The organism is Streptomyces sp. NPDC107522, assembly GCF_055657525.1.
This window is the reverse complement of record NZ_JBVKAU010000003.1, coordinates 672,459-784,616: the sequence shown is the minus strand read 5'-3', so window position 1 is coordinate 784,616 and position 112,158 is coordinate 672,459. Positions and strand designations below refer to the sequence as shown.

Annotated in this window: 107 protein-coding genes, 2 pseudogenes and 1 riboswitch (2 of these 110 running past the window's edge); of the genes and pseudogenes, 70 read left to right on the top strand and 39 right to left on the bottom strand. The window is 70.4% G+C overall.

All coding sequences use genetic code 11. The features are described from left to right. The 24 genes from ACZ7L6_RS13775 to ACZ7L6_RS13660 all read left to right on the top strand — a co-directional run. Positions 1 to 408, top strand: the 3' portion of a protein-coding gene (locus tag ACZ7L6_RS13775; RefSeq protein ID WP_471923295.1) for a cupin domain-containing protein. The gene continues 24 nt to the left of window position 1, outside the view; only the last 408 of its 432 coding nucleotides appear in the window; its start codon lies off the left edge, out of view; the stop codon is at positions 406 to 408. After that, complete coding sequence (locus tag ACZ7L6_RS13770) at positions 405 to 1,688, top strand: beta-ketoacyl-[acyl-carrier-protein] synthase family protein (RefSeq protein WP_471923293.1); 1,284 nt, start codon at positions 405 to 407, stop codon at positions 1,686 to 1,688. The genes ACZ7L6_RS13775 and ACZ7L6_RS13770 overlap by 4 nt, the downstream gene beginning before the upstream one ends. After that, positions 1,685 to 2,947 (top strand): ketosynthase chain-length factor, encoded by a 1,263-nt coding sequence (locus ACZ7L6_RS13765; RefSeq protein WP_471923291.1) that lies wholly within the window; start codon positions 1,685 to 1,687, stop codon positions 2,945 to 2,947. Before ACZ7L6_RS13770 ends, ACZ7L6_RS13765 begins: the two co-directional genes overlap by 4 nt. A gap of 69 nt (positions 2,948 to 3,016) precedes the next feature. Next, positions 3,017 to 3,481 (top strand): SRPBCC family protein, encoded by a 465-nt coding sequence (locus ACZ7L6_RS13760; RefSeq protein ID WP_471923289.1) that lies wholly within the window; start codon positions 3,017 to 3,019, stop codon positions 3,479 to 3,481. 31 nt (positions 3,482 to 3,512) lie between these two features. Further along, entirely contained in the window at positions 3,513 to 4,262 is a 750-nt protein-coding gene (locus tag ACZ7L6_RS13755; RefSeq protein ID WP_471923287.1) for an SDR family NAD(P)-dependent oxidoreductase, read from the top strand. A 1-nt stretch (position 4,263) separates the two neighbouring features. Beyond that, positions 4,264 to 4,587 carry an antibiotic biosynthesis monooxygenase family protein gene (locus ACZ7L6_RS13750; protein WP_471923285.1) on the top strand — a complete coding sequence of 108 codons (324 nt, stop codon included), beginning with the start codon at positions 4,264 to 4,266 and terminating at the stop codon, positions 4,585 to 4,587. Further along, the gene (locus ACZ7L6_RS13745; RefSeq protein WP_433046256.1) at positions 4,584 to 4,892 is read left to right on the top strand and encodes an antibiotic biosynthesis monooxygenase family protein; all 309 of its coding nucleotides are present in this window, start codon (positions 4,584 to 4,586) and stop codon (positions 4,890 to 4,892) included. Before ACZ7L6_RS13750 ends, ACZ7L6_RS13745 begins: the two co-directional genes overlap by 4 nt. 252 nt (positions 4,893 to 5,144) lie before the next feature. Then, positions 5,145 to 6,398, top strand: coding sequence for a cytochrome P450 family protein (locus ACZ7L6_RS13740; RefSeq protein WP_471923283.1), 1,254 nt, complete (start codon positions 5,145 to 5,147; stop codon positions 6,396 to 6,398). A gap of 57 nt (positions 6,399 to 6,455) precedes the next feature. Then, a complete protein-coding gene (locus tag ACZ7L6_RS13735; protein ID WP_471923281.1) occupies positions 6,456 to 7,268 on the top strand; it encodes an SAM-dependent methyltransferase in 813 nt (270 codons plus the stop codon). A gap of 55 nt (positions 7,269 to 7,323) precedes the next feature. Then, complete coding sequence (locus ACZ7L6_RS13730; RefSeq protein WP_471923279.1) at positions 7,324 to 8,100, top strand: SDR family NAD(P)-dependent oxidoreductase; 777 nt, start codon at positions 7,324 to 7,326, stop codon at positions 8,098 to 8,100. 84 nt (positions 8,101 to 8,184) lie between these two features. Beyond that, entirely contained in the window at positions 8,185 to 9,372 is a 1,188-nt protein-coding gene (locus ACZ7L6_RS13725) for a cytochrome P450 (protein WP_471923277.1), read from the top strand. 29 nt (positions 9,373 to 9,401) lie between these two features. Further along, the gene (locus tag ACZ7L6_RS13720) at positions 9,402 to 10,382 is read left to right on the top strand and encodes a quinone oxidoreductase family protein (RefSeq protein WP_471923275.1); all 981 of its coding nucleotides are present in this window, start codon (positions 9,402 to 9,404) and stop codon (positions 10,380 to 10,382) included. A gap of 316 nt (positions 10,383 to 10,698) precedes the next feature. Beyond that, positions 10,699 to 12,255, top strand: a complete 1,557-nt coding sequence (locus ACZ7L6_RS13715; RefSeq protein WP_471923273.1) for an MDR family MFS transporter — start codon at positions 10,699 to 10,701, stop codon at positions 12,253 to 12,255. A gap of 120 nt (positions 12,256 to 12,375) precedes the next feature. Beyond that, positions 12,376 to 13,224, top strand: a complete 849-nt coding sequence (locus ACZ7L6_RS13710) for an SDR family oxidoreductase (protein WP_471923271.1) — start codon at positions 12,376 to 12,378, stop codon at positions 13,222 to 13,224. 173 nt (positions 13,225 to 13,397) lie between these two features. Continuing rightward, positions 13,398 to 14,396: an aldo/keto reductase gene (locus ACZ7L6_RS13705; protein WP_471923269.1), complete on the top strand. Its 999-nt coding sequence runs from the start codon at positions 13,398 to 13,400 to the stop codon at positions 14,394 to 14,396. Between the two features lie 25 nt (positions 14,397 to 14,421). Further along, positions 14,422 to 15,198: a class I SAM-dependent methyltransferase gene (locus ACZ7L6_RS13700; RefSeq protein WP_471923267.1), complete on the top strand. Its 777-nt coding sequence runs from the start codon at positions 14,422 to 14,424 to the stop codon at positions 15,196 to 15,198. A 25-nt stretch (positions 15,199 to 15,223) separates the two neighbouring features. Further along, on the top strand, positions 15,224 to 16,606 hold the full coding sequence (locus tag ACZ7L6_RS13695; protein WP_471923265.1) for an NDP-hexose 2,3-dehydratase family protein: 1,383 nt from the start codon (positions 15,224 to 15,226) through the stop codon (positions 16,604 to 16,606). Positions 16,607 to 16,625: 19 nt separating this feature from the next. Continuing rightward, complete coding sequence (locus tag ACZ7L6_RS13690; RefSeq protein ID WP_471923263.1) at positions 16,626 to 17,261, top strand: dTDP-4-dehydrorhamnose 3,5-epimerase family protein; 636 nt, start codon at positions 16,626 to 16,628, stop codon at positions 17,259 to 17,261. After that, entirely contained in the window at positions 17,258 to 18,265 is a 1,008-nt protein-coding gene (locus tag ACZ7L6_RS13685) for an NAD-dependent epimerase/dehydratase family protein (RefSeq protein ID WP_471923261.1), read from the top strand. The genes ACZ7L6_RS13690 and ACZ7L6_RS13685 overlap by 4 nt, the downstream gene beginning before the upstream one ends. A gap of 9 nt (positions 18,266 to 18,274) precedes the next feature. After that, positions 18,275 to 18,817 carry an NUDIX hydrolase gene (locus ACZ7L6_RS13680; RefSeq protein WP_471923259.1) on the top strand — a complete coding sequence of 181 codons (543 nt, stop codon included), beginning with the start codon at positions 18,275 to 18,277 and terminating at the stop codon, positions 18,815 to 18,817. Positions 18,818 to 18,819: 2 nt separating this feature from the next. Beyond that, the gene (locus ACZ7L6_RS13675) at positions 18,820 to 20,070 is read left to right on the top strand and encodes an activator-dependent family glycosyltransferase (RefSeq protein ID WP_471923257.1); all 1,251 of its coding nucleotides are present in this window, start codon (positions 18,820 to 18,822) and stop codon (positions 20,068 to 20,070) included. A gap of 62 nt (positions 20,071 to 20,132) precedes the next feature. Next, positions 20,133 to 21,200, top strand: coding sequence for a glucose-1-phosphate thymidylyltransferase (locus tag ACZ7L6_RS13670; protein WP_471923255.1), 1,068 nt, complete (start codon positions 20,133 to 20,135; stop codon positions 21,198 to 21,200). Next, positions 21,197 to 22,183 carry a dTDP-glucose 4,6-dehydratase gene (gene rfbB, locus ACZ7L6_RS13665; protein ID WP_471923253.1) on the top strand — a complete coding sequence of 329 codons (987 nt, stop codon included), beginning with the start codon at positions 21,197 to 21,199 and terminating at the stop codon, positions 22,181 to 22,183. The genes ACZ7L6_RS13670 and rfbB overlap by 4 nt, the downstream gene beginning before the upstream one ends. A gap of 24 nt (positions 22,184 to 22,207) precedes the next feature. After that, the gene (locus ACZ7L6_RS13660; protein WP_471923251.1) at positions 22,208 to 23,722 is read left to right on the top strand and encodes a peptide MFS transporter; all 1,515 of its coding nucleotides are present in this window, start codon (positions 22,208 to 22,210) and stop codon (positions 23,720 to 23,722) included. 154 nt (positions 23,723 to 23,876) lie between these two features. Here the strand turns inward: ACZ7L6_RS13660 and ACZ7L6_RS13655 are convergent, their stop codons facing one another. Next, a complete protein-coding gene (locus ACZ7L6_RS13655; protein WP_471923249.1) occupies positions 23,877 to 24,626 on the bottom strand; it encodes a class I SAM-dependent methyltransferase in 750 nt (249 codons plus the stop codon). A 308-nt stretch (positions 24,627 to 24,934) separates the two neighbouring features. Here ACZ7L6_RS13655 and ACZ7L6_RS13650 point away from each other — a divergent pair, with 308 nt between their 5' ends. Then, on the top strand, positions 24,935 to 25,288 hold the full coding sequence (locus ACZ7L6_RS13650; protein ID WP_471923247.1) for a hypothetical protein: 354 nt from the start codon (positions 24,935 to 24,937) through the stop codon (positions 25,286 to 25,288). Between the two features lie 18 nt (positions 25,289 to 25,306). Beyond that, the gene (locus ACZ7L6_RS13645) at positions 25,307 to 26,491 is read left to right on the top strand and encodes a glutathionylspermidine synthase family protein (RefSeq protein ID WP_471923245.1); all 1,185 of its coding nucleotides are present in this window, start codon (positions 25,307 to 25,309) and stop codon (positions 26,489 to 26,491) included. A 254-nt stretch (positions 26,492 to 26,745) separates the two neighbouring features. On the opposite strand, the gene rocD is transcribed toward ACZ7L6_RS13645, so the two are convergent. Next, entirely contained in the window at positions 26,746 to 27,993 is a 1,248-nt protein-coding gene (rocD, locus tag ACZ7L6_RS13640; protein WP_471923243.1) for an ornithine--oxo-acid transaminase, read from the bottom strand. Positions 27,994 to 28,155: 162 nt separating this feature from the next. Next, positions 28,156 to 28,258, top strand: a riboswitch (ZMP/ZTP riboswitch). Positions 28,259 to 28,289: 31 nt separating this feature from the next. Between rocD and ACZ7L6_RS13635 the strand changes: the two genes are divergently transcribed. After that, positions 28,290 to 29,738: a glycine hydroxymethyltransferase gene (locus tag ACZ7L6_RS13635; protein ID WP_471923241.1), complete on the top strand. Its 1,449-nt coding sequence runs from the start codon at positions 28,290 to 28,292 to the stop codon at positions 29,736 to 29,738. A 111-nt stretch (positions 29,739 to 29,849) separates the two neighbouring features. Here ACZ7L6_RS13635 and ACZ7L6_RS13630 read toward each other — a convergent pair whose 3' ends face one another. The 3 genes from ACZ7L6_RS13630 to ACZ7L6_RS13620 all read right to left on the bottom strand — a co-directional run bounded on the left by ACZ7L6_RS13630 (position 29,850) and on the right by ACZ7L6_RS13620 (position 32,659). Beyond that, positions 29,850 to 30,542: a hypothetical protein gene (locus tag ACZ7L6_RS13630; RefSeq protein ID WP_471923239.1), complete on the bottom strand. Its 693-nt coding sequence runs from the start codon at positions 30,540 to 30,542 to the stop codon at positions 29,850 to 29,852. A 256-nt stretch (positions 30,543 to 30,798) separates the two neighbouring features. Further along, the gene (locus tag ACZ7L6_RS13625) at positions 30,799 to 31,734 is read right to left on the bottom strand and encodes a hypothetical protein (protein WP_471923415.1); all 936 of its coding nucleotides are present in this window, start codon (positions 31,732 to 31,734) and stop codon (positions 30,799 to 30,801) included. Positions 31,735 to 32,056: 322 nt separating this feature from the next. Beyond that, positions 32,057 to 32,659 (bottom strand): RNA polymerase sigma factor, encoded by a 603-nt coding sequence (locus ACZ7L6_RS13620; protein WP_471923237.1) that lies wholly within the window; start codon positions 32,657 to 32,659, stop codon positions 32,057 to 32,059. An 89-nt stretch (positions 32,660 to 32,748) separates the two neighbouring features. Here ACZ7L6_RS13620 and trpS point away from each other — a divergent pair, with 89 nt between their 5' ends. Both trpS and ACZ7L6_RS13610 read left to right on the top strand, forming a co-directional pair. Beyond that, on the top strand, positions 32,749 to 33,762 hold the full coding sequence (trpS, locus tag ACZ7L6_RS13615) for a tryptophan--tRNA ligase (RefSeq protein WP_471923235.1): 1,014 nt from the start codon (positions 32,749 to 32,751) through the stop codon (positions 33,760 to 33,762). 125 nt (positions 33,763 to 33,887) lie between these two features. Then, on the top strand, positions 33,888 to 34,460 hold the full coding sequence (locus ACZ7L6_RS13610) for a 2'-5' RNA ligase family protein (RefSeq protein ID WP_433046334.1): 573 nt from the start codon (positions 33,888 to 33,890) through the stop codon (positions 34,458 to 34,460). Positions 34,461 to 34,569: 109 nt separating this feature from the next. On the opposite strand, the gene ACZ7L6_RS13605 is transcribed toward ACZ7L6_RS13610, so the two are convergent. Both ACZ7L6_RS13605 and ACZ7L6_RS13600 read right to left on the bottom strand, forming a co-directional pair. After that, positions 34,570 to 35,325 carry a decaprenylphospho-beta-D-erythro-pentofuranosid-2-ulose 2-reductase gene (locus ACZ7L6_RS13605; protein ID WP_471923233.1) on the bottom strand — a complete coding sequence of 252 codons (756 nt, stop codon included), beginning with the start codon at positions 35,323 to 35,325 and terminating at the stop codon, positions 34,570 to 34,572. A 75-nt stretch (positions 35,326 to 35,400) separates the two neighbouring features. Further along, positions 35,401 to 36,756: an FAD-binding oxidoreductase gene (locus ACZ7L6_RS13600; protein ID WP_471923230.1), complete on the bottom strand. Its 1,356-nt coding sequence runs from the start codon at positions 36,754 to 36,756 to the stop codon at positions 35,401 to 35,403. 133 nt (positions 36,757 to 36,889) lie between these two features. Between ACZ7L6_RS13600 and ACZ7L6_RS13595 the strand changes: the two genes are divergently transcribed. Genes ACZ7L6_RS13595 through ACZ7L6_RS13580 form a run of 4 tightly spaced genes read left to right on the top strand, consistent with a single transcriptional unit; the run spans position 36,890 to position 40,032 of the window. Further along, complete coding sequence (locus ACZ7L6_RS13595; protein WP_471923228.1) at positions 36,890 to 37,444, top strand: phosphatase PAP2 family protein; 555 nt, start codon at positions 36,890 to 36,892, stop codon at positions 37,442 to 37,444. Then, positions 37,437 to 38,429: a decaprenyl-phosphate phosphoribosyltransferase gene (locus ACZ7L6_RS13590; RefSeq protein WP_471923226.1), complete on the top strand. Its 993-nt coding sequence runs from the start codon at positions 37,437 to 37,439 to the stop codon at positions 38,427 to 38,429. Before ACZ7L6_RS13595 ends, ACZ7L6_RS13590 begins: the two co-directional genes overlap by 8 nt. Positions 38,430 to 38,473: 44 nt before the next feature. Beyond that, the gene (locus ACZ7L6_RS13585) at positions 38,474 to 39,004 is read left to right on the top strand and encodes a GtrA family protein (RefSeq protein ID WP_471923224.1); all 531 of its coding nucleotides are present in this window, start codon (positions 38,474 to 38,476) and stop codon (positions 39,002 to 39,004) included. A gap of 2 nt (positions 39,005 to 39,006) precedes the next feature. Beyond that, entirely contained in the window at positions 39,007 to 40,032 is a 1,026-nt protein-coding gene (locus tag ACZ7L6_RS13580) for a YihY/virulence factor BrkB family protein (protein ID WP_471923222.1), read from the top strand. On the opposite strand, the gene ACZ7L6_RS13575 is transcribed toward ACZ7L6_RS13580, so the two are convergent. Beyond that, positions 39,980 to 41,266 carry a D-alanyl-D-alanine carboxypeptidase family protein gene (locus ACZ7L6_RS13575; RefSeq protein ID WP_471923220.1) on the bottom strand — a complete coding sequence of 429 codons (1,287 nt, stop codon included), beginning with the start codon at positions 41,264 to 41,266 and terminating at the stop codon, positions 39,980 to 39,982. The two genes, ACZ7L6_RS13580 and ACZ7L6_RS13575, sit on opposite strands and share 53 nt — an antisense overlap. Positions 41,267 to 41,357: 91 nt before the next feature. Here ACZ7L6_RS13575 and ACZ7L6_RS13570 point away from each other — a divergent pair, with 91 nt between their 5' ends. The 4 genes from ACZ7L6_RS13570 (at position 41,358) to ACZ7L6_RS13555 (ending at position 45,251) form a co-directional block, all read left to right on the top strand. Continuing rightward, the gene (locus ACZ7L6_RS13570; RefSeq protein ID WP_398820666.1) at positions 41,358 to 41,597 is read left to right on the top strand and encodes an SCO4848 family membrane protein; all 240 of its coding nucleotides are present in this window, start codon (positions 41,358 to 41,360) and stop codon (positions 41,595 to 41,597) included. A gap of 57 nt (positions 41,598 to 41,654) precedes the next feature. Next, on the top strand, positions 41,655 to 42,986 hold the full coding sequence (locus tag ACZ7L6_RS13565) for a metallophosphoesterase (protein ID WP_471923218.1): 1,332 nt from the start codon (positions 41,655 to 41,657) through the stop codon (positions 42,984 to 42,986). A 204-nt stretch (positions 42,987 to 43,190) separates the two neighbouring features. Beyond that, positions 43,191 to 44,747, top strand: coding sequence for an ABC transporter substrate-binding protein (locus tag ACZ7L6_RS13560; protein ID WP_471923216.1), 1,557 nt, complete (start codon positions 43,191 to 43,193; stop codon positions 44,745 to 44,747). Between the two features lie 96 nt (positions 44,748 to 44,843). Further along, a complete protein-coding gene (locus ACZ7L6_RS13555; RefSeq protein ID WP_471923214.1) occupies positions 44,844 to 45,251 on the top strand; it encodes an ATP-binding protein in 408 nt (135 codons plus the stop codon). A 38-nt stretch (positions 45,252 to 45,289) separates the two neighbouring features. On the opposite strand, the gene ACZ7L6_RS13550 is transcribed toward ACZ7L6_RS13555, so the two are convergent. Both ACZ7L6_RS13550 and ACZ7L6_RS13545 read right to left on the bottom strand, forming a co-directional pair. Next, the gene (locus ACZ7L6_RS13550; protein ID WP_471923212.1) at positions 45,290 to 46,753 is read right to left on the bottom strand and encodes a sensor histidine kinase; all 1,464 of its coding nucleotides are present in this window, start codon (positions 46,751 to 46,753) and stop codon (positions 45,290 to 45,292) included. Next, positions 46,750 to 47,439, bottom strand: coding sequence for a response regulator transcription factor (locus ACZ7L6_RS13545; RefSeq protein ID WP_471923210.1), 690 nt, complete (start codon positions 47,437 to 47,439; stop codon positions 46,750 to 46,752). Before ACZ7L6_RS13545 ends, ACZ7L6_RS13550 begins: the two co-directional genes overlap by 4 nt. Before the next feature lie 164 nt (positions 47,440 to 47,603). Here ACZ7L6_RS13545 and ACZ7L6_RS13540 point away from each other — a divergent pair, with 164 nt between their 5' ends. Continuing rightward, the gene (locus tag ACZ7L6_RS13540; protein WP_471923413.1) at positions 47,604 to 50,015 is read left to right on the top strand and encodes an MMPL family transporter; all 2,412 of its coding nucleotides are present in this window, start codon (positions 47,604 to 47,606) and stop codon (positions 50,013 to 50,015) included. Between the two features lie 46 nt (positions 50,016 to 50,061). Here ACZ7L6_RS13540 and ACZ7L6_RS13535 read toward each other — a convergent pair whose 3' ends face one another. The 5 genes from ACZ7L6_RS13535 to ACZ7L6_RS13515 form a co-directional block, all read right to left on the bottom strand. Then, positions 50,062 to 50,862, bottom strand: coding sequence for a TetR family transcriptional regulator (locus tag ACZ7L6_RS13535; RefSeq protein ID WP_471923208.1), 801 nt, complete (start codon positions 50,860 to 50,862; stop codon positions 50,062 to 50,064). A 53-nt stretch (positions 50,863 to 50,915) separates the two neighbouring features. Continuing rightward, positions 50,916 to 51,941, bottom strand: coding sequence for a trypsin-like serine peptidase (locus ACZ7L6_RS13530; RefSeq protein ID WP_471923206.1), 1,026 nt, complete (start codon positions 51,939 to 51,941; stop codon positions 50,916 to 50,918). 202 nt (positions 51,942 to 52,143) lie between these two features. Further along, complete coding sequence (locus ACZ7L6_RS13525) at positions 52,144 to 52,680, bottom strand: thiol-disulfide oxidoreductase DCC family protein (RefSeq protein ID WP_471923204.1); 537 nt, start codon at positions 52,678 to 52,680, stop codon at positions 52,144 to 52,146. Positions 52,681 to 52,693: 13 nt separating this feature from the next. Continuing rightward, entirely contained in the window at positions 52,694 to 53,101 is a 408-nt protein-coding gene (locus ACZ7L6_RS13520; RefSeq protein WP_471923411.1) for a hypothetical protein, read from the bottom strand. 98 nt (positions 53,102 to 53,199) lie between these two features. Further along, the gene (locus ACZ7L6_RS13515) at positions 53,200 to 53,610 is read right to left on the bottom strand and encodes a VOC family protein (protein WP_471923202.1); all 411 of its coding nucleotides are present in this window, start codon (positions 53,608 to 53,610) and stop codon (positions 53,200 to 53,202) included. A 68-nt stretch (positions 53,611 to 53,678) separates the two neighbouring features. Between ACZ7L6_RS13515 and ACZ7L6_RS13510 the strand changes: the two genes are divergently transcribed. Next, a complete protein-coding gene (locus tag ACZ7L6_RS13510; protein ID WP_471923200.1) occupies positions 53,679 to 54,071 on the top strand; it encodes a hypothetical protein in 393 nt (130 codons plus the stop codon). Next, positions 54,071 to 56,560 carry a DUF4132 domain-containing protein gene (locus ACZ7L6_RS13505; protein WP_471923198.1) on the top strand — a complete coding sequence of 830 codons (2,490 nt, stop codon included), beginning with the start codon at positions 54,071 to 54,073 and terminating at the stop codon, positions 56,558 to 56,560. The genes ACZ7L6_RS13510 and ACZ7L6_RS13505 overlap by 1 nt, the downstream gene beginning before the upstream one ends. Before the next feature lie 176 nt (positions 56,561 to 56,736). Here ACZ7L6_RS13505 and ACZ7L6_RS13500 read toward each other — a convergent pair whose 3' ends face one another. The 5 genes from ACZ7L6_RS13500 to ACZ7L6_RS13480 form a co-directional block, all read right to left on the bottom strand. Then, positions 56,737 to 57,498 (bottom strand): succinate dehydrogenase iron-sulfur subunit, encoded by a 762-nt coding sequence (locus ACZ7L6_RS13500; RefSeq protein ID WP_398820700.1) that lies wholly within the window; start codon positions 57,496 to 57,498, stop codon positions 56,737 to 56,739. After that, positions 57,498 to 59,252: a succinate dehydrogenase flavoprotein subunit gene (sdhA, locus tag ACZ7L6_RS13495; protein WP_471923195.1), complete on the bottom strand. Its 1,755-nt coding sequence runs from the start codon at positions 59,250 to 59,252 to the stop codon at positions 57,498 to 57,500. The genes ACZ7L6_RS13500 and sdhA overlap by 1 nt, the downstream gene beginning before the upstream one ends. A gap of 22 nt (positions 59,253 to 59,274) precedes the next feature. After that, positions 59,275 to 59,769, bottom strand: coding sequence for a succinate dehydrogenase hydrophobic membrane anchor subunit (locus ACZ7L6_RS13490; protein WP_471923193.1), 495 nt, complete (start codon positions 59,767 to 59,769; stop codon positions 59,275 to 59,277). A gap of 8 nt (positions 59,770 to 59,777) precedes the next feature. After that, entirely contained in the window at positions 59,778 to 60,158 is a 381-nt protein-coding gene (sdhC, locus tag ACZ7L6_RS13485; protein ID WP_078504082.1) for a succinate dehydrogenase, cytochrome b556 subunit, read from the bottom strand. 250 nt (positions 60,159 to 60,408) lie between these two features. After that, entirely contained in the window at positions 60,409 to 60,948 is a 540-nt protein-coding gene (locus ACZ7L6_RS13480) for a 2-oxo-4-hydroxy-4-carboxy-5-ureidoimidazoline decarboxylase (RefSeq protein ID WP_471923190.1), read from the bottom strand. A 214-nt stretch (positions 60,949 to 61,162) separates the two neighbouring features. Here ACZ7L6_RS13480 and ACZ7L6_RS13475 point away from each other — a divergent pair, with 214 nt between their 5' ends. From ACZ7L6_RS13475 to ACZ7L6_RS13465, 3 genes are all read left to right on the top strand, one after another. Next, positions 61,163 to 62,776, top strand: a complete 1,614-nt coding sequence (locus ACZ7L6_RS13475) for a beta-N-acetylhexosaminidase (protein WP_471923409.1) — start codon at positions 61,163 to 61,165, stop codon at positions 62,774 to 62,776. A gap of 88 nt (positions 62,777 to 62,864) precedes the next feature. Further along, positions 62,865 to 63,362 carry a hypothetical protein gene (locus ACZ7L6_RS13470; protein ID WP_471923188.1) on the top strand — a complete coding sequence of 166 codons (498 nt, stop codon included), beginning with the start codon at positions 62,865 to 62,867 and terminating at the stop codon, positions 63,360 to 63,362. 116 nt (positions 63,363 to 63,478) lie between these two features. Continuing rightward, entirely contained in the window at positions 63,479 to 64,051 is a 573-nt protein-coding gene (locus tag ACZ7L6_RS13465; RefSeq protein WP_471923186.1) for a hypothetical protein, read from the top strand. A 30-nt stretch (positions 64,052 to 64,081) separates the two neighbouring features. Here the strand turns inward: ACZ7L6_RS13465 and ACZ7L6_RS13460 are convergent, their stop codons facing one another. Next, a complete protein-coding gene (locus tag ACZ7L6_RS13460; protein ID WP_471923184.1) occupies positions 64,082 to 64,576 on the bottom strand; it encodes a DUF1877 family protein in 495 nt (164 codons plus the stop codon). Positions 64,577 to 64,775: 199 nt separating this feature from the next. On the opposite strand from ACZ7L6_RS13460, the gene ACZ7L6_RS13455 reads away from it, so the two are divergent. After that, complete coding sequence (locus ACZ7L6_RS13455) at positions 64,776 to 65,183, top strand: hypothetical protein (RefSeq protein WP_471923182.1); 408 nt, start codon at positions 64,776 to 64,778, stop codon at positions 65,181 to 65,183. Positions 65,184 to 65,272: 89 nt separating this feature from the next. Here the strand turns inward: ACZ7L6_RS13455 and ACZ7L6_RS13450 are convergent, their stop codons facing one another. Then, a complete protein-coding gene (locus tag ACZ7L6_RS13450) occupies positions 65,273 to 67,993 on the bottom strand; it encodes an FG-GAP-like repeat-containing protein (RefSeq protein ID WP_471923180.1) in 2,721 nt (906 codons plus the stop codon). 153 nt (positions 67,994 to 68,146) lie between these two features. Further along, complete coding sequence (locus tag ACZ7L6_RS13445) at positions 68,147 to 69,034, bottom strand: septum formation family protein (RefSeq protein WP_471923178.1); 888 nt, start codon at positions 69,032 to 69,034, stop codon at positions 68,147 to 68,149. 335 nt (positions 69,035 to 69,369) lie between these two features. Here ACZ7L6_RS13445 and ACZ7L6_RS13440 point away from each other — a divergent pair, with 335 nt between their 5' ends. The 4 genes from ACZ7L6_RS13440 (at position 69,370) to ACZ7L6_RS13425 (ending at position 72,415) form a co-directional block, all read left to right on the top strand. Next, positions 69,370 to 69,801, top strand: coding sequence for a hypothetical protein (locus ACZ7L6_RS13440; protein WP_471923176.1), 432 nt, complete (start codon positions 69,370 to 69,372; stop codon positions 69,799 to 69,801). Further along, positions 69,798 to 70,664 carry a hypothetical protein gene (locus ACZ7L6_RS13435; protein ID WP_471923174.1) on the top strand — a complete coding sequence of 289 codons (867 nt, stop codon included), beginning with the start codon at positions 69,798 to 69,800 and terminating at the stop codon, positions 70,662 to 70,664. Before ACZ7L6_RS13440 ends, ACZ7L6_RS13435 begins: the two co-directional genes overlap by 4 nt. Before the next feature lie 104 nt (positions 70,665 to 70,768). Then, positions 70,769 to 71,386, top strand: a complete 618-nt coding sequence (locus ACZ7L6_RS13430; protein ID WP_471923172.1) for an RNA polymerase sigma factor — start codon at positions 70,769 to 70,771, stop codon at positions 71,384 to 71,386. A gap of 153 nt (positions 71,387 to 71,539) precedes the next feature. Further along, on the top strand, positions 71,540 to 72,415 hold the full coding sequence (locus ACZ7L6_RS13425) for a hypothetical protein (RefSeq protein ID WP_471923170.1): 876 nt from the start codon (positions 71,540 to 71,542) through the stop codon (positions 72,413 to 72,415). Between the two features lie 76 nt (positions 72,416 to 72,491). On the opposite strand, the gene ACZ7L6_RS13420 is transcribed toward ACZ7L6_RS13425, so the two are convergent. Together ACZ7L6_RS13420 and ACZ7L6_RS13415 are read right to left on the bottom strand one after the other, a co-directional pair. Then, entirely contained in the window at positions 72,492 to 72,842 is a 351-nt protein-coding gene (locus tag ACZ7L6_RS13420; protein ID WP_471923168.1) for a hypothetical protein, read from the bottom strand. A gap of 38 nt (positions 72,843 to 72,880) precedes the next feature. Further along, the gene (locus ACZ7L6_RS13415) at positions 72,881 to 73,381 is read right to left on the bottom strand and encodes a hypothetical protein (RefSeq protein ID WP_471923165.1); all 501 of its coding nucleotides are present in this window, start codon (positions 73,379 to 73,381) and stop codon (positions 72,881 to 72,883) included. Between the two features lie 514 nt (positions 73,382 to 73,895). Here ACZ7L6_RS13415 and ACZ7L6_RS13410 point away from each other — a divergent pair. Both ACZ7L6_RS13410 and ACZ7L6_RS13405 read left to right on the top strand, forming a co-directional pair. After that, a complete protein-coding gene (locus ACZ7L6_RS13410; RefSeq protein ID WP_471923163.1) occupies positions 73,896 to 74,558 on the top strand; it encodes an RNA polymerase sigma factor in 663 nt (220 codons plus the stop codon). Beyond that, positions 74,558 to 75,556 (top strand): hypothetical protein, encoded by a 999-nt coding sequence (locus tag ACZ7L6_RS13405; protein WP_471923161.1) that lies wholly within the window; start codon positions 74,558 to 74,560, stop codon positions 75,554 to 75,556. The genes ACZ7L6_RS13410 and ACZ7L6_RS13405 overlap by 1 nt, the downstream gene beginning before the upstream one ends. Positions 75,557 to 75,855: 299 nt before the next feature. Here the strand turns inward: ACZ7L6_RS13405 and ACZ7L6_RS13400 are convergent, their stop codons facing one another. Next, complete coding sequence (locus tag ACZ7L6_RS13400) at positions 75,856 to 76,689, bottom strand: L,D-transpeptidase family protein (RefSeq protein WP_471923159.1); 834 nt, start codon at positions 76,687 to 76,689, stop codon at positions 75,856 to 75,858. A 150-nt stretch (positions 76,690 to 76,839) separates the two neighbouring features. Between ACZ7L6_RS13400 and ACZ7L6_RS13395 the strand changes: the two genes are divergently transcribed. The 6 genes and pseudogenes from ACZ7L6_RS13395 (at position 76,840) to ACZ7L6_RS13370 (ending at position 82,450) form a co-directional block, all read left to right on the top strand. Continuing rightward, complete coding sequence (locus ACZ7L6_RS13395) at positions 76,840 to 78,420, top strand: acyl-CoA mutase large subunit family protein (protein ID WP_471923157.1); 1,581 nt, start codon at positions 76,840 to 76,842, stop codon at positions 78,418 to 78,420. Positions 78,421 to 78,519: 99 nt separating this feature from the next. Next, positions 78,520 to 79,092: a Uma2 family endonuclease gene (locus ACZ7L6_RS13390; RefSeq protein WP_471923407.1), complete on the top strand. Its 573-nt coding sequence runs from the start codon at positions 78,520 to 78,522 to the stop codon at positions 79,090 to 79,092. A 194-nt stretch (positions 79,093 to 79,286) separates the two neighbouring features. Beyond that, a pseudogene (locus ACZ7L6_RS13385) lies at positions 79,287 to 80,129 on the top strand (helix-turn-helix domain-containing protein); the annotation flags it as partial. Positions 80,130 to 80,268: 139 nt separating this feature from the next. Then, complete coding sequence (locus ACZ7L6_RS13380; RefSeq protein WP_471923155.1) at positions 80,269 to 80,757, top strand: RICIN domain-containing protein; 489 nt, start codon at positions 80,269 to 80,271, stop codon at positions 80,755 to 80,757. A gap of 38 nt (positions 80,758 to 80,795) precedes the next feature. Beyond that, complete coding sequence (locus ACZ7L6_RS13375; protein ID WP_471923152.1) at positions 80,796 to 81,323, top strand: RICIN domain-containing protein; 528 nt, start codon at positions 80,796 to 80,798, stop codon at positions 81,321 to 81,323. Further along, entirely contained in the window at positions 81,320 to 82,450 is a 1,131-nt protein-coding gene (locus ACZ7L6_RS13370; protein WP_471923150.1) for a sialidase family protein, read from the top strand. The genes ACZ7L6_RS13375 and ACZ7L6_RS13370 overlap by 4 nt, the downstream gene beginning before the upstream one ends. A gap of 34 nt (positions 82,451 to 82,484) precedes the next feature. Here ACZ7L6_RS13370 and ACZ7L6_RS13365 read toward each other — a convergent pair whose 3' ends face one another. Both ACZ7L6_RS13365 and ACZ7L6_RS13360 read right to left on the bottom strand, forming a co-directional pair. Then, on the bottom strand, positions 82,485 to 83,300 hold the full coding sequence (locus ACZ7L6_RS13365; RefSeq protein ID WP_471923148.1) for a sulfotransferase family protein: 816 nt from the start codon (positions 83,298 to 83,300) through the stop codon (positions 82,485 to 82,487). 236 nt (positions 83,301 to 83,536) lie between these two features. Then, positions 83,537 to 84,940, bottom strand: a complete 1,404-nt coding sequence (locus ACZ7L6_RS13360; RefSeq protein ID WP_471923146.1) for an FAD-dependent oxidoreductase — start codon at positions 84,938 to 84,940, stop codon at positions 83,537 to 83,539. Between the two features lie 71 nt (positions 84,941 to 85,011). On the opposite strand from ACZ7L6_RS13360, the gene ACZ7L6_RS13355 reads away from it, so the two are divergent. After that, the gene (locus ACZ7L6_RS13355; protein ID WP_471923144.1) at positions 85,012 to 85,662 is read left to right on the top strand and encodes a TetR/AcrR family transcriptional regulator C-terminal domain-containing protein; all 651 of its coding nucleotides are present in this window, start codon (positions 85,012 to 85,014) and stop codon (positions 85,660 to 85,662) included. A 42-nt stretch (positions 85,663 to 85,704) separates the two neighbouring features. Here the strand turns inward: ACZ7L6_RS13355 and ACZ7L6_RS13350 are convergent, their stop codons facing one another. Both ACZ7L6_RS13350 and ACZ7L6_RS13345 read right to left on the bottom strand, forming a co-directional pair. Continuing rightward, positions 85,705 to 86,676, bottom strand: coding sequence for a class I SAM-dependent methyltransferase (locus ACZ7L6_RS13350; RefSeq protein WP_471923141.1), 972 nt, complete (start codon positions 86,674 to 86,676; stop codon positions 85,705 to 85,707). Positions 86,677 to 86,764: 88 nt separating this feature from the next. Beyond that, on the bottom strand, positions 86,765 to 87,910 hold the full coding sequence (locus ACZ7L6_RS13345) for an acyltransferase family protein (protein ID WP_471923405.1): 1,146 nt from the start codon (positions 87,908 to 87,910) through the stop codon (positions 86,765 to 86,767). 235 nt (positions 87,911 to 88,145) lie between these two features. Here ACZ7L6_RS13345 and ACZ7L6_RS13340 point away from each other — a divergent pair, with 235 nt between their 5' ends. The 3 genes from ACZ7L6_RS13340 (at position 88,146) to ACZ7L6_RS13330 (ending at position 93,257) form a co-directional block, all read left to right on the top strand. Then, positions 88,146 to 89,600 carry a glycosyltransferase family 29 protein gene (locus tag ACZ7L6_RS13340; RefSeq protein ID WP_471923139.1) on the top strand — a complete coding sequence of 485 codons (1,455 nt, stop codon included), beginning with the start codon at positions 88,146 to 88,148 and terminating at the stop codon, positions 89,598 to 89,600. Next, positions 89,597 to 91,933 carry a glycosyltransferase gene (locus tag ACZ7L6_RS13335; RefSeq protein WP_471923137.1) on the top strand — a complete coding sequence of 779 codons (2,337 nt, stop codon included), beginning with the start codon at positions 89,597 to 89,599 and terminating at the stop codon, positions 91,931 to 91,933. Before ACZ7L6_RS13340 ends, ACZ7L6_RS13335 begins: the two co-directional genes overlap by 4 nt. A gap of 211 nt (positions 91,934 to 92,144) precedes the next feature. Next, on the top strand, positions 92,145 to 93,257 hold the full coding sequence (locus ACZ7L6_RS13330; RefSeq protein WP_471923135.1) for an alpha-lytic protease prodomain-containing protein: 1,113 nt from the start codon (positions 92,145 to 92,147) through the stop codon (positions 93,255 to 93,257). Positions 93,258 to 93,317: 60 nt separating this feature from the next. Here ACZ7L6_RS13330 and ACZ7L6_RS13325 read toward each other — a convergent pair whose 3' ends face one another. The 3 genes from ACZ7L6_RS13325 to ACZ7L6_RS13315 all read right to left on the bottom strand — a co-directional run bounded on the left by ACZ7L6_RS13325 (position 93,318) and on the right by ACZ7L6_RS13315 (position 96,757). Then, the gene (locus ACZ7L6_RS13325; protein WP_471923133.1) at positions 93,318 to 94,301 is read right to left on the bottom strand and encodes an O-methyltransferase; all 984 of its coding nucleotides are present in this window, start codon (positions 94,299 to 94,301) and stop codon (positions 93,318 to 93,320) included. 138 nt (positions 94,302 to 94,439) lie between these two features. Beyond that, a complete protein-coding gene (locus ACZ7L6_RS13320) occupies positions 94,440 to 95,771 on the bottom strand; it encodes an alpha-2,8-polysialyltransferase family protein (protein WP_471923131.1) in 1,332 nt (443 codons plus the stop codon). Continuing rightward, positions 95,771 to 96,757 carry a glycosyltransferase family 2 protein gene (locus ACZ7L6_RS13315; RefSeq protein WP_471923127.1) on the bottom strand — a complete coding sequence of 329 codons (987 nt, stop codon included), beginning with the start codon at positions 96,755 to 96,757 and terminating at the stop codon, positions 95,771 to 95,773. Before ACZ7L6_RS13315 ends, ACZ7L6_RS13320 begins: the two co-directional genes overlap by 1 nt. A gap of 198 nt (positions 96,758 to 96,955) precedes the next feature. Here ACZ7L6_RS13315 and ACZ7L6_RS13310 point away from each other — a divergent pair, with 198 nt between their 5' ends. From ACZ7L6_RS13310 to ACZ7L6_RS13290, 5 genes are all read left to right on the top strand, one after another. Then, on the top strand, positions 96,956 to 98,302 hold the full coding sequence (locus ACZ7L6_RS13310) for a DUF6716 putative glycosyltransferase (RefSeq protein WP_471923125.1): 1,347 nt from the start codon (positions 96,956 to 96,958) through the stop codon (positions 98,300 to 98,302). Positions 98,303 to 98,367: 65 nt separating this feature from the next. Then, positions 98,368 to 99,627 carry a cytidylyltransferase domain-containing protein gene (locus tag ACZ7L6_RS13305; RefSeq protein WP_471923122.1) on the top strand — a complete coding sequence of 420 codons (1,260 nt, stop codon included), beginning with the start codon at positions 98,368 to 98,370 and terminating at the stop codon, positions 99,625 to 99,627. A gap of 13 nt (positions 99,628 to 99,640) precedes the next feature. Further along, on the top strand, positions 99,641 to 100,579 hold the full coding sequence (locus ACZ7L6_RS13300; protein WP_471923120.1) for an N-acetylneuraminate synthase family protein: 939 nt from the start codon (positions 99,641 to 99,643) through the stop codon (positions 100,577 to 100,579). Between the two features lie 150 nt (positions 100,580 to 100,729). Further along, positions 100,730 to 101,800: a hypothetical protein gene (locus tag ACZ7L6_RS13295; RefSeq protein ID WP_471923403.1), complete on the top strand. Its 1,071-nt coding sequence runs from the start codon at positions 100,730 to 100,732 to the stop codon at positions 101,798 to 101,800. A 118-nt stretch (positions 101,801 to 101,918) separates the two neighbouring features. Continuing rightward, complete coding sequence (locus ACZ7L6_RS13290; protein WP_471923118.1) at positions 101,919 to 103,613, top strand: LuxR C-terminal-related transcriptional regulator; 1,695 nt, start codon at positions 101,919 to 101,921, stop codon at positions 103,611 to 103,613. On the opposite strand, the gene ACZ7L6_RS13285 is transcribed toward ACZ7L6_RS13290, so the two are convergent. From ACZ7L6_RS13285 to ACZ7L6_RS13270, 4 genes are all read right to left on the bottom strand, one after another. Continuing rightward, positions 103,538 to 104,551: an EamA family transporter gene (locus ACZ7L6_RS13285; protein ID WP_471923116.1), complete on the bottom strand. Its 1,014-nt coding sequence runs from the start codon at positions 104,549 to 104,551 to the stop codon at positions 103,538 to 103,540. The two genes, ACZ7L6_RS13290 and ACZ7L6_RS13285, sit on opposite strands and share 76 nt — an antisense overlap. Continuing rightward, on the bottom strand, positions 104,548 to 105,315 hold the full coding sequence (locus tag ACZ7L6_RS13280; RefSeq protein ID WP_471923113.1) for a methyltransferase domain-containing protein: 768 nt from the start codon (positions 105,313 to 105,315) through the stop codon (positions 104,548 to 104,550). The genes ACZ7L6_RS13285 and ACZ7L6_RS13280 overlap by 4 nt, the downstream gene beginning before the upstream one ends. Before the next feature lie 84 nt (positions 105,316 to 105,399). Further along, positions 105,400 to 105,606: a DUF397 domain-containing protein gene (locus ACZ7L6_RS13275; protein ID WP_471923401.1), complete on the bottom strand. Its 207-nt coding sequence runs from the start codon at positions 105,604 to 105,606 to the stop codon at positions 105,400 to 105,402. An 8-nt stretch (positions 105,607 to 105,614) separates the two neighbouring features. Beyond that, positions 105,615 to 106,466: a helix-turn-helix domain-containing protein gene (locus ACZ7L6_RS13270; RefSeq protein ID WP_471923110.1), complete on the bottom strand. Its 852-nt coding sequence runs from the start codon at positions 106,464 to 106,466 to the stop codon at positions 105,615 to 105,617. Between the two features lie 224 nt (positions 106,467 to 106,690). On the opposite strand from ACZ7L6_RS13270, the pseudogene ACZ7L6_RS13265 reads away from it, so the two are divergent. After that, positions 106,691 to 107,103, top strand: a pseudogene (locus ACZ7L6_RS13265) (ATP-binding protein). A 1-nt stretch (position 107,104) separates the two neighbouring features. Here ACZ7L6_RS13265 and ACZ7L6_RS13260 read toward each other — a convergent pair. Beyond that, positions 107,105 to 107,776, bottom strand: coding sequence for a class I SAM-dependent methyltransferase (locus ACZ7L6_RS13260; RefSeq protein WP_471923107.1), 672 nt, complete (start codon positions 107,774 to 107,776; stop codon positions 107,105 to 107,107). 199 nt (positions 107,777 to 107,975) lie between these two features. Here ACZ7L6_RS13260 and ACZ7L6_RS13255 point away from each other — a divergent pair, with 199 nt between their 5' ends. Beyond that, a complete protein-coding gene (locus ACZ7L6_RS13255) occupies positions 107,976 to 108,665 on the top strand; it encodes a hypothetical protein (RefSeq protein ID WP_471923105.1) in 690 nt (229 codons plus the stop codon). Positions 108,666 to 108,765: 100 nt separating this feature from the next. On the opposite strand, the gene ACZ7L6_RS13250 is transcribed toward ACZ7L6_RS13255, so the two are convergent. After that, positions 108,766 to 108,996, bottom strand: coding sequence for a hypothetical protein (locus tag ACZ7L6_RS13250; RefSeq protein WP_471923102.1), 231 nt, complete (start codon positions 108,994 to 108,996; stop codon positions 108,766 to 108,768). A 358-nt stretch (positions 108,997 to 109,354) separates the two neighbouring features. On the opposite strand from ACZ7L6_RS13250, the gene ACZ7L6_RS13245 reads away from it, so the two are divergent. The 3 genes from ACZ7L6_RS13245 to ACZ7L6_RS13235 all read left to right on the top strand — a co-directional run. Next, entirely contained in the window at positions 109,355 to 110,575 is a 1,221-nt protein-coding gene (locus tag ACZ7L6_RS13245; RefSeq protein ID WP_471923399.1) for a M20 family metallopeptidase, read from the top strand. Between the two features lie 162 nt (positions 110,576 to 110,737). Then, positions 110,738 to 111,895 (top strand): RNA-guided endonuclease InsQ/TnpB family protein, encoded by a 1,158-nt coding sequence (locus ACZ7L6_RS13240; RefSeq protein ID WP_471923099.1) that lies wholly within the window; start codon positions 110,738 to 110,740, stop codon positions 111,893 to 111,895. Positions 111,896 to 112,135: 240 nt separating this feature from the next. Continuing rightward, positions 112,136 to 112,158, top strand: the start of a protein-coding gene (locus tag ACZ7L6_RS13235) for a BMP family lipoprotein (RefSeq protein ID WP_471923096.1). It continues 1,024 nt past the right edge of the window; only the first 23 of its 1,047 coding nucleotides appear in the window; the start codon lies at positions 112,136 to 112,138; its stop codon lies beyond the right edge, outside the window.

The following is a 112,158-nucleotide window of genomic DNA, read 5'->3' as shown; positions in this document are numbered from 1 at the left end:
AAGGTCAACCTCGACGACGTCGCCTCCAACCGCAAACGCGGCGGCGACATCCGGATCACCCTCAGCCCCCGCACCGTCGGCTGCACCTCCGGCTTCGGCGGGACGCTGAGGCTGTCCCCGGGGGAGTACGTCACCGAGCACCTGCACCCGTACTCCGAGGAGTTCCTGCACGTGATCTCCGGTGATCTGGAGATCAGCCTCGACGGGGAGCCCGTACGCATCGGCCCGGGCGATTCCCTGCTCGTCCCGATCGGCGTCCGTCACCGCCTGGTCAACGCCGGCCAGGAACCGGCACAGGTGGTGTTCCACCTGTCCCCCCTGGCGCCGCGTCCGGAGCTCGGCCACGTCGACACCGAGACGCCGCTCGTGGAGGGCGGCGCCAACCCGGACGTCGGAGGGGCCCGATGAGCCGTCGTGCCGTCATCACCGGGGTCGGCGCCGTCGCCCCCGGCGGCATCGGCCGGGACGCCTACTGGGACCTGCTGTCCAACGGCCGCACGGCCACCCGGGAGATCACCCTGTTCGACGCGTCGGACTTCCGCTCCCGGGTCGCCGCCGAGTGCGACTTCGACCCGGTGGCCGCGGGCCTGAGCAACCAGGAAGTCCGCCGGATGGACCGGGCCGCCCAGTTCGCGGTCGTCGCCGCCCGTGAGGCCATCGAGGACAGCGGGATCGACCTCGGAGCCGCAGACGCGGGCCGGATCGGCGTCAGCATCGGCAGCGCCGTCGGCTGCACCACCGGTCTGGAGGACGAGTACGCGGTCCTGTCGGACGGCGGCAAGAACTGGCTCGTCGACCACACCTACGGTGTGCCGCACCTGTACGGCTACATGGTCCCCAGCACGCTGGCGGCCGAAGTCGCCTGGCAGGCAGGGGCGGAGGGACCCGTCGCACTGATCTCCACCGGCTGCACGTCCGGCCTGGACGCGGTCGCCCACGGCGTCCAGCTCATCGAGGAAGGCACCGCCGACATAGTCATCGCGGGCGCGACCGACGCCCCGCTGTCACCGATCACCTCCGCCTGCTTCGACGCCATCAAGGCGACGACGCCCAACACCGGAGGCGACCCCGCCGCGGCTTCCCGGCCCTTCGACGGCCGCCGCGACGGGTTCGTCCTCGGCGAGGGCGCCGCGGTCATGGTGATCGAGGACGCCGAGTCGGCGCGTCGCCGGGGTGCCACCGGCTACGCCGAGGTGGTGGGCTTCGCCGGCCGCTCCAACGCGTTCCACATGACCGGGCTCAAGCCAGAGGGCCGTGAGATGGCCGAGGCCATCCGCGTCGCCCTGGACCGCGCGCACCTCGACCCGGAGGACATCGACTACATCAACGCGCACGGCTCGGGCACCAAGCAGAACGACCGGCACGAGACGGCCGCGTTCAAGCGGAGCCTGGGGCATCGCGCGTACGAGATTCCGGTCAGCTCCATCAAGTCGATGATCGGGCACTCGCTGGGTGCGATCGGCTCGCTGGAGGTCGCCGCGTGCGCCTTGGCGCTGCGTCATCAGGTGGTGCCCCCGACGGCCAACCTGTCGGTCCCGGACCCCAAGTGCGACCTCGACTACGTGCCGGTGACCGCTCGGGAGCACCGGATGGACCACGTGCTCAGCGTCGGCAGCGGATTCGGCGGCTTCCAGAGCGCCATGATTCTCGGCCGTCCCGGCGCCGGGGCCGGAAGGGCGGCGGCATGAGCGCGCTCGGCATACCCGAAGGGCCACGGCGTCCCGCGGTCGTCACCGGCCTCGGCGTGGTCGCCCCCACCGGCATCGGGGTCCGCCGGCACTGGGAGTCGGTGCTGGCCGGCAAGAGCGGCCTGGGCCGCATCACGCGCTTCGACCCGTCCTCGTACCCGGTGAAGGTGGCGGGGGAGGTGCCGGGCTTCGACGCCCGCGACCACGTTCCCAGCCGCCTCATCATGCAGACCGACCGCTACACGCATGTCGCTCTCGCGGCCGCGGAGGCCGCGCTCGCCGACGCCGGCGCCGATCCGGCGCAGCTGCCCGAGTACGAGATGGCCGTGGTCACGGCGAGCTCATCGGGCGGCACCGAGTTCGGCCAGCACGAGATGGAGAACCTGTATCAGCAGGGTCCGGCCTGGGTCGGCGCCTACCAGTCGATCGCCTGGTTCTACGCGGCCACCACCGGCCAGGTCTCCATCCGCCACGGCATGCGTGGCCCCTGCGGTGTCATCTGCGCCGAGCAGGCCGGTGGCCTGGACGCGCTGGGCCAGTCCCGGCGGCTGCTGGACACCGGCTCCCGGCTGGTTCTGTCCGGTGGTACGGACGCCTCGCTGTGCCCGTACGGCCTGAGCGCCCAGCTGTCCACCGGCGCGCTGTCCACCGAGGACGACCCGGCCCGCGCCTACCTGCCCTTCGACGACGCCGCCCGCGGCTACGTACCCGGCGAAGGCGGCGCCATCCTGGTCGTGGAGACGGAGGAGGGTGCCCGCGAGCGAGGCGCCTCGCACTACGGCCGGATCCTCGGCTACGCCGCCGGGTTCGACCCGCCCGCCGGCTCCGGGCGCCCGCCCGTGCTCGCCGCGGTGATCCGGCGTGCCCTCGCGGACGCCGGTATCACTGCTGACGCCGTGGACGTCGTCTTCGCCGACGCTGTCGGCGTCGCAGAGCTCGACCGCGCCGAAGCCGCCGCGATCAACGAGGTGTTCGGTGCCGGCCGGGTGCCGGTGACCGCACCCAAGACGCTCACCGGCCGCCTCTACGCGGGCGGTGCGGCGCTGGACGTGGCGACCGCCCTGCTCAGCCTGAGCGCAGGCGTCATCCCGCACACCGCCGGCCCGGGCCGCCCCGCCGCGGAACTGGGCATCGACCTGGTCGTCGACCGCCCCCGGCACACCACACCCCGGACCGCTCTGGTCCTGGCCCGCGGGCACGGCGGCTTCACCTCCGCGCTGGTCGTGGGGGCCGGGAACCGCACCGAGCACGCCAAGTGACCCCCGCACAAGCGAAAGGCAGCAAGCCATGAGCGCATTCAACCGTCGCACGAGCGGAGTCCGCCTCTGATGGCCGGCCACACGCAGAACTCCGTCGTCATCGACGCCCCCATGGACCTGGTCTGGGAGCGCACCAACGACGTGGCGTCCTGGACCGAGTTGTTCAGCGAGTACGCCGTCGCCGAGATCCTGGAGCAGGACGGCCCCACCGTCACCTTCCGGCTCGCCCTGCACCCCGACGAGAACGGCAAGGTGTGGAGCTGGGTCTCCCGGCGCACCACCGACGAGGCGACCCGCACCGTCCGCGCCCACCGCGTGGAGACCGGCCCGTTCGAGTACATGAACATCCACTGGGAGTACACCCAGACGGACGCCGGGGTCCGGATGCAGTGGACCCAGGACTTCCACATGAAGGACGGCGCCCCGCTCGACGACGCGGGCATGACGGACCGGATCAACCGCAACACCGTGGTCCAGATGAACCTGATCAAGGAAAAGCTCGAGGCCGCCGCACGCGCCGCCCATGCGAGCTGAATCCGCTGACGCACCACAGGAGGGGAACACCGTGGAACTCGGATTGCGCGGCAAGAAGCTGCTCGTCACCGGAGGCACCCGCGGCATCGGGCGTGGCATCGTCCTGGCCGCCGCCCGCTCGGGCGCCGATGTGCTCACCTGCTACCGCCAGGAGAGCGAATACGTCGAGAGCCTGCGCCGAGAGCTCAAGGAGACGGGCGGCGACCACCACCTCGTCCGTGCCGACGTCGGCGAGATCGCCGAGGTGGACGGGCTCGTCGAGGAGGCCCAGAACCGCTACGGGCGGCTCGACGGCATCGTCAACAACGCCGGCACGATCACCCACATCCCGTTCGCCGAGCTGCCGGCCGAAGAATGGTCGCGCGTCCTCGACACCAACCTGACCGCTTCGTACCGGGTCATCCAGCAGGCCCTGCCGCTGCTCGGCGCCGGGGGCTCGATCGTCAACATCGGCTCCCGGGGCGCCGCTGCCGGTATCCCGCTGCGCGCCCACTACACGGCCGCGAAGGCCGCGATGATCGGCCTGACCCGCTCGCTGGCCAAGGAACTCGGCGGCAAGGGCATCCGCGTCAACGTCGTCGCGCCCGGCGTCATCGAGACGGAGGCCTTCGGATCCATGCCGGCGGAGCGCGCCGAGGGGCTGCGCGCCACCTACTCCCAGAAGACGGCACTCGCCCGCCTGGGCACCGTCGAGGAACTGGCCGCACCGGTCCTCTTCCTGCTCAGCGATCTTTCCGCGTACGTCACTGGCGAGACCATCAACGTCGACGGAGGCATCTGACGTGTCCGACGCGACGTTCCGGGTCATGCTCCGCATGCAGATCAAGCCCGGTATGGAAGCCGAGTTCGAGCGCGTGTGGAAGCAGGTGGGCAGTTCCGTGACCGGCCACCCCGCCAACCGTGGCCAGTGGCTGTCCAAGAGCACGACGGACAACGAGGACGGCATCTACTACATCGTCAGCGACTGGGTGGACGAGCCGCGTTTCCGCGAGTTCGAGTCCAGCGACACCCACCTTCAGCACCGCACCAAGCTGCACCCGTACCGCAGCGGCGGTTCCATGACGACGATGAACATCGTCGCGAACCTCTCCGGGGCGGCCGCATGACGGCCACCCCAGCCGTGGAGGTCGTGCTCTACCACCTCTCCGACCGGGGCGAGGACGTCCTGGCGGCCTATCACGAGGCCAGCCGTCGCATGGCCGGCACCCCGGGCCTGCTGGGCAACCAGCTCATGAACGAGCTGGGCCGCCCCGACAGCTATGTCGTGGTGAGCCACTGGGACAGCTGGAAGTCCTTCGAGACGTGGGAGCGCGGCGCGGAACACAAGGACCAGACGGCTCCCTTGCGTGAATTCCGCGACACCGAACGGGACCGCCCGTTCGAGATCTACCAGGTGCTCGCAAGTTATTGAATCTCGCCACAAGTAGCCCCCTGCCGGACCGTCGGCGGTCCGGCAGGGGGGCTCCCACCGTTGCCCCAAGGGATCCGGAAAGTGGAATTCCCATGCGGGGAAGCCGGAATTGGGAATCCGCTTGAAACGGGCTCGAAGAAGCCTGGACCGGGGTGGGAATTCCCTTTTTCTTGTGGCTGAATAACCCGCGAGGAATAAGTCAGAGCTCGCCAACCGAACGAATGAATCTGCCGCCATACGAGGGAGCCCCACGTGGCCAGCGCAGCGACGACGAGCAATGTGCTCGAGCTGTTCGACTCCGATTTCATACGCGATCCGCACCCCACGCTCGCCCCGTTGCGAGAGCAGTCGCCCGCGCACCTCGTGGCCACTCCCAACGGCCTCAAGACGTGGCTGGTGACCCGCTACGAGGACGCCAAGGCGCTGCTGACCGACCCGCGGGTGAGCAAGGACATGCGGGTCGGCTACGGCCTGGTCCCGCAGAACTTCGTGGACCCCGAGAAGCAGGCGCACTTCCAGGCACAGCGGGGAACGCGCAAGCAGTTCGCGACCGAGCTGAGCACCACCATGCTGGACAGCGACCCGCCGGACCACACGCGTCTGCGCAAGCTCGTCGCGAAGGCGTTCACCATGCGTCAGGTCGAGGCGCTGCGCCCCCGGATCACCGAACTGGTCACCGAACTCCTGGACGCCATCGAGGGCCAGGACGAGGTGGACCTGATGAACGCCCTCAGTTTCCCGGTCCCGTTCACCGTGATCTGCTGGCTGCTCGGCGTGCCGCCGGAGGACCGCGACCGGTTCCGCCGCTGGTCCAACCTGCTCACCTCCGGTCAGGGCACCGAGGAGGCCCTCGACGCCAGCCAGGACATGGTCGCCTACCTGCGCGCCCTCATCGCCGACAAGCGCGCGAACCCGGCCGACGACATGCTGACCGCGCTGATCGAGGCCACCGACGAGGGTGAGAAGCTCGACGAGGTCGAACTGATCTCGATGGCCTTCCTCCTCCTCGTCGCCGGCCACGAGACCACGGTCAACCTGCTCAACACCGGCACCCTCGCTCTGCTCACCAATCCCGACCAGCGTGCCCTGCTGGAGGCCGATCCCGGCCTCTGGGACAGCGCGATCGACGAGTTCCTGCGCATCGACGCGCCGCTGGCCAACGCCACGTGGCGTTTCACGCTGGAGCCCATCCAGCTGGGCGACGTACTGATCCCCAAGGGTGAGTTCATCACGATCTCGCTGAGCGCCGCCGGCCGCGACCCGAAGCGCTACGCCGACCCCGACCGCGTCGACATCACGCGCAAGAACTCCGGGCACCTGGCGTTCGGTCACGGCATCCACCACTGCATCGGCGCGCCCCTGGCCCGGCTCGAAGGCCGCATCGTGCTCGGCGAGTTGTTCCGCCGCTTCCCCGGGCTGAGTCTTGCGCAGCCCGAGGGCGACCTGTCCTGGCGGCCCAGCTTCAACCTGCGCGGGCTCGCCTCCCTGCCGGTCCGCCTGCGCTGACCGCGCAGCTCCCAGCCGGTCCCATCCCGTAAGCCAGCCGCAACCGAGGAGACTTCCGTGAACCGTCCGTCCTGGGCACCGCCCGAGGTCGACATCGACAAGCCGAGCATCGCCCGCGTCTACGACTACTGGGTCGGCGGCACGCACAACTTCCCGGCCGACGTCGCCGTCGCCAAGTCCATCGCGGACAAGAACCCCCTGCTGCCACGCACCCTGCGCTCCAACCGGGCCTTCCTGCGCCGCGCCGTCAAGGAGCTGACCGCGTTGGGCATCGACCAGTTCCTCGACATCGGCTCCGGCATCCCGACCGAGGGCAACGTGCACGAGGTCGCCGTCGAGAACAACCCCGACAGCCGTGTGCTGTACGTGGACATCGACCCGGTCGCCGTGGCACACGGCAAGGCCATCCTCGCGGGCAACCCGCAGGCCGCGTCCCTCTTGGGCGACCTGCGCAAGCCCGGCGACATCTTCGCGTCGAAGGAGATCGAGCTGATCGACTTCTCGCGCCCCGTCGCCCTGATCTTCGCCGCCGTCCTCCACTTCGTCAGCGACGCCGACGACCCGAAGGCCATGCTGCGCGAGTTCACCGCGAAGCTCGCCCCCGGCAGCTACGTCGTCATCTCGCACGCCGGCATGGACAAGAAGCCGGCACCGGAGGAGGTTCCCGCCTCCGCCCAGGAGACCTACGTGCGGAACGTCAGCGAGGTCTACTGGCGCGACACCGCCGAGGTCACGGACCTGTTCGAGGGCCTCGAGCTGCTCGAGCCCGGCGTGGTCCCGGTTCCGCTGTGGCGCATCGGCCCGGAGGGCGACCCGGAGGGCTTCGGCGCCGAGGCCCACGCCCTGGCCGGCGTGGCGAAGAAGGTCTGAGCCGCCGGGCCTGCGCAGCGAACCAACCCACGATCAGGCTGAATTGGAGTGAGTGATGGAGACCGATCTCCGTAACAAGGTCGTGCTGGTGACCGGGGCCTCCTCGGGCATCGGCCGGGCGACCGCCATCGCCTACGGCAAGGACGGCGCGCGCGTCGCGATCACGTACAACAGCAACAAGGAAGGCGCCGAGGAGACTGCCCGGCTCGCCCGCGAGGCCGGCGCCGCCGACACCCTGACGGTGCGCTACGACCTCACCGACGAGGCCGTCGTCCGGGACGCGGTCAAGACCGTCGGGGACACCTGGGGCGGCATCGACGTCCTGGTCAGCAACGCCGTCGTGTGGTCCGAGGGCATCCCTCGCCCCGGCCGGGTGATGCCCGCCTTCGAGGACGCCGACCCGAAGCTCTGGCAGGAGGTCCTGCGCACCAGCGTCGACGCGACCTTCCACACGATCGCCGCGGCGCTGCCGTTCATGCGCGGCCGCGAGTGGGGCCGCATCGTCATGGTCTCCTCGGGCCTCGCCGACTACGGCATGGTCGGAGGCGCCGCCTACGGCGCGGCCAAGGCCGGCCTGCTGGGCATCGCCCGGAGCCTGACCTGGGAGCTGGCCCCGGAGAACATCCTGGTCAACGTGGTCGCCCCTGGCCAGACCCTGACCGAGAACGTGCGCCGGATCGCCCCGGCCGCCGCGCTGGAGGCCAAGGCGAAGACCCTCCCGTCGGGGCACCTGTCGGTGCCCGAGGACGTCGCGAACACGATCGTGTTCCTCGGTTCGCGCGCCAACGGCAACGTCAACGGCCAGACCGTCCGGGTCACCGGCGGAGCCTGACACCCGCCAGGCCCGCCGGCGGCCGTCGTGCGCGCTCGACTCTCCCGGCCGGCGACCTCGACCATGAGAAATGAAGAGACCCCGATGACCGAAGAAGCACCGAAGTTCACCTTTCCCTTCAGTCGGGACTACCCGACCCGCTGCCCGGTCGACTTCGCCGCGCTGCGCGAGCAGCGGGTGGCCCAGCTGACGATGCCCAGCGGTTCGCCCGGCTACATGGTGGGCCGCTACGAAGACGTCCGCCGGGTCCTGCTCGATCCCCGGTGCAGCGCGGACCTGCACCGGCCCGATGTGCCGCTGATGACCAACTGGCCGCCGCTCGAGAGCCTCAACTTCACCGACCCGCCGCAGCACACCCGGCTGCGGCGGCTCGTCGCGAAGGCGTTCACGCCCGAACTGGTGGAGAGCTTCCGTCCGCGCATCCACCGGCTCACCAACGAGCTCCTCGACGAGATGGAGCGAGGCGGCAACTCCGCCGACATCGTCGAGGCGTACGCGCATCCGCTGCCGATCAACATGATCTGCGACCTGCTGGGCGTGCCGCGCGGTGACCGCTCGCAGTTCCGCAAGTGGTCGGAGGCCTTCCTCGTCCTCGAGAACAACCCGGTCGAGGAGATCCAGGCCGCGGCCAGGGAACTGCGCGAGTACCTCGGCTCGCTGGTCGCCGACAAGCGGCGCGCCCCGGGGGACGACGTGCTCAGCGCGCTCGTCGCGGCACGCGACGACGAGGACCAGCTCACCGAGGGCGAGCTGGTCTCCACGGCCACCCAGCTGCTGATGGCCGGCCACGAGACGACGTTCCTGCAGATCGGGCTGTGCGTCGCGACGCTGCTGCTGCACCCGGAGCAGCTGGCCGACCTGCGGGAGCACCCGGAGCTCATGCCCAACGCGGTCGAGGAGCTCATGCGCTACCAGGGTCCCGGCGACGGCGCCGCCTACCGGATCCTGCTGGAGGACATGACCTTCGGGGACGTCACCATCCCCGCGGGCAGCGGAGTTCTCGCCGCGATCTCCGCCGCCAACCGGGACGAGGAGCGCTTCCCGCAGGCGGACCGGCTCGACATCCGCCGCGAGGACCCGCGCCACCTCACTCTCGGCCACGGCATCCACCACTGCCTGGGCGCCCCGCTGGTGCGCATGGAGATGCAGATCGCCCTGACCAACCTGTTCGACCGGTTCCCGACGCTGACGCTCGCGTGCACCGAGGACGAACTCGAATGGATGCCCGGGCGGCTGCTCAGCGGCTTCCGCACTGTCCCGGTCACCTGGTGACCGCCCGCCCAGACTCCCCTGGAGGAACCATGCGCGTCGTCCGTTACTACGAGCACGGCGACCCGAGCGTCCTGCGCGTCGAGGACGCCCCCGAACCGGAGGCCAAACCCGGTGAGGTACTGATCCGCGCCGAGGCGATAGGCGTCAACTACGCCGACGTCCAAAAGCGCCAGGGCCTGCCCATCGGCGGTCCTGCCACCCTGCCCGCCGCGCCCGCCGGCGATGTCGCCGGTGTCGTCGAGGCGGTCGGCGCGGGCGTGAGCAACGTGGCGGTGGGGGACCGCGTCGTCGCTCCGGTCCGCTACGGCGCCTACGCCGAGTACGCGACGGCGTACGCGGCCACGGTCTTCCGGATCCCGGCGACCATCGACGCCGCTCAGGCCACCGCGCTGCCCAGCCCCGGTGAGACCGCGTACCACGTGCTCACCACGGTCGGTCGGTTGAAGCCCGGCGAGACCGTCCTGATCAACGCGGCTTCCGGCGGTATCGGCCACCTCCTCGTCCAGCTCGCCCGTGCCAAGGGCGCCGGCCGCATCATCGGCACCGTCGGATCCCCGGCCAAGCTCGACTTCATCCGCTCCGTCGGCGCGGACGTCGCGATCTGCTACGGGCACGAGGACTGGGTGGACGAGGTCCGCGCGGCCACCGGCGACAAGGGCGCCGACCTGGTACTCGAGACGGTCGGCAACGAGGTCCTTGCGCACAGCATCCAGCTGGCCGCCCGCTTCGGCCGCATCGTCTGCTACGGCGGCGCTTCGGGCGAGCGCCCGCCGGCCATCTCGCCCTGGGACTTCATCGACATGAAGTCGCTGCACGGTTTCAACCTGTACGCCCTGTTCCAGGACCGGCCCGAGGTCATCGCCGCGGGCCGCAAGGAGCTCCTGGAGTACGTGGAGTCCGGCCAGGTCAAGCCCGCTGTGTACAGCCGGATCCCGCTGGAGGACGCGGCCAAGGCACACGAGCTGATGGAGGCCCGGCAGCACACCGGAAAGGTCGTGCTGGTTCCCTGACCGCCCGGCGGTCGGCCGGCCGGCCGACCGCACAGCGGTTGCACCGCTCTCTGATCATCGGCTAAGGTACCGGGCATCTGTAATCGACACAGAGGATGTGGCCAACCAGCAACGAACAGCGAAGAACCAGGATCAGCAGTCAACTGACGACTGATCAGTGGTTGAGAGGGCCGAAGAGGCCGGAGTCGGACTGGATCCGACCACCCCATCTCCGCTGCGACAACAGCAGCGTTCTTCATCGAGTTCGTTCTGCGTACTCCCACTCCGAGTGGCGCCCGCGTATCACGGCACCGCTCCTCGATTACAAGGATTCCTCATGGCTTCCCCTGCAGCCGAGTCGGCTGTCAACGCCTCCGCCGCGTCGGCCTCGCCGGCCCGCACCAACACGGTCGTGTTCACCCTCATGGTGGCGGTCTTCCTGTCCCTGCTGGACACGCAGATCGTCGCCACCGCCCTGCCGCACGTGGTGAGCGACCTGGGCGGACTGGACCAGTTCGCCTGGGTCACCACCGGCTATCTCATCGGCGGCAGCGCCGCCGTACCCGTCTACGGCAAACTCGGTGACCTCTTCGGGCGCAAGCGCGTCTTCATGACCTCCATCGTCGTCTTCCTCGTCGGATCCGCCCTGTGCGGCCTCGCCCAGACGATGGGTCAGCTCATCACCTTCCGCGTCATCCAGGGCATCGGCAGCGGTGGCCTGTTCATCTGCGTCCTCGCCCTCATCGGCGAGATGTTCTCGCCGCGTGAAGGCGCCCGCTACTACGGCTGGTTCGCCATCACCTTCGGCGCCGCCTCGCTCGTCGGCCCCACCCTCGGCGGCATCCTGACCGACCTCGCCAACTGGCGCTGGGTGTTCTTCGTGAACCTGCCCGTCGGCCTCGTCGTCCTCGTCATCGTCTCCGCACTGCTGCGCCTGCCCGCTCAGACCCGCCAGAAGGCGCACATCGACTACGCCGGCGTCGTCCTGCTCGTCGCCGCGATCGTCGCCCTCAACCTCCTCACCGGCTGGGCCGGCGTCAAGTACTCCTGGTCCTCGCCCGTCATCCTCGGCCTGGCCGTCGGATCCGTCCTCGCCGTGGCGCTCTTCATCGTGGCCCAGCGTCGCGCCGTCGACCCGGTCATCCCGCTCCGGCTCTTCGCCAACCGGACCTTCACGATCGTCGTCATCCTCAGCTTCATCGCCGGCTTCATCGGCCTGGGCGTGCTCAACTACCTGGTCCTGTGGCTGCAGACCGTCCTCGGCCTCGACGTACAGCAGGCCGGCTATGCCCTCACCGCCCTGATGCTCGGTGTCGTCGTGACCTCCTGGCTCAGCACCAAGGTCATCGGGCACAGCGGGTCCTACCGCTGGTTCCCGGTGCTCAGCATGGCGGTGTTCGCTCTCGCGGGCGTGCTGTTCTCCACCGCCGGCCCCGACACCGGTGTCCCGCTCACGGTCGTGTACGTCCTGCTCTTCGGCATCGGCGCCGGCCTCAACTCGCAGGCCCTGAGCCTCGCCGCCCGCAACACCGCGAGCATGCGGGACATCGGTGCCGTACAGGGCACCGCCAACCTCATGCGGCAGCTCGGCACCGGCCTCGGCGTCTCGCTCTTCGCGGCCCTGATGACCTCCCGGCTCGGCACCGGCCTCCACGAGCGGCTCAGCGGCGAGGCCGGCGCCCACCTCAACAAGGACGGCTCGCTCTCGCCCGAGGTGCTCGGCCGCCTCTCCAGCACCGTCCGTGCCGAAGTCGTCGACATCTACGCGGACTCGCTCCGTGCCACGTTCTACGCGGTGATCCCGATCGCGCTGATCGGCCTGGTGGTCGCGCTCTTCCTCAAGGACGTCAAGCTCGCCGGCGGTCACGGCCACGGCGGCGCCGAGTCCGAGTAGTCCGGCGACGACACCCCGGCCTGCCCCGCCGATCCCGCGGCGAACCCGACTCTCCCACTCCATGAGTGGCCCCTTCGCACGGACTTCCGCCGTGCAGCACATCCCAAGGAGACACACGCAATGATTCTCGTAACCGGTGCCACCGGCAACGTCGGCTCCGAACTCGTCGCCCAGCTCGCCGCCGACGGCGTGCCCGTGCGGGCGATGACCCGCAACCCCGGCAAGGCGAACTTCCCCGCCGGCGTCGAGGTCGTCGCCGGCGACTTCGACAAGCCCGAGACGCTGCCCGCCGCCCTGGCCGGCGTCGACCGCGTCTTCGTCTGCCCGCCCGGCTACGGGCCCGAGGGCCCGGTCCAGGAGCGCACCCTCGTCGCCGCCGCCCGCGAAGCCGGTGTCGAGCACCTGGTCAAGCTCTCCACGAGCGGCGTCGGCTACGGCGCCACCGACCCGCTGACCTCCGGCCACCGCGCCGGCGAACAGGTCATCCAGGAGTCCGGCCTGGCGTGGACCATCCTGCGCCCCGGCACCTTCATGGTCTACCTCTACGGCTACGCCGACACCATCGGCAAGGAGCGGACCATGTACGTCACCGAGGGCGACCCGGTCTCCGCGATGATCCACCCGCGGGACATCGCCTCCGTTGCCGCCAAGGTCCTCACCACCTCCGGCCACGAGGGCCAGGCCTACACCCTCACCGGCGGCGAGGCCCTCAGCCCGCAGCGCCAGGGCGAGATCATCGGCGAAGCCCTCGGCAAGGAAGTCAAGGTCGTCGAGCGCACCCAGGCCGAGACCCAGGCCGAGTTCGACCGTCTGGGCTGGGGCGGTCCCCGACTCGAAGCCCTCCTCGAGCTCAAGCGCCAGTCGGCCGCATGGGACTGGAAGATCTCCGACTCCGTCGAGAAGATCACCGGCAAGGCTCCGCTGACCCTGCGCGACTGGGTCGACGAGAACATCCACATCTTCGGCTGAGCCGGACAGCACACCGTGTGGGGCCGGCGGGCCGGGAGATTCCCGGCCCGCCGGCCCCACGCCGTTTCCACGCTCCGGCGGCGGACCAGCCGGACACCAGGGCCGTTCGAGACGACCTCTCCATGCTGGGACCCGAAGCGCAAGAGCCGCCGACGCAGTGGGGAGTACGACAGATGACGCGCAGCCCGCTCCACACCCGGCTCGGCCGGACAGGGCTGGAGATCAGCAAACTCGCCTTCGGCACCGTGAACTTCGGCGGCCGGCTCGACGAGTCCGGTGCCCACCGCCTGCTCGACCACGCCGTCGCACAGGGAGTCACCTTCCTCGACACCGCGAACACCTACGGCTGGCGCGTCCACAAGGGCCACGCCGAGGAGGTCATCGGCAGCTGGCTGGCGGCCCGCCCGTCCCGGCGCGAGGAGATCGTGCTCGCGACCAAGGTCGGCGACCCCATGGGGGACGGCCCCTACCAGCAGGGCCTGTCGGTGCGGAACGTCATCGCCGCCTGCGAGGCGTCGCTGCGCAGGCTGGGCACCGACTGGATCGACCTCTACCAGATCCACCACGTGGACCGTGCCGTCGGCTGGGACGAGATCTGGCAGGCCATGGAGATCCTCGTGGCCCAGGGCAAGGTCCGCTACGTCGGCTCCTCCAACTTCGCCGGCTGGGACATCGCTTCCGCACAGGAGGCCGCTCGGCAACGGCACTTCCTCGGTCTCGCCTCCGAGCAGTGCGTGTACAACCTCGTGACCCGGCACGCGGAGCTCGAAGTGATCCCGGCCGCACAGGCGTACGGCCTGGGCGTCCTGGTCTGGTCGCCCCTGCACGGCGGCCTGCTCAGCGGCGTCCTGCGCAAGCTGCGGGAGAACACCGCCGTGAAATCCGGTCAGGGCCGTGCGCTGGAGGCCCTGGAACACCACCGGGACACCATCGAGGCGTACGAGAAGCTCTGCGCCGACCTCGGGCGGGACCCCGCCGAGGTCGGCATGGCCTGGGCCCTGTCCCGCCCCGGGGTGACCGGGCTCGTCATCGGCCCCCGCACCGCCGCCCACGTCGACGGCGCCCTCGCTGCCCTGCACGAGCCGCTGCCCCAGGACGTACTGGACCGGCTCGACAGGCTCTTCCCACCGGTCGGCCGTGGCGGACCGGCACCCGACGCCTGGCTCTCTTGACTCACCGACGAAAGGACCGGCCCTCATGGCCAAGGACGGATTCACCGACCCGCGGATCGTTCCCCACGAGTCGGACCAGGAGCGCGAAGCGCGTGAGCGGCTCACCAAGCTCTTCGAGGAGAGCCCGATCCCGCCCAAGTACCTGATCGACAACCTGCCGGTGTACCTGCGCCGTCACCAGCTGGCGGACCTGCTGTCCATGGACGCGCTGTACCGCATGCTGCCCGAGGTCCCGGGCGTCGTCATGGAGTTCGGTGTCCTCCACGGCCGCCACCTGGCGACCCTGACGGCCCTGCGCAGCATCTACGAGCCGTACAACTCGCTGCGCCGCATCATCGGCTTCGACACCTTCACGGGCTTCCCCGAGGACATCGAGGAGGTCGACAAGGTCAGCACCAGCGCGGTCCCCGGCCGGTTCGCGGTGCCGGACGGCGAGGTCGAGCACCTGCGCGAGGTCCTCGCGGCCCACGAGCTGTCCGAGCCGTTCGGGCACACCCAACGTTCCTTCGTCATCCAGGGCGACGTCCGCGAGACCGTCCCGCAGTACCTGGAGGAGAACCCGGAGACGGTCATCGCGATGGCCTACTTCGACCTCGACCTGTACCAGCCCACCAAGGAGCTGCTCGAGGCGATCCGCCCGCACCTGACCAAGGGCAGCATCCTCGCCTTCGACGAGCTCGCCCACCCCAAGTGGCCGGGCGAGACCACGGCCCTGCGCGAGGTCTTCGGCCTCGACCACGCCCCGCTGCGCCAGCTGCCGGGCCGCGAGCCGCCGGTGATCTACATGAAGTGGGGCGAGTGACCGGACGACGGACGAGGACGAGCCGATGTCGACCACAGCAACGCTCAGCGCACGTGAAGATGTCGGGCTGCCGGCGCGGCTGGCCCGGTCCGCCGCCGCCGGCGCCGGATCGGGCATCTCCGTCGACGACTTCACGGACTGGTTCGCCTACCGGGCGCTGGTGAACCGGTTCCGGGTGGAACGGATTCCGTTCGCCGACCTGGAGTCCTGGTCGTTCCACCCGGCGACCGGGAACCTGGTCCACGACACGGGCCGGTTCTTCAGCGTGGAGGGCCTGCACGTCACGGTGGGGGAGGGGCCCTTCCCCGAGTGGCAGCAGCCCATCATCAACCAGCCCGAGGTCGGCATTCTCGGCATCCTTGCCAAGGAGTTCGACGGTGTCCTGCACTTCCTGATGCAGGCCAAGATGGAGCCGGGCAACGCCAACCTGGTCCAGCTGTCACCGACCGTCCAGGCGACGCGCAGCAACTACACCAAGGTCCACAAGGGCGCCGACGTGAAGTACCTCGAGTACTTCACCGGGGCGGCCGGAGCGACCGTACTCGCCGATGTCCTGCAGTCCGAGCACGGCGCCTGGTTCTACCGCAAGTTCAACCGCAACGTGATCGTCGAGACCACGCAGGACGTCGTCCTGCACGACGACTTCTGCTGGCTGACGCTCGGTCAGATCGGTGAGCTGCTGCGCCGCGACGACGTGGTCAACATGGACTCGCGCACGGTGCTCGCCTGTCTCCCGGTGCCTTTTGAGGAGACCGGCGCCCTGCACACCGACGCAGAGCTGCTGTCCTGGTACGCGGCGGAGCGCTCCCGCCACTCCGTGGACGTCCGCCGGATCCCCCTGCACGGCGTCTCGGGCTGGCGGCGCGGCCCCGAATCCATCGACCACGAGCGCGACTGGTACTTCCGTGTGGTGGCCGTGCGGGCCCAGGCGTCCAACCGCGAGGTCGGCGCCTGGACGCAGCCCCTGTTCGAACCCCGCGGCCAGGGCGTCATCGCCTTCGTCACCCGGAAGATCGGCGGCGTCCCCCACCTGCTCGCGCATGCCCGGGTGGAGGCCGGCTTCATCGACTCCATCGAGCTCTCGCCCACCGTCCAGTACACGCCCCGGCACTACGCGCACCTCACCGGCGAGGCCCGGCCACCCTTCCTCGACCTGGTGCTCGGCGCCGGTCCCGACCGGATCCGCTACGAGGCCGTCCACTCGGAGGAAGGCGGCCGGTTCCTCAACGCACAGGCGCGCTACCTGATCGTCGAGGCCGACGAGACCGAGGCTCCCGACGAGCCGCCGCCCGGCTACCGCTGGCTCACCGCGGGGCAGCTGAACACGCTGCTGCGGTACGGCCGCTACGTGAACGTGCAGGCCCGCACGCTCATGGCCTTGCTCACCTCACACGCCGTCGAGCTGTGACGACCCAGGGAACACAGAGATGACGACCGAACACGCCGGCACTACGGCGACCGCGACCGCGGGCGTCCGCGAACTCGCCGTCAAGGGCGCCTTCGAGTTCACGCCCAAGGTCTTCCCCGACGACCGCGGCCTGTTCGTGGCCACGTACCAGCGACCGCTCTTCACCGACGCGACCGGGCATGCCTTCCCTGTCCACCAGGCCAGTCAGAGCCACTCCCGGCGAGGCGTGGTGCGCGGTGTGCACTTCACCTCGACCCCGCCGGGCACGGCCAAGCACGTCTACTGCGCGCGAGGCCGGGCACTCGACCTGGTGGTCGACCTACGGGTGGGGTCGCCGACGTTCGGCACATGGGACTCGGTCCTGCTCGACCAGGAGCACTTCCGTTCGACATACCTGCCCGTCGGGGTCGGCCACGCGTTCGTCGCCCTCGAGGACGACACCGCGATGGTGTACCTGATGTCCGGGCCGTTCGTCACGGAGAACGAGCACGCCATCTCCCCGCTCGACCCCGCACTCGGACTGCCCGTCACCATCGAGGGCGTCGAGCCGATCCTGTCGGAGCGCGACATCGTGGCCCCCACGCTGGAGCAGGCCCGCGAACTGGGGCTCCTGCCGGACTACCGGACCAGCTGCGCGCTCGAGGCGGCGTTGTGACGGCCGCCGCGCCCCGGCCGCTCGTCGTCGTCCTCGGCGCCTCCGGCTATCTGGGCACCGCCCTCACCCGCGAGCTCGCCGTACGGGACATCCGGCTGCGGCTGGTCTCGCGCCGCCCGGCCGCCGTACCGGAAGGGGCCCGCGCCGCAGTCGAGACCGTGGCCGCGGACCTCACCGTCCCCGGGCAGCTCGCCACCGCCGTCGAGGGTGCGGACGCCATCGTGCACCTGGCCGCCCGCATCTCCGGCGCGACCTCGTGGCGCGGCGCGGGCACCGACCCGGCCGTCGAGCGGGTCAACGTCGGGCTGGTGCAGGACCTCGTACGCGTCCTGCGGGACAACGCCGTATCCGGCCGCCGCCCGGCCGTGCTGTTCGCCGGGACCGTGGCCTCGGTCGGCGTCCCGGGCAAGGTCCGCATCGACGGTTCCGAGCCGGACGACCCCCAAAGCGCCTACCCGCGGCAGAAACTGCAGGCCGAGCTGGCGCTGAAGGCGGCCGGCGACGAGGGCCTGATCCGGGCCGTCTCGCTGCGGATGCCGACCATCTTCGGACCCGGCCCCGAGGAGACGGCCGCCGACCGCGGCGTGGTCGTCACCATGATCCGGCGTGCCCTCGAGGGCAGGCGTCTGGAGCTGTGGGACAAGACCGTCCGCCGGGAGATGATCCATGTGACGGACGTCGCCCGTGCCTTCGCCGCCGCCCTCGACCACGCCGACGCCCTCGCGGGCCGGCACTGGCTCATCGGGACCGGCCGCAGCGAACCGCTCGGCGACATGTTCACGGCGATCGCGGCGGCCGTGGCGGACCACACCGGAGCGGACCCCGTTCCGGTCGTCGAGGTCCCGCCGCCGAGCGAGGCCGAAGCCACCGACCTCCAGGGCATGGAGGTCGACGCGTCGGCCTTCACCCGGATCACCGGCTGGCAGCCCGTCGCGGACCGGTCCGCCGCGCTGGCCGCGCTGGTCGCCGAGGTCGCCGTCCGCACCGCTCCGAGCCGGGTGTAGGGGGCTGCGATGCGGTGGATCGTGCACGGCGAGCGCCCGCTCTACGAAAGCGAGTGGGTGGACCTGCTGCTGTCCGACATCGAGTTCCCGGACGGCTCGCGCCGGGACCATCACCTCGTCAGGATCCCGCCGTCCGTGGCCGTGGCCGTCACGGACGATCAGGACCGGGTGCTGATGCTCTGGCGACACCGCTTCACCACGGACACCTGGAGCTGGGAACTTCCCGGTGGCGCGGTGGAGGAGGGCGAGACGCCGGCCCAGGCGGCCGTCCGTGAGGCGGTCGAGGAGACCGGCTGGCTCCCGTCCGACGTGATCCCGCTCGGCTACGTCCAGCCGATCACCGGGATCACCAACGCCGAGCAGCATGTGTTCATGGCTGCCTCGGCCACTCGGGTGGGCGCGCCCACCGACCCCCACGAATCCGACGCGATGGCGTGGATTCCGCTGCGGGACATGCCGGCGCTCATCGCGAACCGGCAGCTCGTGGCGGCCGCCACCCTCGTCGGCGTACTGCAGATGCTGGCCGACCGGGCCGTTGAATCGAGAGGTTGATCATGCGAGTACTCCTGGCCTGTGCCGGTATCAAGACGCACTTCTACAAGATCGTCAACACGGCGTGGGCGTTGCAGAACGCCGGGCACGAGGTGCTGGTCGCCAGCCACCCGGTCCTGGTCGACGACATAGTCCAGGCCGGCCTGTCCGCGGTCGCGGTGGGTACCGACCACGCCATGTTCGCCCCCGCCCCCTCGGGCACGACCTCCTACAGCCGCGAGTGGGACTTCACGTTCTCCACCCCGGAGACCCTGACCTGGGACTATCTGCACGAACTGCACGAGGCCCTGGTCGGCCGGTTCCACACCACCCTCAACAACGACACCTTCGTGGACGGGATGGTGGACTTCGCCCGCGCCTGGCAGCCCGACCTGGTGCTCTGGGAGCTCGGCACGTACGCCGGCGCCGTCGCCGCGCGTGCCGTCGGCGCGGCCCACGCCCGGATCGTCTGGGGCCAGGACGTCACCATGCGCGCCCGGGAGGAGTTCCTCGAGCTCAACCGCGCCCGTCCGGCGGAGCAGCAGAGCGACCCGCTCGCCGACTGGCTGGGCGGTGTCGCCGAGCGCTTCGGCGACACCTTCGACGAGGAGCTCGTCACCGGCCAGTGGACGGTCGACCTGCTGCCCGAGAGCGCCCGGCTCAAGTCCGGCCTGAAGATCGTCCCCAGCCGGTACGTTCCGTACAACGGCCCCTCCGTCGTGCCCCAGTGGGTGTACGAGCCCCCGCAGCGCCCCCGTGTCTGCCTCACCCTCGGTGTCGCCGGACGCGAGCGGGGCCTGGACTACATCTCCCAGGCCGATCTGCTCGACGCCGTGGCAGACCTCGACATCGAGATCATCGCCACGATGGACAGCCTCCAGCGAGAGAACCTGCGCCAGGTGCCGGACAACACCCGGCTGGTCGACTTCATCCCGCTGCAGGCCCTCCTGCCGAGCTGCTCGGCGATCGTCCACCACGGTGGCTCGGGCACCTGGGGCACGGCCATGCTGTACGGCGTCCCCCAGATCGTGATCGCCGCCACCTGGGACACCCCGGTCAAGGGCCGGCACCTGCAGCGCGTCGGTGCCGGGCTCTACATCCCGGCCGGTGAGCTCAAGCCGGACCTCCTGCGCGAGAACCTCGTCCGGATCCTCGACGAGCCGTCCTTCCGGGAAGCCGCCGAACGCCTCCGCCAGGAGGCCCTCGTAGAGCCGACCCCGAACGACACCGTCCCGATCCTCGAACGCCTCACCGCCCAGCACCGCGCCCGGTGACATACCCCGGGCTCACCCACCCACCTTGCCGGCGAAGCGCCGCAGACCCACGGAGCGAACACGTGAAGGCACTCGTCCTGTCCGGAGGGGCGGGGACTCGGCTGCGTCCGATCACCCACACCTCGGCGAAACAGATGGTCCCCGTCGCGAACAAACCCGTCCTCTTCTACGGCCTGGAGGCCATCGCCGACGCCGGGATCGAAGAGGTCGGCATCATCGTGGGCGACACCGCCCAGGAGATCATGGACGCGGTGGGGGACGGCTCGAAGATGGGGCTGCGCGTCACCTACATCCCGCAGGAAGAACCGCTGGGCCTGGCCCACGCGGTGCTGATCGCACGGGACTTCCTCGGCGACGACGACTTCGTGATGTACCTCGGGGACAACTTCATCCTCGGCGGTATCACCGGACTCGTCGAGGAGTTCCGCCGGGAGCGCCCGGATGCCCAGATCCTCCTCACCCGGGTCCCCGACCCGCGGGCCTTCGGCGTCGCCGAACTCGACGCGTCCGGCCGAGTGATCGGCCTGGAGGAGAAGCCGATCCAGCCCAAGAGCGACCTCGCCCTGGTCGGCGTCTACCTCTTCACACCGGCCGTCCACGAGGCGGTACGCGCGATCAAGCCGTCCTGGCGTGACGAACTCGAGATCACCCACGCCATCGAATGGCTGATCAAGCAGGGCAACAGCGTCCGCTCCAGCACGATCACCGGCTACTGGAAGGACACCGGCGGCGTCGAGGACATGCTCGAGGCCAACCGGACCGTCCTGGAAGCCCTGATCACGAAGATCGAGGGTGACGTGGACGACGCCAGCGAGATCATCGGACGGGTGGCGATCTCCGAAGGTGCCGTCGTGCGGAGATCGCGCATCGTCGGACCTGCCGTCGTCGGAGCGGGCACCTCGATCACCGACTCGTACGTCGGCCCCTTCACCTCGATATCCGACAACTGCCGCGTGGAGGACAGCGAGATCGAGTTCTCGATCGTCCTCGGCGATTCCTCCATCACCGGCGTCCGCCGCCTTGAGTCCTCCCTCGTGGGACGCAACGTCCAGGTCACCCCGGCGCCCCGGACCCGGGCTGCGCACCGTCTGATCCTCGGAGACAACAGCAAGGTGCAGATCTCCTCATGACGAACAGGATCCTGGTAACCGGAGGAGCCGGCTTCATAGGCTCGCACTACGTCCGCACGCTCCTCGGCGCCCACGGCCCCGGCGACGTCGGCGTCACCGTCCTCGACAAGCTCACCTACGCGGGGAACCCGGCCAACCTCGACGCCGTGCGCGACAGCGCCGGCTTCGCGTTCGAGCAGGGCGACATCTGCGATGCCGCGCTCGTGGACCGCTTGGTGGCGCAGCACGACCAGATCGTCCACTTCGCGGCCGAGACCCACGTGGACCGCTCGATCAACGGCGCTGACCCCTTCGTACAGACGAATGTCGTGGGCACGCAGATCCTGCTCGACGCGGCCCTGCGGCACGGCATCGGCACCTTCGTCCACATCTCCACGGACGAGGTGTACGGCTCCGTCGACCACGCCTGCCCCGAGACGGACCCGCTGCAGCCCAGCTCCCCGTACTCGGCGTCGAAGGCCGCAAGCGACCTGCTCGTCCTCTCCTACCACCGGACCCACGGTCTGGACACGCGCGTCCTGCGCTGTACGAACAACTTCGGGCACCACCAGTTCCCGGAGAAGGTCATCCCGCTGTTCATCACCAACCTGCTCCAAGGGCGGAAGGTGCCGCTGTACGGCGACGGCCTCAACGTCCGTGAGTGGCTGCACATCGACGACCACGTACGCGGCATCGAACTGGTCCGCACCCAGGGACGGGCCGGTGAGATCTACAACATCGGCGGCGGCACGGAGCTGACGAACCGTGAGCTGACGCAGCGTCTCCTCGACGCCTGCGGCGTCGGCTGGGAGATGGTCGACTTCGTTCCCGACCGCAAGGGCCATGACCGGCGCTACTCCGTCGACTTCACGAAGATATGCACCGAGCTCGCATACCGGCCGTCGAAGGACTTCGACACGGCTCTGGCCGAGACGGTCGCCTGGTATCACGACAACCGCGCCTGGTGGGAGCCGCTGCGCGCGCACGACCTGGCCGTCGCCTGATCCGAACCCCACGAAGGAGAAACCGTGGACAGCCCGAGCCGGACACGCGAACACAGCGGTGCCGGGGTACGTCGTGGGGACACCGTAGGCGGGCAGAGCCGGCCCGCCACAGGAACGGACACGCCCGCCGTAGGGGAGGGCGGCGTCGCCGGCCCCGCAACCCGCCGGGGCTTTCTCACCCTGCTCGGCGTCGACCTGTGGGAGCGCTTCAGCTTCTTCGGCATGGCGGCGATCCTCGTCCTCTATCTCACCGCCGCCCCCGCCGACGGCGGCCTGGGCATGTCCCAGCAGACGGCCACCGCGCTCTTCGCGACCTACATGTCCCTGAACTTCATGGCCGGCCTGCCCGGGGGCTGGCTCGCGGACCGGGTCCTCGGCGCCCGCCGGGCCGTACTGGCGGGCGGCGCGCTCATCGCCTGCGGCCACGCCGTCCTCGCGATCACGGCCGTCCCCGCCCTGTACACCGGTCTCGCACTCGTCGTCGTCGGCACCGGCCTGGTCAAGCCGTCCCTGGCCGCCATGGTGTCCGCGGTCAGCGGCACGGCCAAGCGGGAGGAGGCCTTCTCCCGCTTCTACATGTGCATCCAGGTCTCCGCACTGCTCGCCCCGGTCGTCACCGGATTCCTCGCCGAAAAGGTCACCTGGCACCTGGGCTTCGCGGCGGCCGCCTTCGGCATGGTGGCGGGCCTCGCCCAGTTCCGTATCGGCCTGCGCGTCCTCGACGGCGTCGGCAGCGCACCCACCCGGCCCCTGACCCGCGCGGAGGCCAGGACCGCCGCCCGGCGTGCCGCTGCGGTCGTCGCGGTCGGTGCCGCCGCCGCGACCACCGTCGTCCTGGGCTTTCTGCCGCTGCTCGCGGTCCTGGCCCTCCTGGGTCTGGCCACCGTGTGCCTGCCGTTTCTCTATCTGCGTGCCCTGGGCCGCCGCAGCGCCGTCGAACGCCGGCGGCTGACCGCCTTCACCGCGGTCATGGCAGCCTCGGCGGCCTTCTGGATGATCTTCGCGCAGAGCGGTTCCGCCCTGTCGCTCTTCGCTGCGCACCACACCGACCGCGATGTTCTCGGCTTCACGGTCCCGGCGAGCTGGCTGCAGTCCGTGCACCCGCTGTTCATCCTGCTCCTGGCGCCCTTCGCCGGCCGGGTGCGTGCGACGACGACCACCAAGTTCGCCGGAGCCCTGGCCGCGGCGGGGGTGAGCTTCATCGTCATGACGGTGGCCGCCCTCCTGGCCCGCACCGGCGACGTCTCGGTGGCCTGGCTGATCGCCGTCTACCTGCTGTACTCCCTGGGTGAGGTCGTGCTCGCCCCGGCCGGCCTGGCGCTGGCCGCTGCGGCCGCCCCGCCCGGCTACCTCAACCGGTTCCTGGCGCTGAACGGCATGTTCGCCGCCGTCGGGGTCGTCCTCGGCGGGCAGCTCTTCCGCCTGACCGCCGTCCTGCCCCTGCCCGCCTACTTCCTGACGCTGGCCGGGATCGCCCTGGCAGCCGGCGCGTCCGTGGCCGCTGCCGCCCGCCGTCTGCGCCTCCACCTGCCTGCGTGACCGCGACGCCCTGACCGTGACGCCCTGACCGTGACGCCCTGACCGTGATGTCCGACCGTCTCACGCCTTTCGCCTGACCGCCTGACCCGGCCCGCGTCCCTGCCGTGGGCCGGGTCAGGCGGTCAGCAGCACCGGCGGTGGCGCGCCCGGGCCTTCACGGCTGGTCCCGACGAAACAGCGCCGTCCACAAGAACGGCTCACCGAACCAGGGCGACTGTGGCGGCTCCTTGCTCATGCGGCGCACCTCGACCTCGGTCAGGTCGCAGAAGACCCACCGCAGCGACTCGGGTGTGTAGGCCAGACCGGCATGGAACACACCGCCCTGCAGACCGGATTGGCGATAGAAGTCCGTGTCACTGAGTTCGGACCCCATCCCGCCGCCCGCGAAGCAGGTGAGCGCGAGATGCCCCCCGGGGGCCAGGACCCGCTCGAGGAAGGCCAGATAACTGATACGGCGATGCGGCGGCAGATGGTGGAAGCAACTCGAGTCATAGATCAGGTCGTAGGGGCCGTCGAGTTCACCGTCCGCCGGCGCCAGCGCGTCGCCGCACACGAAGCGGATCTTCGCCCCCGCATCCTGGGCACGCTCCTCGGCCCAGGCCACGGCCGCCGACGAGAGATCGACCGCGTCCACGTCGAAGCCCAGCGAGGCCAGATACAGCGCGTTACGGCCCGCACCGCACCCCAGGTCCAGGGCACGCCCCGTCCCGAGCAGCCCGCGCTCGGCGTAGGAGACGAGGTTCTCGTCCGGCTTCGTCACGAAGAACGGCACCGCGCTGGAACGGTCCGCGTACACGCTGTCCCACCAGGCTGCGGCATCGTTCGTCAGGTTGTCGGACTCCGGCGCGAACAGGCCGTCCAGCAGCCTGAGCACGTCGTCCACCTTGCGTATGTCCCGGTCCATTCGAGCCCTCCCCGTCCGAACGACTGTCCGTTTCATTCACCCACAGCAGGGCGGCAGTTCCCACCCGCGTCCAGCGGACTTAGACACCGCCTCGAGCGACTTCCTGCGGAGTTCCGGTGACGCTCTCCCACACCGGGCCACACACCATCCCGAACGGTACAAAGCGACTGCAGGCGAGCAGCCGAAAGGCGACCCTCCGACAGCCGTACGCGAAACGATCTCTAGGCTGTTCGCCGTACGACAACCAGAACATCGGCAACCAGGACATCGGCCGCACGGCCTCACGGGCATCATCGGGGGAGACACACATGGCGGAAACGCGACGTCGGCTGCGCTCCAGCACCGTCGTACTCGGCGGCATGGGAGTCATAGCCGCGGCCCTGACCTCCTGCGGCTCGGAGCCGGACCGCCGCTGCGTCGACCGCGACAGCTACACCTACGAGGGCTACAAGGTCATCGCGGACAAGAACTGCAAGTCCGGCTCCGGTTCGAGCTCGTCGTACGCCCGGGGCGGAAAGAAGCGGTCCGGCAGCTCCGACGCCGCCTGGTACTACGACGCCGAGGTCGACGACGGCCGTGCCGACTACGGCACCTTCAGCCGCAGCGAGGCCGTCGACCGGGGCGGCTTCGGCTGCTCGGGCTCGGGCAGCAGCGGCGGCTGAGCGGCCCTGCGTAATCAGATGGAGCGCCGCACGATCGAGCCCCGCCCCGGCTGGCAGCAGACCGTCGAGGAACAGGGGCTCATCTACCCCCTCACCCGTCACCCCGACAACTCCCTGCGCCCGTACTGGGACGAGAGCGCCTACTACGTCTTCTCCCTGGAGGAGATCGAGGCGCTGGAGGAGGTCGTCGAGGACCTGCACCGCATGTGCCTCGCGGCAGCCGAGCACATCGTCGCCGGGAACCGCTTCGCCGACCTCGGCATCACCGACCCGCGCGTGGCGGACGCGGTCGCCGAGGCATGGCGTCGCCGCGCCGAACTCCCCTCCCTCTACGGCCGCTTCGACCTCCGCTACGACGGCACCGGCCCGGCGAAGCTCCTGGAGTACAACGCCGACACCCCGACCTCACTGGTCGAGGCCGCCTCGCCCCAGTGGTTCTGGATGGAGGAGCGCTTCCCCGGCGCCGACCAGTGGAACTCCCTCCACGAACGCCTCGTCGCCGCCTGGAAGAAACAGTCCGCCCTTCTCCCGCCCGGCAGCCCGCTCTACTTCGCGTACTCCTCGGCCGACGAACTCGGCGAGGACCTGATGACGGTCGCTTATCTGAAGGAGACCGCGGAGCAGGCGGGCCTGGACACCGGCTGGATCTCCATGGAGGAGATCGGCTGGGACCGCCTCTCGGGCCGCTTCGTCGACACCCGGCTCCGCTTCATCCGCAGCTGCTTCAAGCTCTACCCCTGGGAGTGGCTCACCACCGACCGCTTCGCCGGCCACGTCCTCGACACCCTCGACAACGGCGGCGGCACGGGCACGACGCTCTGGATCGAGCCCGCCTGGAAGATGCTCCTCAGCAACAAGGCCCTCCTCGCCATCCTCTGGGAGCTCTACCCGGACCACCCGAACCTCCTCCCCGCCCACCTCGACGGACCACGGGAGCTGGCGGAGACGACGGGCTACGTCGCCAAGCCCCTGCTCGGCCGCGAGGGCGCGGGCGTGACCCTGCACGAGAAGGGCGCGGACCCCGTCGTACGCGACGAGCCCTGCTGCTACCAGCAGTTGGCCCCGCTCCCCGCCTTCGACGGCAACCACGTCGTCCTCGGCGCGTGGGTCGTCGAGGACGAGTCGGCGGGCCTCGGCATCCGCGAGTCGTCGGGCCTGATCACGGACGAGTACGCACGCTTCCTGCCGCACGTGATCCTTTAGAGAGGCCGGATGGACCGGTAGAGAGGCCGGATGGACCGGTAGAGAGGCCGGATGGACCGGTAGAGAGGCCGGGCGGACCGGTTCCGGCCGCTGCTGCCGCCCGGGCTCAGTCCACCCGAACCACCGTCCACGCCAGGCCCAGCAGTAGCGCAGCGGGGTGGTCAGGACCGTGGCGAGCGGGGGTATGGCCCGTCCGGCGGGGGTGCGGGCGCGTCCGGCTGGGGTGCCCGCGGCAGCAGGCCGCCGCAGCCGGCTCACAGCCCGAGTACGCCCCGCAGCTGGGCGAGCCCCCAGTCCAGATCCTCCTTCCCGATCACCAGCGGCGGCGCGATCCGGATCGTCGCCGCGGGGGCACCGCCCGCGCCCCTGAGGCTGTGGGGGAGGGTGTCCTTCACCAGCACACCCCGGTCCATCAGCTTCTCGGACACCTCCCGTCCGGTGCCGTACGCCCGGGCGATGTCGACCCCCGCCCACAGCCCGCGCCCGCGCACCGCCGTCACCCGCCCGGTCCCGGCCAACGCGCGCAGCTCCCGGTGCAGATGCTCGCCCAGCTCCGCAGCCCGCGCCTGGAACTCGCCCGTCCGCAGCATCGCGATCACCTCCAGCGCCACCGCACAGGCCAGCGGATTCCCGCCGAAGGTCGACCCGTGCTCCCCGGGCCGGAACACCCTGAGCACGTCGGCGCCGGCCACCACCGCCGACACCGGCACGATCCCGCCCCCGAGCGCCTTCCCGAGCACATACACATCCGGCACCACCCCCTCGTGCTCGCACGCGAACGTACGACCCGTGCGGCCCAGCCCCGACTGGATCTCGTCCGCCACGAACAGCACGTTCCGCTCCCGCGTCAGCTCCCGCACCGCCGGCAGATAGCCGGCCGGAGGGACGAGCACCCCCGCCTCGCCCTGGATCGGCTCCAGCAACACGGCGACCGTGTTCTCCGTCATCGCCTCCCGCATCGCCGTCAGGTCCCCGTACGGCACGATCTCGAAGCCCGGCGTGTACGGCCCGAAGTCCGCCCGCGCGTCCGGGTCGGTGGAGAAGCTGATGATCGTCGTCGTGCGCCCGTGGAAGTTGTTCCCGGCGACCACGATCTTCGCCATCTCCGCCGGCACCCCCTTGACCCGGTACCCCCACTTCCGGGCGGTCTTCACCGCCGTCTCCACCGCCTCCGCCCCCGTGTTCATCGGCAGCACCATCTCCATGCCGCACAACTCGGCCAGCTGCTCGCAGAACGCCGCGAACCGGTCGTGATGAAACGCCCGCGACGTCAGCGTCACCCGCTCCAACTGCGCCTTCGCGGCCTCCACGATCCGCCGGTTGCCATGCCCGAAGTTCAGCGCCGAATACCCGGCCAGCAGATCCAGATACCGCCGCCCCTCCACATCCGTCATCCAGGCCCCGTCCGCCGTCGCCACCACGACCGGCAACGGGTGATAGGTGGGGGCGCTGTGCGCGTCGGCCGCGGCGATCAGGGCTTCGGTGGTGCTCGACGTGCTCACGAGGCTCTCCGTTTCCGCCACCACGAGGGCTCGCGCTCCGCCCGTCACGAGGCTCGTGGCCACTGTCCATTTCTGGCCGTTCGAGTGCTTTGCGGCCCCTTCTTATCGTTGCTCGGATGGTGGACGCGGGACCATGCTTCGTCGGCGCGCCCGGTAGGCTGATCGACGGGCCGTGACTGGCGCGCTGGGATGGGACCGACCATCGGGGAGCGGCCCACTGGACCGTGTCGTCCAGCACCGAGTGCCGTGCGCCTGGGCCATACCGTGAACGCTGCACACGACGTCCGGAGGTCCCCATGTCAGCCGAGCCCCTCTCCACCGAGTCCACCGCCTTCCGTTCCGCCCTCGACGTGATCCGCGCCGTCGAGCCGCGCGTGGCCGACGCCATCGGCCAGGAGGTCCACGACCAGCGCGAGATGCTCAAGCTGATCGCCTCCGAGAACTACGCCTCCCCGGCCACCCTCCTGGCGATGGGCAACTGGTTCAGCGACAAGTACGCCGAGGGCACCGTCGGCCGCCGCTTCTACGCCGGCTGCCGCAACGTCGACACCGTCGAGTCCCTCGCCGCCGAGCACGCCCGCGAGCTCTTCGGCGCCCGCCACGCCTACGTCCAGCCGCACTCCGGCATCGACGCCAACCTCGTCGCCTTCTGGGCCGTCCTCGCCGACCGTGTCGAGGCCCCCTTCCTGGAGAAGACCGGCGTCCGCCAGGTCAACGACCTCACCGAGGCCGACTGGGCCGAGCTCCGCCAAGCCTTCGGAAACCAGCGCATGCTCGGCATGTCCCTGGACGCCGGCGGCCACCTCACCCACGGTTTCCGCCCGAACATCTCCGGCAAGATGTTCGACCAGCGCTCCTACGGCACCGACCCGGCCACCGGCCTCATCGACTACGACGCCCTGCGCGCCCAGGCCCGCGACTTCAAGCCGCTCATCATCGTCGCCGGCTACTCCGCCTACCCCCGTCTCGTGAACTTCCGGATCATGCGTGAGATTGCCGACGAGGTCGGCGCCACGCTCATGGTCGACATGGCCCACTTCGCGGGTCTCGTCGCCGGCAAGGTCCTCACCGGTGACTTCGACCCGGTCCCGCACGCCCAGATCGTCACCACCACCACCCACAAGTCGCTGCGCGGCCCGCGCGGCGGCATGGTCCTGTGCGACGACTCCCTCAAGGACCAGGTCGACCGCGGCTGCCCGATGGTCCTCGGCGGCCCGCTCCCGCACGTCATGGCCGCCAAGGCCGTCGCCCTCGCCGAGGCCCGCCAGGAATCCTTCCGTGACTACGCCCAGCGCATCGTCGACAACTCCCGGGCGCTGGCCGAGGGCCTGATGCGCCGGGGCGCGACCCTCGTGACCGGCGGCACCGACAACCACCTGAACCTGATCGACGTCGCCTCCTCCTACGGCCTCACCGGCCGCCAGGCCGAGGCGGCCCTCCTCGAGTCCGGCATCGTCACCAACCGCAACGCCATCCCCGCCGACCCGAACGGCGCCTGGTACACCTCCGGCATCCGCATCGGCACCCCCGCCCTGACCACCCGTGGCCTGGGCACCGCCGAGATGGACGAGGTCGCCGCCCTCATCGACCGCGTCCTCACCACCACCGAGCCCGGTACGACCAAGTCGGGCGCCCCGTCCAAGGCGGCTCACGTCCTCGACCCGAAGATCGCCGACGAGATCTCCCACCGCGCCACCGACCTCGTGGCCGGCTTCCCGCTGTACCCGGAGGTCGACCTGGGCTGAGGCCGGGTTCTGAGGCCCGGAGCTGCGCCCCGGTTCTGAGGCCGTGGGCTTATGCCGAGGACTCAGCCGACGGGCGCGGCTCTCGGCCAGGGGCCGAGGCCGTGCCCGCCCTCATATGTCGCGCAGCTCCTGCCTCGGCCCCGGCTCGCCCCGCAGGCGGTCCAGTGACAGGCGGGCGACGAAGGGGCGCAGGACCAGCGCAAGCACCGCCCCGGCCGCCGCGCCCGGCACTGCCCACCACCAGTCGGTGCCGTCAGCCGGCCCCGACGACCGGGCCCGGGACGCCTCGGTCGTCGCAGGCGTCTTGGTCGCCGTTTCGGCGGAGTCCTTCGCCCCGTCGTCCGTCCCGTACACCTCCCACGCCGGCGGGAAGATCGCTGCGCTTCCCCCGCCCGTGGCCTTGCCCATCAGGCCCAGCTTCTTGAGCAGGGCACGTAGCGGGGTCGGATGCTCGGCGCGGTGCCAGGTGCCGTTCGTCGTCCTGTCCAGGTTGGCCGCCGTGTGTATCCAGACGTCCTGCCCGTCGTCGGCCGGGAAGACCCGGTCGAGGCGCCAGGGTGTCACGTCGTGGAGCATCCAGGTGACGTTGATCTGGCGGGCTGCCGTCAGGCCGGCCTCGGGCGGCTTGTCACGCGTGCCTGTGCCTGGGGCGCCGAGCAGTTGCTCCAGCTCGCCGTACTCCTTGTCGGAGTAGTACAGCGAGGCAGTCTCCCCGCTCTCCGGTGAGGCCAGGAGCACACTCGTCGGTCCTCCGGCCGACGCGGGTGCCGCGCTCCACATCATGAGGGCGAGCGCCGCAGCCAACGCCCCTGCCGTGGTGGTCAGTTCACGACACCACCTGCGCCTCCAACCGGCCCTGTTCCCGCGCGATGCTCCGGGCGACCGATCTTCCGACCATCCGGACCCCTGTCCCCGCCGACGCAACCGGTCTCCCCCGCGGTCGACCCCATGTCCGCCCATCCGAACCCCCATGTCGAGCGATCCCCGTGCGGCCCGTCCCCGAGCCGCGTGTCACTTCTGGTACACCGCCCGACCCGCTTGGGTTCCCACCCTCGGGCGACTATTTGGAGGACCTGTCGGAGGGCTCGCCGGAGAAGCCGTCGGCGGCTTGACCGGAAGCGGCGCCGGACGCCTTCTCGAGCGACTTCGCGATCTCCACCGCCCGCCCCTTCGACGCCACCCCCTCCAGCCGGACCGCCACGTCGGCACCGTTGCCGCCGTCGGCCTCGGGCGTCCGATGCGTCCACAGCAGCGTCGGCCCGGCCGTGCGTTCCTTGCGGGTGTAGTGGTCCCCGTCCGGGTCGAGCAGCGAGAAACTCAGCAGGTGCGGTCGTGGAAACCACAGGGCGGGGTCCGAGCTGTCGCCGTCGGAGTTGTCGTCCTCCAGCGAGATCCACTCCGGCTGCTCACGCACCGTCTTCGTGAAGGCGATGTCCAGGCTCGCCCGCCGCTCGTCGAGCCGTATCGTGCGCCCGTCCTCGCGCCAGCACAGGCTCACCACGAACCGTCCCCGTGGCTCGCCCGTCACCGCAACCGCGTCCGGCATGCCGAGCTCAGTCGGCACCAGCGGCTCGAACCCGGCCCGGCGCTCGGCCTGCGCCAGGGACACCGAGTGGCCGCAGCCGGGGACCTCGGCGCCGGGCGAGGGCACCGCCGACGGGTCGTACCGCACCTCGCCTCCGGCGAAGCCGAACCAGTCGAAGACCGCTGCCCGTACCGGGGGCGTGAGCACAAGAACCGTCAGCAGGCCGCACAGGGCCGCGGTCAGCGACCGCCACCGCGTCCGCGTCCAGCGCCGCACCGCCCGCAGCCGCTCAGCGGCACCCGGCGGCTCGGCCACCGGTACAGGCGAGTGCTCGGCGAGTATCTGTCCCAGCACCCGCTCGACCATCGTCTCCGCGCCGTCCGCCGCCCCCGGCGCGTCCAGCGAGCGCCCGAGCGCCCGCAGCTCCTCGGGCAGCCGCGCGGCGTCCGAACGCCGACCGCGATCACCGATGCCGCCTCCACCGCGGCCTCCGCTGCCGGGCCGACCACGGTTACCGGTGCCGCCGCCACGGCCGCGCTGACCGGGGTCATCGGTGCCGCCGCCACGGCCGCGCCGACCGGGGCCACCGGTGCCGCCGCCGTCGCCGCGCCCACCATCCCGATCAGCGCCTCCGTGGCCCCCGCTGCCGCCACGGTCGTACACACGCCGTCCGTCCCTGTCGTACGCCCCCGGCTCGTGATCGTCATACGCCCTCGGCCCGTGATCGTCATACGTCCCCGGCCCCTGACCGTCGTCCGGCCTCCGTCCGTCGCCGTCACGAGGCGTCCCTCCGTCACTCACGCTCATCACCCCCTTCCCGAGGCTGAAAGTCCGGCAGCAACCGCCCCAGCTTCCGCAGTGCGCGGTTCAGCCGGGATTTCACCGTGCCCCTGGGCCAGCCCAGGGCCTGGGCCGTCTCGGATTCGTCCATCTCCAGGAGATAGCGGTAGGTGACGACCAGGCGGTGCTCCTCGCTCAGCTTCTCCAGGGCGGCCTGCAGGGCGGCGCGGCGCTCTATCTCCAGTGCGGCCACCGCGGGGTCCGCCGATTCCGGTATCAGGGGCTCCGCCTCCACGAACGCCGCCTCGCGCCCGGCGAGGGTGCGCTGGCGGGCCGCCGTGCGCACTGTGTTCCTCGTCTCATTGGCCACGATGGACAGCAGCCATGGCTTGAACGCCGCGCCGTCCTTGAACCGGCCCAGCGAGCAGTACGCCTTCACAAAGGCCTGCTGCACCACGTCCTCCGCGTCCGCACCCGCCCCGAGCGCGGCGGCCGCCCTGAGCGCGATGCCCGTATGGGCCCGCACCAGCTGCGCGTACGCCTCCGGCTCCCCGGCGCGTACGCGTGCGATCACCGCGGCCTCATCGACGATGCGGCCCCCCTCCCGCGTCCTCACACTCTTGTTACACCGCGGAAGACGGATCGGTTCCCATCTGTTTCCGACCAGTTCCGGTCCGGCCCCGGAGACCTGAGAGAATGGTGAGCATGGCCTCTGATCGACCCCGCGTGCTTTCCGGCATCCAGCCCACCGCCGGCTCGTTCCACCTCGGCAACTACCTCGGCGCCGTCCGCCAGTGGGTGGCTCTGCAGGAGACCCACGACGCGTTCTACATGGTCGTCGACCTGCACGCGATCACGGTCCCGCAGGACCCGAAGGAGCTGCGCGCCAACACCCGCCTGGCCGCCGCCCAGCTGCTGGCCGCCGGGCTGGACCCCGAGCGCTGCACGCTGTTCGTCCAGAGCCACGTCCCCGAGCACGCCCAGCTCGCCTGGGTCATGAACTGCCTCACCGGCTTCGGCGAGGCCTCCCGCATGACCCAGTTCAAGGACAAGTCCGCCAAGCAGGGCGCGGACCGCGCCTCGGTCGGCCTGTTCACGTACCCGATCCTGCAGGTCGCGGACATCCTGCTGTACCAGGCCAACGAGGTCCCGGTCGGCGAGGACCAGCGCCAGCACATCGAGCTCACCCGCGACCTCGCCGAGCGCTTCAACGGCCGCTTCGGCCAGACCTTCACCGTCCCGAAGCCGTACATCCTCAAGGAGACGGCGAAGATCTACGACCTTCAGGACCCGTCGATCAAGATGAGCAAGTCGGCGTCCACGCCGAAGGGCCTCATCAACCTGCTCGACGAGCCCAAGACCACCGCCAAGAAGGTCAAGAGCGCGGTCACCGACACCGAGACGGTCATCCGCTACGACGTCGAGAACAAGCCCGGCATCAGCAACCTGCTCACCATCTACTCGACCCTCACGGGGACGGGAATCGCGGAACTGGAGCAGAAGTACGACGGCAAGGGCTACGGTGCGCTCAAGACGGACCTCGCCGAGGTCATGGTCGAGTTCGTGACGCCCTTCCGGGAGCGCACCCAGCAGTATCTGGACGACCCGGAGACGCTGGACTCGATCCTGGCCAAGGGCGCGGAGAAGGCGCGCGCCGTCGCCGCGGAGACGCTCTCCCAGGCGTACGACAGGGTGGGTTTCCTGCCTGCCAAGCACTGAGCCCGTACAGCGCTGCATATCACTACGGTTGCGCCTGCCCGCAGCCCGGCCGTAGCCGTACAGTCGATAGCCGAGTGGCTGCCACGGCGGCCACTCACGCTCACCAACAGACGACAGGAGACGACGTGGGGACCGTAACGATCGGCGTGTCGATCGCGGTCCCGGAGCCTCACGGCAGCCTGCTCCAGGAGCGGCGCGCGGGCTTCGGCGACGCCGCGGCTCACGGCATCCCCACGCACGTCACGCTGCTGCCGCCGACAGAGGTCGACGCCTCGCTGCTGCCCGCGATCGAGGCGCATCTCGTCGAGGTCGCGGCCGCCGGCCGCCCCTTCCCGATGCGGCTGTCCGGCACCGGCACCTTCCGGCCCCTCTCGCCGGTCGTCTTCGTCCAGGTCGTCGAGGGCGCCGAGGCCTGCACCTGGCTGCAGAAGCAGGTCCGTGACGCCTCCGGGCCCGTCGCTCGCGAACTGCAGTTCCCGTACCACCCGCACGTCACGGTCGCGCACGGCATCGACGACGAGTCGATGGACCGAGCCTTCGAGGAACTCGCCGACTACGAGGCCGGCTGGGCCTGCACCGGCTTCGCCCTGTACGAACAGGGCGCAGACGGCGTGTGGCGCAAGCTGAGGGACTTCGCCTTCGGGGGTGCGGTGGTGCCGCCGCAGGCGGGACGAGTGGAGCGGGAGACGCTCCGCTAGGGGGGCCGCGAGCGGTGGGTGCCGCGACGGGTTGTTGGTCGTGTGCGGGTGCGTCGTGGCTGGTCGCGCAGTTCCCCGCGCCCCTTCAGGGACGCTGTCGAACCGAGACCTACACAGGCAACCGTCGGAACAGCCCTCGCGGGGCGTGTCGTAGTGCGGACATCACCAGGCGCAGTGCGCCCGGTACCCACACCGTCTCCGAGCGGCGGCGCAGGCCTGTCTCGATCGCTGTCGCGACCGCTTCCGGGGTCGTCGCGAGAGGGGATTCCTCCAGGCCCGCGGTCATCTTCGTGCGTACGAATCCGGGGCGTACGACCATGACGTGGACGCCGGTGCCGTGCAGTGCGTCGCCCAGGCCCTGGCAGAAGGTGTCGAGGCCGGCCTTGCTGGAGCCGTAGATGAAGTTGGCGCGGCGGGCCCGCTCGCCGGCGACGGAGGAGAGCACGACGAGCGAGCCGTGGCCCTGGGACTGGAGTGCGCCCGCGCTGACCAGGCCGGCGGACACGGCGCCCGTGTAGTTGGTCTGGGCGACCCGCACGGCGTTCAGCGGCTCGCGCTCGTCGCGCGCCTGGTCGCCGAGGAGTCCGAAGGCGAGGAGCACCATGTCGACGTCGCCCTCCGCGAAGACCTTGCCGAGCACCGTCTCGTGGGACTCGGGGTCGAGCGCGTCGAAGTCCACGGTGCGCACGTCGGCTCCCAGGGCGCGCAGGTCGGCCGCGGACTGCTCCAGGGCGGGCGACGGGCGGCCCGCCAGCCAGACGGTGCGGGTGCGGCGCGCGATCAGGCGGCGTGCGGTGGCCAGCGCGATCTCGGACGTACCGCCGAGGACGAGCAGGGACTGGGGGAGGCCGAAGGCATCCTTCACGACAGCTCCTAGGGGTCTGGGGGTCCGGGGCCGGGGTCCGGGGCCGCGGGGTCCGGGAGATCTGAGGGGCGGGTGCTACAGGGCGAGGCGGCGGGCCAGGTCCGACATGAACACCCCGCGCGGGTCCAACTCGGCGCGCAGCGCGCGGAAGTCGTCCAGGCGCGGGTACATCGCGGCGAGCAGCTCGGGCCGCAGCCGGGAGTCCTTGGCGAGGTAGACGCGCCCGCCGGCCGTGGCCACCTCCTCGTCCAACTCGTCGAGGAGGGCGGGCAGGCCGGGCAGCCCGGCCGGGATGTCCAGGGCCAGCGTCCAGCCGGGCACGGGGAAGGACAGCCAGCCGGGGTCGGCGTCCCCGAAGCGCTTGAGCACGGCCAGGAAGGACGGGCAGCGGTGCTCGGAGATGCGCCGCACGATCCGGCGCAGTGTGTCCTCCTGGCCGCGTCCGACCACGAACTGGTACTGCACGAAGCCGCCCCGGCCGTAGATCCGGTTCCAGTGGGGCACGCCGTCCAGCGGGTGGAAGAAGGTGGCGAGCTTCTGCAGTTCGCCGGTACGCGCGCGTGGCGCCCTGCGGTACCAGAGCTCGTTGAACCAGCCCACCGTACGGCGGCTCAGCAGCCCTTCCGGAAGGAGGGCGGGCGCGGCAGGCAGGCGGGAGGGGCGGAAGGCGAGCGGGTCCCTACGCGCGCGCGTGCCTTCGTGCAGCGCCTCCAGGGGTGCGTGGTCGCCGCGCGTGAGCACCGCGCGCCCTGTCGCCGCGCCGCGCGCCAGCAGGTCGATCCACGCGACCGAGTAGCGGTAGTGGTCGTCGGTGGCGACCAGGCGGGCCATCAGGTCGTCGAGGTCCCGCGCGCGCTCGGTGTCGACCGACATCAACGAGGTCTCCACCGGCTGGAGTTGGACCGTCGCGGTCAGGATCACGCCGGTCAGGCCCATGCCGCCGGTGGTCGCGTCGAACAGGGGCGTGCCGCGGCGGACCGTGCGGATCCCGCCGTCGGCGGTCAGCAGTTCCAGGGACAGGACATGGCGGGAGAAGGCGCCCGAGACATGGTGGTTCTTGCCGTGGATGTCGGCGCCGATCGCGCCGCCGACGGTGACATGGCGGGTGCCCGGGGTCACCGGCACGAACCAGCCGAGCGGCAGCAGGACCTCCATCAGCCGGTGCAGGGAGACACCCGCGTCGCACAGCACGGTGCCGCCGTCGGCGTCGATCGCGTGGATGCGGTTCAGGCCCGTCATGTCGAGCACCGCGCCCCCGGCGTTCTGCGCCGCGTCCCCGTACGCCCGCCCGAGGCCCCTCGGGATGCCCCCGCGGGTCCCGCAGTCCCGGACGGCGGCCACGGCCTCCTCGTACGTCCGGGGGCGGATCAGACGGGCGGCGGTGGGGGCGGTGCGGCCCCATCCCGTGACGGAGACGGTGTCGGCAGGCATGTCGGCGACCGTAGCGCCCCTGTGTGGGCGATCAGTTCTGAAACATCCCTTCTCTCCCCAAAATGGGTGATTAATGGGATGTCGTTCAATATTGCCGTAGTTCTCGCGTGGCCGACGTGAACAGTGAGTCCACATGGACCACCTCGACCACCTCGACCACCTCGACGACATGGACCACCGAAGCCTTGGAGGAGCGGACCGCCGGATCCTTTCGGCGTTCCATGCCCGCGGCCGTGACCCACGCGTCGCCGCCGCCGCGCGTGCCCTCTCCTGGGCGGGCGAGCACGGCGCGCTGTGGGTGGCGGCCGGCCTGGCGGGGGCCACCGTGGACGGTGGGCGACGCGGCGCCTGGTTGCGGGGCACGGCGCTCACCGCGGGCGCGCACCTCGTCAGCATGGGGGTGAAAAGGGTGGTGCGCCGCCCCCGTCCGGCGCACGTCGTGCCCCTCGTGCGCACCGCCGGTCGGCACTCCTTCCCCAGCTCCCACGCGACCTCCGCCGCGGCGGCCGCCGTCGCCTACGGCGCGCTCGGCGCGTACGCGATCCCGCCGCTCGCCGCCGCGATGTGCCTCTCGCGCCTGGTCGTCGGCGTGCACTACCCCTCGGACGTGGCGGCGGGCGCGGCCCTGGGTGTACTCGCGGCGTGCCTCGGGGCGGGCTGGATGAGGAGAGGGGGCGCGCATGACTGAGACCGCGCCCTTCACGAGCGCCGCAGGCACCAGGCAAGCGGCGCTGCACGAGCAGCGCACACCCCCGCGTCGGTCCGCCCCACGGCCCCCCAAAGGCGGTCTCCGCGCGCTGCTGAAAGGCCTCCTCAGGACCGCGCGCCCCAAGCAGTGGGTCAAGAACGTCCTGGTCGTCGCCGCCCCGGCCGCCGCCGGCCGGCTCTTCTCGACCCACGCTCTGACTCAACTCGCGGTCGTATTCGTGCTGTTCACGGCCTGCGCCGCCGCCGTCTATCTGATCAACGACGCCCGGGACGCCGAGGCGGACCGAGCCCACCCCACCAAGCGCCGCCGCCCGGTCGCCGCCGGACAGGTCCCCGTGCCCGTCGCGTACGCCGTCGGAGGCGCCCTCGCGGTCCTGGCACCGGCCGCCGCGGCCTGGTTGACCTCGCCTGCCGTCGCCGCCCTGCTCACGGCGTACATCGGCATGCAACTGGCGTACTGCGTCAGCCTCAAGCACGTCCTGGTCGTCGATCTCGCCGTCGTCACGACCGGGTTCCTGATGCGGGCGATGGTCGGCGGGCTCGCGCTCGGCATCCCCCTGTCGCGCTGGTTCCTGATCACGACCGGGTTCGGGGCGCTGTTCATGGTGTCGGCCAAGCGCTACTCCGAAGCCGTGCAGATGGCCGGGAAAGCGGGTGCCACGCGCGCGTTGCTCACCGAGTACACCACCGGCTACCTGCGCTTCGTCTGGCAGCTGGCGGCCGGCGTCGCCGTCCTCGGGTACTGCCTGTGGGCCATGGAGGAGGGCGGCGTCCCGCAAACCGGCGTGCTGCCCTGGCGGCAACTGTCCATGGTCGCCTTCATCCTCGCGATCCTGCGCTATGCCGTCTTCGCCGACCGCGGCACGGCCGGCGAACCCGAGGACGTCGTCCTGCGTGACCGGGCACTCGCCCTCATCGGGGTGGTGTGGCTGGCGATGTACGGGTTGGCGGTCGCCAATTGGTAGGCCCGCGCGCGCGGGACGACCGAAATGAACCGCCACGTACGCGCGTGTGGGCTGACCCAGCCGAACCGTCACGCACGCGCGCGTGGGCCGACCGAGCCGAACCGTCACGCACGCGCGCGTGGGCCGACCGAGCCCAATCCCCGCCCCGTCGGCCCCTCACCGCCCGGAAAGTCACCCGCCGCGAGCTCGTCGGCTTCGCCACCGTCGGTCTTCTCGCCTACGCCGTCGACCTCGCCGTCTTCACCTGCCTGCGCGGGCCGGCCGCCCTCGACCCCCTCACCGCCAAGGCGCTCGCCTTCGTCGCCGGCTGCACCGTCGCCTACGCCGGGAACGCCCTCGGCACCTACCGCCACACGCACCCGAGGGGCGTGCGCCCGTACGCCGTCTTCTTCGCGGTGAACACCGCAGGAGCGGCCGTACAGCTGCTGTGTCTCGGCGTGAGCCACTACGGCCTCGGCTTCACCTCCCAGCGCGCGGACACCGTGTCCGGCGCCGGAATCGGTATGGCGCTGGCTACTGTCCTGAGGTTTTGGGGCACTCGGACATTGGTCTTCCGAACCGAGGGCAGAGTCTGATCATGGACTGGCTGAAAAAACTCCCCGGCGCCGGGCCCATGGTGACCCGGCTGATGACCACGCACGCGTGGCGGTCGTACGAGCGCATGGACCGGGTGAAGTGGACACGGCTGGCCGCCGCGATGACGTTCACCAGCTTCGTCGCGCTGTTCCCGCTGCTCACCGTGGCCGCGGCGATCGCCGCCGCGACGCTCAGCCAGGAGCAGCAGGACAAACTGGAGGACAAGCTCGCCGAGCAGGTCCCCGGCATCTCCGACCAGCTCGACATCGACGCCCTGGTCCAGAACGCCGGCACGGTCAGCCTCATCGCCGGCGCCGTCCTGCTGTTCACCGGCATCAGCTGGGTGGGCTCCATGCGCGAGTGCCTGCGCGCCGTGTGGGAGCTGCCCGACGACGAGGAGAACCCCGTCCTGCGCAAGGCCAAGGACGCGGGCGTCCTGGTCGGCCTCGGCGGCGCGGTGCTGGTGACGATCGTGGCCTCCACGGTGGCCTCCGCGATGGTCGGCTGGATCACCCGGCAGATCGGCATCGACGAGGGCGGCTGGGGCGGCGTCCTGCTGCACATCGCCGCGTTCCTCGTCGCCGTACTCGCCGACTTCCTGCTCCTGCTGTACGTCCTGACCCTGCTGCCCGGCGTCGAACCGGCGCGCCGTCGGCTGATGGTGGCGGCGCTGATCGGCGCGATCGGGTTCGAACTGCTGAAGCTGCTGCTGAGCGGCTATATGCAGGGCGTGGCCACGAAGAGCATGTACGGCGCGTTCGGCGTGCCGGTCGCCCTGCTGCTGTGGATCAACTTCACCGCCAAGCTGGTGGTGTTCTGCGCCGCCTGGACGGCGACCCAGAGCAAGGAGACCGAACTCGCCGAGGAGTCGGGGGACTCGGGTGAGCCGGAGGACTCGGGCGAGCTCGAACACGCGGGCGGACCCGAAGGCTCAGGTCCGCCCGAGGGCTCAAGTGCGCCCGCGAAGCCCGGCGTCAGGGGCGGCTCCGACGGCGCACCAGGTCGGGCAGCGGCCACCGGCGGTTGATCAGGAACACGCCCGCCGCGAGCAGCACCAGCACCCCGCCGGTGATCCCGAGCGCGACCCCGATACCGCTCGAGCCGCCGGCCGCCGAGGCACCCACCGCCGACTTCGAGGACTCCTGGCCGTCCCCGGTGCCACCGGCCTCCCCGGCGTCGTTCGCACCCGGCTGCGCGCTGGCCTGCACCGCGCCCTTCGGCGGCACCAGCTCACCCACCGGCTGCACCTTGCCGGCCGCCTTGAAGCCCCAGTCGAACAGCCGCGCGGTCTCCTTGTAGACCTCGTTGTGCTCGCTCTTCTCCGGGTTCATGACCGTGACGAGCAGCACCTTGCCGTCGCGCTCGGCCACACCGGTGAAGGTGGCGCCGGCGTTCGTGGTGTTGCCGTTCTTGACGCCCGCGATGCCCTGGTAGACGGGGATGTCGCTGTCGCCCGCCAGCAGCCGGTTGGTGTTCTGGATCTCGAAGGACTCGCGGACCGACTTGCCCTTCTTGCTCTTCTTCGTCTCGCCCGGGAACTTGGCGGTGACGGTCGAGCAGTACTCGCGGAAGTCCTTCTTCTGCAGCCCCGAGCGGGCGATCAGGGTGAGGTCGTACGCCGACGAGACCTGGCCCGGGGCGTCGTAGCCGTCGGGGGACACGGCGTGCGTGTCGAGGGCCTGGAGCTCCTCGGCGTGCTCGTTCATCTCATCGACGGTGTTCTTGAGCCCGCCGTTCATCTTCGACAGGACGTGCACCGCGTCGTTGCCGGAGCGCAGGAAGACCCCGAGCCACAGGTCGTGGACGGTGTACGTCTCGCCCTCCTTTATCCCGACCATGCTGGAGCCGGAACCGATGTCCGCCAGGTCGGACGGGACGACCTTGTGCTCCATGGTCCTCGGGAACTTCGGCAGCACCGTGTCGGCGAACAGCATCTTCATGGTGCTCGCGGGCGCCAGCCGCCAGTGCGCGTTGTGCGCGGCGAGCACCTGGCCGGACTCGGCGTCGGCGACGACCCAGGAGCGGGCGGTCAGGTCCTTGGGCAGGACGGGGACGCCGCTCGCGAGGTTCACCTGTGTGCCGGGCCGGCCGAGCCGTTCGCCGCCCACGGTCGACATGTTCGCCGGGGGAGTGGCCGACGGGCTCGTACTCGGTGACGGCTTGGGAGCCGCGTGGGAGACGGGCGCGGTCAGCGCGAGGGACGACAGGACGGCGGAAGTGACCAGCAGGGATCGCCTGGCGGTCTTCTTGGGTGCGGGCACGACGGAGAAAGTACATGCCGTTCCCATGGAAGTCCCGCTTCCGTCCCCACCCCGCTCGGGGAACCGGACACGCGATGGTGATACTGAACCTATGAAGCTCAGCCGCCCCGTCTCCTGGTTCCTGCTCGCCTTCGGGGTGTGGAGCTGGGTCATCTGGGTCACTTTCGTCAAAAACCTGATCAAGGACAGCAGCGGGCTCGCGTTCGACGACGGTCACCCGACGGCGTACTTCTGGGTGCACCTGCTGCTCGCCGTCGTCTCCTTCGTATTGGGGACGGTCATCGGGGTCATCGGGTTGCGCGGAGTGCGCGCACTGCGCCGCACGTCATAGGAACTCGGCCAAGGCCCGGGACGTTCACTCGGCACACAAAGGAAAGGGAACGTCGGCGTGGTCATCGTCTTCGCGCTCGTCGCACTGCTCGTGTTGTCCGCCCTGGTGGCGGGCAACTGGTTCGTGTGGCGCCGCCTCTTCCGCGACACGACCCGCGGACCCGGGTTCGTGCGCCGCGCGGGCGCGGTGGTGATCGCCGGCGGCTGGGCGCTGACGGTCGGGGCCCTCGTCGCCGAACGCGCGGGCGCACCTTTCCTGCTTCAGCAGATCCTGGCCTGGCCGGGCTTCCTGTGGCTGGCCCTGTCGATATACCTGCTGCTGGGAGTGCTGGTGGGTGAAGTCGTACGACCACTGCTGCGGCGCTGGGTCGAGCGGCGGGCGCGCGCCGGGGAAGCCGTACGGGAACCGGAGCCGGTGCCGGCAGGAGTGGCAGCGGCCGCATCGCCCGACCTGAACTCGGACCCGGCGTCGGCGCTCACGACCGACCCGTCACCGGCGGCCGCGCCCGATCCGATCCCGGCCCTCGCCCCGGATTCCACCGACCCGTCACGCCCCCTGGCCACCCCGACCCGCCGCCTCTTCGTCTCCCGTGTCGTCGCCGGTGCCGCCGCCGCGGCCGCCGTCGGCACCGTCGGCTACGGCACGTACGGCGTGCTGCGCGGCCCGAAGGTGAAGCGGGTCACCGTCCCGCTGGCCAAGCTCCCGCGCGCGGCGCACGGTTACCGGATCGCGGTCGTCAGCGACATCCACCTGGGCCCGGTCCTGGGCCGGGGCTTCGCCCAGAAGGTCGTCGACACGATCAACGGCACTCAGCCCGACCTCATCGCGGTGGTCGGCGACCTGGTGGACGGCAGTGTGAAGGACCTCGGCCCGGCGGCCGCCCCGCTGGCCCGACTGAGGGCACGGCACGGCGCGTTCTTCGTCACCGGCAACCACGAGTACTTCTCGGGGGCCGAGCAGTGGGTCGAGGAGGTACGCCGTCTGGGCCTGCGCCCTCTGGAGAACGCCCGTACCGAGCTGCCCCACTTCGACCTGGCCGGTGTCAACGACGTCGCGGGCGAGGACGAGGGCCAGGGCCCCGACTTCGCCAAGGCCCTCGGCGACCGGGACAGAGCACGCGCGTGTGTGCTCCTCGCCCACCAGCCGGTCCAGATCCACGACGCCGTCGACCACGGCGTCGACCTCCAGCTCTCCGGCCACACCCACGGCGGCCAGCTGTGGCCCGGCAACCTCATCGCGGAGATGGCGAATCCGACCCTGGCCGGCCTGGAGCGCTACGGCGACACGCAGCTGTACGTCAGCCGGGGCGCAGGAGCCTGGGGTCCGCCGACGCGCGTGGGCGCCCCGTCGGACGTCACGGTGATCGAGCTGGCGTCCCGTCAGGCCTGAGGAGAACGGCCCCGTCAGCCCACTCTGTGAACAGCCTGTGAAACCCGCCGGAAACGCCCGTAGGTAAGTTCTTTCCCATGTCACCAGAATCCCCTTCCCCCTGGTGAAACACGTGTGATTAGGTGTGCGCGCCACTAAGGGGAGTGGCGCAAATCCATTGCTCATGCGGGGGCCCCGTTCGAGGGCCTGGGGAGAGGCACACCCATGCGTTCTGTTCGCATGCGGATTCTCGCGACGCTGCTCGTGCTGGCGGCCGTGGGAGTGGGCGGCTGGCAGTTGCTGCCGTCGCAGGAGGACCAGGGCAGGACCATCACGGTCGGTACGACGGACGCGGTCACGTCGCTCGACCCGGCCGGCGCCTATGACGCCGGGTCCTGGGCGCTGTTCAACAACGTCTTCCAGTCATTGCTGACCTTCGAGCCGGGCGGCACCACACCCGTGCCGGACGCGGCCGAGAGCTGCGCCTTCGCCGGCACCGAACTGACCACGTACCGCTGCGAACTGCGCGAGGGCCTCACGTTCCCGAGCGGGCGCGCGATGACCGCGCAGGACGTCAAGTACTCCTTCGACCGGGTCAAGCGGATCAAGTCGGACGTCGGCCCGTCCGCCGTGCTGGACACGCTCGGCTCGGTGAGCGCGAGCGGCCGCACGGTCACCTTCCATCTGTCGTCGCCGGACGCCACGTTCCCGCTGAAGGTGGCCACCGGGGCGGGTTCCATCGTCGACCGCGAGAAGTATCCGGCGGGCGCGCTGCGCACCGACAACGGTGTCGACGGCACCGGCCCGTACACCCTGACGGCGTACACGAAGGACAAGAAGGCCGTCCTCGCGCCCAACACGCACTACACGGGCGCCCTCAAGGGCACCGGCCGTCCCGTCGAGCTTCGCTACTACGCGGACGCCGACGCCCTCGCCGACGCCTGGAAGGCGAAGCAGGTCGACGTCGCCACCCGCACGCTGCCGCCTGAGGTCCTCGCCGGTCTGAACGCCTCCGACCCGGACCAGCGCGTCTCCGAGGCGGACAGCTCCGAGATCCGCAACCTGTACTTCAACACCCGCGCCGGTTCACCGCTGCACGACGTCCGGGTCCGGCAGGCCATGGCCTGGCTGATCGACCGCGAGCGGCTGGCGGCCACGGTGTACAAGGGCACCGTCGACCCGCTGTACTCACTGATTCCGACCGGCATCACCGGCCACACGACGTCGTTCTTCGACACCTACCCCAAGCTCAGCACCGCCAAGGCGCGAGCCCTGCTCGACGAGGCCGGCGTCAGCCTGCCCGTCCGCTTCACCTACGGCTACGCCACCGGCCGCGGCGCCGCCGCCGAGGAGGCCGCGGAGATCAAGCGGCAACTGGAGGCGACCGGCCTGTTCAAGGTGACGGTCAAGGGCTACGAGTGGACCGACTTCCAGAAGCGCTGGGCGGGCGGCAAGCTCGACGCGTACGCCGTCGGCTGGGTCGCCGACTTCCCGGACCCGGACACCTACGGCAGCCCGCTCGTCGGCACCGACGGCACCATGAACACCGGCTACAGCAACAAGGACGTCGACCGGCAGATCACGGCGAGCCAGCAGTACGCCGACCGCGGCGAGGCCGTAAGGGACCTCCGCTCGGTGCAGGAGACCGTGGCGCGCGACGTCCCGGTCATTCCGCTGTGGCAGGCCAAGGAGTACGTCGTCACCACCGAGGACGTCGGCGGCGGTCAGTATCTGTCGGACGGCACCGGGGTCTTCCGGCTCTGGCGCCTCTCCTGGATCTGACGCGATCTCGCGCCCTTGACATTCCCCCTGCTGATGCCAGGGGGCCACTCCGCGCTGCACCATGTGGCGAAGGCGTGTGCGGGGTGAGGAGCAAACGTGGTGAGACGCAACGTCTTTCGGCTGCCCCGGCACCCGGCGTCCGTCGGTCTCGCCCGGCGCCGGGTCCGGGACCATCTGGCCGACTGGGGGCACGGGCCACGGGATCCGGCGCTGGAGGACGCGGTGCTGCTCGTCTCGGAGCTGGCCACCAACGTCGTACGCCACGGACCCCTTGTTGAACGCGAGTTCGAGGTCGCCGTGACCGCGCTCGCCGACGGTTCCTGCCTGATAGAGGTCTCGGACGAGGGTCGGCTCGAACCCCGGTTACGGGTGGTGGAGCAGTGGGACGAAGCCGGTCGCGGGTTGCATCTGGTGGAGAACCTGGCTGCGGCTTGGGGGGTGTGGAGCCGGGGGAGACATGGGAAGACCGTCTGGGCACTTGTTGCTCCGCTAGGAGTGCAGTGACGCCGGCGGAGCCGCATGTCGATGCAGCCCCGCGCCCCTCAGGTCGGCAGTGTCACCGTCACCTTCAAGCCCTCACCCGGCGCTGTGTCCACCGTCACCTCCCCGCCGTGCGCCTCCACCACCCCCTGCACGATCGCCATCCCCAGACCGCTGCCCGCACCCCCGCCCGCCCGGAAGAACCGGTCGAAGACGCGTGCCGCGTCCTCCGCGCACAGCCCCGGCCCCTTGTCCTCGACACACAGCCGTACGACCCCGTCGGCCCGGTTCACCCCCAGCCGCACCGGCACGTCGGCGGGTGTGTGCGTGCGGACGTTGCCGATCAGGTTGCCCAGCACCTGGCGCAGCCCCGACTCGTCGGCGCGCACGAGCAGGGTGCCGTCGGCGTCGACCGTGAGGGGCCGTTCCGGCTGCTGTGCCCGCAGGTCCTGGGCGGCGTCGCGCACGAGGCGGCTCAAGTCGACGTTGCGGAAGCGCAGTTCGGGCTGCTGGTCGAGGCGGGCGAGGGTGAGCAGTTCGTCGACGAGGCGGCCCATGCGGTCGACCTCGCCGTTCATCCGGTCCCAGGCACGCTTGCGCTCGGCCGGCTCGACCAGCATCCCCTTGTCGTACAGCTGGAGGTAGCCGCGTATCGCGGACAACGGCGTGCGCAGCTCGTGTGAGGCGTCACCGACGAAGCGGCGCAGCTGGGCCGCGCTGCGCTCGCGGGTGCGGTACGCCGACTCCACCTGGTGGAGCATCGAGTTGAGGGCGACCCGGAGCTGTTCGACCTCCAGGGTGGCCTCTCGACTGGAGGGGACGCGCCGGGTCAGATCGCCCTCGGCGATCGCGGACGACGTCTCCACCATGTCCTCCAGCGGCTGCATCCGGCGCCGCACGCTGAACATCGTCAGACAGCCGAGCAGCGCCAGCAGCAGCGTGCCGACGGCCAGGTCCATCCTGAGGGCCTTGCCCATGCCCTCGTGCAGACCCTCGGTCGGTATGGCGATCAGCACGACGGTGCCGTCCGACAGCCGCGCGCCGGACATCCGGTAGCGCTCACCGTCGACCCGTACGTCCCGCGGCTCCTCGTCGGCGGCGAGGGCCGCCGGGTCCTTCGCGGCGGCGGCCAGCGCGTGCTGGCGGGGTGTCGGCTTCAGCGGGCCCAGGGCCACCGGCCGCCCGGCGGAGTCGACCGCGACGTACACCATGGTCGGGCTGGGCAGCGGATCCGTGTCCGTGGCTCCCTCGCCGGTGAACTTGTCCAGCGCGATGCCCAGTTCGCTCAGCGACTCGATCTGCTGCAGGGTGAACCCGGCGTTCCGCAGGGTGGTGCGCGCGGTCTTCAGTTCGGTGTCGACCTTGTCGAGCAGGTAGAAGCGCGCGGTCATCAGGCTGACCGCGGTGGCGACGGCGATGCCGACGGCAAGGAGCGCCACGTTCGCCAGCGTCAGCTTGCCGCGCAGCGAGTGGATGCCGCGCCGGCGGCAGACGTCGAAGATGCCGACGATCCTGGGACGCCTCATGCCAGCCCGTATCCGACGCCCCGCCGGGTGGTGATCACCGGCGGTCCCAGGGCGTCCAGCTTGCGCCGCAGATAGCTGATGTAGGTCTCGACGACGGTCGACTCGGGCGGGGTGTGCTCGTACTGCCAGACGTGGCGCAGGAGTTGCTCCTTGGGCACGATCCGGCCGCCGTTGCGCACCAGGAAGCGCAGCAACGCGTACTCGGTGGGGGTGAGTTCGACGGTCCGGCCCGCGCGGCGCACCGAGTACGTCGTCTCGTCCAGCTCCAGGTCGCCGTAGCTGAGCGGCGGTCGCTGCGGCAGGACGTCGGCCGGCCGGGTGCGGCGCAGTACTGCCGTTATCCGCGCGATCACCTCGTCGATGTTGAACGGCTTGGTGATGTAGTCGTCGCCGAAGCCGAGCGCGCCGACGATCTCGGCGGGCGAGTCGCGTGCGGTGAGGAAGACGAGCGCCAGGTCGGGCCGCCGCTCGCGCAGTTCACGCCCGAGGGCGCGGCCGTCGCCGTCCGGGAGCATGACGTCGAGCAGCGCCGCGTCGGGCCGGGTGCGCTCGGCGAGGGCGAGCGCCTCGCGGACCGTGCCCGCGATCACGACCTCGAAACGGTGGTAGCGCAGGGCGATGGCGAGGACGTCCGCGATGGACTCCTCGTCCTCCACGACCAGCACGGTGCCAGAAGCCGTCGTCATGCCCCCAGTATCGGCGGGGCCACTGACAGTCGGGCGGTTGTTCCCTTTGGAGTTCCTTGAGAGTCATGGCCCTCGCCTGCCACGCGCGCGTGCCGCAGCCAATGCTGTTGCCCAGGACCTGGGGGACCGACCGAACCGAATAAGGAGCGTTGAGCGTGGCGGCATTGGCACGGTGGTGCTATCGGCACCGGCTGGTGGTCCTGTTGCTGTGGTTGGGGGCACTGTTCGGCCTGGGCGCGGCGAGTTCGGCCGCGGGCACGAACTACGCGAACGTCTTCTCCCTCCCGGACACGGACTCCGCGACCGCGTACGACCTGATGGAGAAGGCCTTCCCGGAGCGCGCGGGCGACACCGACACGGTGGTGTGGAAGGTGGACGGCGGTTCCGTACGGGACGAGTCCGTACGGTCCCGGATCGAGCCCGCGCTCGAGGAGATCGGGCGGATGAAGGGAGTCGGTGAGGTCACCGACCCCTACGCGGACCGGTCAGCCGCGCAGATCAGCCGGGACGGGCGGATCGCGTACGCCCAGATCACCTTCACCGAGCAGGCGAACGCCGTCCCGAAGGAGCTGATCGAGGACGTCGTCGACACGGCGCAGGCCGCCGAACGCGACGGCCTCCAGGTCGAGCTGGGCGGACAGGCGATCGCCCGCACCCAGGAGCCGCCGCAGGGCACGGCGGAGGCGGTCGGCATCCTCGCGGCGGCGGTCGTGCTGTTCCTGGCCTTCGGTTCGCTCTTCGCGATGCTGCTGCCGATCGTCGTGGCGATCGCGGGCGTCGGCACCGGCATGATCGCGACGATGCTGATGAGCCATGTCACGGACGTGCCCGAAGTGGCGCCGCTGCTCGGCTCGTTGATAGGCCTCGGCGTCGGCATCGACTACGCCCTGTTCATCGTCACCCGGCACCGGCGCGGCATCCTGCGCGGGATGAAGCCGGAGGAGGCGGCGGTGACCGCCCTGAACACCTCCGGCCGTGCGGTGCTGTTCGCGGGCGGCACGGTGTGCATCGCGCTCGCCGGAATGCTGGTGATGAACATGCGGTTCCTGGACGGCGTGGTCGTCGCGACCTCGCTCACCGTCGTCCTGAGCGTGCTGGCCGCGATCACCCTGCTGCCCGCACTCCTCGGACTGCTCGGCATGCGGGTGCTCAGCCGCCGGCAGCGGCGCAAGCTGGCCGCGGCGGGACCGGAGCCGGAGGAGGCGAGCGGACTCGCGGCGCGCTGGTCGTCGTACGTCCAAAGGCGCCCGCGTCCGGTCGCCGCGCTGGCCGTCGTCGTCATGGCGGTCCTCGCGATCCCCGTGCTGTCGCTGCGCCTCGGCGCCACCGACCAGGGCAACCACCAGGAGTCGCAGACCACGCGCCAGGCCTACGACCTGCTCGCCGAGGGCTTCGGGCCCGGCTTCAACGGCCCGCTCCAAGTGGTCGTCGAGGGCGACGCCCCCGCCGCTCTGGTCGACGGCATCCGGTCGACCGAGGGCGTCGCACAGGTTGCCGACCTCCCGCCTGCCAACGGCGTCACGGTCATCCAGGTCGTACCGGACACGTCGCCCCAGTCCGAGCAGACGGACCAGTTGATCGACCGGCTGCGCGACGACGTGATCCCGCAGTCCGGGGCCGAGGCCCATGTCGGCGGGGTGACGGCGGTCTTCAAGGACTTCGCGTCCGTGACCGGCGACCGCCTGCCCTACTTCGTCGCGACGATCATCGCGCTCGGCTTCCTGCTCCTGCTGGTGGCCTTCCGCTCGCTCGTGGTGCCGCTGACGGCCGCCCTGATGAACCTCATCGCGGCCGCGGCGTCCTTCGGCGTCCTGGTGGCGATCTTCCAGTGGGGCTGGGGCACCGAGCTCATCGGCGTCGGCAAGGAAGGCCCGATCACCTCGTTCCTGCCGGTCATCATGCTGTCCCTGCTGTTCGGCCTCTCCATGGACTACCAGGTGTTCCTGGTGAGCCGGATGCACGAGGAGTGGGTGCACACCAAGGACAACGCGCGCGCGGTCCGCGTCGGCCTCGCGGAGACCAGCCGGGTCATCAACTCAGCCGCTCTGATCATGATCTGTGTCTTCAGCGCGTTCGTGCTGAGCGGCGACATGGAGGGCGCGATGGCGGGCATCGGTCTCGCGGCAGCCGTCGCCCTGGACGCCTTCATCCTGCGGACGGCCCTGGTGCCGGCCGCGATGCACATGCTCGGCAGGGCGAACTGGTGGCTGCCGGACTGGCTGGAGAAGCGGCTGCCGCATCTGGCCGTCGAACCGAAGGAGGAGGCCGCGGTGGCCGAGGAGGAGCCGGCCCGGGACGGCAGGGCCTCGGTCGTGCACGGCTTCATCCGTACCGCCGACGGTGAGCCGGTCGACGGCGCGGCGGTGACGCTGCTGACGAAGGGCGGGCGTCAGCTGGACCGGGTGACGTCCCTGGCCGACGGCTCGTACATCGTCTCGGTGCCGACGCCGGGAACGTATCTGCTGGCGACGAGCGCCGAGTCGTACGGGTCCCGGGCGGGCCAGGTGGTCGTGGCGGACGGGCCGCTGGTGTACGACGTGGAGCTGGCCGAGGGCGAGGTGGACGCCGTCAACTGAGCATCACGGAAACGGCTTTCGGGGCGCTCGTCGTCGGCGGGCGCCCCTAGCTGTCGGCTTCCCCGTTCGCCCTTCCCTTCCTCTTCCCCTTCTCCGTCTCCTTCGCCGGATCCGGCAGCGCGTTCGTCATCCCCGGCAGGAAGTCCGTGAACAGCTCGTGCACCTCGCGCACCAACGGCCGCAGCACGCGGAACCGCGCCAGCGAGACGCCCCGCGCGGTCAGCCGGGCACCCCGCTCGGCCAGCCGGTAGCTGCGCTCGCGCCCCTCCGTCCGGTCGAAGATCCAGTACAGGACGAGCCCCATCTGCGCGAGCCACATCAGCTCGGGCAGCACGTCCCGGAGCTCCTCGGGCACCTTGGTCTTCGTCGCGCCCGCAAGCACCTGCCGATGGACGCTGATGGCCTCCACGCGCGCGTGCTCCGACTCGGGGGAGAAGGGGCTGAGCGGGCTGTCGGGGTCGGCGGCGTTCTTGAAGAACTGCACCGCGAACTCGTGGTACGGCGTCGCGATGTCCAGCCACACCTTCAGGACGCCCCCGAGCCGCGCCTCAAGGTCGGTCTCCCGGGCCAGGACATCCCGGACCGCCGCCTGGTGCTCGGCGGCGATCCGGTCGTAGAAGCCCTGGATCAGGTGTTCCTTGCCCTCGAAGTAGTAGTACGCGTTGCCGACGGAGACCCCGGCCTCCTGCGCGATCGCCCGCATCGTCGTCTTGTCGTAGCCCCGCTCCTGGAACAGCCGCATGGCGGTCTCCAGGATCAGCGCACGGGTCTGCTCCGACTTGGCGCGGGTCTGCTCGGACTTGCTGGACGCGTCGCCCTGTTCAGGGCTTTCGTTCTTCGAGGACACGGAACGAGAGCCTAACGAGTGCTGTTTCGGCCGTCCGCCAGGAGGACCGTCGGTCAGGACGCCTGTGCCGTCTGGTACAGGTTCTGGGCGTCGGCGCCGAAGTACGGGCCGTACATCCGGTTGGGCAGGAAGTTGTACTTGAAGCTGTTCACCGAGGACAGCAGGCCCGTGCCCGTGGACTCGTTGAACTTGGTGAACCAGGGGCCGCCGCTGGAGCCGCCGGTCATGTTGCAGTTCATGCCGTGGTCGTTGGACAACAGGAAGTCCCGGCTGGTGTTGCCGCTGCAGTAGATGAACTTCTCACCGTCGTACGGGGAGGCCGCCGGGAAGCCGAACGAGTACATGGGCAGGTTGTAGCCGGTGTTGAAGGCCAGCCCCTGACCGCCGACGACGTCCGTCAGCAGCTTGCCGTCCAGCGGGGCCACGACCGCGGCGCCGACGTCGTAGTTGATGTCCTCGCTCGCCGTCCACTGCGGTGTGGACAGCGTCTTCGACGCGGTCCAGCGGCCGTACGGGGCCTGCCCGTCGTGGTAGCCGGGCACGAAGACCCAGTTGGTGTGCCAGGCGCCGTCCAGCTTCACACAGTGGCCCGCCGTGATCACGGTGCTCTTGTTGGCGCTGGTGACGGCGTTGCCGGAACAGGACGCCGTACGGCCCTGGTAGGTGAAGAACACCCGGCCCGCCGTGGACACGACCGCGCCGCCGCCGGTCCACTGGCCGCCACTGTTGGGGAAGGCCAGCAGACCGATGTCGGCGGCGGCCCTGCCGACCGCCGCGGCCGGGGCGCTGGGCGCGACGGTGGTCGCCTTCCCCTTGAGGGGCGCCGAACCGCCGTCGTAGTGACCGTTGACGCTCACCAGGTCGAGCGGGGTCGCCCCACGCATGCGTTGCGGTGTCCAGAAGTCACGGGCCTGCTTCTGCGCGCCGGCCGAGACCGAGCTGACGCCGGTGGAGCTGTCGGACCTCGGCGCGGCACCCGCGGGCGCGGCCAGGGCGCCGGCGGTGAGCAGTGCGGTGACACCGACCAGGGCGCCGACGAGGGGGCGGGGTATGCGGGTGACGCGGGTTATGCCTCTCACGCGTACTCCTTCTGCGATGGGGGGACCGTGCGACCGGGTGGGCCGCCCGGCTGACAGACAGTCGGTCGAGAGCGGAGTGGAGAACCGGGAGGCAGCGTGCCAACCCGCAGACGGTTTTGGAAGAGCGCATGCCAAAACCGAGTCCGAAAGCGGGCCTTTCGTGGCGAGTTGGTCCCTCTTGCGCCCCCTCCCGGCGCCCGCCTCACCCCGTGGTGCAGGTACCGCTGTCGCAGCCCGGCGGGTTGTACGTCCAGCCCCGACTCGGGTCGTACGACCACCCGTCCGCGCGCCGGTAGACCTGCCCGCCCCACTGCCCGCCGTCCCGCCGCGCCCCACCCTGCTGCGCCCCGCGCCACTTGGCGGCGGCGAGCACGGCCCCCTTGGCGAGCAGGGCCCCCGAGGGAGTGCTGAGGCGATGCGCGAGTCCCCTGTGCTCGCGCAGCGCCCACAGCGTGACGATCCAGGCGGCGCCGCCCCGGTAGACCTGCCCGGCGTCGCCGACGACGGTGATCTCGTCGAGGGTGGCGCCGTGGTCGAGGCCGGGACAGCGCCGCCGGGCCTCCTCGGACCCGGCCGGCACCAGCTCCAGCGGAACCAGCTGCGGCTGCCGTACGAGCCAGTCGCGCAGGAAGGAGCACAGGGAGCAGTCGGCGTCGTAGAGGACGGTCAGTCGGCGGACCGGGGTGGCGGGCCCCGCGCTCGGTGCGTGGGGCCCGCCGGCCGCGGCGGCGTCCGTCATGCCGGCCACTCGGTCACGCCCCGGCCGACGGAGCGGCCCAGCCCTGCGGAGCGACCGGAGGCACCTGCTCGCGCTCCATCACCCCGCGCCGGCGGATCTTGTTGAGCACGTAGACGTTGCCCAGGTGCATCACGCCGAGCACCAGGAGGACCACGCCGAGCTTGGTCGACAGGGCCTCGAAGATCCCGCGCGTGTCGAGGATGGTGTCGTCGTCGCTCAGGTACAGCGCGACGAAGCCGAGGTTGACGAGGTAGAAGCCGACCACCAGCAGGTGGTTCACGGCGTCGGCGAGCTTCTCGTTCCCGCGCAGCACGTCGGCGAGGAAGATCCGTCCGTTGCGGCTGAGCGTGCGGGCCACCCAGATGGTGAGGGCGATGCTGACGACGAGGTAGATGACGTAGGCGATGACCGTGCGGTCCATGGCCTCCCCCTTCTTGAACGCGTTCAAAACGCTGACGAGGAAGACTCTAGGCCCGTCTTTGAACGTGTTCAACTCAATAGGGTGAGGCCTCCGTCACGTCATGACCTGCGTGCCAGTTCCGGCCGCTTGGTGTAGTCCGTGAACCCGACGACGTTCCCCCAGGGGTCGGGGATCTCGACGGTCCACCCGGTGGCCCCGGAGAACGGCTCGTCGAGCGGTGTGATGCCCACCTCGCCCAACGCCCGCGCCGCCGCTCGCGCGTCCGGCACCTCCAGCCACACCCGCGGATACGGCCACGGAGGCGGCCGGTGTCCCAGCGCCTCCTCGTGCCGCAGCAGGATCCCGGGCGTCTCGCCCCCGACCTTCAGCAGTGCGATCCCGGCCTCGTCGAGCCGGAACCCGACCGTGAACCCGGCGCATTCGTAGAACCGGACGGCCTCACCGAGGTCGCCGACCGGCAGCAGCACGTTGTCGAACCCGAGCAGCTCGTACGACTCGTCATCTGACATGCCGTCAGGGTAAGGGGATGATCGGCCGGAACCGGGGATTGTCAGTGGTGGCTCGTACTGTCGTGGGCATGGGAATCGTGACCTTCGTCGACGAGACGACAAGCGGGAGCCGCAGCGACGGCTGGGGGCTCGAGATCGCCGAGGAACGGCTCACCGTGCGTGAGTTGATCCGGCGCCGGGTGTTCCAGGAGGTCGCCGAGTACAACGCGCGGACACCGGAGGTCTTCCAGGGACTCGTGCAGCCGGAGGACACCGAGCGTGTCCTCAACGGCTACGCGGTGCGCACCCGCCGCCGGATAGACCCCGAGGCGCAGACCGAGCTGGCCCTGAAGGCCTTCGCGGGCAACGGCTTCCTCGTGCTCGTGGGCGACCGTCAGGTCACCGCACTCGACGACGAGGTCGAGCTCGGGCTCGGCACCGAGATCACGTTCCTCAAGCTCGTCCCCCTGGTGGGTGGCTGATGACCGAGGCACCTTCCGAGTACGCGCGTGTGGTCTCCCTCGTCATCGACCTGATCGACGCCGAGGACACCGACAACCTCGTCCCCGAACTGCTCGCGCTCGCCGAGATGGTCGGTGACCACTGGGGCTTCGAGGGCCGCAAGGTCGTCGACGCCGTGTGCGCCGCGCCCGAGCGCTTCCAGGCCGGGCTGGTGCACGCCCTCGCCGTCCGGTACCACGAGTTGGAGCCGGGCACAGCCGCGCAACGCAGCATCGTGATCCTGCTCGCCAACCTGCGGAACGTCCATCCGACGGCCGACGGGCAACCGCTCGACACCCGCCTGGCCCTGATCAGCCTGGCCGCGGAGCAGGACGTCCACTACAACCCCGAGCACCTGATCCGGCTCGCCGAGCTGGAGCTGGCCGACGGCCGTGAGCTGCCCGGTGAGCTCGTCGCCGTCATCCGCCGTTCGTATGTGACCCTGTGGGACGGCAAGTCGAGGCTCGGCTCGCTGGTCGCGCGGATCGACGGCCCCGTTCTGAACCCCGGTGAGGCCTGGGCGGACCGGGCGCTCGCCGAGCTGGCCGAGCTCGGCGACGACTGGCGGCACCTGCTCGCCCACGCGGCCACCGCAACTGCCGCCCGCCCCTCCGCGAAGTGGGAGAAGGCCGGCCGCGCGCTGATCGCTCCGCTGGGCGCCGACGAGGTGCGCGAGCGGCTGCCGGCCTGGCTGCGGCTGGTGGGACGGCCCCGCACGCGCCCCCTGCTCAACCGGAGCTACGGCGCCGACCCCAACGCCACCTTCGACCCGTACAACGCCGACGCGCTGCGCGGACTGGCCTGGCTGCTTTCCTTCCTGCCGCCGCACCCCGAGACGGCCCGCGTCCTGGGCGCCCTCGTCGACACCTCCCTGCGCAAGGTCCCGGGCGTCGGACCGGTGAACCCCAAGGTCGCGAACGCCGCGGTCAACGCCCTCGCCCGCATCGACGGCGAGGCGGCCCTCGCCGAACTGGCCCGCCTCGCCACCCGCGTCACCTACAAGGGCACGCTCAAGCTGCTCGACACCGGTCTGGACGCCCGGGCGAAGGCGATGGGCCTGAGCCGCGAGGAGATCGAGGAGCTGGCCGTGCCGGCGTACGGCCTGACGGAGGTCGGTCACACGGAGCACCGGCTCGGCGAGGTCACCGCCCTGCTCGAAGTCCAGGGACCCAAGGTGGTGTTGAGCTGGCGCAACGCGAGCGGCAAGGCGGTCAAGAGCGTGCCGGCCGCGGTCAGGCGCGAGCACGCCGACGAGCTCAAGGAGCTCAAGGCCACGGTCAAGGACATCGACAAGATGCTCTCGGCGCAGAGCGAGCGCCTGGACCGTCAGTTCCTGGCCCGCCGCACCTGGTCGTACGCCGCGTGGCGCGAGCGCTACCTCGACCACCCGTTGGTCGGCACACTCGCCCGCCGCCTCCTGTGGACGGTCGACGGTACGACGGTCGGCTACGCGGACGGGGAGCTGCGGACTCTGGCCGACGCACCGGTGACCCAAGGCACCCGAGTCGCACTCTGGCACCCCGTCGGCCATGAACCCGCCGAGATCGTCGCCTGGCGCGACTGGCTGGAGCGGCACGGCATCACCCAGCCCTTCAAGCAGGCCCACCGCGAGGTGTACCTGCTGACGGACGCCGAGCGCGCGACGGGGACGTACTCGAACCGTTTCGCGGCACACGTCCTGCGCCAGCACCAGTTCCACTCGCTGGCCGCGATCCGGGGCTGGCACAACAAACTGCGCCTGTCCGTCGACGACGAGGCACCGCCGGCCGTCCGTGAGCTGCCCCAGTGGGGCCTGCGTGCCGAGTACTGGATCGAGGGCGACGGCGGTGAGAACTACGAGGACATCACCGACTCCGGCAGTTTCCTGCGCTTGCGCACCGACCAGGTCCGCTTCTACCCGATCGATGCCCCGCCCAACTCGGCCCACTGCTGCGGCGGTGAGTACCGCATGTGGCTGCGCGACGGTGCCGTCCCGGTCGACCCGCTGCCCCTGACGGACATTCCGCCGCTGGTCCTGTCGGAAGTCCTGCGCGACGTGGACCTGTTCGTCGGCGTGGCCAGCGTCGGCAACGACCCGACCTGGCAGGACGGCGGCCCGGGCGGCCGCTTCCGGGAGTACTGGACGTCGTACGGCTTCGGCGATCTGGGCGTGAGCGCTCAGACCCGCCGGGCCCTCCTCGAACGCCTGATACCGAGGCTGGCGATCGCCGACCGCTGCACGATCGAGGGCCGCTTCCTGCACGTGAAGGGCGAACGCCACACCTACAAGATCCACCTCGGCTCGGGCAACATCCTCATGACCCCGAACGACCAGTACCTGTGCATCGTCCCCAAGTCCAACCCTGCCGCCCCGCAGACGGGTTACCTGCCGTACGAGGGTGACCGGATGATGGCGGTGATCCTGAGCAAGGCGATGATGCTGGCCGACGACATGAAGATCACGGACCCGACGATCCTGAGCCAGCTATGAGCAGGCCACCCTCCGCGTACCCACCGCGATGTCGTCCATACGGAGGTCGTACGAGGACGGGTCTGATGCGCAAGGCTGATGCCGGGGAGTGGTGAACGACGGAGGGCCCCGTCCCCGGTACCGACCCGGGAGACGGGGCCCTCACAGTCGTACGGAACGCCGTACCGGGAGCGGCCTCAGAAGCGGCGCGTGATCAGGGCCTTCTTCACCTCGGCGATCGCCTTCGTGACCTCGATGCCGCGCGGGCAGGCGTCCGTGCAGTTGAAGGTCGTGCGGCAGCGCCAGACGCCGTCCTTGTCGTTGAGGATCTCCAGGCGCTGTTCGCCCGCCTCGTCACGCGAGTCGAAGATGAAGCGGTGGGCGTTGACGATGGCCGCGGGGCCGAAGTACTGGCCGTCGTTCCAGAAGACCGGGCACGAGGACGTGCAGGCCGCGCACAGGATGCACTTCGTCGTGTCGTCGAAGCGCTCGCGGTCCTCGGCCGACTGCAGCCGCTCGCGCGTGGGCTCGTTAGTGTCCTTCGTGATGAGGAAGGGCATGACGTCCCGGTACGCCTGGAAGAACGGCTCCATGTCCACGACCAGGTCCTTCAGGACCGTCAGGCCCTTGATGGGCTCGACCGTGATCGGCTTCTCGGGGTTGATGTCCTTGATGAGGGTCTTGCAGGCAAGGCGGTTCTTGCCGTTGATCCTCATCGCGTCCGAACCGCAGATGCCGTGGGCGCAGGAACGGCGGAAGGTCAGCGTGCCGTCCAGGTCCCACTTGATCTTGTGGAGGCCGTCGAGGACGCGCTCCTTCGGGTCGATCTCCAGCTGGAAGTCTTCCCAGGTCGCCTCCGCCGAGACCTCCGGGTTGAAGCGGCGGACCCGGAAGGTGACCGTGATGTACGGGGACGCGGCGGACTCGGCCTCCACCTTGTCCATAACGGGGGTTGCCATCAGTACTTACGCTCCATCGGCTGGTAGCGGGTCTGGACGACCGGCTTGTAGTCGAGACGGACGGACTCGGTGCCGTCGTCGCCCACCTCGCGGTACGCCATGGTGTGGCGCATGAAGTTGACGTCGTCGCGGTTCGGGTAGTCCTCGCGGTAGTGACCGCCGCGGGACTCCTTGCGGGCCAGCGCGGACACGGCCATGACCTCGGCCAGGTCGAGCAGGTTGCCCAGCTCGATGGCCTCCAGCAGGTCGGTGTTGAACCGCTTGCCCTTGTCCTGGATCGAGACGTTCTTGTAGCGCTCGCGCAGCTCCGCGATCTTCTCGACCGCCGTCTTGATCGTCTGCTCGGTGCGGAACACCATGACGTTCGCGTCCATGGTCTCCTGGAGCTCCTTGCGCAGGACAGCGACCCGTTCGGTGCCCGTCGACGTGCGCAGCCGCTCCACCTGCTCGATCACGAGCTCGGCCGGGTTCTCCGGCAGCTCGACGAAGTCCGCCTTCTGGCTGTACTCCGCCGCCGCGATGCCGGCCCGCTTGCCGAACACGTTGATGTCCAGGAGCGAGTTCGTGCCCAGACGGTTGGCGCCGTGCACCGACACGCAGGCGACCTCGCCGGCCGCGTACAGGCCGGGGACGACGGTCGTGTTGTCGGCCAGGACCTCACCCTCGACGTTCGTCGGGATGCCGCCCATCGCGTAGTGCGCGGTGGGCTGGATCGGGATCGGGTCCGTGTACGGCTCGATACCGAGGTAGGTCCGCGCGAACTCGGTGATGTCGGGCAGCTTGGCGTCCAGCTGCTCCGGCGGGAGGTGCGTGAGGTCCAGGTAGACGTGGTCGCCCTCGGGGCCACAGCCGCGGCCCTCGCGGATCTCCGTGTAGATGGAGCGGGACACGACGTCTCGCGACGCCAGGTCCTTCATCACCGGCGCGTACTTCTCCATGAAGCGCTCGCCGTCCTTGTTGCGGAGGATGCCGCCCTCACCACGGGCGCCCTCCGTCAGCAGGATGCCCATGCGCCAGATGCCGGTCGGGTGGAACTGGAAGAACTCCATGTCCTCCAGCGGAAGCCCGCGCCGGTAGACCGCCGCCTGGCCGTCGCCCGTGAGCGTGTGCGCGTTCGACGTCACCTTGAAGAACTTGCCGCAGCCGCCGGACGCGTAGATCACGGCCTTCGCCTGGAAGACGTGGATCTCGCCGGTGGCGAGTTCGTACGCGACGACGCCCGCCGACTTCTTGACGCCGTCTTCCTCGGTGATCAGCTGGTCCAGGACGTAGAACTCGTTGAAGAACTCCACGCCCTCCTTGACGCAGTTCTGGTACAGCGTCTGGAGGATCATGTGGCCGGTGCGGTCCGCGGCGTAGCAGGACCGGCGGACCGGGGCCTCGCCGTGGTTGCGGCTGTGACCGCCGAAGCGGCGCTGGTCGATCGTGCCGTTCGGCGTGCGGTTGAACGGCAGGCCCATCTTCTCCAGGTCGAGGACCGAGTCGATGGCCTCCTTCGCCAGGATCTCGGCGGCGTCCTGGTCGACCAGGTAGTCACCGCCCTTGACCGTGTCGAAGGTGTGCCACTCCCAGTTGTCCTCCTCCACGTTGGCCAGCGCGGCGGCCATGCCGCCCTGCGCGGCGCCCGTGTGGGAGCGGGTGGGGTAGAGCTTGGTCAGCACGGCGGTGCGGCTGCGCTTCGTGGACTCGATGGCCGCGCGCATACCGGCGCCACCGGCGCCGACGATGACGGTGTCGTACTTGTGGATCTTCATGGTGGTTGCCTCAGCCCCGTGCCTAGCGGATGTTCGGGTCGAAGGTGAAGATCACCAGCGTGCCCAGCAGGATGGTGAACACCGTGGCGGTGTAGAGCAGGCCCTTCAGCCACAGCCGGGTGTTCGCGCGCTCCGCGTAGTCGTTGATGACCGTGCGCAGGCCGTTGGCGCCGTGCAGCATCGCGAGCCACAGCATCAGCAGGTCCCAGACCTGCCAGAAGGGGCTCGCCCAGCGGCCCGCCACGAAGGCGAAGCCGATCTTCGACACGCCGCCGTCCAGCACGAGCTGGATCAGCAGGTGGCCGATGACCAGGACGACCAGCACGATGCCGGACAGCCGCATGAACAGCCACGCGGCCATCTCGAAGTTGCCCCGCGTGGACTTCGGGGTCTTCTTGGTGCGCTTGCGCGGCGCCTCGATGTAGGGGGCCGGGTTGTCGACGTTGTAGAGGGACTCGCCCTCGACGGGGCCGACACCGGTGGCGGTCTTCTCAGTGGTGACTGCGTTGTTTGACATCGTGCGCGTCAGCTCCCGAACAGTTCACGAGCGGCGTGGCCGAGAACGGGGTAGATGGCCCCGAGCATCAGCACGAGCCACAGGCCGACGACGGACCAGAGCATCTGCTTCTGGTAGCGCGGGCCCTTCGACCAGAAGTCGACGGCGATGACGCGCAGGCCGTTGAGCGCGTGGAAGAGGATGGCGGCGACGAGGCCGTACTCCAGCAGCGCGACGATCGGCGTCTTGTACGTGGCTACGACCTTGTCGTAGTCCTCAGGGGAGACACGGACGAGAGCGGTGTCCAGCACGTGAACGAACAGGAAGAAGAAAATGAGGACGCCGGTGACTCGGTGAGCCACCCAGGACCACATTCCTTCCCGGCCGCGGTACAGCGTTCCAGCCGGCACGGAAGTTCCTCCGGGAGCGGGGATTGGGGCCAGCCGGCTTGTGCTGTCGGTCGGGCCCGGCCGGGTACGGTCCACCGGCCCCCAGCATCGTAGCGATGCGCTGCCGTTTGGCTGAGCCGGGGGCTGGCGGTGTGATCAAACTGGCACGCGGATGGGTTATTGGCGGCTAATGGGGTGGTGTGTCCTGTTATTTGCCGGGTGCGGCGCCGTGGGGGCTTGTCGCGCCCGCGCGGCGGTAGCCGCAAATCGACTACAGCCCCGCGTCCCTCAGGGCGCGGACCAAACGCCCCTTGGCGAGGCGGCGGAGTTCGTCTGCCGTCAGGGCTCGTTCCTCGTCCGGATCGTTTGTCAGCCGGGATCGGATGGCCTGCAGCACGTGGTCCAGGGCCTCCTCCGGCGGCAGGCCGTCCAGGCAGATGACGAATGCGTGGCCGAACTTTGCCTCGTATGCCGCATTTGCCGCGTTGAGAGCCGTGTGTGCCGCCCCGTATGCACCCTCCGGGAGTACAGGCAACGTTTCTTCCGCCAGGGCCTCCGCCAAATCCCCCGGAGCCAGGTCGTACGCCGCCTCGTCCGAAGCCGCCAGCAGGGAGTCGACGTCGGGATACGGGCGGTGGCTCGCGATCCGGGTGGCCCAGCGGGCGCTGTGCAGGCAGGTTAGGAGGGTGTGGCGGACCTCGTCGGCGGGGGCGGAGTTGAAGGACTCCAGCCCGTTCGGCGACGGTGGAGTACGGGTCTGCTCGGGGAGCGACGGTATGGCGACTCGGCCAGGAAGGTGTGTGGGCGTCACGTGGGTTTCGGCAGGGGATTTTGGGAGAGGAGTGGCGCCACGTTATCGAGAGTGGACGTGACGTGTCCGACGGATGCCCGAATTTCAGTCGAACGGGAGAGTTTCGGAACGTGTGGTGGACGTCTGATGGAACTCACAGGCCTAGGTTGACGCCGTGAGCCAGCACAAGCACAGGCGCCGGTCGCCGGCGAAGAGCCCGCTGACGCAGACGTGGGTGCTGATCGTCGCGGTGGTCGTCGTGACGGTCGCTGCCGGGGTGGGCCTCGGGCTCCTGGCCACCGGGGACGGCGGAGGGGCCGGCGAGACGCCGCAGGGGCGGACGGCCCCCGGTACGTCCCGGGCCGCCTCGCCCTCCCCCTCCGAGGGGGCGACCAGTCCGACCCCGTCGCCCACCCGGTCGTACCCGCTCTCCCAAGCCCCCCGGACCATTCCCGCCGTGAGCTCCCACACCGCCGCCCGCGGGCCCGGCTGGCGTCCCGCGCGCGGGGAGCGGGTCGTCGTGAGCGACGCCGGGCTCGCCGACGAGGGGCGGCTCCTCGCGGGTGAGCTGGGGCTGACGTACGCCGGTGAGAAGGAGGACGTGCGCGCCGGGGACGTGCGGCTGGCACTGAAGAGCGGGCAGGGCGCGGACCCGGAGTCGTACACCATGACCGTGCGCCAAGGGCGCGTGGAGATCAGCGGCCCGGGTGAGGCGGGGGTCTTCTACGGGACCCGGACGCTCAAGCAGGAGGTGCACGGCGGGGGTACGGCACCGGAGGGTGTCGTGCGCGACGCGCCGGCCAAGCCGGTGCGCGGGTTCATGCTCGACATCGCCCGCAAGCACTTCACCGCGGACTGGATCGAGGACCGGGTGCGCGAGCTGGGGGACCTGAAGTTCAACCAGCTGGGGCTGCATTTCTCCGACGACCAGGGGTTCCGCATCGAGTCCGACTCGCACCCCGAGATCGTGTCCCGGCAGCACCTCACCAAGGCCCAGGTCAGGAAGATCGTCCAGCTGGCGGCCGCCCGGCACATCACCGTGGTGCCCGAGATCGACTCGCCCGGGCACCTGGGCGCGGTCATCGCCGCGCACCCCGATCTGCAGCTGCGGAACGTGTCGGGTGTCGCCACGCGCGGGGCGATCGACATCTCCAACCCCGAGTCCGCGAAGATCGTCGACGACCTGCTCGACGAGTACGCCGGTCTCTTCCCCGGCGGTCAGTGGCACCTCGGCGGGGACGAGTACCAGGCGCTGACCGTGTCCAACCCCGAGCTGACCTACCCGCAGCTCGCCGCCGCCGCGCGGGAGGCCTACGGTGCTTCGGGGACCGTCGCCGACCTGACCACCAAGTGGCTCAACGACCGCGCCGCCACGGTCCGGGCCCACGACCGCGTCCCCCGCGCCTGGAACGACGGGTTCTTCCGGAACACGTCCGTCCAGCCGGACAAGGACATCCAGGTGGCGTACTGGACGGGCAAGGAGATCGGCGCGCGGGTGCCCGTGCAGTATCTGAGCGCGGGGCGCCGGCTGATCAACTACAACGACGAGTTCCTCTACTACGTGCTGGGGCAGCCGCAGACCTTCGTCTATCCGACGGGGCAGCGGATCTACGAGCAGTGGACGCCGCGGGTGGTGCGGGGAACGGTGGCCGTGCCGAGTGCGTACGACGACCAGATCCTCGGCGGGTCCTTCGCGGTGTGGTGCGATATCTCGAACGCGCAGACCCAGGCGCAGGTCGCCGCCGGGATCCGGATGCCGCTCAGGGCGACGGTGCAGAAGCTGTGGGACGCGCGGACGCCGGCGCTGTCCTGGACGGAGTTCCGCAGGCTCGCCGACCGGCTGAGCTGAGCTGTGGATTGCCCCATACGGCTGCGGACATCCGTACGACTGTGGTGTATTCGGCACCGGCCGAACCGAACAGCCAGGGGGAACCGGGATGGGCTACTGGGGGTACTTCGTCGTGGGCCGCGGGGAGCGGCCGCTGGCGGAGCTGGACGCGCTGTCGGGTGTCGAGGGCCTGGCCCTGCGCGAGCAGGCGCCGGGCGGCTGGCAGGTGTGGGAGTACCCGAGCGGGGAGGGCGACGTCGGGAACATGAACGACCTGGCCCGCGAGACGGGGGCGCCCGCGCTGTTCGGGTACGTCATGGACAGCGACTGCGTGGTCGTGGAGGCCGCGGCGCCCGAGAGCGGGGGGTGGACGACCTGCCTGGGGCGGGCCGCGATGGCCGGGTACCTCGGCGAGGACGGGCTCACGGTCGAGGACTACTTCCTCGAACCCCCTGACGCCGCCGAGCGCGCCGTCGCCTGGGCCGCCGAGGCCGGGCACGAGGTGAACGCCGAGGCGCTCGTCGACGTACTCACCGCTGAAGCGGACCCTTTGGCCGAAAACCTCTTCTTCCGGCTGCTCGACCGGCTGGGCGTCGTCCCCCTGTGACACTCAGGGGTCGTCGCACGCAGTAAGGGGAGGTGCGGGCTCCGTTAGGGAAGGAGCCTGCCAGGGGCCTGTGCGGGGACCCCGACCCTCACGAAAGACCCGCTTAGGAGGCGTGGATGAGCCTGGTGGAACTGATCGCTCAGGCCGACGAACGCGGACTGGCCGCCAGCGGGTTGGCTTGTTTGGATCGGTGTGTGCCCCTGCTGGGCGGCGACGACGAGGTGCTGCGGCCGCTGTGGGCGAACCTCGCGTCGGGCGGGGACCCGGCCGCCTGGGGCGAGCTGCTGGAGCAGGTGCGCGTCAAGCTGGGCGTCGCCGATGTCGTGGACGACGAGGGCGTCGAGGACGAGGCCGCGCTGCTCGCCCGGCGGATGCTCGCGGCCGCCCCGGCCGTGCGGGACGCCGCCGAGGCACGAATATGGGCCGACGCCTGCTCGGTCGCCTCGCTGCAGGTGCACCGGCTGCTCGACCCCGCGGAGGACGAGGCGTCCTCGGTCGACGCACGCCGTGAGGGCCGTACGGAGGGCATGTCGCCGCTCGTCGCCGCCGAACTGCGCCGCCAGGTCAGCGTCCTGGAGCTGCTCGCCGGGCATGGTGCGGGCGGGCTGCGCCGGGCGCTGGAGGTGTCGACGGAGGGGCGGCGGGTGCTGCGGGCCGTGGTGTCGCGGCGGGCCCGGGGGCGGGGCTGACGCCCTGCCCCTGCTGTTCTCGGACCGTTCTCAGACCACCAGCCACTTCACCACCGCGTCGCCGTACTGGGCCGTCTGTGCGTAGAACGCGGTCAGGTCGCGGTGCGTCGCCGCGAAGAGGCCGCGCACTTCGGGTTCCGCGTCCGGCACGGCGTACGGCCGCAGCAGCTGCATGCGGGCGTGCCGCCACAGGCCGTCGAAGTCGGCCGCCTTGAGGTACGCGGCGACGCCGGTCACCTGGGAGGCGGTGAGCAGGAGGAACGGCGGCAAGGAGGAGTCGGTGTGGAACACCGGGCGGCCGCCGAGGACCACCTGGGTCCGTGGGCCTTCCGGTGCGTGGTGCGGCGGGATGCCGGAGTAGAGGGTCTCGACGTCGCCGTACAGCTTGTCGAGCACCTCCTCGCGATGCCGGCCGATCCGCTCCCGCACGGTGTCCCAGTCGTCCTCGAACAGGCGCTGGAACCAGGTGGCGCTGTTGCGCAGCGCCGAGGGCGGCACCGCGCGCAGATGGAGGTACATGCTCATCAGTGACAGGAGCGCACGGGAGCGGCGAACCGTCACTCTCGCGTCAGCATGGACACTCGCGTAAACCTGGTTCCGGTAAACCTGGTTCCTGAGGGAGTCCTGTGGGCGTCGTGGGGCGGAGGTGCGGCGGTCCTGCACCGGTCCCGGGCAGCCCCCGGATCCGGGTGACGAAAAGCTGTGCGGTCACGCTCTCCCCAGTGTGACGACTCAGCAGGAAACCAGGCCCTCAGCTGCGACGAAGCCGGTGCGGTGGGCGGCGGACGCGGTGGCGGTGATGCGCGAGGGAGCGCGGCTGCGGCTCGACTACTCGGCGCAGAGCCTGTGGCGGGTCGACCGGATGATCGACGGCCTGCGCGACGAGGGAACGCCGTATGCCGCCGTGGAGACCACGCTGCGTGGTCTCGGTGCGTACGCCGGTGAGGTGATCGTCCGTCAGACCGGTGCGGAGTGGTGGGCGTCGGGCGGCGAGCACTGGGTCCGTACGCCGGACGGGCGGCTGTGGGATCCGATCGACGAGGCCCGGCGGTGTTTCGCGGGCGACGGGTCGCTGCGGTTGCTGTGCCGGGACGCGACGCGGGGGCAGTCGCGGGAGCCGTCGCGGTGGTAGCGCGACGGCGTCGAGCATGACCCGGCCGGGACCCCGTGAATGGGTGGGGTCCCGGCCGGGTCAGATGCCCTTGGCGGGTGACGGCGTCGCTACGGCGTCAGCGTCTGGCCCAGGTGGGCGTCGGTCGGGGTGCCCAGAGCGGTCTTGCTGTAGATGACCGCCTGGGAGTAGCCGAGGCCCGAGCTGTTGCTCGGCAGGTACAGGACGATGCCGTCCGTGCCGTCCTCGCCCTCCGCGCCGAACGTCAGGTCCGCGCGGCCGTAGCCCGACAGGTCGGTCAGCGACACCGAGGAGCCGAACAGGTCACCGGCCTCCGCGGTGCCGGCGACGCCGGAGGTGTCCTGGGAGATCGCGACCGAGCCCGAACCGGTCAGTCCGGAGGATGTGCCCTTGACCAGGACCGCGTCGCCCGCGTTGGCGTAGTTCACGCCGCTGCGGGCGAGGTCCTCACCGGGGGCGCCGGCCAGGGCGTCCGCGTAGCCGTCGGCGTTGTAGTCGCCGACCGAGACCGAGGCGCCGAACAGGTCACCGGACTCGTTGCCGCCCGGGACGTACGCCGTGTCCTGGTGGATCGTCGTCATGCCGGTGGTGGTGAAGCCCGTCGACGTGCCGGGGACCATCGTGATCTGACCGCCCGACAGGCCGCCCGACTCCGACGCGACCGGCTGGCCGATGACGATGTCGTCGTAGCCGTTGCCGTTGACGTCGCCCGCGGCGATGGAGCGGCCGCCCTTGACGGAGATCACACCGGCCTTGGTGAGGCCGGTCGCCGAGCCCGCGAAGCGCAGGACGCGGCCGATGCCGCCGGTGTCGCGGTAGTTGAGGGCGACGTCCGCATAGCCGTCCCGGTTGAAGTCGCCGGTCGCGGCGTCCAGGTGGGCCACCGCACCCGTGGCGGAGGTCAGCGTGCCGGTCGCCGTCGCGCCGCCGGTCAGCCGCGCGTTCCAGTTGCCGCCCTTGCCGGTGCCGGCCGCGAACACGTCCGCCTTGCCGTCGCCGTTGAAGTCGCCGACGGCCACCGTGGAGCCGAGCTTGGCGCCGGTCGCCGTGACGTTGCCCGACGTGGTGTACGTGAAGCCGGAGTCGAGGCCCGGGCCGTACAGCACCGTGACCGAACCGCGGTCGGCGTGGCCGCTGGTGTCGTCCTCGCCGGGCGCGCCGATCGCGAGGTCGGCGTAGCCGTCGCCGTTGACGTCGCCCCACGCCGTCGAGGCCCCGAAGTTGTCGCCGGACTCGTGGGAGCCGGGCACACCGGTGCTGTTCTGGGTGATCGTCCGCTTCGAGGCGGTGACCGGGCCGTCGATGCCGCCCGGGACGACGGTGAGGGTGCCGCCGTAGCTCAGCGCGCGGGGCGTGCCGGTGACCAGGTCGGTGAGGCCGTCACGGTTGTAGTCCGAGGTGGCCAGGGCGTGCGAGATGCCCGGGGTCTTGGCGACCTGGGCGATCCGGCTGAGCTTGGGGTAGAGGTTGGCGCCCGGGCAGGCCGTGGAGTTGGTGTCCCGGTGGCCGAAGACGCGCGGCAACGTGACCGACGTGCCCTTCGGGATCTTGTTGCCGCTGTAGCCCTGGTCCACGCCGGACGTCAGCGCCACCTTGCCGGTCGGGTCGATGCCGTACATCCCGAACTTCCAGGCCACGATCCGGGAGATCGCGTCCAGGCCGGCGCGGCTGGGCTTGGCCGACTCGAAGTTGCCGATGTAGGAGATGCCGACCGTGTTGGTGTTGAACCCGGCGTCGTGCGCGCCGATCACCGGCAGGTCCATGCCGCCGCTGCGGCCCTCGAAGATCTGGCCGCACCGGTCGACGACGAAGTTGTAGCCGATGTCGAAGTAGCCGCGGGAGAAGTGCTCCTGCTGGATGGTGCGCATCCGGGCCCTGGACTCGGCGCAGGACAGGCCGTTGTCGCTGTCGACGCCGGTGTGGTGGATGACGGCGGCCTTGATCTCGGTGCCGTACTCGGGCGTGCCGTCGTAGTCCGTGGACGCGCCCCACTCGGCCTGCGTGATGACCGGCGGCTTGACGACCGTCGAGGGCCGGGGCGCGGGGACCGTGGAGGTGGGGGTGGGGGAGGCGGTCGGGGACGGGGAGCCGGTGGGCGTTCCGGTCGCCGAGGGGGTGTCCGTGGGCGCCGGGGTGCCGGGCGCCGAGGCCGGGTCGGTCGGCGTGCCCGGGTCCGTGGGTGTGGCCGTGTCCGTCGGAGTGCCGGGGTCCGTCGGCGCCGGATCCGTGGCCGGCGTCGTGGTCTCCTCCGCCGCGAACGCGGCCGGGCGTATCGCGCCCTTCGGATCCGTTCCGGGGTCGAGCAGCCTGACGTCCATGCCGGCCGGCTGGCCGCCCACCTCGGTGCCGTCCGCGTTCACGATGCGCACTTCGATGCCGTCGGAGTCACCGGTCCACACCGACTCCGTACCGCCGCGCAGGGCCGCCCGTGCGGCCTCCGCGCCGTCCGCCTGGCTCTGGTCGAGGGCGACCTTCTGCCAACCGGACCACTTGCCGGTCTCGGTGTCCCGGGTGCGTACCTCGGGCGTGCCCTTGGCCTGCGTCTCGGGGTCGTTCCAGGTCAGTACGACCGCGCTGAAGCGGTCGGTGTCCTGCTTGGCCAGACCCTTGCGGCCCGAGCCGCGGTCCTTGAGCCCGAGCGTGTGGATGGACGGCTTGCGGGTCTCCCGCTTGGCGTCGGCCGGCGCGGACGGCTCCGCGATGGCGTACGTCACGACACCGGCACCGCTCAGCACGACGGCTCCCACCGTCAGCCACGCCCGTCTCTTGATGCTGAGCGGTTTGTACGCATGGGTCCTGCGAGGACTCAACTGTCCCACCCCTAGTAAATGGTCACGGTCGCATCACCTGTCACACAGGTGGCATCTACACACAGCGCACCAGACGCGGGAACCGTCACCACTGCCGACGAGGGGCGGGGCCGCGTCCGTCGACGGACGCGGCCCCGCTGGTGGGGAAGGGTGTCAGCTCGCCCAGACCTCGGCGTCGTCGGCCGGGACGGTGGTGGCCAGGCCCAGCTCCTTGCGGGCGGCGACCGTCTTGTTCGGGTCGAGGCCGGTGAAGGCCGGGTCGTAGGCGATGTAGAACGCGTCGGCGTCGGCGGCGTTCGCGGCCTTCTTCCAGCTCTGGGCCGTCTTCGTCAGCTGCTCGCGGAGCTTGCCGACCTCCGTGCCGTCGATGCCCTTCAGGCTCGCGAGGTGTGCGTCGAGGGCGGTGGCGATGGCCTTGGCCTGCGACTTGTAACCGGCCAGGTCGTCCTCGACATCCTTTTCGGACTGGTTCGCCCAGAAAGCGTCGTAAACGGCGTTCGAGCCCTTCAGATACGCGATCTGCTCGGACTTCAAGGTCTTCGCGTCGGCCTTCAGCGAGCCGGTGAACGTGCCCGATTCCTTGCTGTAGGTGCAGGTCACGGTGCGGTCGCCGGTCGACCAGCTCTCCTTGGTCGGGTGGTAGTAGAGGATGGCGACCCCCTTGGGGAGAGCCCAGGTGTCCGGGGCGAACTTCCCCGTCTCGACGGGGCATCGGTCGTCGGCGATCGCCGCGACCGCGTCGTCGCCGGGGTAGGCCTTCTCGTCGTCGATCTTGAACTCGCCGGCGACCTGACCCGTGTGCGCCTCGTCGCAGGGCACGATCTCGACGAGCATCTCCTCGCCCTCGCCCTTGGTGTTCGGGTTGTAGCAGTCACCGATCTCCAGCGAGAACACCGACCGCTGGCGGGCCACCTTCTTCGCGCCGTCCTTGGCACTGTCGACGGCGTCCGAGACATCCGAGCAGCCCGCCGCGCCGATCGCGAGCAGGGCGACGGCGGCAGATATGCCACGAACGGAACGGAAAGGGCTACGGATTGACATGACGTGTACATCCTCTTACGCGAACTTTATGACGGGGCGCGCGCATCGTATGCCATTCCTGAGGGTTGGCTGTGCGGAGTTTCCCGCCGTCAGGGCGGTTGCGCGGCAAGGTCTCTGACCCCCGATCAGCCGGAATGGTTGTACGGGGTCACCGCAACGGCTCGACGTCGACCGCGCTGACACACGAGAAGTCGAAAGGTTGTACGTGTCCTGTGACTTTGCTGTGTGTGAATGAACACGCCCGTTACCCGTGATGCTCATGAGGCGACGTCCGCTTGGTCAACGGAGGGACCGGCAGGAGTGCCTCCGCCGGCCGAGCAAAGGGGTGGGGTCCCATGAGCACAGTGGACGAACGGGTGCCGGGCGCCCACGAGATGGGACCGTACGCCGCGGACTTCGTCACGGGCGTCACCGCCAGGCAGCGGCTGCCGCTGGACTACTCGGTGGCCAGCCTGCGCATCGTCGACTTCCTGATCGACGGACTGCGCAAGGGCGGCGCGGACCGGGAGCGGGCGCGCAAGACGCTGTTGGGGCTCGGGGCGTACGTCGGCGAGGTCCTGGTGCGCCGGGCGGGCGCGGTGTGGGTGGACTTCGACGCCGACCAGTGCGCCTACTTCGGCCAGCGGGTCGGAGTGCGCATGCCGGACGGGCGGGTCTGGAACCCGCTCGGCAAGGTCCTCAACCGCTTTGAGCTCGGCGGCCCCAAGGAGTCCCTGCAGATCTTCTATCTGACCCTGCACGGGCGGGCACGGAGAGCCGTGGCATGAGAACACGCCTCGCGGCGACGGCCGCGCTCATCCTCTCCGCCGCCCTCACCGGGTGCGCGGCGGACGACGCGCCGCCCGCCGGACCGAGCCGCCGGGCGGCCGCACCCGCCCCCGTCGAATCCCCCTCCGCCACCGCCCCCGAGACCTCCGCCGAGTTCCTCGCCCTGGCCGAGGAGGCGATGGCCGCCCGGAAGGGCTGGCGGTTCACCGTGAAGGGAAGCGAGGACCTGACCCTCCAGGGGCAGACCAGTGGCGCCACCTACTCCGCGACGATGGAGAGGACCACCGGCGCGGCATGGGCGCTGCACTCCGTCGGCAGCAGCCGGAGCAGCAAGGGCGTGACCAAGCCGGAGACGCTCTACGTCGTCGACGGCGTCGGGTACGTCAAGGACGGCGACGCCGCCTGGCGGCACGGGCCCCTCGCCGACCCGGAGATCGCGGACAAGGTCGAGGACCCGATGGGCGCCCTCGACGCGTTCGAGGACTACGGCGACGCCGTCTCCCTCACCGCCTCGGACCGGACCGTCCGGCTGCGCGTCCGTACGACGTCCGCCGCGCTGCCCGCCGTCCGGGACCAGGGCGTCGTACGCAAGGCCCTGCGCGAACTCGCCCCGACGCTCGAGCAGTTGCGCGTGGCCGGCGTCACCGCACCGGAGAGCGCGATCACGGTGGAGCGCGCCGAGGAGACGCTCGTCCTCGACCCCTCCACGTACCAGGTCACTTCGCACACGTTCCGGTGCGTCCTGCGTATCCCGTACGGAACCCAGGGCATCCGCTATGCCCAGGAGGTGACCGAGCGGACCTCGGGGCCCTACGAAGGGGACGTCGTGCTGCCGGAGGAAGCGGCGACGCCCACGCTGTGACACTTCTGTGAATCCTGGCGCTGTTGTGCGTGGAGGGACGTCGACAACGTGGGCGTGCCGCAAGGTGCGGATTCGTCACGAACCGGTACGGACGAGGACAGTTCTTGGGCCACGGAGGGAAACCTCGCCGCGTGCACGCGCACGACGAGGAATTGGGCGCGGCTGTCGCGAGGGCCCAGGAAGGCGACGAGGCCGCGTTCGCGGTCGCGTACCGGCTGGTGCAGCCCGGACTGCTCGGGTACCTGCGCGGACTGGTCGGGGGCGACGCGGAGGACGTGGCGTCCGACGCCTGGCTGGAGATCGCCCGGGACCTCGGCCGGTTCAAGGGCGACGGAGCCGGGTTCCGGGGCTGGACGGCGACCATCGCCCGGCACCGGGCGCTGGACCATCTGCGCCGGCAGAAAGTACGGCCACGGTCGTCGGCGCTGGAACAGGACGTACTGGACCTGCCCGGTCCGGACAGCACGCACGAGCAGGCGCTGGAGTCGCTCTCCACCGCGCACGCCCTGGAGCTGCTCCGGGGACTGCCGCGGGACCAGGCCGAGGCGGTGCTGCTGCGGGTCGTCGTCGGCCTCGACGCACCCGCCGCGGCCCGCGTCCTCGGCAAGCGCCCGGGCGCGGTGCGGACGGCCGCGCACCGGGGCCTGAAGCGCCTCGCCAAGCAGCTGGGCGCCGCAGGTGTGACGGATGGCGGCCCCCGGACGCTGGGGGAATCGAAATGAACGGCGCGATGAGTCGTACGGACGCGGGGGACGTACAGGCTCTACGAGCTTGTGAGCCACAGCAGTCATACAGGTCACGTAGATCACGTACGACGTGGGGGGACCAAGGGCCGTAACGGCAGCCAGAGCAGGTCGACAGGAACGGAAACGCACATGGGTGAACAGCAGAGCGGCGGTGGAGCCCCCGGCCGTCGGCGTGTGCACCCTGACGGCACGGCCTACGGTCACGTGTCCGGCCGGGCCCTGACGCTCGACGACGCCGAGCTGGAGGCGCTGCTCTCCGCCGCCGTGCTGCGCGGGCACCCCGTGGACACCGAGGGCGAGCAGCGTGCCGTGGCCGCGTTCCGGGCCGCCCGGGCAGCCGGGGCCCACCGGGGGCGCAGTCGGCGCCGGGACGACTGGCGGTCCCGTGAGCAGCGGCGGCTGGCGCGGTCGCTGAAGACCGCGCTGTCCCTGTTCGTCGCGAGCCTGACGCTGGGCGGTGTGGCGTTCGCGGCGATCGGCTCCTCCGACGCGCCGGACGATGCCGGTGACAAGGGCAGGCCCACCCCGTCGGCCGGCGCCTCCGGCCGGCCGGCCACCGGGCCCTCCTCCGTGGCGTCCGGCACCGCCTCCGGCAAGCCCGACCACCCCGCCGCCGCGCAGGACACCGAGGCCAAGTGCCGTGCCTACGACAAGGTCGGGGGCCGCGGCGAGGCGCTGGACTCGACGGCCTGGCAGCGGCTGGTCACGGAGGCGGGCGGCGCGGACAAGGTGGCCGCGTACTGCGCCGAGCAGCTGGCCCGGGTGACGCCCACGAGCAGGCCGAGCCAGGCGGCCACACCGGGCCGCGGAGCGGACGACGCGGCGAACGGCGCCGACGGCAATGCGGCGAACGGTGCCGACGCGACGAGCGGTGCCGACGGCAATGCCGACAACGCCGATAACACGGGCAACTCCGACAGTGCGGAGAGCGGCGCGGGCAGCGCGAACAGCGGCGCGGGCGGCGACCAGGCCGACAAGGCCCCCGGGAGCAGGACGAAGAACTGACGCACGGGGCGAGGAGCACTGACCGCTCCTGTCGTCCTTCCCGAAGGGGTGGCGCCGGCCGCGTGGGCGGGACGGGTCAGGTGAGCCGCCGTCCCATCTTTGCCGACTGCCGGTTGTGTCCCTTCGTGTCCCACCACTCTTCCAGATGGGCGTGTACGAGGTGCACGAGCTGCCGCAGCCGGTCGGGAGGGGGCGCGGGCGAGGTGAGCACATCCGCCCAGGACTTGTCGTCCCAGGGGAGAGTGACGACCCAGCGTTCGTCCGGGTGGTCCCGGCGGCCCACGGTCAGCCGGTACGTCAACGTCGCGCCGCGGTCCGGACGGTGCTCGACCGTCATGTCGACGACGTCGAACCGGAGCCCGTCAGCGGTGACGTACGAGCGGCTCAGGGCCTGCTCGGCCGGTGTCTGTTCCTCCACAGCGGTCAACCACCCTTTCACCTCGGCCCGCACCCCCGACACCGAGCTCAGCAGCGAACGGCGCCGGCGGCCCGCTGGTCCACCTTGTACGCGGTCAGGAGGTCGTTGTTCCCGGCCGGGGTGCCGAGGATGGTGCGGAACTTCTCCACTCGCCCGCCCGGGCACTGATTGGTGTAGGTGGAGTAACCGCCGCGGCCATTGGCGTCCCCGGACCCGATGGCGGCGCTGATCTTCCGGTCCATCGTGCTGTTCCAGCCGTGCCGCGCCTTGATGTGCTTCCAGCCCCACGTGCTGGTGCCGCAGCGCAGGGTGTAGAAGGTCGGGGGACCGACGGGCACCTGGCGGTAGTACTTCTTCAGCACGTAGTTGCGGCTGTGGCTCCTGCACTTGGCGTCATAGCTGTCGGCCCGGGGTGTGACGGTCTGCCCCGATGAGGGGGAGGCGACGGACGCGGACGCGGCGGACGCGGAACCGGCTGCCGGGATCAGCAGAGCCGGTATGACGACAGCAGCGGACAGTGCTGCCTTGACGGCAGTGTTGTGAAGCATGTTTCCCCTTTGTTCTCCCCGTGGTCAGCGGGGAGTTGGCGGTACAAGCGCCCCATTGGTGACGCCGCTTCACCGTGGCATCGCTGACTGCACGTCGTCAACCAAAGACAGGTCAGGCCCCGCGCCGCGGACAATCCGGTCCAAGCGAGACATGCGGGAGACAAGAGGGAGCCATGCGCGAGACGGCCGGGGCCGCCACCCCCCACAGGAGAGGCCCCGGCCGTCGCGCGGCACGGGCCGCGCGGCGGCCCGTACTCTCTACAGCGCCGGGACTGCGTTTTCTGTCACACCTGGGCGCCCACTTCGCGGATTCCCAGGTAGTTGCATGTTGTACGGACATGGACGAGCAGCGCTTTCACGCCGTAACGTGCCTTTCGCGCCGACGGCGGAGGAGAAAAGACCACCCGACGGACCAGCGACCTTGGACCGTAGTCATTAAGAGGAACCACGACGGCGAGAATTCCGGTCCGCGAGAGCGGCGCCGGCTTGGGCGCAAAGAAGGGCACCACCACCAGTGCTGGGGGACGACGCGGAGCTGACAGCCGCGGTGCTTGCGGCACAGGACGGGGACGAGACCGCGTTCCGGACTGTGTACCGATCCGTGCACCCGCGGCTGCTCGGGTACGTACGGACGCTGGTCGGCGACCCCGACGCCGAGGACGTGGCGTCGGAGGCGTGGCTGCAGATAGCCCGTGACCTGGACCGGTTCAGCGGGGACGCGGACCGCTTCCGCGGCTGGGCCGCCCGAATAGCCCGCAACCGTGCGCTGGACCACATACGCATGCGCGGCCGCCGCCCCGCCATCGGCGGCGACGAGACGGAGCTGACCGGGAAGGCCGCCGAGTCGGACACCGCGGGCGAGGCCATGGAGGCCCTGGCCACCGACGGCACCCTCTCCCTCATCGCACGGCTGCCGCAGGACCAGGCCGAGGCCGTCGTCCTGCGCGTGGTCGTGGGGCTCGACGCCAAGACGGCCGCGGAGACGCTGGGCAAGCGTCCGGGTGCCGTACGGACCGCCGCGCACCGTGGCCTGAAGCGGCTCGCCGAGCTGCTCGGCGACGATCCGGAATCGGCCGGGGTCCTCGACGCCCTGCCTCCCCAGCGAGGAACCCGCGGCCGCGCGGTGACGTCTGCGAGTGTGACGCAAAGCGTCACGCGGACGCAGAAGGATGTGTGATGGCCGACGAGCAGTACAGGTGGCTGGACCGCGAAACGGCGGAGCGATTGCTGCGCGGAGAGTCACTCGAAGCTGTCGACGCGGCCGATCGCGACCAGGCCGAACAGCTCGCCAAGACCCTTGAGGCACTGACCGTCGAACCCCCGCCGAGCAGCGCGGAACTCCCCGGAGAGGCCGCAGCGCTGGCGGCGTTCCGCGCGGCGCGCGCGGACCGTGACGACGTTGCCATGACTGTCGGTCACCGCTCCGGCTCCCGCGCCTCACGGGCCGGCGACGTCGGGCTCGTCCGGATCGGCACCCCCGCCCGCGCCGCCCGTCGCCCCCCCTGGGGCCGTCCGGTGCGGCTCGGGCTGGCCGCCGCGCTGGCCGTCGGCATGGTCGGCGGGGTCGCGGTCGCGGCCGGAACCGGAGCCCTGAAGACGCCGTTCGGCGGCGACGAACCGGGCCGCCCCGCCGCCACGGTCTCGGCAGCGGTGCCCCCGGAACGCCCCCTCATCTCGCCCTCGCCGGACACCGGCGCGCAGGCCGAGCCCACGCCTGAGGGCACCTCGAAGGACCACACCGGTCCCGGTGCCCCCGAGGACACCGCGCCCGGTGGCCCCGCCGGGGACCGCGAAACCGCCGGCAAGGACCGGGGCGGGCAGTCCGGCGACTGGCGGAAGGCCGTCACGGCCTGCCGCGACATGCGCGACGGCAAGCAGCTGTCCCGCGACCGCCGCCGTGCCCTGGAGAGCGCGGCGGGCAGTTCCGCACGCGTGTGGAAGTACTGCACGGGCGTCCTGACCGGCGCCGGCGAGAGCACCACCGCCCAGCAGGACGAGGGCAAGGGCGGTGACGGCCAGGACGAGGGCAAGGGCCAGGGCAAGGGCGACGACGACCACGACGGGGGCAAGGGCCGAGGCAAGGGCAAGCACGACGACGAGCACCACGGGCGGGGCGACGGCCACCGCACGAACGGTGCCGCGGCGACCCCGAGCCCGTCGTACAGCGCGCTCTGAGCCGCACGGCGTCCTCTGAGTGGTACAGCGCGCCCTGACCGCGGCCTCCTCGCAGTCACTCCCGTCGCAGGCCGCTGACCTGCGATTTTGCATCTCGTAGAAAAATCTTCGCGCCAGGAGTGACGTTTTCGGACCGGGTGGCGCTGATGAAAGTGAGCCGACTGGTCATCGGCCGTCGCACAGAGCCGGGGTTCCCCCCGTACCTGCGGCTCGTGCATCGGCGCGGGCGGGACACGTTCCCCCGGTCCCCCCCCCGCCCCACTTCTCCCTCACTTCCCGCACCGAGGAAGTTCCCCGTCTCACCAGTGGACGACGACCTTGTCGCCGGTCCTCACCTGGGCGAACATCTCCGCGATCGCCCGCTCGTCCGCCACGTTGACGCAGCCGTGCGAGGCACCGGCGTAACCCGTGGCCGCGAAGTCGGACGAGTAGTGCACCGCCTGGCCGCCGCTGAAGAACATCGCGTACGGCATGGGCGAGTCATAGAGCGTCGACACATGGTGCCGGGACTTCCAGTAGACGCTGAACACACCTTCCCGTGTCGGTGTGTACTGCGCTCCGAACCGCACCGGCACCGTCAGGACCGTCCGACCGTCGATCATCCAGCGCAGCGTCCGGCTCGCCTTGCTGACGCACAGCACCCGGCCGGTCAGGCACCGCGCGTCCGGCGCGTCGGCCGGCTGCCCGCCCATCAGGTACAGGTCCCACTTGCCGGGCTCGCGCGTCATCTTCAGCAGCCGCTGCCAGGTGACCTCGTCGGTCTTCCCCGTCTTCGGCAGCCCTCGCTTGCCCTGGAAGCCCCGCACCGCCTGCTCGGTCAGGTCGTCGTACGTCCCGGTCGGCCCGTCGAAGAGCCAGGCGATCTGCCGCAGGCGGGCCTGGAGCTCGCGTATGTCACGGCCCTCGTCGCCCCGCTGCCACAGCACGGCGGGTGCCGCGGGCGTGGGCGTGGCGCTCGGTTTGTCGTCGGGCGGGGCGGACTTCGGGGACGGCGTGCCGCTCGGGAGCTCTATGCGCACCGGTGAGCGGTGCTCTTCGCCGGAGGCCTGCACGGTGCACCCGCACAGCACCGCGAGCACGGCACCCGAGGCGAGCGCGGCCGTCGGTGTACGCAAGCCCCTGACGTGGATCATCCCCATGCCCCTGGTACGCATCCCGGCCCCCGTCGTCTCAGAGATGTTCCCCAGTGATGTTCCCCGCGCGTGACCGGTTGCGAACCAGGGGGCATGGTGGGAGACAGGGTGAACCAACCAGCCAGCACAACGAACGCGGAGGCACACACCATGACGCGCGAGTCGGAGTCCGGACTGCCCATCGAGCCGGTCTACGGGCCGGACGCGCTGCACGGCTGGGACGCCTCCGAGAAGCTCGGCGAGCCCGGCGCGTACCCCTTCACCCGCGGCGTCTACCCCACGATGTACACCGGCCGCCCCTGGACGATGCGCCAGTACGCCGGCTTCGGCACGGCGACGGAGTCCAACGCCCGCTACCGCGACCTGATCGCGCACGGCACGATGGGCCTCTCCGTCGCCTTCGACCTGCCCACCCAGATGGGCCACGACTCCGACGCGCCGATCGCACACGGCGAGGTCGGCAAGGTGGGCGTGGCGATCGACTCGATCGACGACATGCGGGTGCTGTTCGGCGGGATCCCGCTGGACAAGGTGTCGACGTCGATGACGATCAACGCCCCCGCGGCCCTGCTCCTGCTCCTCTACCAGCTGGTCGCGGAGGAGCAGGGCGTCGGCGCCGACGAGCTGACCGGCACGATCCAGAACGACGTGCTGAAGGAGTACATCGCGCGCGGGACGTACATCTTCCCGCCCAAGCCCTCCCTCCGCCTGATCGCCGACATCTTCAAGTACTGCAAGGCCGAGATCCCGAAGTGGAACACGATCTCGATCTCCGGATACCACATGGCCGAAGCGGGCGCCTCGCCCGTGCAGGAGATCGCCTTCACCCTCGCCGACGGCATCGAGTACGTCCGCACGGCGGTGGCGGCGGGCATGGACGTCGACGACTTCGCGCCCCGTCTGTCCTTCTTCTTCGTGGCCCGTACGACGCTCCTGGAGGAGGTCGCCAAGTTCCGCGCGGCGCGCAGGATCTGGGCCCGGGTGATGCGGGAGGAGTTCGGCGCGAAGAACCCCAAGTCGATGATGCTGCGCTTCCACACGCAGACGGCGGGCGTGCAACTGACGGCCCAGCAGCCGGAGGTGAACCTGGTGCGCGTCGCCGTCCAGGGCCTGGCGGCGGTCCTCGGCGGCACGCAGTCCCTGCACACCAACTCCTTCGACGAGGCGATCGCGCTGCCGACGGACAAGAGCGCCCGCCTCGCCCTGCGCACCCAGCAGGTCCTGGCGTACGAGACGGACGTGACGGCGACAGTCGACCCCTTCGCGGGCTCGTACGTCATCGAGAAGATGACCGACGACGTCGAGGCGGCGGCCGTCGAGCTGATGCGGAAGGTCGAGGACCTCGGCGGCGCGGTCGCGGCCATCGAGCACGGCTTCCAGAAGGGCGAGATCGAGCGCAGCGCCTACCGGATCGCCCAGCAGACGGACTCCGGCGAGCGGGTCGTGGTCGGCGTCAACCGCTTCCAGCTGGACGAGGAGGAGCCGTACGAGCCGCTCCGCGTGGACCCGGCCATCGAGGCCCAGCAGGCGGAACGGCTCGCGAAGCTGCGGGCGGAGCGGGACCAGGGGGCGGTGGACGCGGCCCTCGACGCCCTGAAGAAGGCGGCGGAGGGGGAGGAGAACGTGCTGTACCCGATGAGGGAGGCGTTGCGGGGTCGGGCGACTGTGGGGGAGGTGTGCAACGCCCTACGCGAGGTGTGGGGCACCTACGTTCCCTCGGATGCCTTCTGAGCTGGGCGATTCCCTCGAATGGGTGATCGAGGGCGGAAATCGCCCGCCCCCGGTTACGCTCGTGGAGGGTGTTCCCGAAAGGAGGGTGCCGTGGCTGTGATGCTGCACGAGTCGTCGCTTGCCGATGCTGCCGACCGGCTCTGGGAGGAGCTGCCCGGGCACCGGGTGGAGATCCTCAACGGGAGCATTGTTGTGACACCGCCGCCGGATGGGGCGCACCAAGAGACGCTGACCTGGCTCATCGAGGAGTTTCTGCGGATCAAGGCCAGGCAGGCGGGGCTCAGATACGTGCAGGGCATCGGCTTGTGGCTGCCGACCGGGCCGGACGATTACGCAGTGCCGGACTTCTCTGTCGTAGACGACGACTACAAAGAAGCACTCGTCGAGAAGAACTGCTACGCGCCACACGTCTTCCGTCTGGTGTTGGAGGTGACCTCCTCCAACTGGACCAATGACACGGCCACCAAGGTCGACATCTACGCGCGGGCAAACATCCCCGTTTACCTTGTCGCCGACCGCAAACACGACGAGGTCCTTCTCTACCGGAACCCGGCTGACGGCAAGTACCCCGACCCCACCCGTTACAAGCGAGGCCAAACCGTCCCCGTCCCCGAATCCGTCGGCGTCACCCTTGACCTCTCCGTCGACACCCTCCTCGACGGCGACGACTAGCCGACGCCCCATCGCCGGGCGGGAGGCTCTCCGCAGCAGGAACAATCCGAGGAGATCTCTTCTCTTCGGATCCACCTGGAGTTCACGATCAGAAGGGCTTGTCGACGCACCATCCATCTCGCGCGCACCTGACGGGGATTCGGGGTGGGAGGGGTGGGGTCGGGGTGATCGGGACGAAGTTCCGGTGTGAAGACGTGGCGCTGGGACCGGTCACTGTCTGGCAGGTGTCCTTCACACCGACGCGGTTACTCCGGAACGCGACAGCGGTGCGGCAGCCGGACCCCGAAATGCTCCACCTGAGGCTGATCCTCAGTGGCGTGGCGGCTGTCGACCACGGCGGTCGGACCGAGACATTCGGCTCGGGCGACATCTACCTGGCCGACAGCTCGCGGTCGGGCGGCCTGTGGGCGTCCGGCGACCGGGACAGCGGCTTGCTGACGGTCGTCGGAGTCGAGGTCCCCAAGGCGCTGCTGCCGGTGCTCCCGTACCAGGCGTTGCTGGGCAGACGGCTGCCGGGGCGGGAGGGAATCGGCGCCCTGCTGACGGGCTTCATCAGCGGCCTGGACCGGCAGGCCGAGGCCCTGCGGCCGGCCGACGCACTGCGCCTCGGGACGGTCCTCCTTGACCTGCTGTCGGCCTGGATCGCCCACTTGCTGGAGACGGAGGGCGCCCTGCCACCGGCGACCCCGCAGAGCGCCCTGACCGCTCGCATACAGGCGTTCATTCAGCAGAACCTGCACAACCCGGGACTGACCCCGCCCGTCATCGCCGCCGCGCACCACATATCCCTCAGTTACCTGCACCGCCTCTTCCAGGAGACGGCGCAGGGGGAGACGGTCGCGGCCTGCATCCGCCGACGTCGACTGGAGGGCGCCCGGCGTGACCTGGCGGACCCGGCCCTGTGCGCCACACCGATCCACACCATCGCCGCCCGCTGGGGCCTGCCCCGCGCCTCCGACTTCACCCGCGCCTTCCGCGCCGTGCACGGGATGTCGCCCAAGGAGTACCGGCTCCATGCGCTTGCCGTGCAGGAGTAGATCCACCGCCAAGTCTCAGTGGACTCAGAGCTAACGACAGCCTCAACGATCAACTCGCATGCTGATCGGGGAGTTCTGACGGATGCACGCATGCACGGATGCAATGCCGAATGACGTATACAGAAAGGGCCTGACCTCCATGTCCATCAAGATGATCACCCGGGTCTCCGCTGCCGCCGCCACGGTCGTGTGTGCCGTGGCCTTCTCCACGCCGGCCGACGCGGCGGCCGTCTACCAGCGATTCGACAACCTCGGGACCGGAAAGTGCCTGGCCGTGCCCAACGCGAGCAAGACGGCCGGCACGGGCCTGATCCAGTGGACGTGCGGCTACGGCACCGAGCAGCAGTGGAAGATCGAGGCCCTGCCGTCCGGCTCAGTGAAGATCACGAACGAGAACAGCCAGATGTGCCTGGCCATGCCCAACGGCAGTGTGACCAACGGGACTCAGGCCATCCAGTGGCCCTGCAACGACAACTTGGACCAGCGCTGGATCCACGACAGCGCCAACCGTCTGCGGAACGTGAACAGCGACAGATGCCTGGCCGTCGCCAACAGCGACACGACCAACGGCGCCAAGGTCATCCAGTGGACCTGCAACACGAACCTCGACCAGCAGTGGGTCTGGTGACACCCGGCCGTTGAAGCAGTGAAGGAACCTCCCCTGTCATGAACCAGCGCAGAAGGGTGGCCGTCGCTCTGGCGGCCACCGCCCTCATCGGCGCGTCCGTGCTGACGGGCTCGTCACTGACCGGCTCGACGCCGACAGCCGAGGCCGCCGAGGCGGCCGTCAACGCCCGCCTCTACAACATGGGTACCGGCCTCTGTCTGGCCAACCCCCGCTCCAGCATGACCAACGGCACCGTGATGATCCAGTGGTCGTGCAGCAACAGCGACAGCAACTACTGGTCGCTGCGGCCCATGACCGGCGGCGGCTACCACGTGGTCAACAAGGCGAGCGGCCAGTGCCTGGCCATCCCCAGCGGGAGCCGGACGCCCGGTGTCAAGGCCATTCAGTGGCCGTGCGGCAGCGAGCAGGGCGACGAACAGGTCTGGGTCCACGACGACAAGGACCGGCTGAAGAACGCGACGACCGGCCTGTGTCTCGCCATACCCGAAACGAGTACGACCGCCGGCAAGGAGGCCGTCCAGTGGACCTGCAGCGAGACGAACCCGGACCAGCAATGGCTGTGGTGACCCGCAAGAGGGCCTGGCCCGCGCTCCTGACCGCACTCGTCCTCGCCGTCCTGACCAGCCTGCTCCTGCCCGGCCCGGCCTCGGCCGAGGGCACTTCGGGCGAGAAGAGCGTCTACATCAACACGGCCACCGAGGGCGACGGCCCCCGCACCCCGGACATCATCAGCACGAGCGCGAACAACGCGGTCGTGGTCTGGCGGGAGGGCCTGACGCCGGGCAAGGTCGACATGGGCTACGTCCGGTACTCGTACACCACCGACGGCGGCGTCAACTGGAGCCGCCCGCGGACGCTGGCCCAGGAGACCAGCGAGCGCGCCTGGCACTATGTGGTCCTCTACCAGGCGGGCAACGACATCTTCGCCTACCTCGGCTGGAGCAAGGCCACACAGACCAACGGCCTCGACATCATGGGCACCGTTGTCAAGCGGAGCACCGACGAGGGACACACCTGGCAGGACTATCCCGCCACCCTGCCGGTCGACAACCCGGACACCACCGCCGACGAGGGATTCAAGAACCTCATCATCGCCGGCCGCCCTGTCCAGCTGGCGAACGGCAAGCACGTCATTCCCTTCTGGGCATCGGGCCGGGAGAACGGGGTGCTGATCTCCTCGGACCTGAAGACCTGGACGGCGGGTGGCGTCGTACCGGACCCGAACAATCTCGACGGCGGCGAACCCCAGATCGCCGTCTCGCAGGACGACCCGAACAAGCTGGTCATGGTCGCCCGCAGCGGCGCGACCCAGACACGCGCGGTGACGGCCACGAGCTCCGACGGCGGTCTGACCTGGACGCCCTTCACACTCGACGCCGCCCTGCCGAGCTACGACGTCAAGGTCCAGTTCACCAAGGACAGCAACGGGCAGTACCTGTCCATCTACAACACAGCCAAGGACCGCGCGGTCCTCAACTACAAGACCAAGCGCCCCGGCGCGGCCTGGAGCGCCGGCAAGCCGTTCGCCAACGGCCCGTCGACCGAGCTGGACCCGACGCCGGCCGGCACGGGCGCGGGCTGGGACACGTACGCGATGGCCGACGAGTACGCCCCGGGCAAGTTCTTCGTGGCCTGGGAGTTCGACACCTCGCGGATCAAGGTGAACAAGCTCGACATCTCCGACGCACCCTGATCCGCCCCGCCATACGCCTGTCGCCCGTCACCGTTCAGACCGGGTAGCCCCATGCCTGAGTCAACTCCCGCAGTCGGGGCGGCAGTTCGACGTCCAGTCCGGCCGTGCGGCCGGACTGGACGCGGCCGGATCTGATGGTGCTGGACCAGTCGCCCAGCTGCGGGCGGAGCGTGCCATGGTCCTTGCCGCCGTAGTCGAGCATGCCGGGCTCCCAGGGGACACCGAGATACGCGCAGATGCCGCGGGTCACCCGCTCGGGTTCCGCGGTCAGTTCCTCGTACGTGATCACGTGGGCATCGAGGTTCCGCCTCGCCTCCTCCAGCTTCTCGCAGTAGCCGAGCACTTCGGCGCGGATGGCCTCGTGGTCGGGATCCGTTCGGCGGCTGGTCAGGGAGGTGATGACCGCGGCCGGGTGGCGCAGCAGGACGATGTAGCGTGCCTGCGGCCAACATCGCCGCAGCCGCGGCCAGATGAGGGTGTTCGGCGGGGTCTTGTCGACGATGACCTCCCTGCCGCTGCGGGTGAGCTCGAGGTGCAGAACTCGGTCCCACAGCAGGTGCTCCAGCTCGTCCTTGTCGAGTTGGAGCTCCTGCATGGCGGCCGCGGTGAAATCGCGGGACAGCTGGACGTGCACGGTGCGCAGGTGCATCTCGTGCGGGGCTCGGATCCGGCTGTGGCTGTTCAACAGCATCCGCAGCAGGGTCGATCCGGAGCGCACCGAGGACAGCACGAAGACCGGCGACTCCACAAGGCGCGGGGCAGGCGGGGCGGTGTAGGAGCCCTCGCCTGCCCCGCGAGGTGAGGGAACGGCGTTCAGGCCACGACGCGGGGGACTCACCGCCTCCTTCATGAGCCTCCCCCGGCGCTTGAGTCTCTTTCCGATCGCGGCAATCCGAGGGTCTTGCACCGTGGCACCTTTCTCTCGTGTTCACCCTGTGCCTACCGCATCTCAGGGGTCGCGGATGAACTGCAGATGTCCGGTGGGAGAAGCACGTGCATGGCGTGTGGCTGAAAACCGACCATGACCTGCGGCTTTACTCCTTCCTTCATTCTCCGTGGGAATTCTGGGCCCATGGGTCTTCCGCCTCAGTCGCACGGGAGAAGCCCTCGTGCGTATTCCGCCAGCCCCGAGGCCGTCGTGCCCGCCCAGCCCACGTAGCCGTCGGGGCGAATCAGGAAGACGCCGGTGCCGTACGGCTCGTACGCGGGGACCCGGACCGGGGGAAGGGCGAGCGGTGGCACTGCCGTGTCCGTGCCGACCGTCAGCAGTGTCCAGTGGGGACCGCGAAACGCGTCGAAGAGCCGGACACCGCCGACCGTGCCGTCGGGTGCGCGGTCGCCCGCGTGGACGCGCCCCGGGGTCGTGCGCGTCTCCTGCGTCAGTGACGAGTCCCGGTAGCCCAGCCCCAGTTGCCGCGTCGCCTCGCCTCGTCTGACCTCGCCGCGGTGGACGCCCGTGGACAGGCCGAGCATGTCCGCGGCGACGGGGCGCCGTTCCTCCTCGTAGGTGTCCAGCAGCGACTCCGGCGCATCGCCGGCCAGTACCGCGCCCAGCTTCCAGCCCAGGTTGTAGGCGTCCTGGACACTGGTGTTGAGCCCTTGCCCGCCGGCTGGTGAGTGTACGTGCGCGGCGTCCCCGGCGAGGAACACCCGGCCCTCGCGAAACCGGTCGGCCAGTGCCGCGCGCGGGCGGAAGTCCGAGGCCCAGCGCACCTCCGTCACGTCCGCACGGGACAGGTGCGAGCGGGTGGCGACGATCTCGCGGATGCCCGCGAGGGACAGGTCCGGCTCGGCGCCCTCCGGGAACCGGGCGATCAGCTGGAAGTCCTCCGTGCCCGCCAGCGGGCAGATCGCCAGGAAGCCGTCGCCCTCCCCGGGCGGCGGGAAGATATGCCAGTTGTCCCGGTCAAGGCCGCTGATCCGCACGTCCGCGACCAGCATCGGATTGGGGTCGACGGTCTCGCCCGTCATGCCGATTCCGAGCGTCCGGCGCACCGCCGAGCGGCCGCCGTCGGCGGCGACCGCGTACCGGGCGCACACGGTGGTGCCGTCGGCGAACTCCGCCCGTACCGCCTCCTCGTCCTGCGTGAGGCCGACGACCTCCCGGCCGAAGGCGGCCTTCCCGCCGAGTTCCTCCAGCCGGGCCAGCAGGATCTCCTGGGTGCGCCATTGCGGCACCATCCACGGTTCGGCGTACGGCGAGTCCTCCGTCGCCTCGGCCGGGTCGAACATCCGGTGCTCGCCCACCCGCTCGCCGTTCTGCCAGATCATCCCCACCGGATAGCTGCCGCCGACCGCGCGGATCGCGTCGAGCATGCCCAGGTCGTCGAAGACCTCCATGGTGCGCGGCTGGATGCCTTTGCCACGTGAGCCCGGGAATAGTCCGTCGGACCGCTCCACGACCAGGGCGTCCACCCCGCGCCGGGCGAGGTCGATCCCCAGGGTGAGCCCGGTCGGTCCCGCGCCCACGATCAGGACGTCAACGTTCACGCCTACCTCCTTAACGATGTTAAGTAATGCCGGGCTGCGAGCGTCTCCTTAACGTCGTTAAGCTGTCAAGTGTGAACACGGAACGCCGAGCACCCCTGGACCGCGAACGCGTGGCGGACACCGCGCTGAGGCTCCTGAACGAGGTCGGCCTGGACGGACTGACCCTGCGCGCCATCGCCAAGGAGCTGGACGTCAAGGCGCCGGCCCTGTACTGGCACTTCAAGGACAAGCAGGCCCTGCTCGACGAGATGGCGACGGAGATGTACCGCCGGATGGTCGCCGAGGCCTCCCTCGAGCCCGGCGACACCTGGCAGCAGAGGCTGGTGCGGACAGGCCGCGGGCTGCGTGCGGCTCTGCTCGGCTACCGCGACGGCGCCAAGGTCTTCAGCGGCTCACGCTTCACCGGCATCGAGCACGCCGAACAGATGGAGGACAACCTGCGCCTGTTCACGACCGCGGGTTTCACCCTCGCCCAGGCGGTCCGGGCGACCACGACGACGTACCTCTACACGCTCGGCTTCGTCACCGAGGAACAGGGCGTCCAGCCCATGCCGGGCGAGCGCCGGGAGGGCTACGACGTCGAGGAACGCGCCCGCCTCATGACCGACTTCCCCCTGTCGGTCCGGGCGGGCGCGGAGATCTTCGAGGACTACGACCGGCACTTCGAGGAGGGCCTGGCCCTGGTGATCGCGGGGATCGAAGCGCGGTACGGGATCGGGTGAAGGCCGGCTGACACGAGGTGGTGGCCGGGTGCACCGCCCTGCTCACCCGCGTCGATCAGGTGCCGCTCCGTGAGGTCGGCCTGTTCCGCCGGGCAGGCCCGTGGAGCGGTCCGCGCGGGTCTTGCGCAGGGCCCGCGTGATGACCGGGGGGAGCAGATCGACCGCGATGTGGCGGGCACGGGAGCGGGATGGCGCCGAGCGGGCGGCCCGTGGCCGGGGTGCCGCGGAACTCTGCGGCGCGGGTGTCGGCCGCACATCGTGCCGTGAGCGTGGGAAGGGCGGCGGCTGGATGCCCTTCGACCGGATGCGGACCAGGCGGTGTCTCGCGGCCCCCTGCACGCTCAGCCCGCAGTCGGTGCGCTGCCGGAGCATGGTGAGCAGCTCCTCCTGGACGGGCTCGGGGTCGCCCCAGGTGCCGTACAGCTTCTGGGTACTGAGGCAGATCGGGCGCAGGCCCCGGTTGAGCACCGCATCCCAGGCGGCGACGGCGACTCCCGGGGTGTGCTCGGAGCGGAAGTCGTCGAGGACCACGACGCCCCCGGGCAGCAGGATCTCCCGGGCCGCGCCTATGTCGTCGTACACGTGCTCGTACAGGTGCGAGGCGTCGATGTGGATGAAGCGACAGGTGCCGGGGGTGACTTCCTCGGCGATCACCGAGCTGGGTGCCTGGATCACGGTCGGCAGGGTGTCGTGGAAGGAGAGGTAGTTCCGCTCGAAGGCCTGCCGGGTGAGGGAGGAGTACGACTTGCTGGTCTCAGCCTGGTTGGCCCCGTCCGGGGCGTCGCTCTCGAACAGATCGCACACCGTGAACCTCTCGCCGTCCCGCAGGTGCCGGCCCAGGAGGATCGCGCTCTTGCCCAGGTAGGCGCCGAGTTCCAGGAGGTCGCCCGTCACCCCCTGTTTCGCCTGCTGGTCGAGGAACCAGGTGAACAGCACCTGGTCCAGGGGCGGGAACCAGCCGGGGACGTCCGCCAGCTCGCCGGGGTATATGTCGGTCGCTTGTGCGTTGGCCATGACACGAGCCTGCTCCCTGACCGCCGCCCAATCCGACGGCCGGTTGAACGTCCCGTGAACAGCAAGGCCCGCAGACGCTCGACGGGGCCTACGGCCCTTCGGCGGCGCCGCGGGTCGGCACAGTCCGCGAAGCGCTCAGCACCGCCCGCAGCCGCGGCGTCAGCGGCTTCTCCACGTACCGGTTCATCAGCCACGCCAGCAGCAGCATCGAGGCCACCGTCAGGACGAAGGTCTCCGCCGACGCCAGGCCCAGGCCGCGATGCAGGGCGTGGATCACGACCCAGCCGAGGTGCTCGTGGACCAGGTAGAACGGGTACGTCAAGGCCCCCGCCACCGTCAGCCAGCGCCAGTTCGCCCAGCTCAGCCAGCCCAGCGCGATCGCCGCCACCGCCACGAAGCCGAAGGTCACCACGAGGACGATGCCGAGCGAGGAACGGTAGGAGAAGCCGCCCGCGTCGGGGGCGTGCCACAGGTTCTGCACCGCGAAGTGCTGCCCGATGAGCCAGCTCACGGCGACGATGCCCCACGCGTAGGCGTCGCGTCGGTCGCGGTGCACGAGGTAGAGACCGACGCCGCCGATGAAGAAGGGGGCGTACTCGGGCATCAGGACGATGTCGAGCAGCGGCATGTCCGCGTTCTGCGCGATCACCGCCGCCAGCGTCCAGATCGCGCAGAACATGATCACCCGGTGGCGGCTCGCCCCGGGGAGCACGACGCACAGCGCGAACAGCGCGTAGAAGCGGATCTCCGCCCACAGTGTCCAGCACACGCCGAGCACCCGGTCCACTCCGAGCGGCATCTGCAGCATGGTCAGGTTCACCAGCGCGTCGCTCGGCGAGACCGCCTTGTAGGCCACCACCGGCAGCGCGAAGACCGCCGTCACGAGCACCACCGCCACCCAGTAGGCGGGCAGCAGCCGGGCGGCGCGGGAGGCGAAGAACGACTTCAGGGGACGGCCCCAGCCGCTCATGCAGATCACGAAGCCGCTGATCACGAAGAAGACCTGGACGCCGAGGCAGCCGTAGGCGAAGTACTCGTGCAGAGTGGGGAACTGCTGCTTGGGCGAGCTGCCCCATGCCTGAGTGACGTCGCCGCCGCGACCGCCGAAGTGGTATGCCGCCACCATCAGCGCGGCCACCAGCCGCAGCCCGTCCAGGGCCCGCAGCCGGGCCTGCCGGGGCGGCCGTGCCGGCTCCGGCCGCCTGGTGGTCTCGGGGGCCGGGCGGACGGTCATGCTGGTCACGGAATTCCCCTTGACGATGATCCGGTGTGGGCGCCACAGCACACTAGTCCGAATCACAGGAAGGACCTCGTTGACCGGCAAACCATTCGCCGCCCGGTATCGAGGCGTTCACCTGGACGTCGTTTTCGGTTTCTAGATTTTCCCAACATCCCCCCACGTCGCGGTAATCGCGCTGAATGCAACAGCAAAATCAGCACTGCTTTGGCAAAAAGAAGACAGGAGTGCCATGACGCGCGTCCAGGACAGACGGGCACGTGCACGTGGAGGGGAGCTGGACGACTGCGTGCGCGCCTGTGCGGTGCACAGCGGCAAACTCGTCGGCAGCCTCGACCGCCGCCGCACCGAACTCGCCGAACAGCTGCGCAAGCTGCTCGTCGTGTGCAGCACGGACCGGCCGACCGCCCCCGCACCCGCCGGAGCCGGCGCCCTGCTCAAGCGGGCGGTCAAGGGCGCGGCGACGCCCCCTTCGGGCATCTCGAACGAACTGCTCGACGCGCTGCTCGCCGTCGCCAACAAGGCACTTGAGTGCGGCTACGACGACGAGCTGAACCTCGCCCTCCTCATCAGCGACACCGTCCTGGCCCAGCGCAAGAACTCCCGCGCCGGCTGGCGGCTGCGCGCCCGCCTCCTGGAGGCCCTGGGCGAGGACGGGGCCGTCGAGGCGTACGAGCGCTATCTCGCCCTCACCGACGACGACGGCTTCGGCGTCCGCCCCCGCATCGCCGGCCTGCGCGAGGCGAGCGAGAAGGAGCGGGAACTGCTCGTCCTGCTGCGGCGTCAGTGTCCGCGCGCCACGGAATTCGCCCGCGGCCCCGCCACCGAGGTGTGGGCCGAAGGGCTGGCCGCGCACGCGCTCGGCGACTGGACCGAGGCCGAGCCCCGGCTCGTGGGAGCGCTCCTTCGGCTGGCCGAGGAGGACGCCCCGGCCGCCGACCGGCAGGAACTGCTCAGCCAGTACCTCGACCTGCGTACCGCCGTCCCGGGCGTCGACCTCCCCGCGCTCACCGAGGCCCTCGCGCTCTACGCCGAACAGCGCCGCAGCCGGATGCGCGGACCGGTCGCCGACCCGACCATCGGCGGCGTGCAGTGGATCAGTCTCGGCGAGTTCCGCAACCGGATCGCCGGCAAGTCCATCTGCCTGATCGCCAACTCCGGACGCGTCGGCAGCAGTTCGATGGGCGCCGAGATCGACGCGTACGACCTGGTGGTGCGCTTCAACTCGTACAAGATCGACCCGAAGCACACCGGCTCCCGCACCGACATCCACGCCACGATCCACAAGCACGGCTTCAACTGGGACAAGCAGGTCACCACACGGCTGGTCTTCGGCGGCATCTCCGGCGACTGGAAGTGGTCGCTGCGCAACCGCCTGGTGCCCGGCGCGCAGACCTTCCTCGGCGACGAGTCGCTGCGCTGGCCCGTGCGCAACATCGGCAGGCTCGGCACCGACGTCTGGTCGGGGATTCCGACCACCGGCTTCAACATGCTGTGGCTGCTGGACTTCCTCGACGTCAGCCCGACCCTCGACCTGATCGGCTTCGACTTCTACGAGAGCGGCGCCTACCGCGTCCAGGAGGCGATGAAGCTGGCCATCACGTCCGTCCACGAATACACCAGCGAGAAGGAATGGGTCATGCAGCGGGCCCAGCGCGTGACCGACATGAGGATATCCCTGCGATGACCACGACTTTCCCGCCCCGGACCACCGGCCGGGCCCCGGTGACCGCCGCGCACGATCTCACCGGCAAGCGCCGCATCGCCTTCGCGAGCTATGTCGACGAGAACTACCTGCCCGGCTTCCTCGCCCTGCTGCGCAGCCTAGCCCTGTCCAACCCGGGCGTGTGCGAGGACTTCGTCGTCCTGTACGACGACCTGCGCCCCGCCTCCATCGCCTGCATCCGCGCCCTGCACCCGCGCATCGTGCTGCGCCGCGTAAACGACGAGCACTACGACTCGTACAAGAAGGGCGACCAGGACAACTACCTCGTCCGCAAGGCGTACTTCATCCTCGACGTCTTCCGGATCCGCGAGTACGACACCGTCATCACGCTCGACACCGACATGGTCGTCCTCGGTGACCTGGGCGAGCTGCTGGAGTTGCGCGAGGGCCTCGCGGCCGTGCCGCAGTTCTTCTACGGGCAGCACAAGCTCAACTCGGGCCTGCTGGTCATCCAGCGCGAGTACCTGTCGGACGCGTTCTGCGCCAGGCTCGACGCCTGCGGACGCAGCGGGGACTACGAACTCGACAAGCACGACCAGGGCATCCTCAACGCCGTCCTGGACGGCGAGTTCGTCCGCCTCGACCCGCGCTACAACTTCGTCAAGCGGCGGCTGTCCGGCGACCTGCCGGTACCCGACGACACGGCGATCCTGCACTTCACCGGCCGCCACAAGCCCTGGCAGGGCGGCGAGGCCGGCTACAGCCAGGCCGAGGAGCGCTGGCGCGAGTTCGAGCTCTCCGACGCCGAGTTCCAGGCCGCCTACCTGGCCTCCTCCGGCGGGCTCCACCACGACCTGATCGTCCACCTGGGCACCCCGCACGTGCGCCGTACCGGGGACGTCGAGGTCGCCCGCAAGGTCGCGGCGGCCCACATCGCGACCGGCAACTACCAGGACGCCGTCGACATCCTGAGCGGCGGCACCGTCAGGATCCCGCTCGACGAGGCCTGGCCGCACGAGGTGCTCGGCCACGCCCTGATGAGTGTCTCCCGCTACGACGAGGCCAAGGCGCGGCTGCTGCTGGCCACCGCCGCCCCCAACCGGGCCGCCACCGCCTATGCCCGCCTCGCCCAGATCGCCTGGGTGCACGGCGACAACGCCGAGTCGCTGCGGTACGCCACGGCCGGCCTCACCGTCGACCCCACCCACCGCCCAAGCCGCCTGTGGGCACAGCGCGCGTCCGCCGTACCCGCCCAGGAGCAGGGCAGCGCCGAGGACCAACTCGCCCACGTCGCCTTCTACATGGACCGGCAGGGCAACGCGGGTGACAAGCTGCTGCCGGAGAGCGTCCGGCTCGCCTTCGGCCCCGACACCAGCTCCCGCCGCTGGCACTCCGTGCACGCCCACCGCCTGTTCGACGAGGCGGCCCTGGAACGCGTCAACGCCCGCCGTGGCCTGGTCATCGGCGGTGGCGGCCTGTTCATCCCGGACACCATGCCCAACGGCAACAGCGCCTGGCAGTGGAACGTCCCCGACGCGCTGCTGAACCGCATCGACGTGCCGATCGCGGTCTACGCCGTCGGCTTCAACGCCTTCGACGGACAGTCCTACCGCGCCGAGCGCTTCCGCTCCTCCCTGCGCCAACTCGTCGAGCGTGCCGCCTTCTTCGGGCTGCGCAACCACGGCTCGATCGAGAAGGTGCGCGCCATGCTCCCGGCTCACCTGCACGACAAGGTGCGCTTCCAGCCGTGCCCCACGACGGTCATGCGGCAGCTGGTGGCGGGCTGGCAGGACCCGGTGGAGCGCGACGACACCATCCTCGTCAACGCCGCCTACGACCGGGCCGGCCTGCGCTTCGGCCATGACTACGCCTACTTCCTGGCGCAGATGGCTCAGGCCGTCCGGGGCCTCGGTGAGCTCGGTGAGGTGCGGTGCGTGGCGCACTCGCTCGACGACGAGAAGATCGCCTTCGACCTGCGCCGCGAGCACGGCATCTCCGTGCCCGTCGTCCCGATGTACGACTTCGACAACGACGGCATCCGCGACCTGTACGCCCGCACCAAGCTGGTGATCGGCATGCGCGGCCACGCGGGAATGATCCCGTTCGGCGTCGGCACGCCCATCATCAGCCTCATCTCGCACCCGAAGATGGCGTACTTCCTGAACGACATCGAGCGGCCCGAGTGGGGCGTTTCCGTGCACGACCGCCACCTCGCCGCCCGCCTCGTCGAGCGCGCCAAGGACCTGCTCGCCGACCACGACCGGACGGTCGCCGACGTGCACGGGCGGCAGCAGGAGCTGTGGAAGGTCACCGAGGCGAACGCGGCCGACCTGCGGATCATCCTGGGCGGCTAGGGCCGCGACGGTTCCCCCCACTCGTGCGGAGCGGCGAGTGGGGGAATCGGCAATCGACGGCAACTCCCATATGGATGAGTCGAGTTGCGAGGGCAGGTTGTCATGAACTGTTCATTCGGTCGTAACTGCAGAGGTCTCGCCTTCCTTCGTACGGTTGTTCGAGCACGGTGATCGAACGCGCCGTGCTTCCTGCTTTCCGGAGGTGCAACCCATGCGAAGACACCCGAGACGTCGTGCGTCGATGACGGTGGCGATCTGCGGCCTGCTCGCCGTGCTGGCCACGCCGACCGCGAACGCCGCCCCGACCCCGGACCCGATCACCAGTCCCGCACAGGCGAGAGCGCTGGCCACCAAGCTCGGTGACGACCGCACCGGCGGCGTCTACTACGACAAGGCCGGAAAGCTCGTCGTCGCCGTGACCGACGAGGCCACCGCGCGGGCCGTCCGCGCCGAAGGCGGCGTCGCCGAGGTCGTGAAGCACAGCACCGCCACTCTGTCCTCCGCCCGCGCCGCTCTCGACCGGCGCATCGCCGAGACCGACCCGATTCCCAACACCTCCTGGGGAGTCGACCCCAGCACCAACGAGGTGACCGTCGAGATCTTCGACGGCGTCTCCGCCGCCGACGAGAAGCGGCTCATGAACGTCGTCGCCGACTACGGCGACGCGGTGCGCGTCGCGAAGCTCCCCGGCACGATCAGGCCGAACGCCTACGAATCCGTCGGCGGCACCGGCATCTACTCGAAGGATGGCGGCTGGGCCTGCACGCTCGGGTTCAACGCCCGCAACTCCTCCGGGCAGAAGTACTTCGTCACCGCCGGGCACTGTGCCGACACTGATCGCGACCTGTGGTGGCACAGGCAGGAGGGAGGTATCTACCTCGGCAAGCGCATGTGGTACGACTACGGCGGCATCGACAAGGACTACGCCGTCATGGAGTACCGCGGCGAGAACCTCGCCGCCTACGGGTCCGTCAAGGCGTTCGGTACCTACTACGAGATCACCGATTCCCGGTATCCCAACGATGGTGAGTCGGTCAAGCGCTCAGGCGCCGAAAGCAGCGACCTCGTCGGAGAGGTGCTCTCGCCGAGCGAGACCGTCACCTACACCGACGGCACGGTCCTGAAGAACATGATCAAGACTTCGCTCTGCGGAGTCGATGGAGACAGCGGCGGCCCGGTGTGGACGGGGACTTACGCGCTCGGCATCCACTCCGGGAGCAACACCCCGCGCGGCGCGACGTGCAACAGCACCGTGAGCCAATACCGGTCCTGGGCGCAGCCGGTGCACTGGGTGCTGGCCCACCACGGGCTGAGCGCGTTCTGAGCCGAGCGCCGGCCACCGCGGACCAGATCACGCCCGCGGTGGCCGGCGCTCGCCGGCGTGTCAGCCACGTACGGCCTTCCTCACCAGGTCGGTGAGACGCGAACCGCGGTGCGTCGCCCGGTCCGCCTCGTACGCCTTCCGTAGCTGCTCGAAGTGGTCGGCCCGGGTACGGCTCAGGTACTCGTCACCGGTCAGCGGCTTGGCGACCGACCAGGCCCGCCGGTGCCGGCCGGCGTAGTGGGCGACGTAGGCCTTGGCCAGCTCCAGCACGGACTTGAAGGGGATGCCGCCGGTGTGGTCGCGGTCGACGCGCTCCTGGACCGCCGAGATGAGCGCCAGCTTCTCGTCCAGGGAGAAGGCGTCCTCGGAGATTGTCTTCAGCACGTCCTCGGGGATCGGCCGCCTCACCTCGAAGGCGAGCGTGGATCGGATCGGCGGCCCGGCGATCTCGATGTACGGCAGCAGGGCGCCCGTGCTGTAGTGCAGCCAGGGCAGCCGGGGACCCGCGAAGTCCTGGTGCAGGACGACCGAGCCGGGCCGCAGCCGGTTCAGGAAGCGCTCGGACACACAGCGGAAGACCCGGGCCGTCTTGGCGATGTCGATGTGCAGGAACTCGACGGGGGACATGTCGTCCGGGTCGGAGGTCTGCCAGATGTCCCCGGCGTGGATCTCCAGGAACGGAAGGAACGGTTCGAGCCTGTCACGAAAGTCGTCGAGGAAGGAATTCCCGCCCTCGGGCCTGGTGCCGGCCGTGAAGAACTTCTCCGTGGCGAACGTCCCTTTGCCGACCCGGAAGAAATCGTACGCGTGCAGCCGGCCCGTCCTCTCGTCGAACACCGGGCTCTCACGCAGCCCCAGTGCGAGGGCGTACGTCGAGCCGCCCCCACCTGAGCCGAGTTCGACGATGCGGTCCCGGCCCGAGAGATGATGACGCCCCACCAGGTACAGGAACCGCAATTCCCAGTCGCTCACCTGGCTGTAGGGGAGATCGTCCGGCAACTCGACGCTGTCGAACAGGGAATAGAGCCGGCCGAGCTTCGTCATGAGGGCCTCATGGGGTTCGGTTGGGCGGTGTCCGTGATACTAGGGGCACCGCCCCCGCCTCGCCGTGAAATCAACGGAGTAATTCGATGGTTCTCCGCTGTTTCCGTAGTTGTAGGGCTGTGTTCACCCTGAATTGGCTCAACGGCGGACGGCCTTTTTCAGCGCCCGTGCCCGCCGCACCACCCGGCGTGCGGTGGCGTTGCGGGGCAGGAACGACAGCCGCTCCGGGATGCCGCCGGGCAGCCCGAGCGAGGTCAGCCGCTTGCGCTTGAAGTAGCGCTGGGTACGCGGACCGAAGTGGTCCGACAGGTAGCGTTCCGCTGCGGGGCGCAGACCGGGGTGCATCTGCGGCTGCATGGTGAAGCCGACGGCGGTGACCAGGCCGTTCAGCGTGTCGGCGGGGACGGCGTCGTCGGTCTTCCCGCCCTCCAGGTCCGGGAGCAGCGCGTCGACCAGGACGGCGGGGATCCGGTTGCTGTTCTGGTAGGGCGTCAGGCGATCGAGGAGCGGCGCGGTGCCGATGCGGGCGACCGGCAGGTCGTAGAACGCGGACGCCGTGAACAGCGCGGTCGAGAAGCAGCCGACGACCAGCGCGGGCGGCGCCTTCTCGAACAGCACCTCGGCGAGCACGGGCGTGTCCAGGACCGTGAGGTCCACGCCGAGCCTGCCGGCCTCCGTCTCCAGAGCCCGGCTGAAGCGGGCCGGCGCGGTCGGGTGCGGTTTGAAGACGATCGTGCGGTGCCCGCGGTCGACCGCCCCCCGCATCATCCGCACATGCAGGTCCTCCTCCTCGGCGGGGGAGAGGATGTTCAGCGCGGACAGGTACTGGCCGAGCAGCAGCGCCGCGTCGGCGGGCAGGACGGGCAGATCCGGGACGGCGTCCGTGAGGCTGCTCATCACCTTCCGGAACGCCGGCGTCGGCACGACGTGCGCGGGTACGTCGAACTCGGTCAGCAGCATCGGGGTCAGCCCCGGCACCAGGTCCAGGTGCAGCAGCCGCCGCACGCGCGTGCCGACCAGCGGATCCAGCTTGTTGCGCGTGGGGCCGTAGCTCATCAGCCCGTCGGCGTAGACGTGGATCGGGGCGCCCGTGAACAGCTGGGCCACGGTGAGGGCGGGGGTGACCTGGATGGACTCCAGGACCAGCTCCACGCGGTCGTCGCCCAGGCCCCACAGCAGCCGTAGATAGCGCTCGAAGAGCGGGACGTCGTCGGCGCGCGGCGACCAGGCACCCGGATGGAAAGGGCTGATGGCCTCGTTCCACGACAGGACGGCGTCGAAGTGATCGCGCAGCGGCGCGAAGCCCGGCATCTCGTCGACGGCCGGAGTGGTCTCCGGAGTCGCCGAGTTGTTGAAGACCAGCAGCAGACGGCGGTCCGCGTCGGCGAAGCAGTCGGACTCGATCGCCGCTGCCAGCGTGGCGGCGCCGTACAGCGTCGAGGCGCAGAAGATCTGCGTGGTACGGGACATCAGGCGGCCGCCTTCGCCGGGGTGATCCGGCGCCGCAGACGCCGCAGCTTCGAGGAACGGTGCATGTCCATGGTCTCCAGTACGTCACTGAGCGCGTCCTGCGGCATACGCTTCATCGCCTCCGCGCTCATCGCTCGCAGCTGTTTGGCCACGGACGGTTCCCACTTGGACTCGTCGGAGAGGTGGTGGGCGATGATCGCGCAGTACGTGCGCACCGCCTTGGGCAGCAGCCGGGCGGCGTCGCGGTCCGTCGCCGTCTCCTCGATGACCTGGTCGAAGGCGCGGATGAAGTCGAGCTGGCGGGCGTCGCCGATCTGCGTGAGGGAGGAGGCGACACCGCGCCGGTAGAACACGCCCAGCAGGCTCACCACGGCGAACGACTCCGCCTCGCGGTGCAGCTTCCAGATCCACGGCCGGTCCTCGGCCGTACGCAGGCCGTCCGTGAAGTGCAGCAGACCGCGATCGAGGAGCCGGCGGTGATACGCGCCGGCCCAGGCGTAGGCGTAGTCCACCGAGGTCGTCCGGTCGGCGGGCAGGATCGCGTCCCGCGGGTTCAGCACCTCGTTCCGCAGCCCGATCGGGGCCCGGCGCAGGGACCGGGCGCGGGCGGTGGCCTGCACATGGTCGGTGCGGACGAAGTCGCAGCCCAACCCCTCGATGGCGTTCACCAGTTCGGCCAGATAGCCCGGAGCGAGCCAGTCGTCGCCGTCGAGGAAGGTCAGGTACTCGCCCCGCGCCGCGTCCAGGCCGGTGTTCCGCGCGGTGGCGAGGCCGCCGTTCTTCTCGTGGCGGATGTACCGCACCTGGGCAACGTCCGAGAGCTCCTCGGACGCCCGTTCGAGAATGGCCGGCGTCTCGTCCTTCGAATGGTCGTCGACCAGTACGAACTCGAAGTCACTCCTAGCGTTTCTGTGAAGGCTTCTGAGGGTGTCCGGGGCGTATTGCTGCACGTTGTAGAACGGCACGATGACGGAAAGCTTTGGCACCCGCAAAAGGCTAGGAGGTCGCCCGGCTCGGGAACTTTCCGGTGCGGGTACGGGAGGTGAACTCAATGTGTCGGAACGGTGCATCCCTTGTACTTCCCGGGAATCGACGGGCCAGTTCGGCTCTCGGTGGGTTGTTGTTAACTTTTCGTTGAGTCCCGGTTGGGCCGGACCTAGAAATTGCTTCCTAGCGTCGTCGTCGTGCCAGCAAGTACAACGAAGCCCTTGCGAATTGCCGTCCTCGCGGACTCCGACACCCGCTGGAAATGGGGTGCGCTGACCGCGGACCGCATCACGCCGGGCCCGTCCATGGAAGCCGGACCGCGCGGCGAGACGCAAGTGAGCCCCGCCCTGGACGGCTTCCTGCTGCGCGGCCGTGCCACACCCACGGCCCGCCAGCTGGCAGAGGTGGGCGTGCGCGCCGACTCCCTGACCGAGGTCACTGCCGTCGAGTTCCTGCGCACCATGGCGCAGGAGTCGTACGACGTCCTGGTCCTCGCCCTCGTGGGCGGCGGTGTGCAGGCCATGCTGCACGGCCTGAAGCGGGTCTGGGAGGGCAAGTCCGAGCGGCCCGTCGTCGTCACCGGCTATGTCGGCGTCGTCTACGAGAAGCTCGCCGACGGCCTGCTCCTGCGGCACGGCGCGGACCTCGTCCTCGCCAACTCCCGCCAGGACGCCGAGCGGTTCCGCGCGGTGTACGAGGGGGTCGGCGCCGACGCCTCGTCGGTGACCGAGGTGGCGCTGCCGTTCCTCGGCGGTGAGCCCTACACCGGTGAGCACGACCCGTACACGGTCGTCTTCGCCGCCCAGCCCTCCGTGCCGGACAGCCGCAAGGACCGCACCTACCTGCTGGACCGCCTGATCCAGCACGCCCGCAGGCACCCCGAACGCGAGGTGCTGCTGAAGCTGCGCTCCAAGCCGGGCGAACACACCACGCACATCGAGGAGTTGCCCTACCAGAAGCTGGTCCAGCGGCTCGACCCGCCGGCCAACTTCCGCCTGGTCTACGGCAACATGGGCGAGGTCCTCGACCGCACCGACCTGCTGGTCACCATCAGCTCCACGGCGGCGCTGGAGTCGCTGCACCGCCGTATCCCGACCGTCGTCCTCACCGACCTCGGCGTGCGGGAGGTGCTCGGCAACCACCACTTCGTTGGCTCCGGCTGCCTCGCCTCCTGGGACCAGCTGGACGAGGGCCACCGCCCGGTGCCCGACGAGGAGTGGGTGTCCCGGCAGGGCGTGTGCGCCGACGGCACGTACGCCACCGCCTTCGACGCGGCCCGCGAGCGCATCACCAGGCTGCTGGACCGCCCGGGCGGCATGCCCGCCCTCACCCCGTACTACACGCCCGCCACCGCGCCCGGCTATCTGCCCGGCATCCTCGCCCGCCATCACCTCGGCGTCGACGGCAGTCCGCTGCCGGGCGCCCCCGCGCACGACAAGGAGCCCGGCCCGGTCCGCCAGATAGTGCGGCGGGCGGCGCGCGGCGCCTATCGGCACGGCGTGCAGCGGGTGGCGCCCGTCATCCGGCGGATGGGGGAGCTGTGAGCGACCCGACCGGGGCGCCGGGACGCGCCCTGAAGCCTTCGCAAGGAGCCCAAGGAGTGGAGCCCATGTCCAACCCGGAAGCAGGCCAAGGCGGATCGGTACGCCGAGTGCTCGCCGTCATCCCCGCGCGCGGCGGCTCCAAGGGCGTGCCCGCGAAGAACCTGATGCCCGTCGGCGGCGTGCCGCTGGTGGCGCGCGCGGTGCGCGAGTGCCGGGCGTCCCGCCTGGTGACCGACGTCGTCGTCTCCACCGACGACCAGGGCATCGCCGCCGCCGCCCGGCAGGCCGGCGCCGAGGTCGTGCTGCGCCCCGCCGCCATCGCCGGTGACACCGCCACCTCCGAGGCGGCCGTGCTGCACGCCATGGACGCCCACGAGGCGCTGCACGGCGCTCCGGTGGACGTGGTCCTGCTCGTGCAGTGCACCAGCCCCTTCATCGTGCGAGAGGACATCGACGCCGTCGTCAAGGCGATCGTCGCCAACAACGCCGACACCTCCCTCACGGTCGCCCCCTTCCACGGCTTCGTGTGGCGCCACGGCGACGACGACGCGGCCACCGCGGAGACCGAGCGCGCGACCGCCGGCGGCGGCTACGGCGTCAACCACGACAAGTCCTTCCGCCCGCGCCGCCAGGACCGCCCCCAGGACTTCCTGGAGACCGGCGCCGCCTACGCGATGGACGCCAGAGGCTTCCGCGAGCACAGGCACCGCTTCTTCGGCCGCACCGAACTCGTGCGCACCGACCCCGCCCGGGTGCTGGAGATCGACGATCCGCACGACCTGGCCCGCGCCCGCGCGCTGGCGCCGCTGTTCGACGCGGACCGTCCCGGCGCCCTCCCGACCACGGACGACATCGACGCGGTCGTACTGGACTTCGACGGCACCCAGACCGACGACCGGGTGCTGATCGATGCCGATGGAAAGGAGTTCGTCTCCGTGCACCGCGGAGACGGCCTCGGCATCGCCGCCCTGCGCAAGAGCGGCCTGAAGATGCTGATCCTGTCCACGGAGCAGAACCCGGTCGTCGCCGCCCGCGCACGGAAGCTGCAGATTCCCGTGCTGCACGGCATCGACCGGAAGGACCTCGCGCTGAAGCAGTGGTGCGAGGAGCAGGGCATCGCGCCTGAGCGCGTGCTCTACGTCGGCAACGACGTCAACGACCTCCCGTGCTTCGCCCTCGTGGGCTGGCCCGTGGCGGTCGCGAGCGCCCACGACGTCGTGCGCGGCGCCGCACGCGCGGTCACCGCCACCCCCGGTGGCGACGGCGCGATCCGAGAGATCGCCAGCTGGATCCTCGGCCCCTCTCTCGATTCCCTCACCAAGTAAGGACATCTCTGCCATGAGCACCTACTCCCGCATCCGCAACTTCGGTTCCCGCGAGGTCGGCCCGGGCCGCCCCGTCTACATCTGCGGCGAGATCGGCATCAACCACAACGGTGAGCTGGAGAACGCCTTCAAGCTCATCGACGTGGCCGCCGAGGCCGGCTGCGACGCCGTGAAGTTCCAGAAGCGCACCCCGGAGATCTGCACCCCGCGCGACCAGTGGGACATCGAGCGCGACACCCCCTGGGGCCGGATGACCTACATCGACTACCGCCACCGCGTGGAGTTCGGTGAGGACGAGTACCGCCAGATCGACGAGTACTGCAAGGAGAAGGGGATCGCCTGGTTCGCCTCCCCGTGGGACACCGAGGCCGTCGCCTTCCTGGAGAAGTTCGACGTCCCCGCCCACAAGGTCGCCTCCGCCTCCCTGACGGACGACGAGCTGCTGCGCGCCCTGCGCTCGACGGGCCGCGCGGTCATCCTCTCCACCGGTATGTCGACCCCGAAGCAGATCCGCCACGCGGTCGAGGTCCTGGGTTCGGACAACATCCTGATGTGCCACGCCACTTCGACGTACCCGGCGAAGGCCGAGGAGCTCAACCTCCGCGTGATCAACACGCTGGAGAAGGAGTTCCCGAACGTCCCGATCGGCTACTCCGGCCACGAGACGGGCCTGCAGACCACCCTCGCCGCGGTCGCGCTCGGGGCGACCTTCGTCGAGCGCCACATCACCCTGGACCGCGCGATGTGGGGCTCCGACCAGGCCGCCTCCGTCGAGCCGCAGGGCCTCACGCGCCTCGTCCGCGACATCCGCACCATCGAGGCCTCCCTCGGTGACGGCGTCAAGAAGGTCTACGACTCCGAGCTCGGCCCGATGAAGAAGCTGCGCCGCGTCGCCGGCGTGGTCGCCGAGGCGGAGATCGCCGCGGCGGCGGGCGAGCCGGTCTCGGTCTGATCCGGAACGCAGCGAGTCCGACAGCGCCGACTCCGAGTGCCCCGAGCAGGGGTGCTCGGGCTCGGCGCCTTCGGGCTCCTCTCCACACGAGCCACACGAGCTGAATACGAGCGCCGCATGAGCGCCTTACGACGGGACGGTCGTACGTCGATGAGCCCCCGCGCCGGGAACACCGGCCCCCACACTCTCGCCTTCGTCGAGAGCCCGGTACAGCTCCTGAACGTGCTGGAGTGGGCGCACGCCCACGCGGACACCGCCGGCGCGGGGCTCACCCTCGTCGTCCTGTCCCCGATCGACCCCATGACCCGCGGCCAGCTGCGCCGGATGGCCGAGCTCGCACGCGACGACGGCCACGTGGTCCGCTGGGAGGAGGCGCGGGGCGGGGCGGCGGCTCCCTTCCAGACGATCGGCGGCCTGACGGGGCTGCTGCGGCGGGCCGAGCGCGTGGTGCTCGGCGACCCCTTCTCCCGCTACGTCCAGCTGCTCCTGACCATCACCAAGGCCCGCGACCTCGTCGTGGTCGACGACGGCACGGCGACCATGGAGTTCGTCGCCCAACTCGCCCGCGGTGAACGCCTGGTGCGCTGGCACCGCAAGGGCGGCCGCCCCGGCCCCCGCGACCTGGTCTTCGCGCCGGTGTCGTCGGCGGCCCGGAAGCGCCTCACGCCGAGCGAGCGCCGCAGGGTGGAGATCTTCTCGTCCATGCCCATGGACGAGACGCCCGACGGCGTGACGGTCACGGCCAACACCTTCGCCTGGACCCGCGCCCGCTTCGGCCCGCCCCGCATCACCAAGGGCGCGGACATGGTCGGCACGTCCCTCGTCGAGACCGGCGTGGTGGACGGCGACCGCTATCTGGAGGCCGTCAGCTCCCTGGCGAAGACGCACGGCGCCACCCGCTACTTCGCCCACCGCCGCGAGAGCGCGGAGAAACTCCACCGGCTGGCGGTGGAGACGGGGCTGGAGGTCGTACGCCCCGACCTCCCGCTGGAGCTGATCGCCCGCCGCGGGCCGATCGGCCGCACGATCCTGAGCTTCCCGTCGACGGTCGTGCATACGTTGCCGCTGGCCCTGACCGGCACGGAGGTCCGCGTCGCGGTCTGCGACATCGACCCCGCCTGGCTGACGGAGAACGCCTCACCGAGGGCGCAGGGGTTCCTGTCGGGGGTCACGGGGACGGCGCGGGATGTGCACCGGCTGTCGGCGGTGACCGCGGTGTGATCCGGTCGCGGGGCGTGCGGTGCGAGCCGGGCGCCGGGCGCCAACTGCCGTGCCCTGCCCGGAGTTGACCGCTTGTTACCCTCTGACCTGCGAGGTTGGCCGAGGTGAGAGGCGGGTCGTGGCGGCTGCCGGACATGACGACGACACTGACGCTGCGCCGAGCAGGGCAGAGACGCTCCGTCGCCAGGCCGAGCGGGCCTTCCGCCACGGCCGGGCCGACGAGGCCCACCAGATCGCAGTCCGGGCACTGACCGAGGCCGGGCGGACCTCGGACTCCCGCGCTCTGCTCCTGGAACACCTCGGCCGCTACCTCGACGCGGGAAGCACCAGCGGGGAGCACGACTACTTCGAGCAGTCCCTCGCCGAACTGGGACCGGACGCGCCGCCGCACGAGCGGATCCGGGTGCTGTGCTCCTCCGGCCTCGCCGGGCTGCGGCGGGGCCGTACCGAAGACGGCGTACGGCAGCTGCACGAGGCCGCGGAGCTGGCCTCCGAGGCCGAGGACACCGAGCTGGAGACCGTCGTCTGCACGGTCGCGGCCGAGGCCGCCCTCACCTTGGGCCACCTCGACGAGTCCCTGCACCGCACCCGCCGCGCCCGCCGGCTGGGCATCGAGTCCCGGCAGCACCACCTGGTCGTGCGCTCCTACTTCAACGAGGCCCGCGCCACCTACCTGCGCACCGGGAACGTCGCCGACGCCGCCCGCATCCGCGGCGCCGGCCTCGCCTACGCCACCGAGCACGGCGAACTGGCCACCGAGGAGGGCAACACGCTGCGCCTGGCCCTGATCGAGGACCTGATCGAGGCCGGCCGCTGGCCCGAGGCGGACGACCTGCTGAGCGAACCGGCAGCCTACGAGCGGCACGGATCCCTCAACGAGGTCGAGGAGGCGCTCGTCCGGGCCTGGCTGCTCAGCTGGCGCAGCCGGGACGCGGTCCCGGCACCTTCGCTGGTACGGCTGGTGGCGACCAGCAGCCCGCTGCACGAGGCGTACTTCCTCAGCCTGGCGCTCGCCGCGGCGGCCCGGCTCGGCGACCACGCGGCCGTCGAGGAGCTCACCGGCCGCGCGCTCCACCTGGCCGGCGGCCACCTCGCCCCGCCCAGCAGCGGCCTGTACGTCATCGACGCGCTCGCCTCCGCGATCCACGCCCAGACGACCGGCCCCCGGCCGCCCATGCTGCACCCCGACACCGCGCCCGACCGGCTGCTGGAGACCCTGGAGAGCGTCTACACCCGGGTACGCCACCATGTGGCCGCGCCCTACGAACTGACGGACGGGGTGGCGGCCGTGGCGCGCGCGGAAGCGGCGCGTGCCGGGGCCCGCGCGCAGGACGAGGCGGGGCACTGGGACACCGCCATCTGGGTCTTCCGGCGCACCCATGCCCGGGCCCGCCTGGTCCACGCCCTGCTGGGACGGGCGGCCGGGTACGGACCGGGTGACGACCGCGCGACGGCGCTGCTCGACGAGGCGGAGCGCATCGCCGTACCCATGGGCGCGGAGCCGTACCTCGAACGGATCGGCGCGCTGCGGACCGCGGATCCGCACCGACCGCCCCCGGCACCGCCGACCGACCTGACACCACGCCAACGCGAGGTGATCGCCCGCCTCGCCGAGGGACGCACGGACCGGGAGATCGCCGGGGAACTGCGCCTGAGCGTCCGCACGGTCAACGCGCACGTCGCCCAGCTCCTGACCAGACTCGGCGTACGCAACCGTGCGGAGGCCGTGGCGTGGTACTACCGCTCCGAGGACGGGCGCGGTGCCGAGGGACGGGGTGCCGACGGACGGGGTCCGGAACGTACGTCGGGCTGACCCACCGCCGGCCCGATCGCCGCCGGAGCCGTCGCCGCAGGCCCGGCCGGTCTCGGCGTATCGCTCCTCGTGCCGCTGCGGCAGGCCGCCGTACCCGCCACGCACACCAGCACCACACCGGCCAACTGGCCGGCGTCCGGGGTCTGGGCGAGGAGGAGGAAGCCGATGCCGGTGGCGACCGCCGGTTCCAGGCTCATCAGCGTGCCGAACGCACCCGCCGTCAGGCGGCGCAGCGCGAAGAGTTCCAGCACATGCGGGGCGATCGGCAGCAGCACCGCGGCCAGCGCGGAGACGGCCAGCACATGCGGGCTCCACCAGTCCGCCTCCGCCCCGCCGACCGCCACCGCTCCGGTGCACAGGGCCGCCACGGCCGTGGACAGCGCGACGCCCTGCTGGCCGGGCAGCCGGTCGCCCACCCGCTGGGTCAGCACGATGTAGCCGCCCAGCCCGGCCGCGGCACCCAGCGCGTACCCGATCCCCGCCCAGTCCGCGGACGCCTCCCAGGGCCGGGTCAGCAGCAGCACCCCGGCCAGCGCGAGCAGCGGCCACACCAGGTCGGCGCGTCGTCGCGACCACACGACGGCGACCAGCAGCGGCCCCGTGAACTCCACCGCGCTGACCGTGCCCAGCGGCAGCCGGTCGATCGCCTGGAAGGAACACAGGGTCATCACCGCGCTCGCGCAGCCGAGCGCCGCCGCCGCGGCCAGGCCGCGACGGGGCAGACGGCGGATCCGCGGCCGGGTCCACACGAGCAGCAGCACCGCCGCGCAGCTCAGCCGCAGCCAGGCCGTACCGGCCGGTGACATCCGGTCGAAGAGCGGGACGGCGAGCGAGGCGCCGGTCTGCACGCTGACCATGGCGCAGACGGTGGCGGCCATGGCGGGCGCGGCCGTACGGACGGGCGAGGCGGCGGGCGCTGTGGGCGCGGCGGAGGTCATGCCGGGACGGACGCGTACGCGGCGGTCGCGCGGACGAGGAACGCGGTCTCCGCGTAGAAGAACTCCCCGTCCCGCGCGGCCCGCTCCACCGACGCCGTCCACTCGTCGATCTCGGCGACCGACAGCGGCCCCGTGCCGTTGAGCGCGCGTTGCCGCAGCGCCGCGGCGATCTGCTCCACCCGGTGCCGGGCGAACCCCGTCAGCTCCGTCCCCACCGTCACATGCGTGCCGACGTGCTCCACCTCCAGCAGGCTCTTGCGCACCAGAGCCGCCGCCTTGCGCCCCATCCAGGCGTCGCTGAACTCCATCCACTCCTCGGGGAACTCGGCCCATCCGTGGCACACGGCACGGGTCAGCTCCGGGTCTCCCGCGCGGATCACCAGCGCGTCGTAGTCGGTGTGTGAGATCACCGCCGTACCGCCCGGCCGCAGCAGCCGGGCCACCTCGTCGATCAGCGCCGCCGGGTCGCGCAGGAACTCCAGGACGTCGTGGCAGACGACCGCGTCCATGCTGCCGACGTCGTACCGGGTCGGCTTGTTGAGGTCGTGCACCTCGATCTCGACGTCCCCGCCCAGCAGCGTCCGCGCCGCCGCCACGGCCTCCGGATCGACGTCGCACCCGTGAAGTAACGCCCCGGGCGCCCGCCCCGCCACGGCCTGCAGCGTCCCGCCGGCCCCGCACCCGAGGTCCAGCACACGCTGTCCGTCGACCACGTCCAGGCTCGCGGCCAGCGCACGGTGTATCGAGTGACCAGGCATGGGCATGAGAAGTTCCTCCACAACTCGGTGATGAGCAGCACCGGTTCTGTTTCTACGGGTGCTGGGGGAGGAGCGCTTCGGTAGTTCTACCTAGCTGTGATCACTTGGCCGGAACTCGCCCTTCAGGGCATCGATGAAGGGGGTGAAGGCTGCGGTGGGGACGGTGAGGGTCCCGTGGGCCGGGGCCTTTGAGTCGCGGATGGCTATGTGGGTGCGGCGGTCTGAGATTTCCACGCAGGAGTTGCCGTCCCCGCCACCGGAGTAGGACGACTTCCGCCAGTTGTCGGGAGCGCTCACCATGTGCCTCACAGGTCTTGGGCCACCTTGTGGATCAACTCACGCGACCGATCGGGGTCGAGTGACGCAGCTTCTACTCTACGGAAAAGCGTTCGAAAGACGCCGAGTTGGGCTTCGGAGTCGATGAACGTCGTGCCGTGAGGGCCGTCGCGCATCACGGTGTCCAGTCTGGGTACGGCACCGCCCGCCAACATCATGGCCGTCCAGGACCCGCCAAAGCCGTCCAGGTCGAACGGGATGACCCGCACGGTCACGTGGTCCGCCTCGGAGAGGTCGAGGAGGGCGGCGAGCTGAGCCCGGGAGGCGGGGCGGTCGCCGATGCGGATGCGCAGTGCCGCCTCGTGGATGACCGCTTCGTACAGTGTCGGGTCGGGGCCTTCGAGGATGGCCTTGCGCTGCATGCGGTGTCGTACTCGCAACTCCAGCTCGTCGTCGGGGAGTTGGGGAATGCGGTCGGAGAAGATCGAGCGGGCGTAGTCCTCCGTCTGGAGTGGGCCGGGGATGTACAGGAACTGAATCTCTCGCAGAGATGTGGCGTGGTGCTCCAGTTCGGCGAGATCGAGGAACGGCGTGGGTAGCTGCCACCGGTACTCCTCCCACCAGCCCCGGGTCCGGTCGGTCGCCATGACTACCAGAGCCTCGACCAACTGGTCATCCGAGCAGGAGTAGTTGGCGACGAGGCGGCGCAGGCGCTTCTCGCTCACTCCCGAAAGGCCTGACTCGATCTGGCTGATCTGGACGGAACTCACGCCGAGCAGGGCCGCTGCCTCGCGGGCACTGAGACCTGCGGCGTCACGAAGCCTGCGCAGTTCGACCGCCAGTCGCATCTGGCGTGCTGTTGGTTCGCGCCTGGTGCCCATCGACTGCTCCTCGATCCAACGCGCTTGTAGGCGCGACTCGTTCGGGCGTCAGATTACGCGATCAGCTTGCTGAACCGAAAGTTTCAGGTCTACCGTCAGTGATGCGACGCACACGTTGCGGAACGCCAGGACCCCGGAAGCGCACCACTCCGTCCTGCCATGACGGCTGCGGCACTGCCACCGGCCCCTCCCCCCAACTCCCCTCTGCCGAAAAGGAGTCACCCATGCCCGAAAACGAACCCGCAGAACCATGGGAGTACACCCTCAACATCCCCAACGACCCCCGAGCCGTCCCCATCTGCCGTCGCACCCTCCGCCTGATCCTCACCATGCACGCCTGGTCACCCTCGCCGACACCGCCGAACTCCTCGCGACCGAGCTGGTCGGCAACGCCGTACGCCACACGAAAGGACCCGCCGCCCTACGGGTGCGCTGGTCGGCGGGTGTGCTGCGGATCGGGGCGTGGGACGCCGACCCGGAACCGCCCGAACCGCCGAGGTCGCCGGATCAGCCGGCCGAGCTGGAGGACGGGCGCGGCCTCGCACTCGTCCGGGCCTGCGCCGACCTGTGGGGGTGGCAGCCGCTGTCCCGGCACGGCAACCGGGGCAAGTACGTCTGGTGCGAACTGGCCACGTAGCTCACGGCCGCTTGCGGGCCAGGACGAACGCGCGTGGCCGCCTCTCCTCGCCGAACGGTTCGCGCAGGATGCGGGCCTGGAGCTCGAGGTCCGCCTTGGCCAGGTGGGCGGCGACCGCGTCCGGGGTGCGCCAGTAGTAGTCGAGCGAGATCTCGTGGCCGAAGCGCTCCGCGAGGTGGACGTGCTCCTCGTCGCCGTCGGGTGAACCGGACTGGAACCCGAGGAGTACGTGGCCGCCGGGCACCAGGACGCGGTGGAACTCGGCGAACGTGGCGGTGAGGTGCTCGGTCGGGATGTGGATGATCGAGTACAGCGCGACGATCCCGCCCAGTGTCTCGTCCGGGAGGTCGAGGGACGTCATCGAACCCACGTGGAACCGCAGTTCAGGGTATGCGCGGCGGGCCAGGGCCACCATCTGGGGCGAGATGTCGACGCCGAAGACCGGCAGGCCGAGGGTGTGGAGGCGGGCGGTGATGTAGCCCGGCCCGCTCCCGAGGTCGGCGACGGGCGCCGGGGCGTTGTCGCGGGCCAGCTCGGCGAAGGCGGTGACCAGGGAACGGTCCAGGGGAGAGCTGTCGGCCAGCCAGTCGGGGAAGGCCTCCGTGTAGGCGGGGGCGATCGTGTCGTACGAGGCACGGGTGGATCGGAGGAACTCCGGCTGCGCGTCGGTCACGGGGGCACTCTAAGGGGGTGCGGCATGGGTCAGGGCTTCGGTGTCGGACTCAGCCCCCGCGGTTCGCAGAGCTCTGCGACGCGGGCGTGCCGCGTGCGGGACCTGTTGGCACGGACCGTCCCTCTGACGATCTGTCGAAACCCCGTCTCCCTCGGTAACGTATCGGCCAGTTGACCGAACCACGCTCCAAGGAACCCAGTTGAGCACACCGGGCACCCCGCAGAACGGCACCATGCCGCCTCCGCCCTCGTCCCCGCCGCCCTCCCCGGGCGGTTCGTCCGGGCAGCCCGCCTGGGCCTGGTGGGTGGTCGGCATCGCGATTCCGTTTCTGGGCATCGCGGCGACACTGCTGTCCGTCCTCAGTAACAACTCCGACGACTCGGGCGACTCCGGGGCGAGCGGTGCCCCCTCGTCCACGGTCGCGCAGCAGAGCTCTCCCGCGGCGTCCGGCAAGCCGGCGGAGGGGGCCGGCGGGCAGGAGGAGACCAGCGCCGTGCCCTCGGCGGCAGTCCTGTTCGGCCCCGAGGAAGTGGTCGTGAACTCGACCTACGGCGCCTCCGGGTACCTTGACCTCGACTTCGCCCCACCGCAGGTGCTCCCCCAGTCCACCGACAGCAGCGACATCGCCTTCGACCCCACAGCCGTCGAGCCGGTCGACGTCGAGGGGCAGATCGCGCCCCTGCCGACGGGCGGCGGCGAGCCGAGCGAGGCTCAGTGCCTGACCCAGCTCCAGAAGAACCAGCTGTCGGAACTCGACCTCGCGCGGGACGTCGCCTTCTGCGCGCAGACCGGCGAGGGTCGTACCGCGTATCTGCGGGTGATCAGCGCCCCGGTGGAGGGTGAGGGGAAGGTCCGTCTCAAGGTGACGGTGTGGGACCTGCCGGAGTGATCCCGGCTCCCCGGTTCGAGGCCGACCGTGCCGGGACGGCGTTGCCCGGCACGCTCTGTCGGTGCTCCTGAGCCTTCCGTCGCCGGATAGCCGGCCCGTGTCAGGGGTCCTCGGGTCGCCAGGTGAAGCCGTCCAGGGAGCCCGGCCGCGCTTCGTCGGCCGTCCTCCGTGGACGGCGGCGACGACGGGCCAGTGACACGACGGCCACCAGCAGCCAGCCCGCCAGGATCATCGCGACGAGCAGCCCCAGGACCAGGCCCGCGGTGCCCAGCAGGCCGAATTTAGTCAGCACCCAGGGGATCTGCTCCTCCCCGCAGCCGCATGCATTCATGGGGAGAGGGTGCCCACGGTCGTCCGGCCGGCCGCCCCGCGTGGCGTAAGCGTCGCACGGCGGTGATGATTCCGGGATCCGGGCCCGCGCCCTCCCCGGCGCGATCCCGACAAGTGAACACAACCGACGGTTCTGTTCGCGGCGTGGTATGCGTGGAGGTGTGGATGGCTGGCATCGTCACTCTCCGTCCCCGTCGATCGCATGATCGACTCGGCCGAAAGTCGCGCGAGTTTACCCACCCAAACCGATACCTATGCGTCGGGCGGCCAGATTTTCTTCCCCAAACGGGTTGAACTTTTGTTGATCGAGGGTCAGTTGGCCACCTCGGCGTCCTACCCTTCAGAGGGTGAACAAGTTGATGTCCCCAGAGTCCGAGGCCGACAAACCCGGGGAAGCCGTCCTTCCCGGCACCCTGCCGGAGGCGCTCCGTGCCGAACTCGTCGAGTTCCGGCGCGACTTGCACATGCACCCGGAGCTCGGCAACCAGGAGTTCCGTACGACCGCCGCGATCAAGGCCCGCCTGGAGAAGGCCGGCCTCCACCCCCGCGTGCTCGCCATCGGAACCGGGCTCATCTGCGACATCGGGGAGCCGGACGGTGAGCGGCCCGTCCTCGCCCTGCGCGCCGACATCGACGCCCTGCCCATCCCGGACACGAAGAGTGAGTGCCCGTACCGCTCGACCGTGCCCGACCGGGCGCACGCCTGCGGGCACGACGTGCACACGACCGTGGTGCTGGGCGCCGGGCTGGTCCTGGCCGAGCTGCTCCGGCGCGGGCAGCTGCCCCGCCCCGTCCGGCTGATCTTCCAGCCCGCCGAGGAGGTGCTCCCCGGAGGCGCCGCCGACGTCGTCGAATGCGGGGTGCTCGAAGGGGTGGGTCGGATCCTCGCCGTGCACTGCGATCCCAAGGTGGACGCGGGGAAGATCGGGCTGCGGGCGGGTGCGATCACCTCGGCCTGCGACCGGCTCGAGATCGCCCTCGACGGGCCCGGTGGCCACACCGCTCGCCCCCACCTCACGACCGACCTGGTCACCGCCGCCGCCCGGGTCGTCACCGACGTCCCCGCGCTCGTCGCCCGGCGTACCGACGCCCGCAGCGGCCTCGCCGTGACCTGGGGCCGGATCGAGTCCGGCCACGCGCCGAACGTCATCCCGCAGCACGCCGAGCTCGAGGGGACCGTCCGCTGCCTCGACCTCGACTCCTGGCGGCAGGCGCCCGATCTCGTCGTCGCGGCCATCGACGAGATCGCCAACCTCCACCGCGCCAAGTCGGAGATCAACTACATCCGAGGCGTCCCGCCCGTCGTCAACGACCCCGACGCGACCGACCTCCTCCGCGACGCCATGACCGCCCGCCGCGGCCCCGACGCCGTCGAGGGCACCGAGCAGAGCCTCGGCGGCGAGGACTTCTCCTGGTACCTCGAGCACGTCCCCGGCGCCATGGCCCGCCTCGGCGTCCGCACCCCCGGCGACCGCATCGGCCGCGACCTGCACCAGGGCGACTTCGACGTCGACGAATCGGCCATCGCGGTGGGGGTGGAGCTCTTCACCGCGGCGGCGCTGCTGGACGCGGGGCTGTAGCCGACGTAGACGTCTCACCGCGCCTTCAGCGTGGTCAGGCCTGCACGCTCGTCTGTTTGACGCCGATTGAAAGTCGAACTCGCATTCGAGATGTCGCTGGATGTGGGTGTCGGCTTTCGAAAGTGGCTCGCCTGTTCGGTGCTCGCATCTACGGTCTGTCACGTGAAGCTGGTGGTGCAGGTCAAGCTTGTGCCGACGCCGGAACAGGCGTCGGCGCTCGAGGCGACTCTGCTGGCCTGTAACCGGGCCGCTGCGTATGTCTCGGGCGTGGCGTTCGAGAAGGGCATCAAGGACCGGGCTGCCCTGCAGCGTGCTGTGTACGCGGATGTGAAGACGGCATTCGGACTGTCGGCGCAGCCGACGGTCCGGGTGGTGAAGAAGGTTGTGGATGCGTACGCCGCGCTGCGGGCGAAGCTGAGGGCGGGATTGCTGGGTGCGCCGACGTCCAAGCGGTATCGGGAGGCAACCAGGCGTCCGGTTGGCTTCCGAACTGAGGCGGCACAGCCCTTCGACGACCGTTGCCTGTCCTGGCAAATGGATGCGCGCACGGTGTCGATCTGGACGGTGCGCGGACGGGCAAAGGGCGTGCGTTTCGCCTGTTCGCCGGATCAGCTCAAGCTCCTCCAGCAGTGCCAGAAAGGCGAGAGCGATCTCGTCCAGCGGGGTGGAAAGTGGTTCCTGCTCGCGACCTGCGAGGTTCCCGCCCCGGTTCCGTACGAGCCGGTGGGCTTCATCGGGGTGGACCGCGGCATCGTCAACCTGGCCACCACCTCCGATGGCTCCAACTACCAAGGCGGACGTCTGTCGCGCTATCGGCGTTGGCAGGCCCGCAAACGAGCTGAACTGCAGAAGAAGGACACCCGCTCGGCGCGGCGGCGCCTTGCGCGTCGGTCCGGAAAGGAAAAGCGCCATGCCACCCATATGAACCACCGGATCAGCAAGGAGATCGTGTCCATCGCGCAACGCACCGGGCGCGGGATTGCCGTTGAGGTACTTGACGGCATTCGCGAACGGGTACGGCCACGACGCGATCAGCGGGAAGCGTTCTCCTCCTGGCCGTTCCAACAACTCGGACAGCACTTCGCTTACAAGGCCCAGCGGGCCGGGGTGCCGTTCGTGGAGGTGGACGCGGCCTACACCTCGCAGCGCTGTCCGCGCTGCGGCCATACCGAGCGGGCCAATCGGCCCAGCCGGGACCGCTTCTGTTGTCGTCGGTGTGGGCTCGCTGGCCCGGCCGACGTCGTCGCCGGGGTGAACGTGCGCAATGGCGCACGCTCGGCGTGGGTATTCGTCACCATGCCCGTCCCGTCACCGTCGTAGGCGGAAGGCGGGAGATGCGACCCGTGACCGTCCTGTCGTAGGGGGCAGTCGGGAGCGCGACAAGGTGTGAGCAGCGCCTAGTGTCACTAGGCTGTTCACGACCGAGAAGGTGACAAGGACGTAACCGGCGGCACGAATGGATAACGTCCAGCGACACCCCGTTCCCAGGAGTGTCTACGCGCGTTAATGTGCGCCGAACTCAGCACCCACTGCGGGGCTTGGAGAATGGGGAACTTCACGATGCGTCGGATATCCAAACTGAC

Excerpts from the sequence above, each read along its gene's own strand:
- ACZ7L6_RS13280 (WP_471923113.1), bottom strand. The coding sequence starts at position 105,315 with ATGCCCATGCCTGGTCACTCGATACACCGTGCGCTGGCCGCGAGCCTG.
- ACZ7L6_RS13425 (WP_471923170.1), top strand. The coding sequence starts at position 71,540 with ATGGGTGAACAGCAGAGCGGCGGTGGAGCCCCCGGCCGTCGGCGTGTG.
- ACZ7L6_RS13365 (WP_471923148.1), bottom strand. The coding sequence starts at position 83,300 with ATGAAGGAGGCGGTGAGTCCCCCGCGTCGTGGCCTGAACGCCGTTCCC.
- ACZ7L6_RS13580 (WP_471923222.1), top strand. The coding sequence starts at position 39,007 with ATGGACTGGCTGAAAAAACTCCCCGGCGCCGGGCCCATGGTGACCCGG.
- ACZ7L6_RS13350 (WP_471923141.1), bottom strand. The coding sequence starts at position 86,676 with ATGGCCAACGCACAAGCGACCGACATATACCCCGGCGAGCTGGCGGAC.
- ACZ7L6_RS13705 (WP_471923269.1), top strand. The coding sequence starts at position 13,398 with ATGACGCGCAGCCCGCTCCACACCCGGCTCGGCCGGACAGGGCTGGAG.
- ACZ7L6_RS13765 (WP_471923291.1), top strand. The coding sequence starts at position 1,685 with ATGAGCGCGCTCGGCATACCCGAAGGGCCACGGCGTCCCGCGGTCGTC.
- ACZ7L6_RS13250 (WP_471923102.1), bottom strand. The coding sequence starts at position 108,996 with ATGAATGCATGCGGCTGCGGGGAGGAGCAGATCCCCTGGGTGCTGACT.
- ACZ7L6_RS13770 (WP_471923293.1), top strand. The coding sequence starts at position 405 with ATGAGCCGTCGTGCCGTCATCACCGGGGTCGGCGCCGTCGCCCCCGGC.
- ACZ7L6_RS13320 (WP_471923131.1), bottom strand. The coding sequence starts at position 95,771 with ATGTCCCGTACCACGCAGATCTTCTGCGCCTCGACGCTGTACGGCGCC.
- ACZ7L6_RS13380 (WP_471923155.1), top strand. The coding sequence starts at position 80,269 with ATGTCCATCAAGATGATCACCCGGGTCTCCGCTGCCGCCGCCACGGTC.
- ACZ7L6_RS13730 (WP_471923279.1), top strand. The coding sequence starts at position 7,324 with ATGGAGACCGATCTCCGTAACAAGGTCGTGCTGGTGACCGGGGCCTCC.
- ACZ7L6_RS13345 (WP_471923405.1), bottom strand. The coding sequence starts at position 87,910 with ATGACCGTCCGCCCGGCCCCCGAGACCACCAGGCGGCCGGAGCCGGCA.
- trpS (WP_471923235.1), top strand. The coding sequence starts at position 32,749 with ATGGCCTCTGATCGACCCCGCGTGCTTTCCGGCATCCAGCCCACCGCC.
- ACZ7L6_RS13760 (WP_471923289.1), top strand. The coding sequence starts at position 3,017 with ATGGCCGGCCACACGCAGAACTCCGTCGTCATCGACGCCCCCATGGAC.
- ACZ7L6_RS13325 (WP_471923133.1), bottom strand. The coding sequence starts at position 94,301 with ATGACGAAGCTCGGCCGGCTCTATTCCCTGTTCGACAGCGTCGAGTTG.
- ACZ7L6_RS13435 (WP_471923174.1), top strand. The coding sequence starts at position 69,798 with ATGAGAACACGCCTCGCGGCGACGGCCGCGCTCATCCTCTCCGCCGCC.
- ACZ7L6_RS13655 (WP_471923249.1), bottom strand. The coding sequence starts at position 24,626 with ATGGACCGGGACATACGCAAGGTGGACGACGTGCTCAGGCTGCTGGAC.
- ACZ7L6_RS13680 (WP_471923259.1), top strand. The coding sequence starts at position 18,275 with ATGCGGTGGATCGTGCACGGCGAGCGCCCGCTCTACGAAAGCGAGTGG.
- ACZ7L6_RS13650 (WP_471923247.1), top strand. The coding sequence starts at position 24,935 with ATGGCGGAAACGCGACGTCGGCTGCGCTCCAGCACCGTCGTACTCGGC.
- ACZ7L6_RS13595 (WP_471923228.1), top strand. The coding sequence starts at position 36,890 with ATGGACCACCTCGACCACCTCGACCACCTCGACGACATGGACCACCGA.
- ACZ7L6_RS13675 (WP_471923257.1), top strand. The coding sequence starts at position 18,820 with ATGCGAGTACTCCTGGCCTGTGCCGGTATCAAGACGCACTTCTACAAG.
- ACZ7L6_RS13245 (WP_471923399.1), top strand. The coding sequence starts at position 109,355 with ATGTCCCCAGAGTCCGAGGCCGACAAACCCGGGGAAGCCGTCCTTCCC.
- ACZ7L6_RS13720 (WP_471923275.1), top strand. The coding sequence starts at position 9,402 with ATGCGCGTCGTCCGTTACTACGAGCACGGCGACCCGAGCGTCCTGCGC.
- ACZ7L6_RS13285 (WP_471923116.1), bottom strand. The coding sequence starts at position 104,551 with ATGACCTCCGCCGCGCCCACAGCGCCCGCCGCCTCGCCCGTCCGTACG.
- ACZ7L6_RS13300 (WP_471923120.1), top strand. The coding sequence starts at position 99,641 with ATGAGCACCTACTCCCGCATCCGCAACTTCGGTTCCCGCGAGGTCGGC.
- ACZ7L6_RS13505 (WP_471923198.1), top strand. The coding sequence starts at position 54,071 with ATGACCGAGGCACCTTCCGAGTACGCGCGTGTGGTCTCCCTCGTCATC.
- ACZ7L6_RS13490 (WP_471923193.1), bottom strand. The coding sequence starts at position 59,769 with ATGTCAAACAACGCAGTCACCACTGAGAAGACCGCCACCGGTGTCGGC.
- ACZ7L6_RS13270 (WP_471923110.1), bottom strand. The coding sequence starts at position 106,466 with ATGGGCACCAGGCGCGAACCAACAGCACGCCAGATGCGACTGGCGGTC.
- ACZ7L6_RS13445 (WP_471923178.1), bottom strand. The coding sequence starts at position 69,034 with ATGTCAATCCGTAGCCCTTTCCGTTCCGTTCGTGGCATATCTGCCGCC.
- ACZ7L6_RS13715 (WP_471923273.1), top strand. The coding sequence starts at position 10,699 with ATGGCTTCCCCTGCAGCCGAGTCGGCTGTCAACGCCTCCGCCGCGTCG.
- ACZ7L6_RS13330 (WP_471923135.1), top strand. The coding sequence starts at position 92,145 with ATGCGAAGACACCCGAGACGTCGTGCGTCGATGACGGTGGCGATCTGC.
- ACZ7L6_RS13550 (WP_471923212.1), bottom strand. The coding sequence starts at position 46,753 with ATGAGGCGTCCCAGGATCGTCGGCATCTTCGACGTCTGCCGCCGGCGC.
- ACZ7L6_RS13635 (WP_471923241.1), top strand. The coding sequence starts at position 28,290 with ATGTCAGCCGAGCCCCTCTCCACCGAGTCCACCGCCTTCCGTTCCGCC.
- ACZ7L6_RS13545 (WP_471923210.1), bottom strand. The coding sequence starts at position 47,439 with ATGACGACGGCTTCTGGCACCGTGCTGGTCGTGGAGGACGAGGAGTCC.
- ACZ7L6_RS13400 (WP_471923159.1), bottom strand. The coding sequence starts at position 76,689 with ATGATCCACGTCAGGGGCTTGCGTACACCGACGGCCGCGCTCGCCTCG.
- sdhA (WP_471923195.1), bottom strand. The coding sequence starts at position 59,252 with ATGAAGATCCACAAGTACGACACCGTCATCGTCGGCGCCGGTGGCGCC.
- ACZ7L6_RS13695 (WP_471923265.1), top strand. The coding sequence starts at position 15,224 with ATGTCGACCACAGCAACGCTCAGCGCACGTGAAGATGTCGGGCTGCCG.
- ACZ7L6_RS13525 (WP_471923204.1), bottom strand. The coding sequence starts at position 52,680 with ATGACGGACGCCGCCGCGGCCGGCGGGCCCCACGCACCGAGCGCGGGG.
- ACZ7L6_RS13390 (WP_471923407.1), top strand. The coding sequence starts at position 78,520 with ATGCTGCACGAGTCGTCGCTTGCCGATGCTGCCGACCGGCTCTGGGAG.
- ACZ7L6_RS13375 (WP_471923152.1), top strand. The coding sequence starts at position 80,796 with ATGAACCAGCGCAGAAGGGTGGCCGTCGCTCTGGCGGCCACCGCCCTC.
- ACZ7L6_RS13570 (WP_398820666.1), top strand. The coding sequence starts at position 41,358 with ATGAAGCTCAGCCGCCCCGTCTCCTGGTTCCTGCTCGCCTTCGGGGTG.
- ACZ7L6_RS13515 (WP_471923202.1), bottom strand. The coding sequence starts at position 53,610 with ATGTCAGATGACGAGTCGTACGAGCTGCTCGGGTTCGACAACGTGCTG.
- ACZ7L6_RS13725 (WP_471923277.1), top strand. The coding sequence starts at position 8,185 with ATGACCGAAGAAGCACCGAAGTTCACCTTTCCCTTCAGTCGGGACTAC.
- ACZ7L6_RS13405 (WP_471923161.1), top strand. The coding sequence starts at position 74,558 with ATGGCCGACGAGCAGTACAGGTGGCTGGACCGCGAAACGGCGGAGCGA.
- ACZ7L6_RS13590 (WP_471923226.1), top strand. The coding sequence starts at position 37,437 with ATGACTGAGACCGCGCCCTTCACGAGCGCCGCAGGCACCAGGCAAGCG.
- ACZ7L6_RS13460 (WP_471923184.1), bottom strand. The coding sequence starts at position 64,576 with ATGAGCATGTACCTCCATCTGCGCGCGGTGCCGCCCTCGGCGCTGCGC.
- ACZ7L6_RS13745 (WP_433046256.1), top strand. The coding sequence starts at position 4,584 with ATGACGGCCACCCCAGCCGTGGAGGTCGTGCTCTACCACCTCTCCGAC.
- ACZ7L6_RS13645 (WP_471923245.1), top strand. The coding sequence starts at position 25,307 with ATGGAGCGCCGCACGATCGAGCCCCGCCCCGGCTGGCAGCAGACCGTC.
- ACZ7L6_RS13305 (WP_471923122.1), top strand. The coding sequence starts at position 98,368 with ATGTCCAACCCGGAAGCAGGCCAAGGCGGATCGGTACGCCGAGTGCTC.
- ACZ7L6_RS13520 (WP_471923411.1), bottom strand. The coding sequence starts at position 53,101 with ATGGACCGCACGGTCATCGCCTACGTCATCTACCTCGTCGTCAGCATC.
- ACZ7L6_RS13700 (WP_471923267.1), top strand. The coding sequence starts at position 14,422 with ATGGCCAAGGACGGATTCACCGACCCGCGGATCGTTCCCCACGAGTCG.
- ACZ7L6_RS13710 (WP_471923271.1), top strand. The coding sequence starts at position 12,376 with ATGATTCTCGTAACCGGTGCCACCGGCAACGTCGGCTCCGAACTCGTC.
- ACZ7L6_RS13395 (WP_471923157.1), top strand. The coding sequence starts at position 76,840 with ATGACGCGCGAGTCGGAGTCCGGACTGCCCATCGAGCCGGTCTACGGG.
- ACZ7L6_RS13510 (WP_471923200.1), top strand. The coding sequence starts at position 53,679 with ATGGGAATCGTGACCTTCGTCGACGAGACGACAAGCGGGAGCCGCAGC.
- ACZ7L6_RS13600 (WP_471923230.1), bottom strand. The coding sequence starts at position 36,756 with ATGCCTGCCGACACCGTCTCCGTCACGGGATGGGGCCGCACCGCCCCC.
- ACZ7L6_RS13415 (WP_471923165.1), bottom strand. The coding sequence starts at position 73,381 with ATGCTTCACAACACTGCCGTCAAGGCAGCACTGTCCGCTGCTGTCGTC.
- ACZ7L6_RS13470 (WP_471923188.1), top strand. The coding sequence starts at position 62,865 with ATGGGCTACTGGGGGTACTTCGTCGTGGGCCGCGGGGAGCGGCCGCTG.
- ACZ7L6_RS13335 (WP_471923137.1), top strand. The coding sequence starts at position 89,597 with ATGACCACGACTTTCCCGCCCCGGACCACCGGCCGGGCCCCGGTGACC.
- ACZ7L6_RS13560 (WP_471923216.1), top strand. The coding sequence starts at position 43,191 with ATGCGTTCTGTTCGCATGCGGATTCTCGCGACGCTGCTCGTGCTGGCG.
- ACZ7L6_RS13500 (WP_398820700.1), bottom strand. The coding sequence starts at position 57,498 with ATGGCAACCCCCGTTATGGACAAGGTGGAGGCCGAGTCCGCCGCGTCC.
- ACZ7L6_RS13690 (WP_471923263.1), top strand. The coding sequence starts at position 16,626 with ATGACGACCGAACACGCCGGCACTACGGCGACCGCGACCGCGGGCGTC.
- ACZ7L6_RS13295 (WP_471923403.1), top strand. The coding sequence starts at position 100,730 with ATGAGCCCCCGCGCCGGGAACACCGGCCCCCACACTCTCGCCTTCGTC.
- ACZ7L6_RS13465 (WP_471923186.1), top strand. The coding sequence starts at position 63,479 with ATGAGCCTGGTGGAACTGATCGCTCAGGCCGACGAACGCGGACTGGCC.
- ACZ7L6_RS13340 (WP_471923139.1), top strand. The coding sequence starts at position 88,146 with ATGACGCGCGTCCAGGACAGACGGGCACGTGCACGTGGAGGGGAGCTG.
- ACZ7L6_RS13440 (WP_471923176.1), top strand. The coding sequence starts at position 69,370 with ATGAGCACAGTGGACGAACGGGTGCCGGGCGCCCACGAGATGGGACCG.
- rfbB (WP_471923253.1), top strand. The coding sequence starts at position 21,197 with ATGACGAACAGGATCCTGGTAACCGGAGGAGCCGGCTTCATAGGCTCG.